General features: G+C 44.9%; 92 protein-coding genes, 1 pseudogene and 1 riboswitch. Of the genes and pseudogenes, 83 read left to right on the top strand and 10 right to left on the bottom strand.

The features are described 5' to 3' along the window. The 3 genes from ACQQ6X_RS13665 to ACQQ6X_RS13655 form a co-directional block, all read left to right on the top strand. Positions 1–1,418: S-layer homology domain-containing protein (locus ACQQ6X_RS13665; RefSeq protein ID WP_430493450.1), on the top strand; the 1,418-nt coding region annotated here is incomplete at its 5' end. Between the two features lie 141 nt (positions 1,419–1,559). Continuing rightward, positions 1,560–2,312, top strand: coding sequence for a molybdenum cofactor guanylyltransferase (mobA, locus tag ACQQ6X_RS13660; RefSeq protein ID WP_305166126.1), 753 nt, complete (start codon positions 1,560–1,562; stop codon positions 2,310–2,312). Positions 2,313–2,332: 20 nt separating this feature from the next. Continuing rightward, positions 2,333–2,947, top strand: coding sequence for a LysE/ArgO family amino acid transporter (locus ACQQ6X_RS13655; protein WP_149034559.1), 615 nt, complete (start codon positions 2,333–2,335; stop codon positions 2,945–2,947). Between the two features lie 11 nt (positions 2,948–2,958). Here ACQQ6X_RS13655 and ACQQ6X_RS13650 read toward each other — a convergent pair whose 3' ends face one another. The 6 genes and pseudogenes from ACQQ6X_RS13650 to ACQQ6X_RS13625 form a co-directional block, all read right to left on the bottom strand. Beyond that, positions 2,959–3,423 (bottom strand): DUF3592 domain-containing protein, encoded by a 465-nt coding sequence (locus ACQQ6X_RS13650; RefSeq protein ID WP_305165767.1) that lies wholly within the window; start codon positions 3,421–3,423, stop codon positions 2,959–2,961. A 169-nt stretch (positions 3,424–3,592) separates the two neighbouring features. Continuing rightward, a pseudogene (locus ACQQ6X_RS13645) lies at positions 3,593–3,718 on the bottom strand (VOC family protein); the annotation flags it as partial. 218 nt (positions 3,719–3,936) lie between these two features. Then, positions 3,937–4,869: a 1-phosphofructokinase family hexose kinase gene (locus tag ACQQ6X_RS13640; RefSeq protein ID WP_305165766.1), complete on the bottom strand. Its 933-nt coding sequence runs from the start codon at positions 4,867–4,869 to the stop codon at positions 3,937–3,939. A gap of 14 nt (positions 4,870–4,883) precedes the next feature. After that, complete coding sequence (locus ACQQ6X_RS13635) at positions 4,884–5,198, bottom strand: DMT family transporter (protein ID WP_305165765.1); 315 nt, start codon at positions 5,196–5,198, stop codon at positions 4,884–4,886. Next, a complete protein-coding gene (locus ACQQ6X_RS13630) occupies positions 5,198–5,539 on the bottom strand; it encodes a DMT family transporter (RefSeq protein WP_305165764.1) in 342 nt (113 codons plus the stop codon). The genes ACQQ6X_RS13635 and ACQQ6X_RS13630 overlap by 1 nt, the downstream gene beginning before the upstream one ends. Positions 5,540–5,553: 14 nt before the next feature. Next, the gene (locus ACQQ6X_RS13625) at positions 5,554–6,180 is read right to left on the bottom strand and encodes a TetR/AcrR family transcriptional regulator (RefSeq protein ID WP_326401111.1); all 627 of its coding nucleotides are present in this window, start codon (positions 6,178–6,180) and stop codon (positions 5,554–5,556) included. Positions 6,181–6,376: 196 nt separating this feature from the next. Between ACQQ6X_RS13625 and cls the strand changes: the two genes are divergently transcribed. After that, the gene (cls, locus tag ACQQ6X_RS13620; protein ID WP_305165762.1) at positions 6,377–7,888 is read left to right on the top strand and encodes a cardiolipin synthase; all 1,512 of its coding nucleotides are present in this window, start codon (positions 6,377–6,379) and stop codon (positions 7,886–7,888) included. 35 nt (positions 7,889–7,923) lie between these two features. Here cls and ACQQ6X_RS13615 read toward each other — a convergent pair whose 3' ends face one another. Then, positions 7,924–9,426, bottom strand: coding sequence for a phospholipase D family protein (locus ACQQ6X_RS13615; protein ID WP_305165761.1), 1,503 nt, complete (start codon positions 9,424–9,426; stop codon positions 7,924–7,926). Positions 9,427–9,660: 234 nt separating this feature from the next. On the opposite strand from ACQQ6X_RS13615, the gene ACQQ6X_RS13610 reads away from it, so the two are divergent. The 53 genes from ACQQ6X_RS13610 (at position 9,661) to metK (ending at position 70,486) form a co-directional block, all read left to right on the top strand. Further along, a complete protein-coding gene (locus tag ACQQ6X_RS13610; RefSeq protein ID WP_305165760.1) occupies positions 9,661–10,086 on the top strand; it encodes a DMT family transporter in 426 nt (141 codons plus the stop codon). Between the two features lie 58 nt (positions 10,087–10,144). Further along, the gene (locus tag ACQQ6X_RS13605) at positions 10,145–10,849 is read left to right on the top strand and encodes a Crp/Fnr family transcriptional regulator (RefSeq protein ID WP_305165759.1); all 705 of its coding nucleotides are present in this window, start codon (positions 10,145–10,147) and stop codon (positions 10,847–10,849) included. Positions 10,850–10,904: 55 nt separating this feature from the next. Beyond that, entirely contained in the window at positions 10,905–11,396 is a 492-nt protein-coding gene (locus tag ACQQ6X_RS13600) for a DMT family transporter (RefSeq protein ID WP_305165758.1), read from the top strand. Positions 11,397–11,693: 297 nt separating this feature from the next. Further along, positions 11,694–12,794: a type 2 isopentenyl-diphosphate Delta-isomerase gene (gene fni, locus ACQQ6X_RS13595; RefSeq protein WP_305165757.1), complete on the top strand. Its 1,101-nt coding sequence runs from the start codon at positions 11,694–11,696 to the stop codon at positions 12,792–12,794. Next, a complete protein-coding gene (locus tag ACQQ6X_RS13590) occupies positions 12,791–13,282 on the top strand; it encodes a GNAT family N-acetyltransferase (protein ID WP_305165756.1) in 492 nt (163 codons plus the stop codon). Before fni ends, ACQQ6X_RS13590 begins: the two co-directional genes overlap by 4 nt. 151 nt (positions 13,283–13,433) lie before the next feature. Beyond that, complete coding sequence (gene ychF / locus ACQQ6X_RS13585; RefSeq protein ID WP_063213846.1) at positions 13,434–14,534, top strand: redox-regulated ATPase YchF; 1,101 nt, start codon at positions 13,434–13,436, stop codon at positions 14,532–14,534. Between the two features lie 332 nt (positions 14,535–14,866). Continuing rightward, complete coding sequence (gene prfA, locus ACQQ6X_RS13580) at positions 14,867–15,934, top strand: peptide chain release factor 1 (protein WP_063213847.1); 1,068 nt, start codon at positions 14,867–14,869, stop codon at positions 15,932–15,934. Between the two features lie 3 nt (positions 15,935–15,937). After that, the gene (gene prmC, locus ACQQ6X_RS13575; RefSeq protein ID WP_305165755.1) at positions 15,938–16,837 is read left to right on the top strand and encodes a peptide chain release factor N(5)-glutamine methyltransferase; all 900 of its coding nucleotides are present in this window, start codon (positions 15,938–15,940) and stop codon (positions 16,835–16,837) included. A 75-nt stretch (positions 16,838–16,912) separates the two neighbouring features. Beyond that, on the top strand, positions 16,913–18,106 hold the full coding sequence (locus tag ACQQ6X_RS13570) for an FtsW/RodA/SpoVE family cell cycle protein (protein ID WP_305165754.1): 1,194 nt from the start codon (positions 16,913–16,915) through the stop codon (positions 18,104–18,106). A gap of 213 nt (positions 18,107–18,319) precedes the next feature. Next, positions 18,320–19,012: a stage II sporulation protein R gene (gene spoIIR / locus ACQQ6X_RS13565; RefSeq protein ID WP_305165753.1), complete on the top strand. Its 693-nt coding sequence runs from the start codon at positions 18,320–18,322 to the stop codon at positions 19,010–19,012. 180 nt (positions 19,013–19,192) lie between these two features. Next, a complete protein-coding gene (locus ACQQ6X_RS13560) occupies positions 19,193–20,476 on the top strand; it encodes an L-threonylcarbamoyladenylate synthase (protein WP_305165752.1) in 1,284 nt (427 codons plus the stop codon). Positions 20,477–20,618: 142 nt separating this feature from the next. After that, entirely contained in the window at positions 20,619–21,179 is a 561-nt protein-coding gene (locus ACQQ6X_RS13555; RefSeq protein WP_305165751.1) for a manganese efflux pump MntP family protein, read from the top strand. An 83-nt stretch (positions 21,180–21,262) separates the two neighbouring features. Next, positions 21,263–21,847 (top strand): low molecular weight protein arginine phosphatase, encoded by a 585-nt coding sequence (locus tag ACQQ6X_RS13550; protein WP_305165750.1) that lies wholly within the window; start codon positions 21,263–21,265, stop codon positions 21,845–21,847. A 78-nt stretch (positions 21,848–21,925) separates the two neighbouring features. Further along, a riboswitch (ZMP/ZTP riboswitch) is annotated at positions 21,926–22,007 on the top strand. 206 nt (positions 22,008–22,213) lie between these two features. Then, the gene (locus tag ACQQ6X_RS13545) at positions 22,214–22,801 is read left to right on the top strand and encodes a TIGR01440 family protein (protein WP_142612448.1); all 588 of its coding nucleotides are present in this window, start codon (positions 22,214–22,216) and stop codon (positions 22,799–22,801) included. 120 nt (positions 22,802–22,921) lie between these two features. Then, on the top strand, positions 22,922–24,172 hold the full coding sequence (gene glyA / locus ACQQ6X_RS13540; protein ID WP_063213855.1) for a serine hydroxymethyltransferase: 1,251 nt from the start codon (positions 22,922–22,924) through the stop codon (positions 24,170–24,172). A 175-nt stretch (positions 24,173–24,347) separates the two neighbouring features. Continuing rightward, positions 24,348–25,229, top strand: a complete 882-nt coding sequence (locus ACQQ6X_RS13535; protein ID WP_305165749.1) for a carbohydrate ABC transporter permease — start codon at positions 24,348–24,350, stop codon at positions 25,227–25,229. After that, entirely contained in the window at positions 25,229–26,065 is an 837-nt protein-coding gene (locus ACQQ6X_RS13530) for a carbohydrate ABC transporter permease (RefSeq protein ID WP_149034542.1), read from the top strand. Before ACQQ6X_RS13535 ends, ACQQ6X_RS13530 begins: the two co-directional genes overlap by 1 nt. Before the next feature lie 15 nt (positions 26,066–26,080). Then, positions 26,081–27,346: an ABC transporter substrate-binding protein gene (locus ACQQ6X_RS13525; protein WP_305165748.1), complete on the top strand. Its 1,266-nt coding sequence runs from the start codon at positions 26,081–26,083 to the stop codon at positions 27,344–27,346. 351 nt (positions 27,347–27,697) lie between these two features. After that, positions 27,698–28,327: a uracil phosphoribosyltransferase gene (upp, locus tag ACQQ6X_RS13520; protein WP_013312332.1), complete on the top strand. Its 630-nt coding sequence runs from the start codon at positions 27,698–27,700 to the stop codon at positions 28,325–28,327. A gap of 57 nt (positions 28,328–28,384) precedes the next feature. Continuing rightward, positions 28,385–29,551: a non-hydrolyzing UDP-N-acetylglucosamine 2-epimerase gene (gene wecB / locus ACQQ6X_RS13515; protein WP_063213859.1), complete on the top strand. Its 1,167-nt coding sequence runs from the start codon at positions 28,385–28,387 to the stop codon at positions 29,549–29,551. A gap of 167 nt (positions 29,552–29,718) precedes the next feature. Beyond that, entirely contained in the window at positions 29,719–29,982 is a 264-nt protein-coding gene (locus tag ACQQ6X_RS13510) for an AtpZ/AtpI family protein (RefSeq protein WP_305165747.1), read from the top strand. Further along, positions 29,975–30,355 carry an ATP synthase subunit I gene (locus tag ACQQ6X_RS13505; protein ID WP_326401099.1) on the top strand — a complete coding sequence of 127 codons (381 nt, stop codon included), beginning with the start codon at positions 29,975–29,977 and terminating at the stop codon, positions 30,353–30,355. The genes ACQQ6X_RS13510 and ACQQ6X_RS13505 overlap by 8 nt, the downstream gene beginning before the upstream one ends. 29 nt (positions 30,356–30,384) lie before the next feature. After that, on the top strand, positions 30,385–31,209 hold the full coding sequence (atpB, locus tag ACQQ6X_RS13500; RefSeq protein WP_305165745.1) for a F0F1 ATP synthase subunit A: 825 nt from the start codon (positions 30,385–30,387) through the stop codon (positions 31,207–31,209). Positions 31,210–31,314: 105 nt separating this feature from the next. After that, positions 31,315–31,539, top strand: a complete 225-nt coding sequence (atpE, locus tag ACQQ6X_RS13495) for a F0F1 ATP synthase subunit C (protein WP_007432750.1) — start codon at positions 31,315–31,317, stop codon at positions 31,537–31,539. A 109-nt stretch (positions 31,540–31,648) separates the two neighbouring features. After that, a complete protein-coding gene (gene atpF, locus ACQQ6X_RS13490; RefSeq protein ID WP_063213863.1) occupies positions 31,649–32,137 on the top strand; it encodes a F0F1 ATP synthase subunit B in 489 nt (162 codons plus the stop codon). Further along, on the top strand, positions 32,134–32,679 hold the full coding sequence (locus tag ACQQ6X_RS13485; RefSeq protein WP_305165744.1) for a F0F1 ATP synthase subunit delta: 546 nt from the start codon (positions 32,134–32,136) through the stop codon (positions 32,677–32,679). Before atpF ends, ACQQ6X_RS13485 begins: the two co-directional genes overlap by 4 nt. Before the next feature lie 19 nt (positions 32,680–32,698). After that, positions 32,699–34,213, top strand: coding sequence for a F0F1 ATP synthase subunit alpha (gene atpA, locus ACQQ6X_RS13480; protein WP_305165743.1), 1,515 nt, complete (start codon positions 32,699–32,701; stop codon positions 34,211–34,213). Positions 34,214–34,387: 174 nt separating this feature from the next. Next, entirely contained in the window at positions 34,388–35,254 is an 867-nt protein-coding gene (gene atpG, locus ACQQ6X_RS13475; RefSeq protein ID WP_305165742.1) for an ATP synthase F1 subunit gamma, read from the top strand. 121 nt (positions 35,255–35,375) lie between these two features. Further along, on the top strand, positions 35,376–36,776 hold the full coding sequence (gene atpD, locus ACQQ6X_RS13470) for a F0F1 ATP synthase subunit beta (protein ID WP_149034534.1): 1,401 nt from the start codon (positions 35,376–35,378) through the stop codon (positions 36,774–36,776). A gap of 70 nt (positions 36,777–36,846) precedes the next feature. Further along, on the top strand, positions 36,847–37,260 hold the full coding sequence (locus ACQQ6X_RS13465) for a F0F1 ATP synthase subunit epsilon (RefSeq protein ID WP_149034533.1): 414 nt from the start codon (positions 36,847–36,849) through the stop codon (positions 37,258–37,260). Between the two features lie 345 nt (positions 37,261–37,605). Then, complete coding sequence (locus ACQQ6X_RS13460) at positions 37,606–37,857, top strand: DUF1146 family protein (protein WP_149034532.1); 252 nt, start codon at positions 37,606–37,608, stop codon at positions 37,855–37,857. A gap of 323 nt (positions 37,858–38,180) precedes the next feature. Next, positions 38,181–39,536, top strand: coding sequence for a UDP-N-acetylglucosamine 1-carboxyvinyltransferase (murA, locus tag ACQQ6X_RS13455; RefSeq protein WP_149034531.1), 1,356 nt, complete (start codon positions 38,181–38,183; stop codon positions 39,534–39,536). Between the two features lie 215 nt (positions 39,537–39,751). Next, positions 39,752–41,188 carry a stage II sporulation protein D gene (gene spoIID, locus ACQQ6X_RS13450; RefSeq protein ID WP_305165741.1) on the top strand — a complete coding sequence of 479 codons (1,437 nt, stop codon included), beginning with the start codon at positions 39,752–39,754 and terminating at the stop codon, positions 41,186–41,188. 70 nt (positions 41,189–41,258) lie between these two features. Beyond that, on the top strand, positions 41,259–41,999 hold the full coding sequence (locus ACQQ6X_RS13445; RefSeq protein WP_305165740.1) for a M23 family metallopeptidase: 741 nt from the start codon (positions 41,259–41,261) through the stop codon (positions 41,997–41,999). A 200-nt stretch (positions 42,000–42,199) separates the two neighbouring features. After that, positions 42,200–42,487 (top strand): sporulation transcriptional regulator SpoIIID, encoded by a 288-nt coding sequence (gene spoIIID / locus ACQQ6X_RS13440; protein ID WP_013373425.1) that lies wholly within the window; start codon positions 42,200–42,202, stop codon positions 42,485–42,487. A gap of 171 nt (positions 42,488–42,658) precedes the next feature. After that, positions 42,659–43,657 (top strand): rod shape-determining protein, encoded by a 999-nt coding sequence (locus ACQQ6X_RS13435; RefSeq protein WP_063213873.1) that lies wholly within the window; start codon positions 42,659–42,661, stop codon positions 43,655–43,657. 123 nt (positions 43,658–43,780) lie between these two features. Then, positions 43,781–44,665, top strand: a complete 885-nt coding sequence (locus ACQQ6X_RS13430) for a flagellar hook-basal body protein (RefSeq protein WP_149034528.1) — start codon at positions 43,781–43,783, stop codon at positions 44,663–44,665. 13 nt (positions 44,666–44,678) lie between these two features. Then, positions 44,679–45,506 (top strand): flagellar hook-basal body protein, encoded by an 828-nt coding sequence (locus ACQQ6X_RS13425; protein ID WP_305165739.1) that lies wholly within the window; start codon positions 44,679–44,681, stop codon positions 45,504–45,506. Between the two features lie 10 nt (positions 45,507–45,516). Next, the gene (locus tag ACQQ6X_RS13420) at positions 45,517–45,729 is read left to right on the top strand and encodes a DNA-directed RNA polymerase subunit beta (RefSeq protein WP_063213876.1); all 213 of its coding nucleotides are present in this window, start codon (positions 45,517–45,519) and stop codon (positions 45,727–45,729) included. An 890-nt stretch (positions 45,730–46,619) separates the two neighbouring features. Next, on the top strand, positions 46,620–47,066 hold the full coding sequence (gene fabZ / locus ACQQ6X_RS13415) for a 3-hydroxyacyl-ACP dehydratase FabZ (protein WP_013373420.1): 447 nt from the start codon (positions 46,620–46,622) through the stop codon (positions 47,064–47,066). 95 nt (positions 47,067–47,161) lie between these two features. After that, positions 47,162–48,880, top strand: coding sequence for a phospho-sugar mutase (locus ACQQ6X_RS13410; protein ID WP_149034525.1), 1,719 nt, complete (start codon positions 47,162–47,164; stop codon positions 48,878–48,880). A 259-nt stretch (positions 48,881–49,139) separates the two neighbouring features. Further along, positions 49,140–51,155, top strand: a complete 2,016-nt coding sequence (locus ACQQ6X_RS13405) for a DUF5693 family protein (protein WP_305165738.1) — start codon at positions 49,140–49,142, stop codon at positions 51,153–51,155. Beyond that, positions 51,131–52,267, top strand: a complete 1,137-nt coding sequence (gene csaB / locus ACQQ6X_RS13400) for a polysaccharide pyruvyl transferase CsaB (protein ID WP_305165737.1) — start codon at positions 51,131–51,133, stop codon at positions 52,265–52,267. Before ACQQ6X_RS13405 ends, csaB begins: the two co-directional genes overlap by 25 nt. Before the next feature lie 8 nt (positions 52,268–52,275). Further along, positions 52,276–53,037 carry a WecB/TagA/CpsF family glycosyltransferase gene (locus tag ACQQ6X_RS13395; protein WP_063212328.1) on the top strand — a complete coding sequence of 254 codons (762 nt, stop codon included), beginning with the start codon at positions 52,276–52,278 and terminating at the stop codon, positions 53,035–53,037. Positions 53,038–53,174: 137 nt separating this feature from the next. Then, positions 53,175–54,305: a glycosyltransferase family 4 protein gene (locus ACQQ6X_RS13390; protein WP_063212235.1), complete on the top strand. Its 1,131-nt coding sequence runs from the start codon at positions 53,175–53,177 to the stop codon at positions 54,303–54,305. Positions 54,306–54,495: 190 nt separating this feature from the next. Beyond that, positions 54,496–58,512 carry an S-layer homology domain-containing protein gene (locus tag ACQQ6X_RS13385; protein ID WP_305165736.1) on the top strand — a complete coding sequence of 1,339 codons (4,017 nt, stop codon included), beginning with the start codon at positions 54,496–54,498 and terminating at the stop codon, positions 58,510–58,512. Positions 58,513–58,864: 352 nt separating this feature from the next. Then, positions 58,865–62,002, top strand: coding sequence for an efflux RND transporter permease subunit (locus ACQQ6X_RS13380; protein WP_305165735.1), 3,138 nt, complete (start codon positions 58,865–58,867; stop codon positions 62,000–62,002). 19 nt (positions 62,003–62,021) lie between these two features. Further along, positions 62,022–63,368, top strand: coding sequence for an efflux RND transporter periplasmic adaptor subunit (locus tag ACQQ6X_RS13375; protein ID WP_305165734.1), 1,347 nt, complete (start codon positions 62,022–62,024; stop codon positions 63,366–63,368). Positions 63,369–63,912: 544 nt separating this feature from the next. Beyond that, positions 63,913–66,279, top strand: coding sequence for a copper amine oxidase N-terminal domain-containing protein (locus ACQQ6X_RS13370; RefSeq protein WP_305165733.1), 2,367 nt, complete (start codon positions 63,913–63,915; stop codon positions 66,277–66,279). A 99-nt stretch (positions 66,280–66,378) separates the two neighbouring features. Next, positions 66,379–67,908 (top strand): stalk domain-containing protein, encoded by a 1,530-nt coding sequence (locus tag ACQQ6X_RS13365; RefSeq protein ID WP_305165732.1) that lies wholly within the window; start codon positions 66,379–66,381, stop codon positions 67,906–67,908. 42 nt (positions 67,909–67,950) lie between these two features. Further along, positions 67,951–68,526, top strand: coding sequence for a hypothetical protein (locus ACQQ6X_RS13360; RefSeq protein WP_149034517.1), 576 nt, complete (start codon positions 67,951–67,953; stop codon positions 68,524–68,526). A 137-nt stretch (positions 68,527–68,663) separates the two neighbouring features. Continuing rightward, complete coding sequence (locus ACQQ6X_RS13355) at positions 68,664–68,954, top strand: alpha/beta-type small acid-soluble spore protein (protein WP_063212248.1); 291 nt, start codon at positions 68,664–68,666, stop codon at positions 68,952–68,954. Between the two features lie 329 nt (positions 68,955–69,283). Next, on the top strand, positions 69,284–70,486 hold the full coding sequence (gene metK / locus ACQQ6X_RS13350; RefSeq protein ID WP_305165731.1) for a methionine adenosyltransferase: 1,203 nt from the start codon (positions 69,284–69,286) through the stop codon (positions 70,484–70,486). Between the two features lie 132 nt (positions 70,487–70,618). Here the strand turns inward: metK and ACQQ6X_RS13345 are convergent, their stop codons facing one another. Genes ACQQ6X_RS13345 through ACQQ6X_RS13335 form a run of 3 tightly spaced genes read right to left on the bottom strand, consistent with a single transcriptional unit; the run spans position 70,619 to position 76,098 of the window. Next, entirely contained in the window at positions 70,619–71,521 is a 903-nt protein-coding gene (locus ACQQ6X_RS13345; RefSeq protein WP_305165730.1) for a TetR/AcrR family transcriptional regulator, read from the bottom strand. 54 nt (positions 71,522–71,575) lie between these two features. Continuing rightward, positions 71,576–74,692 (bottom strand): efflux RND transporter permease subunit, encoded by a 3,117-nt coding sequence (locus ACQQ6X_RS13340; RefSeq protein ID WP_305165729.1) that lies wholly within the window; start codon positions 74,690–74,692, stop codon positions 71,576–71,578. Next, positions 74,689–76,098: an efflux RND transporter periplasmic adaptor subunit gene (locus ACQQ6X_RS13335; protein WP_305165728.1), complete on the bottom strand. Its 1,410-nt coding sequence runs from the start codon at positions 76,096–76,098 to the stop codon at positions 74,689–74,691. Before ACQQ6X_RS13335 ends, ACQQ6X_RS13340 begins: the two co-directional genes overlap by 4 nt. A 263-nt stretch (positions 76,099–76,361) precedes the next feature. Here ACQQ6X_RS13335 and ACQQ6X_RS13330 point away from each other — a divergent pair, with 263 nt between their 5' ends. The 26 genes from ACQQ6X_RS13330 to ACQQ6X_RS13205 all read left to right on the top strand — a co-directional run bounded on the left by ACQQ6X_RS13330 (position 76,362) and on the right by ACQQ6X_RS13205 (position 102,963). Beyond that, a complete protein-coding gene (locus ACQQ6X_RS13330) occupies positions 76,362–79,079 on the top strand; it encodes a stalk domain-containing protein (protein WP_305165727.1) in 2,718 nt (905 codons plus the stop codon). Between the two features lie 47 nt (positions 79,080–79,126). Further along, the gene (locus ACQQ6X_RS13325) at positions 79,127–80,287 is read left to right on the top strand and encodes a sensor histidine kinase (protein WP_013373402.1); all 1,161 of its coding nucleotides are present in this window, start codon (positions 79,127–79,129) and stop codon (positions 80,285–80,287) included. Between the two features lie 4 nt (positions 80,288–80,291). After that, positions 80,292–81,014, top strand: a complete 723-nt coding sequence (locus tag ACQQ6X_RS13320) for a response regulator (RefSeq protein WP_007432713.1) — start codon at positions 80,292–80,294, stop codon at positions 81,012–81,014. 166 nt (positions 81,015–81,180) lie between these two features. Further along, on the top strand, positions 81,181–81,621 hold the full coding sequence (locus ACQQ6X_RS13315) for a hypothetical protein (RefSeq protein WP_063212257.1): 441 nt from the start codon (positions 81,181–81,183) through the stop codon (positions 81,619–81,621). A gap of 198 nt (positions 81,622–81,819) precedes the next feature. Continuing rightward, on the top strand, positions 81,820–83,931 hold the full coding sequence (locus ACQQ6X_RS13310) for a DEAD/DEAH box helicase (RefSeq protein ID WP_305165726.1): 2,112 nt from the start codon (positions 81,820–81,822) through the stop codon (positions 83,929–83,931). A gap of 358 nt (positions 83,932–84,289) precedes the next feature. Next, positions 84,290–84,856 carry a ComF family protein gene (locus ACQQ6X_RS13305; RefSeq protein ID WP_326401077.1) on the top strand — a complete coding sequence of 189 codons (567 nt, stop codon included), beginning with the start codon at positions 84,290–84,292 and terminating at the stop codon, positions 84,854–84,856. Positions 84,857–85,239: 383 nt separating this feature from the next. Continuing rightward, on the top strand, positions 85,240–85,713 hold the full coding sequence (locus ACQQ6X_RS13300; protein ID WP_305165724.1) for a LysM peptidoglycan-binding domain-containing protein: 474 nt from the start codon (positions 85,240–85,242) through the stop codon (positions 85,711–85,713). Positions 85,714–86,447: 734 nt separating this feature from the next. Next, complete coding sequence (locus ACQQ6X_RS13295) at positions 86,448–86,858, top strand: TIGR03826 family flagellar region protein (protein ID WP_142612407.1); 411 nt, start codon at positions 86,448–86,450, stop codon at positions 86,856–86,858. A 195-nt stretch (positions 86,859–87,053) separates the two neighbouring features. Next, entirely contained in the window at positions 87,054–87,329 is a 276-nt protein-coding gene (flgM, locus tag ACQQ6X_RS13290) for a flagellar biosynthesis anti-sigma factor FlgM (RefSeq protein WP_013373392.1), read from the top strand. Between the two features lie 9 nt (positions 87,330–87,338). Further along, positions 87,339–87,839 carry a flagellar protein FlgN gene (locus tag ACQQ6X_RS13285; RefSeq protein WP_064797807.1) on the top strand — a complete coding sequence of 167 codons (501 nt, stop codon included), beginning with the start codon at positions 87,339–87,341 and terminating at the stop codon, positions 87,837–87,839. Between the two features lie 15 nt (positions 87,840–87,854). Beyond that, complete coding sequence (gene flgK / locus ACQQ6X_RS13280; protein ID WP_305165723.1) at positions 87,855–89,435, top strand: flagellar hook-associated protein FlgK; 1,581 nt, start codon at positions 87,855–87,857, stop codon at positions 89,433–89,435. Between the two features lie 42 nt (positions 89,436–89,477). Next, positions 89,478–90,386 (top strand): flagellar hook-associated protein FlgL, encoded by a 909-nt coding sequence (flgL, locus tag ACQQ6X_RS13275; RefSeq protein ID WP_305165722.1) that lies wholly within the window; start codon positions 89,478–89,480, stop codon positions 90,384–90,386. 152 nt (positions 90,387–90,538) lie between these two features. Next, positions 90,539–90,988 (top strand): flagellar assembly protein FliW, encoded by a 450-nt coding sequence (locus ACQQ6X_RS13270; protein ID WP_305165721.1) that lies wholly within the window; start codon positions 90,539–90,541, stop codon positions 90,986–90,988. Beyond that, positions 90,988–91,218: a carbon storage regulator CsrA gene (csrA, locus tag ACQQ6X_RS13265; RefSeq protein WP_305165720.1), complete on the top strand. Its 231-nt coding sequence runs from the start codon at positions 90,988–90,990 to the stop codon at positions 91,216–91,218. The genes ACQQ6X_RS13270 and csrA overlap by 1 nt, the downstream gene beginning before the upstream one ends. A 485-nt stretch (positions 91,219–91,703) precedes the next feature. Then, positions 91,704–92,471 carry a flagellin gene (locus tag ACQQ6X_RS13260; RefSeq protein WP_305165719.1) on the top strand — a complete coding sequence of 256 codons (768 nt, stop codon included), beginning with the start codon at positions 91,704–91,706 and terminating at the stop codon, positions 92,469–92,471. Positions 92,472–92,637: 166 nt separating this feature from the next. Continuing rightward, positions 92,638–93,012, top strand: a complete 375-nt coding sequence (locus tag ACQQ6X_RS13255; protein ID WP_305165718.1) for a flagellar protein FlaG — start codon at positions 92,638–92,640, stop codon at positions 93,010–93,012. A 17-nt stretch (positions 93,013–93,029) separates the two neighbouring features. Next, positions 93,030–94,568: a flagellar filament capping protein FliD gene (gene fliD / locus ACQQ6X_RS13250; protein WP_305165717.1), complete on the top strand. Its 1,539-nt coding sequence runs from the start codon at positions 93,030–93,032 to the stop codon at positions 94,566–94,568. A 19-nt stretch (positions 94,569–94,587) separates the two neighbouring features. Beyond that, positions 94,588–94,971, top strand: coding sequence for a flagellar export chaperone FliS (fliS, locus tag ACQQ6X_RS13245; protein ID WP_045244636.1), 384 nt, complete (start codon positions 94,588–94,590; stop codon positions 94,969–94,971). Then, positions 94,968–95,315 (top strand): hypothetical protein, encoded by a 348-nt coding sequence (locus ACQQ6X_RS13240; RefSeq protein WP_305165716.1) that lies wholly within the window; start codon positions 94,968–94,970, stop codon positions 95,313–95,315. The genes fliS and ACQQ6X_RS13240 overlap by 4 nt, the downstream gene beginning before the upstream one ends. Positions 95,316–95,427: 112 nt before the next feature. Next, entirely contained in the window at positions 95,428–97,218 is a 1,791-nt protein-coding gene (locus ACQQ6X_RS13235) for a motility associated factor glycosyltransferase family protein (RefSeq protein ID WP_305165715.1), read from the top strand. A 22-nt stretch (positions 97,219–97,240) separates the two neighbouring features. Beyond that, entirely contained in the window at positions 97,241–98,260 is a 1,020-nt protein-coding gene (locus ACQQ6X_RS13230) for a UDP-N-acetylglucosamine 4,6-dehydratase family protein (RefSeq protein ID WP_305165714.1), read from the top strand. Then, the gene (locus tag ACQQ6X_RS13225; RefSeq protein WP_305165713.1) at positions 98,260–98,964 is read left to right on the top strand and encodes a cytidylyltransferase domain-containing protein; all 705 of its coding nucleotides are present in this window, start codon (positions 98,260–98,262) and stop codon (positions 98,962–98,964) included. The genes ACQQ6X_RS13230 and ACQQ6X_RS13225 overlap by 1 nt, the downstream gene beginning before the upstream one ends. A 28-nt stretch (positions 98,965–98,992) precedes the next feature. After that, positions 98,993–100,021, top strand: coding sequence for an N-acetylneuraminate synthase (gene neuB / locus ACQQ6X_RS13220; RefSeq protein WP_305165712.1), 1,029 nt, complete (start codon positions 98,993–98,995; stop codon positions 100,019–100,021). Further along, complete coding sequence (gene neuC / locus ACQQ6X_RS13215; RefSeq protein ID WP_305165711.1) at positions 100,018–101,157, top strand: UDP-N-acetylglucosamine 2-epimerase; 1,140 nt, start codon at positions 100,018–100,020, stop codon at positions 101,155–101,157. The genes neuB and neuC overlap by 4 nt, the downstream gene beginning before the upstream one ends. Before the next feature lie 12 nt (positions 101,158–101,169). Further along, positions 101,170–101,808, top strand: coding sequence for an acetyltransferase (locus tag ACQQ6X_RS13210; protein WP_305165710.1), 639 nt, complete (start codon positions 101,170–101,172; stop codon positions 101,806–101,808). A 6-nt stretch (positions 101,809–101,814) separates the two neighbouring features. Next, positions 101,815–102,963, top strand: a complete 1,149-nt coding sequence (locus ACQQ6X_RS13205; protein WP_305165709.1) for a DegT/DnrJ/EryC1/StrS family aminotransferase — start codon at positions 101,815–101,817, stop codon at positions 102,961–102,963. The last annotated feature ends 509 nt before the right edge of the window (positions 102,964–103,472 follow it).

Here is a 103,472-nt window from a genome sequence, read left to right as displayed (position 1 = left end):
GGCTACCTGGTGAATTGGAGGAAGGGAAGTCGTACTATCTGGAAATTACCTCAGGAACGCTGACGGACTTCGCAATGAACCCGTATGCGGGAATGCATGCGCCAGAGGACTGGACGTTCCGTACGCGGGATGAGCACGACGGGAGATCGAATCGTTCGAAAGACAAGAAAACGTCTGAATCAGATTTCCTATCTGTTAATTCCCAATCTGCGACAAACACAGACAGAGTATTAACTGATACTAAAACTACAGTCGATGTGAATTCTTCAATTCAGCTAGTGGGGCTAAATAATGCCGATGCTAGTCAAGCTCTGAATGTTATAAACGTTGATCGGAAAGAGCTGGTAGTTGATGCTTCGGGCTATAGTAAAGCAGCAAAGGTGAGTATACCTTCCGCCTTTTTAAAACAGTATAAGAAAGAAAACACAAATCTGCCAATTGGCATACGCACAAATGTAGCTCAGTTTACTCTTTCTTCTGAACTGATCGATAAATTGGTCTCATTATATCCGGAAGAAAGCTTGGCAGTTGAAATTTCATCTTTAACAGATGAAAACGGGACACAAGTAAGACAAGCTATTGCTGAGACTGGTTTAATGGATGTTTTGGTAAACCCAATTGATTTTAAACTTATGGCCGGAAATCAAGAGATCACTGAATTTTTCGGGAATTACGTGGAGCGAAAATTGATTTTGGATCGTGAAGTTGATCCTAAACATGTAGCGGCCGTATGGTTTGATCCTAAGACAGGTGCTTTATCATCTGTTCCTGTATTGATTCGAAATGTGAATGGACAAACGGAGGCAACCATCAAATCCAATCATAACAGCATTTATGCTGTAGTCTCAGCAGATAAAAAGTTCAAGGACCTGGAGAACCATTGGGCACAAAAAGATGTGGAGATGCTGGCAAACAAGCTGATTGTCAAAGGCGTTCAGCCTGATATTTTTGAGCCAAATCGGACTGTAACCAGGGCTGAATTTGTGGCATTGCTTGCACGTGGATTAGGTATGCAGGAGAAGCCATTACCAGAACAGTTCACAGATGTAAAAGAAGATGCCTGGTATGCTGGTAGTGTTGGAGCTGCGATAGAAGCAGGTCTGATCCGAGGTTACGGGAACCATTCATTCGGACCAGAAAAGGTGATTACTCGCGAGGAAATTGCGGTCATTGCTGAAAAGGCTGTACATTACGCTCAGACTCTAAATTCCATCCCTTCTAGTGAGGAATATAAAGAGGTTTACAGCGACGCATCTACTGTTTCTCCTTGGGCCCGGCAGGCTATGGCGCAGGCCACAGAACAAGGCTTAATTAAGGGTGTGTCTCCAGACCTGCTTGCTCCCAAACAACAGGCAACACGGGTAGAGGCGACTTCGATATTAAAACGATTTTTGCAGCTTATTAAATTTACAAATTAAAAAAAATGAATTAGACGAATAAGTAATCTTTTTTTGGCGGTCCATGTGGATCGCTATTTTTTATGCTTTATAATAAATGCTATTATTAGAGCTACCGCTGTTTCATGATCGTTGTTTAGGAAAAAAGGAGGTGCGATAGTGATGGTGGAGGTGACTGGAATTATTGTGGCAGGTGGACGTTCTAGCAGAATGGGCCAGGACAAAGCGCTGCTCAAGTTCGAAGGAGTTACGGTACTGGAGAGAATCGCTGCTGTGCTAGGGAAGGTTGCTGGGCGAGTTATTGTGGTAACGCGGGATACACAACAATATAGAGAACTTGGGCTGGAAACGACGGCAGATCTATATCCCGGTTTGGGGCCTTTGAGCGGTATCCATGCAGGACTTTCTGCTTCCAAAACGGAATGGGGGATCGTCGTAGCCTGCGATATGCCCTTTGTGCAGCCAGAGATATTACATGCTTTGCTTGCTCACGCAACGAACTGGACAGCTGCACAAGAGATAGCGAGTGAACAAAAACACGCGCAAAGAGAACAGGTACCGTTTTGTGAAAATGACTTATTGCCCCAGTCAACACAGCCAGCATTACAGGCGGTGATTGCATCTGTGGATGGACGTATACATCCGTTACTGGGAGTATATCATCGAAGTGTGCTGCTGTCTGCGGAGCAATGTTTACAGAGTGGAAGCCTGCGTCTGATCGACTGGCTAAATTCCTTGAACGTTCATTATGAGAGAGCTGGTGAATGGCCGGGGGCGAGCCTAGACATGTGGAAGCAAGCTGTGTTCAACATGAACTATCCACAGGACTACCAGCTTATCGTGAAACAATTGGAGTGTATAGAAGACGTATCGAGACAGAAAGGAATAGTGGAAGTTGAGAGAGAAGATATGTGATTTTTGGGGGAGTACATAACATGCTAGAAGCTATTATTCATGCCGTTTTATTGGCATTGGGGTTAATTTTGCCTTTAGGGGTACAAAATGTGTTTGTGTTTAATCAGGGGGCGTCCCAGTCGCGGTTTCGCAATGCACTGCCTGCTGTCATTACAGCGGGTGTCTGTGACACCATCCTGATCACGCTTGCTGTTGGGGGCGTATCCCTCATTTTGCAGCAATTTCTATGGCTCACGAATGTGCTTTATGCAGCAGGCTGTTTGTTTTTACTGTATATGGCCTGGACTCTTTGGAACTCAAAGGCTGCTTCCTCGGGAGAAAGTCAGCCGATGCTACCAAAACGCCAGATGATTTTTGCCGCCTCGGTATCGCTACTAAATCCACATGCCATACTCGACACAGTTGGTGTGATTGGAACCAGCTCCCTGCAATATAACGGCGTGGAACGCTGGGCCTTTGGTCTGGCAGCTGTGTCAGTATCGTGGTTATGGTTTGTGGGTCTGGCAACGGCAGGACGGCTTGTAGGACGCATGGATTCAGAAGGAAAGTTTGGTACTGTGCTCAACAAAATATCAGCACTGATTATTTTGGGGCTGGCCATTTATATGGCCATAAATTTTATGAACAGTATGTGACCCGAACCTTGTTAGAAGAAAAACTTTAATATAGCGAATACCCCGCTCAAAGCAAAGGGGACACCGATCAAAAACAACATAAAGGCCAGACAGCCTGCACCATTGACACCGCCAGCAATTCGGGCGTCCCGAGGGTTGGCCGGATTGTATAGTACCTTAATCTTGCTGCCAACCCGGTTGAGGCTGAGATTGGTACTATAAGGATTCCAGAATTCCACGGCTTCACCTGAAGCTGTATAGAAGCGTACCTTTAATCGGCGGGTGTAGCTGGTATCTACCGGATCGTCACGGTCAAAGGGAACAACATCTACGTCTACTTCGATATGGGCATCTACGATTTGCCCTTTGGTACGGACCCAGTGGCGTTTACGATAACGATGACGACGAATCGTTTTAAATCCAAAATAGATGAACAGCAGACCGATCAAGCTGAACAACGGCATGAGCAGATCGGAGCTAAAATGAAACCAGTACACATTAAAATCAATTGAAATGATAATCTACTCCTTTAACCAAGCGATAATCAATATATCGGATATACTTAGGAATAGTTTAATTTTTCCATGGGGATTTAAATCAAAATGGATAGCACATAAAAAAGATCCGCTTCCTGGGAAGTGGGTCTTTTTTTCATAGCTGAGAGGACTACTTTTTGCTCGATAGGGACATATCAAAATCAACATCCTCGATAAATTCGATAACTTCACCATTAGGGCTGTGGACTAGGGCGTTTGTTATAACGAGAGAAGGTTCACCAAGTGTAAGCTGATTGTGCGTCTGTAGAGGAAATTGCAGAGTTTCAGGATTCGCTAGTCAAGCTGGGGCCTTCAAAGTCGCATATTTGTATGAAGAATATACTGAAAAATAGGGTTTTGCTGTAAGTCAGCTGAGAAACCCATATTTAGTATTTGGAACAAAAACCATTGAGAAAGCTGTTATCGGGACATTAAATAAGCGAATGAACGATGAAATAAAAAGGTGACGCTGAATTATAACAGCGTCACCGTAATTCCCTGCTCCAGACGCTTCACGTCCTGGAGCTCAATCTTGCCGGCCATGGCGTGCAGGGCCGCCGCCGTGCCGCAGGCTGCTCCCTGCCGTAGCATGGCAGGGAGATCCAGCCCCGCCACCGCGCCGCTAACCAGCCCGGCGACCATGGCGTCACCGCTGCCGAGCGCGCTGACAATGTCCGCGTCCGGCAGGCTTACGCGGTAGCGTGCATCGCGCGTTACCGCGAGTGCCCCGCGCGCGCCGAGCGAGATGACGGCCAGCTGCGCTCCGGCTTCCAGCAGCTGCGAGGCCGCCGCTTCAGCGGCATCCGGGCGCGCGGCGTCGATTCCCGCAAAGCGGGCAGCCTCCTCCTCGTTAGGCTTCACGAGGTCGGGCTTTCCGCGCAGGCCCAAGCGCAGCGCCTCACCGCTGGCGTCCAGCGCCACCCGCGCGCCGTGCTCCTTCGCCAGCGTGCACAGCTCGGCGTATAGATCAGGCGGGCAGCCGGGTGGCAGGCTGCCGGAGAGAACGATCCAAGCTGAATCCTCGGCAAGGGTCGCAATTTTGCGCCGCAGCGCGGCTAGTTCGAGCGGCCCAACGGTCGGGCCGCTCTCAATCAGCTCGGTCTGCGTGCGGGTAGCAGGGTCGAGCACGGTAATGGCGAGACGGGTTTCCCCGTGGGCCGTTTCGATGAAATCGGCGCTTACGCCTTCCGCGCTCAACCCGTCGATGAGCAGCCGTCCGGTGTGCCCGGCTACAAACCCAGTCGCTCGCACAGGCTGGCCTAGCGTGCGAATGACACGAGCGGCATTTACGCCCTTGCCGCCAGGCACTGTCAGGCCACCTTCAATGCGGTGGACGGTATTCAGTCCAAAGCCTGCAACCGTGTAGATTTTATCCACGGCCGCGTTAAGCGTTACAGTGGTAATCACAAGGCATCACTCCTTTAAGAAATCAGCTTTAAGCCCAGTGCTGCAGCAAGAATCATGGCGATGAATAAAACACGCAGTACACTTTTTTGCTCACCGTACAAGAGCATGCCTGTAACTGTACTACCTACCGTCCCGATGCCTGTCCATACAGCATAGGATGTTCCCATGGGCAAACTATTCATGGCGTAGCTGAGCAGAGAAAAGCTAAGAATAAAGGATAGGATCATAAGTGCTAAAGCCTTCCACCCTTTGCCGACCGTTACTCCCTTCATGCCGATGACTCCAAGCACTTCCGAACATCCCGCAATAACCAGTGCGATCCAAGCCATTATGCACCACTCCCTTCCTGAGCATCACGATCGGTAACTAACTTCAAGCCGATCACACCTGCTAGCAAAAGGGCGATTAACAGCGTTTTAGACCATTGAAACGGTTCCCCGAATAGCAGCATTTCGCCTAAGACGGTTCCCCCCGTGCCCAGTCCGGTAAATACAGCATACACCGTGCCTACAGGCAGGCGTTTTGCAGCTTTCATGATTAAATAAAAGCTGGCCACCACAGCCAGCACAGTTACAGCCCAGGTGAGTACAGAATCTGCATGCTTCAAACCCGATACCCATACGACCTCAATCAGGCCTCCAACAAAAACGTAAATCCAACTGCGATTCATGATGAATGTTCTCCTTAATTTACTATATTTTTGCAATTCATACTACTTGATCCTTCGAGAGATGAAATTAACGTAATTCCACGCCAAAAAATAGGCCATGCCGCGTTTAACCTTCGGTGGTAGTTGGTACTTCCGCTGTACAGCAGCTCTACTATAATTCCATCTACCAATGTCATGTAAGCTAAAGCCATATCCGCTGGTTCCATATGTGCAAAAGGTTCCCGATCCCGTGCATTTCGGAGGCGACGAGTTAATTTTCGCTCCATTTTTTCGAGAAAGGGATTCACAATATTTAGTACCTCGTTATATAAAGATACAGGTGGATAGAAGGAAAAACGAAGCATAAACTTGGCTGAGTTATTGCTCTCATATTCTTGTTCCATCCAGAAGAGGAAGTCATGCAGTGTATGCTCCAGCGATTGTTCTTTGCGCTCCGTAAAGTATTGAAAAATACGTAAATTCTGCTCTTGAAACGCATACCTTGCCACCTGCAAAAACAGATCCTCCTTGCCCTGAAAGTGCGCATATATAGACGGTTTTCGGATTCCAACCTCGGCGGCAATACTGCTCAAGGATGCTCCCTCATACCCATTGGCGGCAAATTGGAAAAGAGCGGCTTTCCGAATCTCTTTCATTCCCATTATCATCACCTACCTAACGTTCGTTAGTTTATTTTTGCACGAAAAAAAGTAAGTGTCAACACCAGGACATTTCGTTATGTGCTTTGCACTTTTTTAATCAACATTTAAATAAAAAAGTGGGAAGAAATAAGGGGCTCATGTACAATATAATGAAGAATACCTGTTTAAATGCAGTCCATTGGAAGTGAGGTTAGTTATGAGGCGAAGCTTACTGGCCGTATTGATCGCGGCTCTGGTGTTTATTATTTATTATTTTGGCTTGTTTAATTACATCGGCAAAAATGAAGGAACTGTCATCAGTATTTTCTCTACTCTGACGGTTATTTCCATAAGTCTGATTATTTTTTCGGAAAATCGTAATCCTTCCACTACTATGTCCTGGATTTTGTTGCTGGCGTTGCTGCCAGTTGTTGGACTTCCTCTTTACTTTTTGTTTGGGCAAAATGTATTCAAGCGTCGTAAGTATGACAAAAAGGCATTGCGTGACCAACAGGCGTACGAGCGTATCGAAAAGGATGCTTTGCGGGTCAAGCGAGATCTGACCTGCTTTACAGATGAGCAGCAGCAGTTGATGCGTCTGGCCCGGAGATTGGCCCGCTCCCCGATTTATTTTGCGACAGAAACTAAAATTCTGAATAACGGAGATGAAACCTTCTCTACGCTGCTGGAAGAACTGCGCAAGGCGCAGCATCATATCCATATGGAATATTACATTTTCCGGTCGGATGATATCGGTACCAGCATTCAGAAAATTTTGATCGAAAAGGCTAAAGCGGGTGTTAAGGTTCGATTTATGTACGATGCGGTCGGTAGTATTCAGTTATCGAAGGCATTTTTGAAGGAAATGAAAGATGCAGGAGTAGAGGTTGTGGCATACGGCGGCGCCCGGATTTTGTTCTTCTCCAGCCGGGTAAACTATCGTAATCACCGTAAAATTGTAGTTATCGACGGTAATATCGGGTTAATCGGTGGCCTAAATGTAGGCGATGAGTATCTCAGCCGCAACAAAGCCTACGGCTTCTGGCGTGACACGCATATGATTGTGAAGGGCGAAGCGGTGCGGACGTTGCAACTTATATTTTTACAGGATTGGCTTCATATGACGGGCGAATCCGTGCTGGATAGCGAATATCTGTCTCCCGATATTGAACCGATCACGGACGGCGGCGTACAGATTATTGCCAGCGGCCCGGATAATGAGCGGAGAGTGCTTAAAAATCTGTTTTTCTCCATGATCACATCCGCCCGAAAATCCGTCTGGATTGCCACTCCGTATTTTATCCCGGATGAAGATATCCTGACTGCTTTGCGCATGGCTGCCCTATCCGGATTGGACGTGCGTATTCTGTTTCCCGCGAAACCGGATAAATGGTTGCCTTTTCTCGCATCCCACTCGTACTTCCAATCGTTGCTGGAGGTTGGAGTCAAGGTATATGAATATGAAAAAGGGTTCCTTCACTCCAAGCTTCTCATTATTGACGGGGAGGTTGCGACTATCGGGACAGCCAATATGGATATGCGCAGCTTTCATTTGAATTTTGAAGTGAACGCTCTATTGATTCAAACCCACAGTGTGCAGCAGATGGTTAACGACTATGAGCGAGATTTGCACAATGCCAGCTTGATCGTACGCGAGGAATTCATGAAAAAGCGTCTGTTCAAACGTTTAATGGAATCGCTCGCTCGTCTGCTTTCACCGCTATTGTAGGCTTCAACGAATGGGCTACAGTCGTAATCCCCACGTTAAAAGGTAGTAAAGCCTAAAATATCCTGGAGACGGTATAGAATATCTTTCCAAAATGTTGAATGATCCTCGTAAGCTGCCAAATCCAGACTGTATTCAGCTCCCCGATTATTCCAAAGTTTATCAAAATAGGCCGCCACCTGTCGGGTCAGCTTGCTGTCCGCCGGAGCGGCCACCCATAATTCATTCTCCAAATTTAAATCATCCAAATTACGGGGGGTCAAATTTGTAGAGCCACCCCAAATCAAATGCTCTCCTTGTGCCTTCGCAATGTAAATCAGCTTGGTATGAAATTGCTCATCGGTAGTATGATACCAGCGAATTTGAATGTTTCCATTTGATTTATCGGACAACTCTTGGGCAACCGGACGATTAGGTATGCCTATTTTTTCTTGTCCAAACGCATTTTCATTAGGGTCCAGCAGCAATTGGATGTTTACACCGCGCGCCGAGGCATCCAGCAGACTATTCAATACTTTGCGGTCGGCCAAATAAAACATGCCCATATGAATGCTATCCCCTTGCTTTGTCTGCTTAATGCCATTCAGAACGGAGGTATACACTTTGCCTTCCGTGAGATATTTGATCCGGTAGCTGTCCTTGTCCTTCCCCGACGGGGCTAGGTGTGCTGCTTGAGGCGTATACGCAGGAAGTTGCCCTCCACCCGAGAAGTCCAATATCGCCTGCTCTGTTTGTAAAATATCTGCAATGATCGGTCCCTTCACCTCGAGAGCAACATTGGAATGATAGGCACTTGCGTCGTGAACATTGCCTGAAGAAATAAGCGCAGTTTGTTCGTTGGCAACCAATTTTCGGTGATTGGCCTTGACGTTTAACAGCTTTAAATAGGAGCGTGCCGTAACATCAGGTCCGTCACTGGCCATCAGGTTGGGAATCCAGCCAGTGCCCTGCTGCCCGAACCATTGAAAAAAGGTACGCCACACGGCTGAATAGAGGGGCGTGGAGTCCCGCAATGGGTCTACATCGGTCTGCACGACCTGAATCCCTACTTTCTTCATATTCTCCAGCAAAGGATTGGGAGCAGAATTATAATTGGTATTGACTTCATCAGTAATGAAAAAGATAGGCATATCAGGATGGGCTATCTTTTTGGCGATAAGATGATGGGTCATTTGTGCGCTGACTTCAGGGAAGTGCTGGCCTTTATGTTTATAATCGTTGAACAGAAACAGGTCAATGACGATAAATTGCTGGGCTTCATCAATGATCCGTAGCATACGATTCAAAATTTGCCCTTCATGTTGTACACTGCTTCCATCCCCGGTTGGGTAGGTCAAATCCGTCCAAAAGTTTACCTCGTTCGTGGAATACTCCTGACTTTCATAAGAGACGAACGGAGGCAATGGTTTATGAGTTTGATACAGCATGACGGCAATCAACCAGAGGATCAGCACCAGAATGGCGATTTTAAGAGCACGGCCCTTGTGCATGGATTTTTTTTGGGATTCCGGCGCAGAATGCAGCGGATTTTGTTTAGTCATATGACGATCAGCTCCTCAATTGTGTGCTGCATTCCGTTTTATCGTGTCCCAACATGCGGATTATGATTAGATGCTGTCTAATTTATTAACGCAAGTCTACCGAATTGAAGCGGTATGCTGAACGGAATGAAATGGAGAACGTTTTATTAATTGAGGACATATGTCCTTTATGGGCAGGCTGACCTATACTTAAATAGATAACAAAAGTCATTGATATGGGGAGAATAACGATTTATGAGAGGAATCTTGTTTGCTTTTCTAGGAGGAGCGTGTATTACGCTACAGGGGGTAGCCAATACACGGATTAGTCAGGATATCGGGACATGGCAGGCGGCTACGGTTACTCAGCTCATAGGCTTTATTTTGGCAGCATTCGTTTGGATGTTTACAAAAGATGGCCGTGTGGCTGAAATGAAGCAGGTAAAGCCGATGTATCTTTGGGGTGGTGCTTTTGCGGCTATCATTATATTTAGTGAAGTCACAGCAATCCAACATATTGGAGTTACATTCACAATCTCGGCGCTGTTGATAGCTCAGTTATGTTTAACTTTTCTGGTAGACATTAAGGGATGGTTTGGCATCGTGAAGCAAAAGATGAAGCTGCCCCAATTTATAGGTATTGGTATGATGGTCGCGGGTGTCATTATTTTGAAGCTCTAAAGTAGAACTTTATTTACAGAAAAAGCTTAGACCGTAGAAATTGAAGGTGAGCTAAGGAATGAGAGAAATTCAGGATCAAGAGCAGCTAAAATATTTTTTGCAGCTGCATCAGTTAGAATCCGTACTCTACGAGCCACTACATCCCTATTTGTCGCTGCATCGTTTGGAGCAAGGGGAAAAGCTCTGTTCGCAGGGGGATGCCATTGAACATCTGTATATTCTGGTGCAGGGCAAGGTTAAAATTTTCACCAACTCTACAGAAGGAAAGACGCTAATCCTTTGCTTTAAAACACCGATCGAGGTCATAGGTGATGTTGAATATATTCGTAGTAGTCATGTCATCAATACAGTAGAGGCCGTGTCGCCGATTTATGTGATTGGTGTCCACCATCAATGGATGAATAAGTACGGCAGAGATTATGCTCCATTACTACAGTTCCTATTGGATATTGTCACGCGAAAATTTTGCCTGGACTCTGATTTCTCCAGCTTCAACTTGATGTATCCAGTGGAAGTCAGGCTGGCGAGCTATCTGCTATCTGTTTCTTTTGACGAATCCAATTCTGTCTTTCATGAGGAACTGCGGGTATCCAGTCTGGTAGATGTGGCGAATTTGATCGGAACCAGCTACAGGCACCTCAACCGTGTCATTCGCAAGCTGATTGAAGAGGGATTGGTTGAACGGGCAAAAGGATACATTGTCATTCGGGACAGAAAAGGTTTGAGTGAACTGGCGGGCCATAATATTTATGAATCGTTGTAAAATAGTGCATTGAATAAGTGTGGAACAATAAGGGACTATCAAGGGAGAGTTAAATATGTTATTAGGACTTATATTGGCAGTTATTGCAGGTGCTTTGGTCAGTCTGCAAACGATATTCAATAATAAGGTGAATGAGCGGACAGGTTCATGGGCCACCACGACATTGGTACTGGGAACTGGGTTCTTGGCTTCTTTGCTGGGGAGTCTTATTTTTGAAGGAAGAAATACATTTGCTTTACAGCATATGCAGCCGTGGTACTGGTTCAGCGGCATGATTGGTGTCGGCGTTGTGTTCTGTCTGGTGCAAGGAATGAAGCGACTGGGTCCTACCTATGCAATCTCCATTGTATTGACAGCACAATTGGGTACCGCTCTGTTATGGGATTCATTAGGGTGGCTGGGATTAGAAAAAATTCCGTTTACCTTTAATAAGTTGATCGGTGTAATCGTCATTATCGGCGGTATTCTAGTATTCAAGCTTGGTCAAGGACGTACTAAGGAACCGCAAGAAAATACTACACCTATACCTGATTCGATGAAGGGCTAAAGGAGGCTGTGATTTGCTTGCTGTGCTGGGGGTCCTGTTTTCGCAGGACATTTTGCAGAAAAGCAGCACCTCAAGCAGGTGCTGCTTTTTCAATTCCATAGACGAGAAAAAATGTTCACGGTCGTGTATATATTTTTCCATCCATGATACAATGAAAATATCTTAAAATAACTGCTTTAAGAGCCTGATATTTGAAATAGGAGATAATAAATAGATCGGTTACCGTGTTCGGGAACGGTCTTATTTGTGCTTCATGAACCTGAAACAAACAGAGTGATTGAGTGAGGTGAAACATAGATGAGTAATGCTGAAAATATAAAGGGATCACCTGACGCCCCGGACAGATCCGGCTCTTTGTTGCCTGTTGCGCAGACAGGTGAACGGAAAATTGAGCATGTCCGTCTTTGTCTGCAAGAAGATGTGGCCGGACATGGGATCACTAGCGGACTGGAGCGCTATGCTTTTAAGCACTGCGCTTTGCCTGAGCTGCATTTTGACGAGGTGCGTCTGGATACAACATTTATGGGACGCGCTGTACGGACACCGCTGCTCATCAGTTCTATGACTGGCGGCAGCGCTGAGACAGGAGCGATTAATGAGCGATTGGCAGAGACCGCAGAAAGACGCGGCTGGGCGTTGGGCGTCGGCTCTGTACGAGCCGCGGTGGAAAAAGAAGAGTTGGCTTCAACCTTTGCCGTCCGCCGTCTAGCGCCGAGCATACCGATCCTTGCCAATCTGGGAGCAGTGCAGCTCAACTACGGATTTGGTGTGGACGATTGCCAACGTGCAGTGGAAATTGCCGGAGCGGATATGTTGGTGCTGCATTTGAACGGATTGCAGGAGATTTTCCAACCGGAAGGGAATTTGGATTTTAGCGGACTGCTTGATCGCATCAGGGAGTTGTGTCATCGTCTTTCGGTGCCTGTAGGTGTGAAGGAAGTAGGCTGGGGCATAGATGGCGAGACAGCATCGAGATTGTACGATGCAGGCGCCGCTTTTATTGATGTGGCTGGTGCAGGTGGGACAAGCTGGAGCCAGGTGGAGAAATTTCGCAATCCTGATCCTGTGCGCCGTGCAGCGGCGGAGGCATTTGCGGATTGGGGCAATTCGACCGCTGATTGTATCGTGGAGGTTAGAGCAGCTCAGCCTAGCGGCACTCTGATCGGTAGCGGTGGACTGAAAAACGGTGTCGATGCTGCGAAGGCACTTGCTTTGGGTGCTGACATGGCAGGCTTTGGGCGCTCTTTGCTTGGCTCGGCGGTCGCCTCCAGCGAGGCGCTGGAAGCACGATTGGAGCAAGTGGAGCTGGAATTGCGTACAGTCATGTTCGGCATCGGAGTAGCAGAGATCGAAGGTCTTAAAGATACGACCAGACTAAGAAGGAAGGTGAACGGATGAGTGGATTCATCAAGTTGGTTCCGATGAACGCCGAGCAGTATGAACGCTTTGAGCAGCGCTCGCTCGCGGATTATGCGGAGGAGAAAATCCAGGCAGGCACGTGGACGGTGGAAGAGGCACCGGAACGGGCAAAGGAAAGCTTTGCAACATATTTGCCACAAAGGCTGGATACACCCCATGCTCACCTGTACATGCTTGAGTATTCAGGTAGTGGGGGTCAGGACCCGGAGGAAGTGGGACATATCTGGTTCAATATTACAGAAGGTACGCAAGGCAAAGAGGCCTTTTTGCTGGATATTCTCGTTTACGATTCATATCAGGGACGAGGTCTGGGTACGTTGACGATGCAGGCGTTGGAACAAGAAGCTCAGAGGCTGGGCGCGGTTCGCATCGGTCTGCATGTATTCGGGCATAATGAGCGGGCTTTGCATGTATATCGCAAGTCGGGTTATCGGGTTACGGATATCCAGATGAGCAAGGAAATCTAATTAAATATCCAAATAGGATATAGGGATGCAGCAAAATCCTAAATTCACAGTTGTATGCTTGCCGCATGTATAGGTTCTCCTATATAATGTGGGTTGGTAAACTGACAGATGGTATAACGCATATTTTATATAAACGGGAGTTGTTCTGATTATGGCTTTAAAAGCGGGGATCGTGGGCTTGCCGAACGTGGGCAAATCAACACTGTTTAACGCAATAACGCAGGCGGGAGCGGAATCCGCAAACTATCCATTTTGTACAATTGACCCCAATGTAGGGGTTGTTGAAGTACCGGACGAGCGGCTGGATAAGCTGACTGAACTGGTAGTACCGAACAAAACAGTGCCAACGGCTTTTGAATTTGTTGATATTGCAGGACTTGTACGAGGTGCCAGTAAAGGCGAGGGTTTGGGCAACAAGTTTTTGGCGCATATTCGTGAAGTAGATGCCATTGTTCATGTGGTACGCTGCTTTGAAGATGAGAATATTACTCATGTGGACGGCAAAATCGACCCGATCAGCGACATTCAAACGATCAATTTGGAATTGATTCTGGCGGATATTGAAAGTGTAGACAAGCGCATTGAACGTTCCCGCAAAAACATGAAGGGCGGTAACAAGCAGTACGCCCAAGAAGTTGAAGTGCTGGAGCGGATCAAGGAATCGCTGTATGCTGACAAACCCGCACGTAGCGTAGAATTGACAGAAGACGAAAAGCTGATTATACGCGACCTTCATTTGCTCACGATGAAGCCTGTACTGTATGCGGCTAATGTCAGTGAAGATGGTGTAACGGAAGCTGACAGCAATCCATATGTGCAAAAGGTACGTGAATTTGCGGTAGCGGAAAATGCTGAAGTGGTACCAATCAGCGCCAAAGTAGAGGCTGAAATTGCCGAACTGGAAGGCGAAGACAAGGCAATGTTCCTGGAGGAGCTGGGGCTGGCTGAATCCGGTCTGAACCGTCTGATCAAAGCAGCTTACCGCTTGTTGGGACTGTATACGTATTTTACAGCAGGTGTGCAGGAAGTACGCGCATGGACGATTCACAAAGGAACCAAAGCACCTGGGGCTGCTGGCGTAATCCACTCGGATTTTGAACGCGGATTTATCCGCGCTGAGGTTGTATCCTATGATGATTTGGTCGCTGCTGGTTCTATGAACGGGGCCAAGGAACGTGGTCAGCTTCGTTTGGAAGGCAAGGAATATGTGGTGCAGGACGGAGACGTCATGCATTTCCGTTTTAATGTCTAGTATGCATTTCAGCATATAGTATCAGTGTTTATATATAAACATATTAGGTAAATATATATGGGTTACCTGTATATACCAATTACGCAGTCGCTGCCTGTCCCGGGCGGCGGCTTTTTATTTGACTAGCACTTTTCTCTTAGTTGAAGCTTGTTATGCAACGCGCTAAAAGAGATTTGGAGTATTCGACTTCAAGTTGATCTGCGAATTTTTGCAAAAACCTAAATTAGCAAGTATTTTATGTAGCTAATTAATCGAAAAGTTGTTATAATAAAGAGCTGTAGCCAGTGAATTTATGCTGGTTTCATATTAATTCAACTGAAGAGGTGAATCGCTTGTTGGACCGATTGCAATCATTGGCGGACCGCTACGATAAACTGAGCGAACTGCTCTGCGATCCGGATGTGGCGAACGATAGCAAAAAACTTAGAGATTATTCCAAAGAACAGTCTGATTTACAGCCTGCTTATGAAGCATATACCGAATATAAAACTGTCGTTGAGGAGCTAGACGCTGCTAAAGCCATGCAGGCTGAAAAGCTGGACGACGAGATGCGTGAAATGGTCAAAATGGAGATTGAAGAACTGAGTGCCCGTAAGCGGGAGCTGGACGAGAAAATTCGTATTTTGCTGCTGCCGAAGGACCCGAACGATGATAAGAACGTTATTATTGAAATTCGTGGTGCTGCGGGCGGTGACGAGGCCGCGCTGTTTGCAGCGGACTTGTACCGGATGTACACCCGTTATGCAGATGCCCAAGGCTGGCGTGTAGAGCTAATGGATGCGAACATGAATGACCTTGGAGGCTTTAAAGAGGTTATCTTCATGATTAACGGACGCGGTGCATACAGCAAAATGAAATTCGAAAGTGGCGCACACCGTGTACAGCGGATTCCGACTACAGAATCCGGTGGACGTATTCATACATCTACCTCTACGGTGTCCGTGATGCCAGAGGCAGAGGAAGTGGATATCGAAATTTTAGACAAGGATATCCGCGTGGATACTTTCTGCTCCAGTGGTGCGGGCGGTCAATCCGTTAATACAACCAAGTCGGCGGTGCGTGTAACGCATATGCCAACAGGTATTGTGGCAACCTGTCAGGACGGCAAGTCCCAGAACTCCAACAAGGAGAAGGCACTGCAAGTTTTGCGCGCCCGTATTTCGGATATGATGCGTCAGGAAGAGGAAGCCAAATATGCAGGCGAGCGTAAGAGCAAAGTAGGTACCGGGGACCGCAGTGAGCGTATACGTACCTACAACTTCCCGCAAAGCCGTGTAACGGATCATCGCATCGGTCTGACCATGCATAAGCTGGATCAGGTGATGAATGGAGAGATTGAAGAAATCGTATCAGCGCTCACGATTGCAGAGCAGGCTGATTTGATGGAACAAGAGGTTTAAGTTTTGGGGAACGAACGCGATTGTGTGTATCGGATGCCGCCGGAACGGAACATGAGTATCAGAGAAGCCTTAGTTGAGGCTTCTTCTTTTTTAGGAAGCTGCGGCGTGTTGGAGCCGCAGCATAATGCCCGCTTGCTGCTGGAATTTGTGCTTGGGCTGGAGGGAACGAGATTCTACGCTGCATTGGGAGACCCGTTCCCTTCCTCCGTCAAGGAGGCATGGGAACGGATCATCGCCCGCAAGGCTGCGGGTGAACCGGCGCAGTATATTATCGGACGGCAGGAATTTTACGGCCGCCCGTTCGCGGTTTCGCCGTCGGTGCTGATTCCGCGCCCTGAGACAGAACTGCTCGTCGAAGCGATACTTCAGCACGGCGACCGGCTGTGGCCAAGCGGTGCCCCGCATGCGCTTGACATCGGCACGGGCAGCGGCGCGATTGCCGTGACGCTGGCGGCTGAGCGGCCGTGCTGGCACGTGGCGGCGGGGGATATTTCAGCCGCTGCGCTCAAAATGGCGGCTCAGAACGCCGCTCATAACGGCGCAGCCGTAGAATTTCGCGAGGGCGATCTGCTGGCGCCGTTTGCGGGCACGGCGGTGGACATCCTTGTGTCCAACCCGCCATATATTCCGGCTGCTGACATCGCTGGCTTGCAGCCGGAGGTGCGCGATCATGAGCCGCGGATGGCGCTGGACGGAGGTCCTGACGGGCTTGGCCCGTATCGGGCCATGCTAGAGCAGTTGGGACTCCTTCAGACTCCCCCCCAGCTAATCGGGTTTGAACTGGGGATGGGACAGGCCAGAGACGTGGCTAATCTACTGGAACGGGCAGGTCATTGGAGGAATATTTTAATCATTCCTGACCTTGCGGGGATCGAGCGACATGTCCTTGGTGTCTCGGAGTAATGCTGCATTTTCTTTTTGCGAGTCTTTCCTTTAGAATAAGAGGAGTATGACCGAGAAACGGCTCAGGGGGAAATCATGCTTCAGAAATTGAAAAAAGTTGATGGTCCGGTTATTTTTATTCTGGTTTTGCTCATGGCGATTAGTATTATAACGGTATACAGTGCTGGTAGGGGGCCTACAAACCTGGCAGAACACGGCAACGATTACCAGAAGATGATCGGGTATTATATATTGGGCTTTGTAGTGATCTTGGGTTTAGCGATAGTCGATTTTCGGATATTCATTAAAAAAGCCTTGTATGTATATGGAGGCGGGATCTTCCTGTTGATTCTCGGCTTTTTTGGCGGGACGGTTAATAACTCTCAAGGGTTCTTGAAAATTGGCGGTTTAAATCTTCAGCCTGCTGAGGTATTCAAGCTGATTCTTATCATTTTTTTGACGTATATGCTGATTAAAAAGCGCAAAAGCAAACTGTATTTTGTTCAGGATGTGCTTCCAGTTGCACTGGTCAGCTTTGTCCCGTTTGCCATGGTCATGGCACAAAATGACTTGGGTAATGCGCTTGGTTACATTGTCATCGTCATTGGGATGCTATGGATTGGTAATGTGAAGGCATCCCATGCGCTAATCGGGTTTATCGTTTTTGCAGTCGCCGTTGGCGGGGGGATCAAAGCGTATATTTCGTTTCACGATGAGATTGATTCCTTTATGAAGGGGATTGGCCGTAGTCACTGGGTAGAGCGTTTGGACCCTTGGCTGGTACCGGATAAAGCGACCGCGAAGGCATCTTATCATACCAAAAATGCCAAACTGGCAATCGCTTCCGGCGGGATGATGGGTAAGGGCTTTTTGCAAGGAACCTCGGTACAGTCCGGGCGTGTTCCTTATACGTATGCGGATTCTATTTTTGTAGTTGTAGCCGAGGAGTTTGGGTTTGTAGGTTCATCCGTTCTGCTATTGCTATATTTTATATTGATACATCGAATGATCCTGATTTCACTGGAATGTCGGGATCGGGCTGGCCCGTATATTATTGTCGGGATTGTGTCCATGTTGCTGTATCAGATTTTTGAGAATATTGGTGCGTTTCTGGGCATTATGCCACTTACGGGAATTACGCTTCCGTTCATAAGCTATGGGGGTACCTCGTTGCTTATTAACATGACTAGTATTGGCCTGGTTATGAGTATTAAGGTCCATGGCCAAGAACTGGAAGATGACCTGCCGCAACCTTCCAGAGTAAGCTTGACGAAGGCGAAAAAAGCTTAGTACAGGTGAATTGTAGCTAAAAGCTGATGGGTATTTGTGTGAGTTGAAACGGTGAAATGAAAGAGTCCAGATTATGAAATCTGGGCTTTTTTATATTCCTGGGTGATGATGAGTTCGCGATGCTCGATTTTTTTTACGAGATTCATAGGTTTAGACTCTCCCAAACCGGACAGACTGATAGACATGATAGAGTTTGGGTTTGGGGGGACGAAGATGAGCAGTTGGATAAAGCAAGCTGCAATGATACTCTTTTGTATTTCGATATTAATGATGTCTTGGGAAGGCCAAAAGACGGATGCTGCGATGACCACGGGGGGAAGAGGAGCTGTAACGTCTGGGGTGACCACTACAGGATTGAAGATCATTCCGCACGATTCCATTCGACTGCGCATTTTAGCTAATTCGGATCGTCCTGAGGATCAGTTGGTTAAGCGCGAAATACGGGACGCTATTGTGCAGCAGATGAATACATGGGTGGGTGAGTTGGACAGTCCACAAAGCCTGAATCAAGCCAGAGCGTTGATTGACGCACATTTACCTGAAATTGATCATTTGGTAGGTGCAGAACTGGCTCGTCGCGGTATAGCATATGCTCATCAGGTAGAGCTGGCAAGTGTACCTTTTCCGACAAAAATGTACGGGGGGCTTGTTTACCCGGCAGGGAATTATGAGGCGCTTCGTGTTACACTGGGGCAAGGAAAAGGACAAAATTGGTGGTGTGTACTGTTCCCGCCGTTGTGTTTTATTGATGCAGGCAGTGGTGAAGCAGCAGCGCAAACTGTATCGGCAAAAACGAGTCATGGAGACAGTCGAACGAAGGGGACTGCCAAGGAGCCAGAAGTACGTTTTTTCCTGTGGGATGCCCTTACGGGGCTGTGGAGCTGGGTGAGTGGCTTGTTTGCCTAAGTGCTTCGCCAGAGCTATGGAAAAGAGAACGACGAGTGTAAGTTTCCCCATATGTTATAATGGAACTTACGATAGATATACAGATGGCAGAGCCAATTTGAACTGATTTGTTACAGTAGATTTTTAAGGATCAGGAAGATGAACTGGCCTGTATGACAATAAGATATGGGATGATCTAATATGAGCGATAAAGTGAATCAAATGCAAGATGTGCACGCAGGTTTTGTGAAAAAGGAAAAAGCTGCGCAGAAGCAGGCGCTACAGCCTTCTCAAACACATTGGTGGGATGTAAGGTGCTTGGTTCCTAATGAGGACATGACTATATCAACTATATCGTCTGTTGAGGTGGAAAAAGCGGATTCCGTTGGTTCGGTGAACCACGCTGACGGGGATGGTTCTGCCGAACTTTCGGCTGGGCAGGCTCAAATCGTCGCGGAAAAGGGCATACGAGAGGCCGCCCTACTTCTCCAGGCTGGAGAGACGGTAGCCTTCCCTACGGAAACCGTGTACGGGTTAGGGGCCGATGCGCGCAGTTCTAAGGCGGTGGAGGCGGTATTTGCTGCTAAAGGCCGCCCTTCCGATAACCCGCTCATTGTCCATATTTCCGATGCTGCTCAATTAAGCGGTATGGTAGCGGAAATAAACGATACAGCCCGAGCGCTGATGAGTGCCTTTTGGCCGGGACCATTGACTCTCGTATTGCCGGTAGTGCCACAGGCACTATCATCGCGTGTGACAGCAGGACTGGACACGGTCGGTGTGCGCATGCCAGATCATCCGATCGCGCTGCGCTTGATCACGGAAGCCGGTTGTCCGCTGGCTGCACCAAGCGCCAACCGCTCGGGAAGACCCAGTCCGACCTTGGCACAGCATGTGCTGGAGGACCTGGAGGGCCGCATCGGCGGCATTTTGGACGGAGGTCCCACGGGGGTGGGACTGGAGTCCACGGTAGTGCAAGTCGGTGACGACGGAACCGTCACCATTCTGCGCCCCGGCGGCGTGACAGCTGAACAGCTCGCTGCGGTTGCTCGCGCCGTCGTATTGGACCCGGCGTTGGCTGCTACACCGGGGCAGGACGCCGATAGCCTGGCGCCGCGCTCGCCGGGCATGAAGTATACACACTATGCGCCGCGAGGCTGCTTGAGTGTGGTGCAAGGCCCGTCGTCTGATGAAGTGACGGGCTGGATTCGCGCCGCGCTGGCGGAGGCTGCCGCGCGCGGAGAGCGCACAGCGGTGCTCGCGTTTGACGAGCATGCCGCTGACTACGCCGGAGAACGAGTCTACACGCTGGGCAGGCTGGACGCGCTTCATGAGGCGGCGCAACGTCTATACGGCGTGCTGCGCCGCTGCGATGAGGACGGCGTTACCTATATTTTGGCGGAAGCCTGTCCGCCAAAAGGATTGGGAGACGCCGTCATGAATCGACTGCTTAAAGCGGCAGGTCATCGAATCATCCGTCTGTAGCTTCCGCAAAAAATGAAGCTTCTTCTTTTAATTTCTTCTCTTTCCTCGTCTCTGTTTTGGGTCTTTTCAGTGCCTGCTTGTACTGATTTGCCCCTTGTCCGCATAACGTGTACAAGAACAGACGGACAATGGAGGGATGGATATGCTGGCAGCCTCTGCCGATGCTGGGCAGGTTGTAACGATTCTGATCATGGCGGTAGCGCTAGGGATGGATGCGCTGTCGCTGGGCGTAGGGATCGGTATGAAGGGGATACGCCTGCGAGACGTACTGCGCATCAGTATTGTGATTGGTTTTTTTCACATTCTGATGCCATTGCTGGGAATGTTCACAGGCCATTATATGAGTTCTTTATTAGGCCATGTGACGACCTACTTCGCAGGGGGATTACTCATCCTTTTGGGCGGGCATATGGTATATAACTCCTTTAAAGGGAACGGCGTACAGGTATTGGATCATCGGTCGCCTTTGGGTCTATTGCTATTTGCGCTTGGGGTGAGCATTGACTCATTTTCTGTAGGAGTGTCTTTAGGGATGTTCCAGAGTGATCTGGTACTGACTGTTCTGGCCTTTGGCTTTTGCGGAGGAGCGATGGCCATGCTGGGTCTATTGCTGGGGCGCAAGGTCAGCCGCAACCTGGGGGATTATGGAGAAGCGGTGGGCGGTGCTATATTGCTGGCATTCGGCTTTATGTTTATGTTTTGATTTTAACGTGGACAGTGTAAAATAAATACAGGATCTTAGTAATCCTCTGTTTATATATTTTTAACATACGGGGGGTGAAGGCGTTGAAGAATATTTTATTTGTATGCACAGGGAACACTTGTCGCAGTCCAATGGCTGAGGGGATGCTGCGTAAATTGGCTGCTGAGCATGGATTGGAACTGGACGTGCGTTCTGCGGGAGTAGCTGCGATGGAAGGCACGCCGATATCCCGACATGCAGAGGCGGTTCTACGTGATCACGATATTTCCGATCAGATCACTTCAACCCCTTTAAGCGACGGGCTTGCCGAGTGGGCACATCTGATCTTAACCTTGACGCAAGGACATAAACAGCATGTCGTTCAGCGGTTTCCCCAAACGGCGGGGAAAGTATTTACGCTTAAGGAATATGTGGAAGACCGAGAAGCAGTGCTGAATGATGTACAGGAGTTAGATGGCTTGTATGCTTCACAGCAGTTGATGGCTTCATTAGGACAAGAGTTATCGGCGGAGGAACGTGAACGTATGATTGAATTGCATCAACGGATTCCGGGCTTCGATATCTCAGATCCGTTTGGCGGTTCGCGGGAGGACTACGATGTCACGGCAGCGGAAATCCGTGCGGCTTTGCATAAGTTATTGGACAAGTTAAAGGGTTCTTCCGAATGAAATAGGCACTATCCCTCTATTTTGTACGGAATTTGTTGATTTTCAGCAGCTAATCCGTTAAGATAAGGTGGAAAAATGAGAATCCGGTGTAACTGGCGACAAAAGTGGGATTAACCACGGTGGAGCATCGGATATACGGCCGGTCGCCTGGGCAAAAGAGCAATTCCACATAGGTGTGGACTGCTCTTTTTTCGTATACGAGCTACAGCAGATCTTCTGTCGCCTTCTTGTTCTTCCATTTTTTCTGCTCGAAATCTGAAACATCGGCTATAATATAGTCAGATTGTGATCAGGAGAGAGTGGGTTGAACTCGTGGCATAGACCATGCCTAGTCTCTGAGAGGCTGTTCAACCAAAGGAGGTTCCAATGGTAGAACAATTGGATCATGAGATTTCACTCGAAGCACAGACCGCTTCTGTCGTGCGGGAAATTGCAGAGGCAGCGAGTCTCAAAGCAGGTCGCCTGCTGGTTATTGGCGCAAGCACGAGTGAAGTGGCTGGGAGTCGCATCGGCACGGCGGGGGCGCTCGACGTGGCTCAGCAAGTGTTGTCTGGAGTAGAGTCCGTTCGCAGAGAGTATGGCTTTGATGTGGCGTTTCAATGCTGTGAGCACTTGAACCGAGCACTGGTTGTTGAACGTTCTCTACTGGAGCGATTAGGACTGATGGAGGTTGCGGCCGTTCCTGTTCGTACAGCAGGGGGTTCTATGGCTACCGTTGCCTATCGTTCTATGGACGATGCGTGTTTGGCAGCGAACGTACAGGCTCATGCCGGGATAGACATCGGCGAAACGCTAATTGGCATGCATCTGCGCCCGATAGCCGTTCCGTTTCGCCCAAGCCTTCGCTGGATTGGTGAAGCACGTGTAACGGCTGCGTTCACTCGTCCTCCACTTATTGGCGGACAACGGGCAGTGTACAGTCTGGAACAAGAAGCCGGCGGAAACTGCGATTAGCATTTGGCATGTCGGCATGTTTGTACTGATTTTTTTGCATTGATGATGAGGTACCCAACAGAGGAGCAGGCATTTGCTTGTATGCCCAACAATTTGACCATGGAGAGGGAGTAATCAATCATGATGGAACATCTGCGTAAAAGTGACCCGGCAGTGATGGAAGCAATGGGGCTTGAACTAAAAAGGCAACGCCACAATATCGAGCTGATCGCATCCGAAAACATCGTCAGCGAAGCAGTAATGGAAGCCATGGGCTCCGTGCTTACCAATAAATATGCTGAAGGTTATCCGAACAAACGCTATTATGGTGGCTGTGAGCATGTCGATGTCGTTGAAGATATTGCACGTGACCGCGCGAAAGAACTATTCGGTGCCGAGCATGCGAACGTGCAGCCTCACTCTGGAGCACAAGCTAACATGGCGGTCTATCTGGCTGCTCTTCAACCTGGTGATACTGTGCTGGGTATGAATCTGGCGCATGGCGGCCACTTGACACACGGAAGCCCGGTTAATGCCTCCGGCTTGTTGTACAACTTTGCCGCTTACGGTGTGCGTGAAGACAACTTCCGCATCGACTACGATGAAGTGCGCAAAGCAGCTTTCAAGCACCGCCCTCGTCTGATCGTAGCTGGTGCAAGTGCATATCCACGTACTATTGATTTTGAAGCTTTTGCTTCCATTGCTAATGACGTAGGTGCATTGTTCATGGTGGATATGGCGCATATCGCAGGTCTCGTGGCAGCAGGAATTCACCCAAGTCCAGTTCCTCATGCCCAATTTGTGACAACAACGACACACAAAACGCTGCGTGGTCCGCGCGGGGGTCTGATCCTGACTCGCAAAGCATGGGCGCAAGCGATTGATAAAGCTATCTTCCCGGGTACTCAAGGCGGACCACTGATGCACGTGATCGCATCCAAAGCGGTTGCTTTGGGTGAAGCGCTCCAGCCATCATTCAAAACCTATGCGCAAAACGTAGTTCGCAACGCACAGGTGCTGGCTGAAACACTACTGGCAGAGGGGATTAACATTGTATCCGGGGGTACGGATAATCACTTGATGCTGCTAGATACGCGTAATTTGAATATTACAGGTAAAGAAGCGGAGCATGTGTTGGATTCCGTGGGGATTACGGTCAACAAAAACGCCATTCCATTTGACCCAACAAGTCCGTTCGTTACCAGCGGCATCCGTATTGGTACACCTGCTGCAACTTCTCGTGGTATGGATGAAGAAGCTATGGTCAAAATTGGTAAAATCATTGCAGATACCCTTAAAAATCCAAAAGATGACACTGTATTGTCCAAAGCAAGCCAAGCGGTTGGCGAGTTGACAGATAAGTTCCCGATCTATCCAGGAACGCAATACTAATTCGTCGTCATTTCATATTCTTTATGTTTATAAGGCTTTTTCCCTTCTGTTCGTGGAGGGGAGAAAGCTTTTTTTGATTTCAGACGACTCGGAACCGACGTTTTTGGGTAATAAGCGATTACAGTAAGGATTATGCGCATTTTCCTTCATGATCTACGACAAAGGAGTGATTGCATTGAGTCAAAGAAAATCCGCGCAATTATTGCAGCAGCTCATATTTGTGGGACCGATGGCGTTGTTTTTCGTCTTGATTATGGTCATTCCGTTCCTGCTGGGGCTGTATTATTCCATGACGAACTGGGATGGCGTATCTGAACATGTCCGATGGCTCGGGATAGGGAATTACATTCATATTTTTAGAGATGATCCGGATTTCCGTAATGCGTTCTGGTTTACGGTCCGTTTTACCGTATGTGGCGTCATTCTAACGAACCTGGTTGGCTTTATTCTGGCCTATGTGCTTACAAAGCCATTGCGTACCCGCAATGCACTGCGAACGGTGTTTTTTATGCCTAATATGATCGGCGGTTTGCTGCTCGGTTTCATCTGGCAATTTATATTTGTGCGTGGTTTTTCTGCGGTGGGCGAGGCGACAGGGCTTTCCTTTTTCAAACTGCCGTGGTTAGGGGATGGGCCGACTGCTTTTTGGGGGACTGTCATTGTGTTTGTGTGGCAATACGCAGGTTATCTCATGGTTATTTACATATCCTCTCTAAATAATGTCCCGCACGCCCTTATTGAGTCGGCGCAAATTGACGGTGCGAGCCGAAGACAGATTTTGCGTCATATTGTGGTGCCGCTTATTATGCCAGCAGTGACCGTCTGCTTGTTCCTAGCGATATCCTGGTCCTTTAAAGTATTTGAGTTGAATTTGGCTTTGACAAAGGGGGGACCGTTCAAGGCGACAGAGTCTGTAGCGTTGGATATATATAATGAAGCGTTTACAAATAATCGACTTGGATTGGGGACTGCCAAGGCTATGATTTTCTTCGTGGTTGTTGCGATCATTACCAGCATTCAGGTGCGTCTCACGAAGAAAAGGGAGGTCGAAATGTAATGGAAAAAACATCGAACTATCGTTTAAGCACATGGGTAGCTGAAATATTGCTTATTGTGGTTGGGTTGATCTTTCTAGTTCCGTTTTATTTTTTGCTCGTGAACTCCGTTAAATCTTTTGGAGATATTTTGGCCCATTCCGCATCGTGGCCGACAACCTTCCGTTTTGAAAACTATGCTAATGCCTGGAATAAAATAAACTTTCCCACCGCACTCGGGAATTCACTGATCGTCACGATCGTCAGCAATGCGCTTCTGCTGCTGATCAGCTCGATGGCCGCCTACCAAATGGTTCGGCATGACACATTTTTTAATCGATTCCTGTTCGGTTTGCTTGTGGCTGCGATGGTCGTGCCTTTCCAATCGATTATGTTGCCGCTTATGGAAGTGTCCAACGTGTTAAGCCTGAACAACAGCATACCAGGACTGATTTTGTGCTATTTGGGTTTTGGAGCGCCTTTATCGGTGTTTCTGTTTCATGGCTTTATTAAAACCGTGCCTATTGAGGTGGAGCAAGCGGCAAGAGTGGACGGGTCCTCTCGTTATGGGGTGTTCTTTCGCATCGTTTGTCCATTGCTGCTCCCTATGTTCGTGACCGTACTTATTTTGAACACGTTATGGATCTGGAACGACTATCTGCTGCCTTCACTCATTTTGAACGACCCTGAGCTGCGTACGATTCCGATTGCGACCTATATGCTGTTTGGTCAATATACCAAGCAATGGGACCTGGCACTGCCGGCACTGGTACTTGGAATCATGCCAATCGTTGTGTTTTTTCTGGTGATGCAAAAATATATCGTTTCTGGCATTGCAGCCGGAGCGGTTAAAGGCTGATGGGAGGGATATCGGATGAAAAAGACAGTGTTGCTTGTCATCTCCCTGATGTTGTTGCTCACATGTATGCTTACAGGTTGTGGTAATACGAAGGCTCAACAGACTGGGACTAAAACGATACACATTTATCAATTTAAAGTGGAGATTTCGGAGCCATTGAACAAGCTGAAGGCTGAATATGAAAGAACGCACCCTGGCATCAAGCTGGATATCCAATCTGTCGGTGGTGGGACGGACTACGGTGCTTCGTTGAAGGCTAAATTCGCCTCAGGCGATCAGCCGGACATTTTTACAAATGAGGGCTACCAGGATCGCGATACGTGGTTTGAGTACTTGGAGGATTTGTCGGATCAGCCATGGGTGAAGGACCTGGATGATTTTGCTCGTAAGCCAATGACAGTTAACGGCAAGATTTATGGACAGCCTATGAACCTGGAGGGATTTGGTTTTGTCTATAACAAGGATTTGTTCAAAAAAGCCGGTATCACCAAACTGCCTCAAACGATTGATGAACTGGAGGAAACGGCCAAGCGACTGAAAGCGGCAGGGATTATCCCTTTTGCTAACGGCTATGCAGAGTGGTGGGTTCTAGGAAACCATTTTATCAATATCCCCTTTGCCAGACAGCCGAACCCGGAAAGCTACGTTGCGGATTTAAATAAAGGAACTGCTCGCATCCCTGGTAATCCTGTGTTTGATCAGTGGGTGAAATTGCTTGACCTGACTTTAAAATACGGGAACCCTAATCCGCTCACGACAGACTACAACACACAAGTGACCCTATTCTCGACAGGCAAGGCTGCTATGATGCATCAGGGAAACTGGACGCAGCCGCAAATAGATGGAATTAATCCTAAATTGAATTTGGGCATTCTTCCTACACCCATAGACAATGACTCCTCCGCTGGAGGCAAACTCGCTGTGGGAGTGGCCTCGAACTGGGTAGTCAATAAAAACTCACCTGTGAAGCAGGAAGCAAAAGAATTTCTCAACTGGCTGGTCACATCGGAAACCGGCAAGCATTATATCACCAAGGAGTTTAAGTTCGTTCCTGCTTTCAAAAGTATCAAGTCTAGTGACGAGACCACAGGTGATTTAGGTGCGGAAATATCCCGCCATGTAAGGGAAGGCAAGATATGGAGTTGGAACTTCCAACGCTTCCCGAAGGGACTGAATCAGGATTTAAGCAGTAGTATGCAAGCCTATATTGCAGGAGTTATTACGAAAGACGAAATGCTTCAGCAATTTCAGGAAGCATGGGACAATCTGAAGTATAGATAAAATATGCTGCATGGGGATGCAGAGACTATACCTTATACAGGAAACTTGAAGCTGGAAAGGCTTTGACGGTCAAGGGCCGTTAGAGCCTTTTTGACGTGATTTTATATGACAAAAGTCACACGAAATGGGGCCTGCCAAGTATTTTGCATGTCATATCTTTCCCTTGACAAAAGGTTGCGGTGGCAGGTGTTAAATCAACCAAGGGAATGTTATAATAAACAGGATTTACAGGCACGCATTGCATCTGTGCTTATTTGGTTTGTACAAATAGGTTACATAGATCCTTTCGAATCAGGATGTTCGATATGCTGATGCGGAAGAACGTGACGATAATACCGGAGGGAATATATCATGGCAAAACTGGTGGTTTGCGATCACCCTTTGATCCAACACAAACTTACATTTATCCGCGATGTGCGGACCAACACGAAAGATTTCCGCGAATTGGTTGATGAAGTAGCAACATTGATGGCTTATGAAATTACAAGGGATATCCCACTGGAGAGCATTACGGTGCAGACTCCAGTTGCTGAAACAGAAGGTAAAGTGATTTCTGGTCGTATGCTGGGCCTTATTCCGATTTTGCGTGCAGGCTTAGGCATGCTGGATGGTGTCGTAAAGCTTTTGCCAGCCGCAAAGGTAGGGCATGTGGGGTTGTTCCGTGATCCTGAGACATTGCAACCAGTAGAATATTATACGAAGCTGCCTACGGATGTAACTGAACGTGAATTGATCGTGATTGATCCCATGCTGGCAACGGGCGGGTCGGCGATCGCAGCGATTGACGTGTTGAAAAAAAGAGGCTGTACTCAAATTAAAATGATGAATCTGATTGCCGCTCCTGAAGGAGTGAAAGCTGTGCAGGATGCGCATCCTGATGTGGACATTTATGTCGCTGCACTGGACGAGCGTTTGGATGATCATGGCTACATTATTCCAGGCCTTGGAGATGCGGGAGACCGCTTGTACGGAACCAAGTAGACTGTTTATGGCAGTTTGGGAAGCAGACGTTTATTATGAAAAGGGGTTCAACAGAAAATGTCTAAAATCAAAGTAATGACCATTTTCGGTGTGCGTCCGGAAGCGATTAAGATGGCTCCTCTTATCTTGGAGCTTCAGCGCCACCCGGAGCATATCGAGTCCGTGGTATGCGTTACAGCTCAACATCGCCAGATGCTTGATCAGGTTCTGGAGGTTTTTAATATTCACCCTGACTATGATCTGGATGTAATGAAGGATCGCCAGACCCTCAATGAAATCTCGATACGTGTACTTCAAGGTCTGGAGCCTGTATTGCGTGAGGCCAAACCTGATATTGTGTTGGTTCACGGCGACACGCTGACGACTTTCCTGGCCAGCTATGCGGCCTTTATGCAGCAAATTGAAGTAGGGCATGTGGAAGCAGGTCTGCGGACGTGGAACAAGCTTTCTCCATATCCTGAAGAAATGAATCGTCAGCTCACAGGCGTGTTGTCCGATTTGCATTTTTCACCTACTTCTTTATCGGCTGGGAATTTGCGGAAGGAAAATAAACCTGAATCGCGAATATATGTAACAGGCAATACAGTAACAGATGTCTTTCAGTATACAGTTCGCCAGGACTACGAGCACCCTGTACTGGACTGGGCACAGGGCAAACGCCTGATTCTCATGACAGCACATCGCCGGGAGTCCCAAGGGGAACCACATCGTCAAATTTTTAACGCAGTTAAGCGGATCGCAGATGAGTTTGAGGATATTGCGATTGTTTACCCAGTTCATCCGAGTCCGGCTGTGAAGGAACCTGCATTTGAGATTTTAGGCAACCATCCGCGCATTAAGCTGATTGATCCGCTGGATGTCGTGGATCTGCACAATTTTTATCCACACACGCATCTGATTCTTACGGATTCTGGTGGTCTTCAGGAAGAAGCACCTTCGTTCGGAGTACCTGTCCTGGTGCTGCGTGATACGACCGAAAGACCGGAAGGAATCGAAGCGGGTACCTTGGAATTGGTGGGTACGAGTGAAGAGAATGTGTACAATCGGACCAAGGCTCTTTTGACAGATGCTGCATTGTATGAGTCTATGAGTCAGGCAGCGAATCCTTACGGTGATGGACAGGCATCAGTAAGAATTGTCAATGCGATTCTTCACCATTACGGTGTTCAAACAGAACGTCCTGAAGAATTTCACACAATGTTCACAAAAGGTGTTCGTCCGTAATCATTAATCTTTATAAGGTAAGCATACAGTTAAACTGTACGGTTACCAAGGGATACAGCATTTTAAGATGCTTTGTCGACTGAATTTTATACTTTAGGGCGCTAAAATATCTCAATTGACAAAGCATCTTATATTTAAGTAAAATGGACTGGAATTGCAGGGGTGACATGAGAAAAGTGGTCAAACCTTCCAAGCAAAACAACAACCGAAAAAACACCGGAAACGCCTTTAAGGCTATAGGACTGGTGAGCGCAATCGGCATCGATTTGACGGTATGCACACTGGGTGGTTTCTATGTCGGAAAATGGCTCGATGCCAAACTTGGTGGCTCCGGAATTTGGATTGGCGTAAGCGTTCTCGCAGGCTTGGTTGTAGGCGCATTGAGTATTGCCCTTGTGATCGGAAAGGTATTGAGGGATAACCATGAATGAGATGACCCGTATGCAAAAAATGTTATGGATCGTAGCGCTTATGATTATGGCTCTGTGTTTCCTGGTCTCCGCTTTCATGCCCCAACATCGTGACATTGCTCACGGAATCATTCTGGGAACGGGAGTAAGCTGTCTAAATGTGCTATATATGGCCTACAAAATTCGACAGGTTGCGAATGCAGCCGCCGGTGAAGGTAAGAAGAGAGTGGTAGGCATTGGCTTTGGCGTTCGAATAGCGACCTCTATTTTGGCAGTGGTGCTGGCGATAGAATTTCCGGCCTACTTTCATGAGATCGCTGTAATGGCAAGCCTGGTGACTGGACAATTTCTTCTTTTAATTATAGGCATCATATTCGCGCTACAGGAAAAATGATGGCTCAACTGAGAAAGGGGTGAGAAAACATGTTGCATGAATCACCGATTATCGAATTGGGCGGGTTTAACATTGACTTGTCCGTCATTATTATGCTTTTTGTGACTTGCGCGATTGTATTTGGATTGGCATTTGCTGCAACACGCAATTTGTCCGTAGACAATCCGAGCAAGCTGCAAAATTTTATGGAATGGGTTGTAGAATTTGTTCAAGGACTGATTTCCAGCACAATGGATTTGAAAAAAGGGAAGCCATTCCTCTCCTTGGGGATGACGCTGATCATGTTCATTTTCGTGGGCAATATGCTGGGGTTACCTTTCGGGATTGTGACTGAATTCGATAATGTGCAAAGTGCCCAAGTATTTGGACATGAAATCATTCCAGTGAAAGAAGCACTAGAACAAGCACAGGCGTCTCACCCAGGCGAAGCTGCCCATGTAGGTATCAGCTGGTGGAAATCACCTACCGCAGATGCAGGGGTATCCATTGGACTGGCATTGATTATCTTTGTCCTGGTTCATTTCCTGGGGATCTTCCGTAATACGAAAGCTTACTTCAAGCATTACGTCCAGCCATTTCCGTTCTTTTTACCAATTAACTTAATTGAGCAGTTCTCAAAACTATTAACACATGGTATGCGTCTATTCGGTAATATTTTTGCCGGCGAAGTTTTGATTAGTGTTCTGTTGAAAATGACAGCACTTGGTGTAGGAGGTATGGTTGCTTCCGTATTGGGACTCGTAGTCTGGCAAGGATTTAGTATTTTTGTCGGCAGTATCCAAGCGTTTGTCTTCACGATTCTTACGTTTGTATATATTTCGCAGTCCATTGACACGCATGAAGAAGAGCATTAGACAAGGACGTTTTCCGGTTTTTAGTTAAGTTCAGGAGTACGCTTCGCGCTTAACTGCAAATACATGTACTATACAAATACACATCACTAAGGAGGATTTTTTAAAATGGGAGTTTGGGCATATATCGCAGCTGCAATCGCAGTAGGTTTGGGCGCTTTGGGCGCAGGTATTGGTAACGGTCTGATCGTAAGTAAAACAGTTGAAGGTATCGCTCGTCAGCCTGAAGCTAAAGCAACGTTGCAAACGGTAATGTTTATCGGTGTAGGTCTGGTCGAAGCCCTGCCAATCATCGGGGTCGTTCTGGCATTCATTTTCTACGCAGGTGCTTAATTGAATGGAAGCAAGGTTTGGCGGGGAAGGCACAGCCATCCGCGCCTTCTTTGTTCGTTTGAACAAGAAAGATCCAGAACCGACGTTCACCGGAAAGGAGTGACTTCAATTGAGTTTAAATTGGACAAGTATCGTTTTCACTATCATTGCATTTTTGATCTTGTACTGGTTACTGACGCGCTATGCATTTGGCCCTCTCTTTTCCGTTATGGAAAAACGGCGTCAACTCGTATTACAGCAAATGAATGAGGCGGCACAAACGCGTGAACAGGCTGCTGCTTATGTTGAAGAGCAAAAGCAGGCTCTCCAGCAAGCACGCAAGGAAGCCTACGATATTATAGAGCAGTCAAAACAAACAGGTAACAAGCAAGCGGAACAAATTATTATTCAGGCTAAAGACGAAGCTGTCCGCCTGAAAGACGAAGCTGTTCGTGAAATCACAAGCGAGCGTAATAAGGCAGTTGCCGAATTGCGCAGCGAAGTGGGTAAAGCTTCGGTACAAATTGCTTCCAAACTGATTCAAAAGGAAATTAAGGAAGACCAAGTCCAGGGAGAGCTTGTCGACCAATACCTTAAAGAGGTAGGAGGCAAAGCATGAGCCGAGATACGGTAGTTGCCAAACGGTATGCGAAAGCTTTGTATGAAGTAGCAGAGCAGGAACAGACCATTATGGAAACCGAACAGGAGCTACGTGCTTTTGTAGAAGCTGTATCGGGGGATGCTGAAATCCGTAAATTCATTAATTCTCCTAACATTACGGAAGCAGTCAAGCTTCAGATTCTGGCTAGCAATTTTGAAGGCAAGTTGTCTGCGTCGCTGATTAACACGATTAAGCTGTTGATTCAGCGCAGCAGAGCAGATTTGTTCGAATCTCTCCTGGCAGGATACCTTGAGATTCAGGAATACAAGCTGGGAATTGCCCATGCTAAGGTGTATTCGACTTATGCTTTAAGTGATCAGGAAAAAACAACGGTAGCCGAGGAATTCGGAGCCCGTGAACATAAAACAATCCGTGTGGAAAATATAGTGGACCCGAGTCTGCTGGGCGGATTGAAAGTGGTTATCGGCGATACACTGTACGACGGCAGTCTGGCCGGCAAGCTGGATCGTCTTGAGAAATCCTTTAACAGACGAGTATAGAAGATAGGGGTGAACACACTTGAGTATCAAACCTGAAGAAATCAGTTCATTGATTAAAAGTCAGATTGAACAATATAAAAATGATATCGAGGTCGTTGAAGTCGGCACTGTTGTTGAAGTCGGCGACGGTATTGCCCGCGTCTACGGACTGGAAAAAGTTATGGCCGGTGAATTGGTCGAATTCGACACTGGCGTATTGGGCTTGGCGCTCAACGTGGAAGAAAGCAATGTTGGTGTTGTTATTTTGGGTCAATTCTCCGACATTCGTGAAGGTGGCCAAGTAAAACGTACAGGTCAGATCATGCAAGTCCCTGTAGGCGAAGCAATGATCGGACGTGTAGTTAACCCGCTGGGACAGCCAGTAGACGGTAAAGGACCGATTGCTACAACAGAATTCCGTCCGGTTGAAAGTCAGGCTCCAGGCGTTATGGCCCGTAAATCGGTACATGAGCCTATGCAGACAGGGATTAAAGCTATTGATGCGATGGTTCCGATTGGTCGTGGTCAACGTGAGTTGATTATCGGTGACCGTCAAACGGGTAAAACTTCTATCGCAATCGATGCAATTTTGAACCAAAAAGGCAACGGCATGAAATGTATTTATGTCGCTATTGGTCAAAAACAATCCACGGTTGCTCAAGTTGTTGAAACATTGCGTCGTCATGGTGCGTTGGAATACACGATTGTCGTTACGGCATCTGCTTCCGAACCATCACCATTGCTGTACATTGCTCCTTACTCTGGCTGTGCCATGGGTGAGTACTTTATGTACAAAGGCGAGCATGTCCTGGTTGTTTATGATGACTTGACTAAACAAGCGTCCGCTTACCGGGAACTGTCCCTGTTGCTGCGCCGTCCACCGGGTCGTGAAGCATATCCAGGTGACGTTTTCTATCTGCACTCTCGTTTGCTGGAACGTGCAGCGAAGCTGAATGATGACCTGGGGGGCGGATCACTTACCGCACTGCCGTTCATCGAGACACAGGCTTCTGACGTTTCTGCTTATATTCCAACTAACGTTATTTCCATTACAGATGGACAGATCTTCCTGGAAGCTGACTTGTTCTATGCAGGGCAACGTCCAGCGATCAACGTAGGTATTTCCGTATCTCGTGTAGGTGGCTCCGCTCAGATTAAAGCGATGAAAAAGGTTGCAGGTTCCCTGCGTCTGGATCTTGCTCAATATCGTGAGCTTCAAGCGTTCTCCCAATTCGGGTCCGACTTGGATAAATCCACTAAAGCCCGTCTGGATCGCGGCGCACGCATGATGGAAATTTTGAAACAAGGTGTTCACCAACCGCTTGCTGTAGAGCAACAAGTAGTGAGCTTGTATACTGCTGTAAAAGGCTTCCTTGATGATATTCCTGTATCGGATGTAAAACGTTTTGAAAAAGACTTCCTGTCTTTCATGGAGTCCGATCACCAAGATATACTTCAATCTATCCGCGACACGAAAGACTTGGTTGCTGATAATGAAGCAGCTTTGAAGGCAGCTATCGAAAAATTCAAGAAATCATTCGCCACGTCGGTGTAATATATTGGAATTTGCCTGTTTATGATGAAAGGTGTCTAAGGAAGCGTACCCTCTGGGTTGTGGCTTCCTTGGCATGTTTTACTCTCAATAACAGGCCCTTTAACATATGTGCGGCTGGATTTTAATCTTATGAAGTTAGCTTTGGCTTGGCCAAAGCTTGAAGGTGGTGAAATCATGGCAAAAGGTATGCGCGACATTAAACGTCAGATTAAAAGTGTGCAGAGTTCGAAGCAGATCACGAAAGCGATGGAAATGGTCGCTGCCTCCAAACTGAGAAGAGCTCAAGAAAAAGCAGAGTCGGCTCGACCTTACTCGGAAAAGCTCAAAGAAGTTGTGAGTAGTATTGCCTCTGGAGCGAATAACATCAAGCATCCAATGCTGGAGAGTCGTCCAGTTAAAAAGACGGCTTATCTCATCATTACATCTGATCGTGGTCTGGCTGGTGGCTATAACGCCAATATTTTGCGACAGGTTACGCAGACGATTGCTGAGCGTCACCGTTCACAGGATGAATTTGTAATCTTCATCATTGGGCGAAAAGGACGGGATTATTTCAGACGTCGTGAATTCCCTATCGCTGGGTCGGTAACCGATCTGTCCGATACACCTGCATTTGCAGATATCAAAACGATTGCTAGCAAGGCCGTACAAGGCTTTGAACTTAAAGAATTTGATGAGCTTTATCTATGCTATAACCGCTTTGTCAACGCATTGACTCAAATTCCCACAATTGATCGCTTGTTGCCGATGGAAACACCAGATTCGGCTACAGCTTCATCCTCAATTAACTATGAGTATGAACCTTCACCAGAGGGAGTACTAGAAGCATTGCTGCCGCGTTATGCGGAAACGCTCATTTACGGCGCTTTGCTGGATGGTAAAGCAAGTGAGCTGGGAGCAAAAATGACGGCGATGGGAGCTGCTACGAAGAATGCTACCAAGTTGATTGGAGAGCTTTCCTTGACCTATAACCGTGCTCGTCAAGCGGCTATTACCCAGGAAATTACGGAAATTGTCGCAGGGGCTAACGCTCAGTCTTAATACGACTGACTTGCGACTGTTTGATAACAGGGTCTACACTATTATGATAAACTGCGGCGCAAAACAAATCAGAATGGTTCAGATTTGCGGCTGTGCAAGCTTGTAGGAGGGAAACCAAAAGATGAACAAAGGACGCGTAGTGAGCATCATGGGTCCGGTTGTCGACGTTGAGTTTGAACGTGGACAGCTTCCGGAGATTCTGAATGCTATTCATATTGAGACTGTGCTGGAGAGCGGAGTCAAAATTGATCTGACGCTCGAAGCTTCAAAACATCTAGGTGACAACCGTGTGCGTTGTATTGCCATGTCTTCCACAGATGGTTTGGTTCGTGGAGCTGAAGCAATAGATCTGGGAGCGCCTATCTCGGTACCTGTCGGCGAAGCTACTCTTGGACGTGTATTTAACGTGCTTGGAACGCCAATTGATAATGGTGCTGATATGGGTGAAGCAACAAGAAATCCGATTCACCGTCAAGCGCCTACTTTCGAAGAACTGACAACTCAGGCAGAGATGCTTGAAACGGGTATTAAAGTTATCGACTTGCTGGCTCCTTATGCCAAGGGTGGTAAAGTCGGATTGTTTGGTGGTGCGGGTGTAGGTAAAACCGTAACCATTCAAGAGTTGATTAACAATATCGCTCAGGAACATGGTGGTATTTCTGTATTTGCGGGTGTAGGTGAACGTACACGCGAAGGAAATGACTTGTATCATGAAATGAGAGATTCCGGCGTTATTAACAAAACAGCGATGGTGTTTGGACAAATGAACGAGCCTCCAGGTGCGCGTTTGCGTGTTGCCCTCACAGGTCTGACAATGGCGGAATATTTCCGTGACCAAGAAGGCCGTGACGTGTTGCTCTTTATTGATAACATTTTCCGCTTCACCCAAGCAGGCTCTGAGGTTTCTGCCCTATTGGGACGTATGCCTTCCGCAGTAGGTTACCAGCCAACGCTTGCAACGGAGATGGGTCAACTGCAAGAACGGATTACTTCTACTAAAAAAGGTTCGGTTACTTCCATTCAGGCAATCTACGTGCCTGCGGATGACTACACTGACCCGGCTCCTGCTACGACGTTTGCCCATTTGGATGCTACAACGAACCTGGAACGTAAAATTTCCGAAATGGGTATTTACCCGGCGGTTGATCCACTCGCATCCAGCTCCCGTATTTTGTCGCCAGACGTTGTGGGTGAAGAGCATTACAATGTAGCACAAGGGGTAAAACAAATTTTGGCCCGCTATAATGAGCTTCAGGATATTATTGCGATCCTGGGTATGGATGAGTTGAGTGAAGAAGATAAAATGCTGGTAGCACGTGCTCGTAAAATCCAGCGGTTCCTTTCACAACCTTTCCACGTTGCCGAAGCATTTAACGGCTTCCCAGGTAAATATGTACCGGTTAAAGAAACGGTGCGCAGCTTCAAAGAAATTTTGGAAGGCAAGCATGACAACCTTCCAGAAGCGGCTTTCCTTTTTGTAGGGGCCATTGAAGAAGCAGTGGAAAAAGCTAAAACGTTGTAAACATATAGGCAGAGAATAGCCGAGCCTTACGAAGTGAGCTGTCTGTGGACAGCTTCCAGGAGGGATTCAAGTGAGCACGTATTTACTAGAGATAGTGACGCCGGAGCGCCTGGTCTATACGGAGCAGGTAAACAGCATCAGTGTTCGCGGCTCGGAAGGCGATCTTGGGATTTTACCAGGACATCTTCCCTTGGTCACTCCCTTGAAGATTGCACCGGTACGTATTAAAATCGGTGGTCAAACCGAAGTGATTGCGGTCAATGGGGGCTTTATTGAAGTCCGCAAAGATAAAGTGGTCATTTTGGCTGAAAGTGCGGAACGTTCCGAGGATATTGATGTGGAACGGGCTCGTGCGGCAAGGGAGCGGGCAGAACTGCGGCTCCAGAGTAAGCAGGATCAAATAGACCATCATCGGGCAGAAGTCGCTCTGCAACGGGCGCTTAACCGATTGAATGCTATTAGTATCAGAACCAATAAGAATTAATATTGGATTTTGAGTGGAATTTTAAAAGGGTTCGGCATAGTATACGGATGGAATGACAAAGAGACCACTTCATAACTTCTGCCCAAGAAGGCTTACAGAAGGTGAGTGATATCTTTGCTTCCTTCGATCACTGTGATCGAGCCCTTTTTTAGTTATATTTTCCAAATGTATAGTCCTATTTCTTGTTTGATAGCTAGGTATTTAGTACCTTTTAAATTCACAAAACAGAAGTGATTATTCACATTTTGTCGAAATAAATATGCTAAGGATAGAAATAGCACTAGCATATTAGGCGCTTGCCGAGTATTATAAAGAAGTCTGTGACGCAGATGGGAGGAATTACGAATGAACGGGAAGCAGCAGTTGGCTGAACAGTTAAGTCAATCGGCGAGTATGACCGCGCTGATCTCTATGATCGTATCGCTCATCTGTATAGCGTTAGCTTGGTGGGCTTTGCAAAGCTTAAAGCTGGATTTACTAATCCGGCAACCCAAAGGACCGCAGGGCAGATTGCTGCACTTGTTTCTTGCTATTATTTTGGGACAGCTGGTTTCTGGTTTCTTGTTGAACTACATCTCTTGGAGCCAGATGCTGTAGAATTTGTTTTAACATGAAGTAGGCGGGTTATATGATTTTATGACTCTGTATGTGCAGGAATTGTCGAATAACATCATGCCATATTGTTAACAATGGTAAACAAAAGCACTGTATATGTATAACAGGGGAATCCGTTAGATCGCATGTGGACGTCAAGTGTAAAAAACGCTTGTATACTTGTTTTAATCAGTGGTATGATGGCAGTTAGGGTATTAGTAAAATCTTGTTTTTTTATGTAATGAAAAAGCAAGGCATGAAAATAGCGGAATATGTTCTTTTTTTCCAGAATGGAAAAGGGAAATGACGCGCGGAGGGAACCATAGATGAGCAAATTTATCGTCCGCGGTGGCAACAGATTGACCGGGAGTGTCAAAGTCAGCGGAGCCAAAAACTCAGTTCTGCCGATCATCGCCGCTTCTCTGTTAGGAGAAGAAGGGGAAAGTGTTATTATGGATGCACCTCCTCTAGACGATGTGATGACCATTAACAAAGTGCTGGAGTCCTTAGGAGCAGGCGTTACATACCAAGACGAGGTCATTCGTGTTGACGCGCGGAAGATAATCTCCTGTGAAGCCCCTTACGAGTGGGTTAGGAAAATGCGCGCATCATTTTTGGTTATGGGGCCATTGCTTACTCGTTTGGGACGTACAAGAATCTCGCTTCCAGGCGGATGCGCAATTGGAACAAGACCTATTGATCAGCATTTAAAGGGGTTTGAAGCGTTGGGCGCCGAGATAAGCTTGGGCCAGGGTTTTATTGAAGCTAAAAGTAACGGTCGTCTGCGCGGAGCTAAGGTTTATTTGGATGTAGCCAGCGTAGGAGCAACCGAGAATATTATGATGGCCGCTACTCTTGCTGAGGGTGTAACTACCATTGAGAATGCTGCTAAGGAGCCTGAGATCGTTGATCTCGCCAACTTCCTGAATGGCATGGGAGCCAAAGTACGCGGTGCAGGCACAGGCGTCATTCGTATAGAAGGCGTTGAGAAGCTGCATGGTGTAAAACATACGGTCATTCCCGACCGGGTAGAAGCAGGTACTTATATGGTTGCTGCTGCGATCACAGGCGGGAACGTATATGTAGAAGGCGCAATATCCGATCATTTGGGACCGGTTATATCCAAGATGGAAGAAATGGGTGTAACAATCCAACCTGATGAAAATGGTATTCGTGTCATTGCGGATAAACCGTTGAAGGCCGTTGATGTTAAAACGCTGCCTTATCCTGGGTTTCCAACCGATATGCAGTCTCAGATGATGGCACTTCAACTTGCCGCTGAAGGAACGAGCATCATTACAGAAACCGTGTTTGAAAATCGTTTCATGCATGTAGATGAATTTCATCTTATGAATGCGGAGATTAAGGTTGAAGGTCGTACGGCGATTGTAACTGGCAATGCTAAGTTGACGGGTGCAAAAGTAACCTCGACAGATTTACGTGCAGGTGCTGCGTTAATTCTGACCGGACTTATTGCGGAAGGTACAACGGAGGTATCCGGCGTCCATCACATCGACCGTGGATACGTGCATTTGGCTGAGAAACTGACTGGATTGGGAGCTGACATTTACAGAGTGACTGTAGATGAATCCAAACTGGATCATTCGGCCAGCACAGAGCGTGTTGTACCAGAAGAAACATCGGGGAATCTGTTCAAGAAGATTCAGCCTTCCCTCGCCTAAGCTTTAACTTATTGCATAGTTATAAACTTGAGCAATTAGAACCAAGTCCGAAAGGGCTTGGTTTTTTTGTGTTTTTGCTGCCTGTCTTTTTCATTCTTTCAGTTCTCTTAAAACGGTTCTATCAAAGTGGACGACCTCATATGATTGAAAATATCTGCTGGAGTATCTCTGTACTTTCAGCCGGACACTTAGCCCTTTGATGGAGGTTTCAGCCTATGAAAGATTCACAGGTTCGCATCCGTATACCAATTCATCATCCTAAGAAACATCGCCAAGCCCCATTTGCGGAGGAAAACCGTGGCTCTATAGCAACTTCATTGCAGAAAAATATGCTTATGCAGCAGCCAGACACGTCAGGTGCATTACCGACTTGCGTCAAGACGCATCGGCGTACTACAGCGGTGCCTCCCTGTGTAGAAACTGGCGGCGCGGTGCCTCCCGCCGCAAAAACAGCGCCCAGTAAAACTTGGGACGCAAGCAAGCCGCAGGGACCGCAGCCACACCTGCGACCTGCAGCCGAGCGAGCCCCACGCTGGGGCAGCCGCCGCCCATGGCTGCCCTTTGCCGCCATGGCAGGGGTGCTGGTGCTTGCCATAGCGGTGCCCGCACTAATGGCATGGCCTCGCCAGGCAGCTCAGCCCTTGCCGTCTGGGAGCCGCACAGCCGCACCCGCGCAGCATAATACGGCGGCAAAGAGCGAGGCGCCCGTTACGCGCCTGCCGGGCGTCCCGCCGATGCCGGCAGTACCCGCTGCTCCAGCGCGCAGCGCGCCGGTTGCGGCAGAGCCGGAGGTGCGGGTGTATGTCACGTCTACTGGTCGGACGGAGTCACTGCCTTTGGAGCAATACATTGTCGGTGTAGTAGCAGCCGAAATGCCTCCCAGCTTTGAGGAAGAAGCGCTAAAAGCACAGGCCATTGCTGCACGTACCTTCATTACCCGGCGTTTGTTGGCTGATGACACCAGCGGCGCCCCGGCGGGGGCAGATGTGACAGATACCGTCAAACATCAAGCTTACATTTCCAAAGCTAAGCTTGCTAGAGAATGGGAGCATTCTGGTAAATCAGCGGATCTGGCAAAAATTCGCCAGGCTGTACGCGACACCAAGGATACCATCATGGTATATGAGGGGAAACCCATTACTGCTTCTTTTTTTTCTACCAGCAATGGTTACACCGAAAATTCAGAGGATGTTTGGGCGAAGGCAGTGCCCTATTTACGAAGTGTGTCCAGTCCATGGGACAAGCAGCTGGCCCCTCGTTTTGCAGAAACCGTTACATTGAGCCGTCAGAGTGTGTTCGATAGATTGGGATTGAGTCTTGCTGCGGTCACTGCTTCTACTGGAGGGGGAAGTATGCCAGAGATTCGTATCCTCTCCAAGACAGAAGGTCATCGCATCAAGAATATTGAGGTAGGAGGCATGGTCTTTACGGGACCGGAGATTCGGAACAAACTAGGATTACGGTCGGCTGAATTTACATGGAAGACCGAAGGGAATCGGATTGCTATAACAACCTATGGCTATGGTCATGGCGTCGGTATGAGCCAGTGGGGAGCCAATGGAATGGCCAAGGAAGGTCATACAGCCACTCAGATTCTCCTTCACTATTATACTGGTATATCTTTTGCGAATGCCTCTCGTATTCTAAGTTAGTAAATTTTTCGTAACTTTGAAGTATAAAAGAGTTGCGCCCGGTAACACTGGTTACTGAGGTGATGAGCAAATGAGTGAACAAAATAAAAACCAGAACCAAAATCATGAAGACACACCCAAAACCTTTCCGGGTGGAAGAGCTTCACGGCCGTCTTCGTGGAAAAAGCTGTTGTCCAAAAGGTGGGCATACCCGGCAGCCTACATTGCCGCAGCAGCCATTATACTAACCTTAGTGTGGGTCTATCAGGATGCTAGCCAGAAGTCTTTCAAACCTGACCCAGCTAGTCCATCGGTACAAAGCACAAGCGCTGTCAGTACTGATGTTAGCGAACAACAACCAGAAAGTGTGGAAGTTGTTGCTCAGTCGGAAAATATCGCATGGCCGGTGGCAGATGCGAGTGCAGTGAAAGTCGTAAAGCCTTTCTTTGACGAAAAAGCGACAGCTGATGAGCAAGCGGCAGCTATGGTAGAGTACGATAAAACATTTACCGCCAACACCGGAATCGACCTTTCTCGGTCCGACGATCAGGCATTTGAAGTGAGAGCCGCCCTGAGTGGAAAAGTATCCCGTGTGGAAAAACATCCGCTGGTAGGTAATGTCGTAGAAATCACGCATGATAATAATCTCAAAACAGTATACCAAAGCTTGAGCGATCTGAAAGTAAAAGAAGGCGATCAAGTGAAACAAAATGATGTGATTGCTTCAGCAGGTCGCAATGAGCTTGAAAAGGATTTGAAAACACATCTGCATTTTGAAGTGTATCAGGATGACAAGCCAGTGAATCCAACAGGTCTGCTTCCTAAAAAATAAATTAGGCCATAGCTTTGCATGTTAAGCGGGGAATTCATATTCCCTGCTTTTTCTTGTGCAGTTTTAGCGCGTAGCGTAAACATAAGCTGCTGTTGCCAAATAAATAGGCCTTCCGAAGCATGTCTTCCCGCCAAACCGCGAATATATAGGCACGCTCCTCATATAATGTACCAAACTATCCACAGTAGGGAGGCGGGAGCGTGCACGATTACATCAAGGAACGGACCATCAAAATCGGTCGCTGTATCGTGGAAACAAGGAATACGGTCCGTACGATTGCCAAGGAATTTGGTGTCTCCAAGAGCACGGTGCATAAAGATCTGACCGAACGGCTGCCTGAAATTAACCCGGATCTTGCCGATCAGGTGAAGCACATTCTCGAATACCATAAATCCATCCGCCATCTGCGGGGGGGTGAAGCGACGAAAATTAAGTACAAAAAAACGAGTGGGAAAAGAAGGGGAATTCTTGTTTCCGGCAAGTCCTAAAAATATATAGTGAATTGGCTGGCAAAGCCATTGAATCAACCCCCTGAAGTATGATATGTTAAAAGATGGTACAAGACGAAAAATGACATGTAACCGTAGGTTTATACATATATTTGCCGCTTCTTGTCGAATCTTAGCTTTTTAAAATATCACTTTGGGGGCCTTTTTAATATGTTCAGTAATGATATTGGTATCGACCTCGGTACGGCCAACGTGCTTATCCACGTCAAAGGTAAGGGAGTTGTTCTTGACGAACCTTCCGTTGTTGCGATAGAAAGCGATACAAAAAAAGTTCTGGCTGTCGGAGAGGAAGCGCGCCGTATGGTAGGACGTACTCCTGGTAATATCATAGCCATCCGCCCATTGCGTGATGGTGTCATCGCCGATTTTGAAGTCACGGAAGCGATGTTAAAATATTTTATTAATCGGGTAGGGGGAAAAAGCTGGTACAGCCACCCTCGTATTTTGATTTGTGCGCCGACGAACATTACCTCAGTGGAGCAAAAAGCGATTCGTGAAGCGGCGGAGCGTAGCGGGGCGAAAGAAGTATTTTTGGAGGAAGAGCCAAAGGCGGCTGCCATCGGGGCAGGAATGGATATCTTTGAGCCTAGCGGCAACATGGTCGTAGATATTGGTGGCGGAACAACAGACGTTGCAGTCCTTTCTATGGGTGATGTTGTAACAGCTTCTTCCATTAAAATGGCGGGGGACAAATTCGATACAGCCATCATGAAATATGTAAAAACGAAGTACAAACTTCTCATCGGGGAACGTACGGCTGAAGATATCAAAATTGCTATCGGAACTGTACATCCAAGCGGACGACATGCTGAGATGGACATCCGTGGACGGGATATGGTATCCGGATTGCCCAAAACGTTAAGCATTTCTGCGGAAGAAGTACAGGATGCACTAAGAGATCCCGTGTCAGCAATTGTTGCTGCAGCTAAGTTTGTACTGGAGCAGACCCCACCGGAACTATCTGCTGATATTATTGACCGTGGAGTTATTTTGACCGGCGGTGGTGCGCTGCTTAGCGGTTTGGACGAGCTGCTTGCTGAAGAATTGCGTGTTCCAGTACTCGTTGCCGAAGATCCCATGCATTGTGTTGTTAAAGGTACAGGAATTATGCTGGATAATTTGGATCATGTGGTTAAGAAAAAGTTCTAATCTGCCGATAGTGACTATAAGAGACTCGTGTGCTATCAGGCAGGCTGCCTAGCGTTTTGGCTTTAGTGCCTCCATGCGAGCATATAATTGATGAGCAGAGTATAGGATTGGGGTGCACGATACATGTTGAGAGGTTTATATACTGCGGCCGCCGGAATGATGACACAACAGCGACGTCATGACACCGTAACGCAAAATATTGCTAATATGAATACCACGGGATACAAGCAGGAGAACAGCGTTCAGCGCTCATTCCCCGAAATGCTTATCTCCATGACGGGGGGAAACCCTGATAACCCGGACCGGACGGTCGGCAAGCTCAATACTGGCGTTTTTGCTGAGGAAAGCCTCTCCCCTTACATTCAGGGAGCGTTGAAGGATAGTGGACAAACTACAGATTTTGCGATACAGTCCAATATTAATGTGAACGACCCGGCGACTGGTCGACCTATGGCTTTTGATCAGGCGGGGAAATTCATCAATGCTAACGGTGAAGTCACCTATCGTCCAGAAGCGTTTTTTACGGTACGGGACAGTAATGGTAATGTCCGCTATACACGTGATGGACATTTTCAAGTAAGTGGAACGGGAGCTTTGCTTTCGTCGACTGGTTCAGCAGTGCTGGATACGAATGGAAACCCAATTCAATTGACGGGATCTGTCTCAGCGCTTAAAGTAAATGAACGGGGTCAATTGGTGGACAGCCAATCCAACCAGCCGCTCGGAACGACACTTGGAATTAGTGTTATTGATCGACCATACCAGCTCGTTCGTGAGGGCAACGGCAATTTTCGCTTGAATGATACGGATGGTGCTACGGCCAGAATGATGACCGCTAATGATACGGTATCGGTTCGTCAGGGCTATCTGGAAGTATCGAATGTAGATGCTGCTCAGTCGATGGTGGATATGATGGCTGCGTTAAGAGCGTATGAAGCAAATCAGAAGGTTATTCAATTTTATGATAAAAGCTTGGACAAGGCCGTTAACGAAGTAGGCCGTGTATAACAGGGGGTAAGTGATGAACAACTCCATGATTGGCGCAATGGTGTCTATGGCCAGTGTGCAGCAGCGTTTGGATTTAATTGCCGATAATATCGCCAATGTCAATACGGTTGGTTATAAGAGCAAACAGGGTTCCTTTGAAGATGTATTGGCTAATGTGAAGCAACAGCCTTCAACGTATCTCCAAAATGGACGGGCGATGCCGCTCGGCTATAATTTGGGCTACGGAGTCAAAACAACCGCAGTTATGAAAAATATGGAGCAAGGTCCGCTCAAGGAAACGGGGCTTCCTACCGACTTGGCCATTCAGGGAAATGCTTTGTTTGAAGTTCAGGGGAATGGGCAAAAAGCTTGGACGCGTGCAGGCAGCTTTCATTTTGTTCCTGATCCGAACGATAATGAGACGATGATGTTGACCACTGCTGAGGGTTACGCTGTGTTAGATAATAACGATGTACCTGTGACCGCGCCAGCGGGTTCCAAAGTAGCTATTACCTCCGATGGCGAATTGCTGATTCGGGCTAATGGAACTGGCGCCCCGACAGCTGGCCAGCGAATTAAGCTAATGGATGTACAGCGTCCAGAAGGGTTACAGCAGCGGGATGATAACCTGTTCGTGTTAGCGAATGGCGTGACTGAAGCCGATGTATTCGGAGCAGCAGGTGTGGCAGGTACTGTTCCAGCGGACGTTACTGTGCGTTCCGGTTATCTTGAGGAGTCTAACGTGGATTTAGCGGGCGAAATGACGGATATGATGCAAGTCCAGCGGATGTATCAAATGGCGGCACGGGCATTAACCTCTAGCGACACGATGATGAACCTGGCCAACAATTTGAGGGCATAAGGATTTGGTGATGAAGGAAGAACAATCTGATTCCCGTCCGGTGCCTGAAAAGACTAAATCCCGCTGGCGTACTGCTCGTTATTTCGTTGTTCCGTTGTTGTTCCTGTTCTCGCTGTTAGGCGGCTTAATTGCAGGATATGTAATTGTAGGTAAGCAAGGGCTGGCAGGCGTATTTGAATGGAAGACCTGGCAGCATGTCATTGATCTTATATTTGCGCCTTAGTTTACTTTAAAAGAGTGGCTGTGGTGGGAAAAACTGCTCTGCGTGCAGATTGTTCTTCCGATTGCTGTTATCCCCAGATTCATTTTGATTTTAACATTTGAGGTTTGAATCCGGGGATAAAGGCAAACGCTGCGATTCTCCAGAACAATTCTGCCCGCTCCGCTGGCTACCCGCCATCAGGACCACTTTTATTAAAATAACCACCCGCAATTTGTGTGGGGAGTATAGAAAACAAAACCCTGTGCCAGTGGCACAGGGTTTTATTATGTTTTCACCGTAGAACCCTCCAGTGTAGCGAGTATGGATTGCAACCAATTGAGGCCATCGCAGAGGCCTTCGTTTGTTTTGTTTGCTCTTCGCGACAAGCGAGCATTATTGAAGCGAGCTTTCTTTTTGAGCAAAAGTAACTAGGCGGAGAGGTTTATTTGAATCTGGAGAAGCGGTAGCGTTCGCCTTTGCTCCTAAATTTTAACCTTACAGGCTTTTGTAAAATGAGAAAATGAAGGGGCAACAGCGATCGGAAGATCAAATAAATCGCGCAGCCCGCCCACCTTGACTCAAATGAAACTTCGCTTCACCCCATAATAGGAGCAACAAATATGGTACTTCCGCATAATTTTCTTTTTGCATCTGATGAATGTATAATGATGGGGAGTTTAATTGCGAGGTAAAACCAAGCACATGCAAAAGGGCTTCTTCTCGCCTCTGGTTGCGTAACCGGCGGAAAAAGCCCCTTATCTCAACCTTCACTTCTGCAGTAGGTGAAGGATATCTAACATTGTTGCCGTGATGAGCTGTTTTTATACAGCGTTTGCGGGGTAATATTATGCTTGCAGTAACTCAGGGCTGAACAGAGTCAAATCTGCAAGCGGGAGGAGTTATTAAGATAAATGGACAAATTGCAATTGGATGTTAATCAAATTCAGGAGATTATTCCGCATCGCCCGCCATTTTTGTTGGTGGACCGTATTATTGAACTGGAGGAAGGGAAAAGAGCAGTAGGCATCAAAAATGTAACAATGACTGAGCCTCATTTCATTGGACATTTTCCGGGTTATCCCGTTATGCCTGGTGTGTTGATCACTGAAGCATTGGCTCAAGTCGGAGCAGTCGCATTACTGCACCTGGAAAGCAATCGCGGCAAAATCGGCTTTTTGGCAGGGTTGGATGGTTTCCGCTTCCGCGGACAGGTAGTTCCTGGGGATACGCTGACACTTGAAGTGGAAATTACCCGTTCCAAAGGTGCTTTTGGTAAAGGGAAAGCAACGGCGAAAGTGGGTGACACGGTGGTAGCTGAGGGCGAAATTATGTTTGCTTTATCAGACCCGCCCCAATAAATAAGTTCTGCCGACATAAGCACCATGTCTAACCGAGTGCATGTGTACATAGAAATCCTGTTTTGACAACCAAAAATGGAGAGGGGAAATTCCGTATGACGCAGTTGAGTAAAAAAGCATTAGAAGGCATTGAGAGCTGGCTGCAAGACCCTTATATTGATGAAGAAACCAAACAGGAGTTACGCGCATTGCAAGGCAATGACCATGAATTAGAGGATCGCTTTTACAAAGAACTGGAATTTGGTACAGGTGGTCTGCGTGGAGTGATCGGGGCAGGCAGTAACCGAATGAATCGTTATGTGATTGGGCGTGCCACTCAAGGGCTCGCTCGCTATATTTTAGAGCAGCATGCTGGCAAAGAAGGCAAGCCTTCCGTTGTCATTGCCCATGATTCGCGTCACTTTTCGCCAGAGTTTGCTCTGGATGCAGCTTTGGTGCTGGCGGGCAATGGGATCGTAGCTAAGTTGTTCCCTTCCCTGCGTCCAACGCCACAGCTTTCGTTTAGTGTACGTCATTTGGGAGCCAGTGGAGGAATTGTTGTAACGGCGAGTCACAACCCTCCCGAGTATAATGGGTACAAGGTATACAACAATGAAGGTGGGCAGCTTGTTCCAGATCAGGCTGAAAAGGTGATTGGCTATATCCGTGAGGTTCCTTCTTTTGCTGACATCAAAACGCTGACCCGTGAAGAAGCAGAGGCACAGGGATTGTTGGTTTGGCTTGGAGAAGCGGAAGATGAAGCGTTTGTGGATACGGTAGCCAGTGTGAGTGTGAACCGAGAACTGATTGCAGCTGGACCGGGCAAGAATTTTAAAGTTGTGTTTACACCTCTTCATGGCACTGGGAATATACCAGTTCGTCGTGTGCTGGAGAAAATCGGCTTTGAACAGGTGCATATTGTACCTGAGCAAGAGCAACCAGATGCAGAATTTTCGACCGTTAAGTCGCCTAATCCGGAAGAACGTGATGCGTTCAAGCTGGCTATTGCGCTAGGTGAGAAGATTGGTGCAGATCTGTTGATCGGAACAGACCCTGATGCTGACCGCATGGGTGCAGTTGTAAAAAACCGTGACGGCGAATACGTGGTTTTGTCCGGTAATCAGTCGGGCGCAATTATGGTCTACTACTTGCTGAATCAGCTGAAAGAAACCGGCAAGCTTCCAAATAATGGTGCAGTTATCAAAACCATCGTAACCAGCGAAATGGGTGCGGTCATTGCTGAACATTTTGGAGCGACAGTGTTTAACACGCTAACTGGCTTCAAGTATATTGGCGAGAAAATGAACCAGTTTGACCAAACTGGTGAGTATACCTACTTGTTTGGCTATGAAGAGAGCTACGGCTATTTGGCAGGAAATTATGCTCGTGATAAGGATGCTGTCTTGGCAGCTATGCTGATCGCTGAAGCTGCTGCTTATTACAGTACGCAAGGCAAGACGCTTTATGATGTTTTACAAGAGCTGTACGAGCAGTTTGGCTACTTCCTTGAGAAGCTGGAATCTCGTACACTCAAGGGTAAAGATGGAGTGGAGCAAATCCAGGGCAAAATGACGGATTGGCGCAGCAACGCTCCTCAAGAGATTGCAGGTGTGAAGGTAGACAAAGTACTAGACTACTCACAAGGCCTGGACGGACTTCCTCGGGAAAATGTACTCAAGTTTTTACTGGAGGACGGTTCATGGTTCTGCCTGCGTCCTTCGGGCACAGAGCCAAAAATCAAAGTATACTTTGCAGTACGTGGCTCCTCGCTGCCTGACGCAGAGCACAGAATCGGTCAGCTGGTCGAGGCTGTTATGGCTCGCGTAGACGCTTGAGGAAATTCCCTTTATAATAGAATAGGTTAAGGTAATTAGATAGAAATAAGTTATCGGTGACCTCTCACGGCAAAGGGCAGTACGCCGTGGAGGTCATTTCTCTGTATTGCAGAATAACCTGGAAGAAGCTTTGGGAAAATAGGCTTATTCCGGCAACGGAGGATTTTGCAAAATTCAATGAGTGACCTACCTAAGAGAAGAATGGCAAAGTGGGCAGCATTGAATTTTGCAAAATCCCGAATATTAAGGAGGTTCTTTGGTGTATCAGAAATGGCAGTATTGGAATACGGCTTCTCGAAAATGGTTATGGATTCTGGTCGCTGTTGGCTTGCTGGCTTCCATTCCAGTCATCGCCGATCGTGTAAAGACAGAATCCTCAAGTAAAAAGGTAGAGATTGTATTCGATTATCGGGATTTGACGGAGGCGGCTGCGTATCAAGCTCATCCGCAGGACTATCTGAATGAGCAGCTTGACCGCTTACAACAAGCGGGTGTGAACAGCATGGCGATGTATGAAAGTACGCTGGATGATTTCCGCAAAGCGGGTCGTGTGGTAACTTATACGACTCAGAATGTTGCGGATCTGGAAAAACGTCTTTCACCTACAAATGAGAATTTTACTTACGTTGTTTTCACCAACAAAGAAAATGCCGAGGCGTTAAAACCGTTAATTTTACGTACGTTTACAAGTCTGGGCATCAATGTAAAACCGTGGAGTTATCAAGGGCAGGAGGGGCTGGTTGTAGAAACATCTCCAGAGGATGCGTATCTCAAACCTATGCAACCTGACCCGATTGCTATGAAACAGCTTCGTAGCAAAGGATTTTTTATTGTTCCACGGATGAGTGACAGTCTGCCCTATAACCAGGAGTTGACGGAAGAGATGCTGGCTTCCTTTCATCAAAATGGTGTAAAACGCATTTTGTTTGAAGGTGATTCAGTTAAAGGCTTTACCGATAACGAGAAGCAACATAGCTTAGCGGCATTTGCTAAATTGCTGAATAAATACGATATTGGCCTAGCTGCTATCGAAAACTTAAAAAAACCACAGGCAGGCTTCAACAAGCTTGCTTACGATATCCACTATAATGTTGTGCGTCTATATTCATTGAGTGATAAAGATTCAATGCTTGATGTGGAAACCTTGGCCGATCGTTTTGCACTCGCCACCAAGGACCGTAATATTCGCATGTTGTATCTGAATACTGCGCCAAGTCGCAGTGTTGCTGAAGCTAAGGTGAAAGATTCAGTAGACAATCTAATCCACAGCTTGGACAAGCCGGGCAACGCAGTACAGCGGATGGAGAAAAAAGGATTTGAACTTGGACAGGCTGAACCATTCAAAGTAGTTGATTCATCCATTCAGCGTTATCTGAAGATGCTCGTCGTGCTGGGTGCACTGGCGTTCTTCTCCATTATGGTGTCCTATTTCGTTCCGGCGTTGACTCTGCTGGCATTTGCACTAGGTTTAGTAGGTTCTGCAGGGCTTTACGTTTTGAACTCCAGCTTGATGGAACAAGGTTTAGCACTGCTTGCAGCAATTAGCGGACCTACGGTTGCAATGATTATTGCAGTACGTACGATCAGAATTAAGCATGAACAGGGGCATGAATTGTCTGTAGGTCAACGATTGACTCAAACGCTTATACTGTACGTACAGACTGCGATCTTGTCGCTGGCTGCAGTTCCTTTTGTTATTTCGCTGTTGAACAGTATTGCTTACAGTCTGGTGTTAAACCAATTTAGAGGTGTAAGCTTGCTTCATATTCTGCCGATCTTCTTAGCGGCGATTTATATTTTCTTTTATCGTGGCGTTTCTATACGGGAGGAAATTTCCAAACTGCTGCGTACACCGATTACAGTCTTGTGGGTGATCGCACTGGCTGTGATCGCAGCGGCAGGCTACTACTATTTGACTCGTACTGGGAATGCAGGTACGGTATCGAACACCGAGTTGGTCTTCCGTAACTTCCTGGAGAATGCGTTTGGTGTACGTCCGCGTAATAAGGAATTTTTAATGGCTCATCCACTGTTTATTGCAGGGGCATTCCTGGCTTTAAAATATCGCAAAGCAATCTATTTGCTGATCATAGCTGCTATTGGTCAAGCCTCGATGGTGGATACCTTCGCTCACATTCACTCTCCAGCGGCACTTTCGCTTAGTCGCGGGTTGTTGGGATTGGGATTGGGTCTGGTACTGGGAATCATCGCAATTGTCGTGTGGCAAGTGCTGGAAGGATGTTGGAAGAAATGGTCACCACAGCTAAAACGATAATAATCTCGGGTTATTACGGGTTTCGCAATAGTGGGGATGAAGCGGTGCTCAAGTCGATTTTGACTGCTTTAGAAGAGGAGAGCCGTCAGGCGGGGATTACGATTAAGCCTGTTGTTTTATCTTCTGACCCTGCTTGGACACAGAAAATGTACGGGGTAGAAGCTGTTCCACGTATGAGCCTAGGGGAAGTGCGGAGAGCGATTAAGAGCAGCGATGGGCTAATTAGTGGCGGCGGGAGTCTGCTCCAGGATGCTACAAGCCCTAAAAGCATCCCGTATTATCTGGGTATTCTGAAACTGGCTCAATGGGCTGGGAAGCCAACGTTTATCTATGCTCAGGGCATGGGTCCAGTACAGCGGAAGATATTTTATCCAATGATCCGGTCTGTGTTCCAACGCTGTGAATATGTTTCCGTAAGAGATGAACAATCTGCTGCATTGCTGGGTACCATGAAACTGAAACGCCCGGTTGTCGAGGTTGTTCCTGATCCTGTTATGGGGCTTCCTTTGCCCTCCGGTTCCGAGCTGCATATTGCGGGAACTGAGACAGATGAGGACACACTTCCCATCGTTGGTGTATCAGTACGCTACTGGGATAAGGAACAACGCGATTTAACGGCTATTGCGGATGGCTTAAAAAGATTAGCTACGGAGCGCCGTGTTCACTTGCGTTTCTTACCATTCCATTTACCTGACGATGAACAGGCCTCTAGGATGGTAATGGATTTGTTGGGGGATATTAGGGGGACAGGAAGCCTTGTCAGTATGTGTGACCAAGTGACCGATCCTCAACAGATGCTTTTGGAAGTCAGTAGATGCAATTTGATGATCGGGATGAGGCTGCACAGCTTGATTTACGCAGCATCCCATCAGGTGCCCCCGTTGGGTATATCGTACGATCCCAAAATTGATCATTTCCTCAGCCGTGTGGGTAGCCAGCCTGTAGGTACTACAGAAGCATTGGATGGGCAAAAGCTGGCTAATGAGTCTATGCGGCTGCTAGATCAGCGTAGTCAATGGATTGAGAGCCAGGGGGCAGCAATTGCTTTGTTAAAAAGTGAGGCTCGCTTACCAGCTCAGCATATCGTTAATTACTTGCGTCGCAAAGGATGATGGATACAGTGACAGTTGATAAGGTTACGAATGTGCCTACCGTCCCGATTTTCGGTGTTCAGGTATCGAGGCTTAATATGAAAGATACATTAAATGTATTAATTCAGGCGGTGAAGTCTCGCCGCCCTCATCAAGTGATCACTGCCAATCCGATTATGGTCATGGCTGCATTGGAAGATCCAGTGTATATGAATGTGATGAAACAGGCAGAATTGATTGTTCCAGATGGAACGGGTGTGGTTTGGGCAGCAAATTATGTTGGGCATCCTGTACCCGAGAGAGTGGCGGGCTATGACTTGTTACATGAATTGCTCGCAGCCGGAGAAAGCTATCATTGGAAAGTTTATTTACTTGGATCAACGCCTGAAGTGATTCAAGCGACTGCTCAGCGGGTACATGAGCTTTATCCTGGAATTACGGTTTGTGGCAAGCGTGATGGCTTTTTTGGGCCTAACGAGGATGAAGCGGTAATTGCGGCTATTCGCGAAGCGAATCCTGACTTGTTGTTTGTAGCGCGTGGAGCAGACACACAGGAACCCTGGATTGGTAAATATAAAGAACAACTGGGAGTGCCGGTGATGATGGGGGTTGGCGGTAGTTTCGATGTTATATCGGGCAAAACCAAACGCGCACCTAAACTGTTTCAAAAGCTACGAGCGGAGTGGTTATATAGACTCCTAAAAGAGCCCAGTCGTTACAAAAGAATGCTTGCGTTGCCGAAATTCGCAGTGAAAGTGATGCGTGAAAAAGAAAACGTCACAAAAGTGTGATAAATAGCTTGAATCTGCCTTTAAAACCCGCTAATTTGCCAGAATATGAGGCTTGGTATTTATTTTTGATCAGAGTATAATTCAATGCGGTTACATCTGAAAAGGCATTGCTTTAAAATTGGGGGTCGAATGATCAAATGTTATTGATCTATATTATTGGTTTCATCATGGCACTGGGACTTGCGCTGTTACTGACACCGCTTGTCAAAAAGTTCGCTGTGAAGGTTGGAGCCGTCGATGTGCCGAATGCCCGAAAAGTACATACCCGAATTATGCCACGTCTTGGCGGTCTGGGGATTTTCTTGGCATTTCTGTTATCCTTATTGGCGATGTTACCTTTTGTGCCTGAAGGAATGCTGTCCTCGCGGGATATTAACTTTATCGCAGCCTTTCTGATTGGCGGTACGTTGATTACATTGATTGGTGCTCTCGATGATCGTTTTGATCTCAATGCAAAGCTCAAATTTTTGGCTCAAATTGCCGTTGCGTGTATGGTCGTGTTTGCTTTTGATATTCGTGTTGATTTTGTAAATGTACCTTTTCAGGATGCATACTCGTCTTTGGAAAGCTGGATTTCCATTCCGCTTACGATTTTTTGGATCGTAGGTGTGACCAATGCCATCAATTTGATTGACGGTCTGGATGGACTGGCTGCAGGTGTATCGGGAATTGCGATTGGAACTATTTTTGTGATGTCGTTATTAATGGGCAATTATATGGTTGCCATGCTTTGCCTTGTGCTGTTAGGCAGTATTATCGGGTTTCTATTTTTTAACTTTCATCCTGCAAAAATATTTATGGGTGATACAGGGTCCTTATTTTTAGGTTTTTCTTTGGCTATGCTTTCAATGCTTGGTTTTAAGCAAATTGCTATCGTATCATTTATTACGCCATTGATTATTATCGGTGTGCCTTTGTCAGATACATTCTTTGCAATTATTCGACGCAAGTTGCAGAAAAAACCGATATTCTCACCGGATAAAGGCCATTTGCATCACTGCTTGCGCGAATTAGGCTTCAGTCACAGACAGACGGTATTGATTATCTACGGTATTGCAGTGTTTTTCGGTATTTTGGCCGTGATTCAGTCGTCGGCAGCGCTTAATGAAGCAAACTGGGTTACTTTTGTCGTGATATGTATCATGATGTTCTTTCTACAGATCGGTGCAGAGGTTATTGGTCTTGTTGGCAAAACCAAACGTCCTGTGATTAACACACTAATTCGGTTGTTGGCTAAGCCAGATTCCCAGACACGATCGAAATTATAATTTTAATTTAAATGTAGGCCTTCAAGCTTGGCGGTATACCGCGGGCTTGAAGGCTTTTTTGTTGTTTGCTGTAAAAAAACTCCCTCCTTTTTTGAGAATTTACTAATTTTTTGTATGTTGGCTACCGATAAAAATAGTAACGAATGATTACGTACCCCAAGGTGCGACAGAATCAAAGGAGGACAATGATTTGAAACGATTGCTATCCATGTTGCTGACGGTTGGTCTCATCATTGGCTTGGTGCCGGCGGCCCTGGTAGGTACGGCTCATGCTGCGACAGGAACTTATTTCATTTTTCCAAATGAAAAATATGATGCGGATTCGGCCAGAATGGTAAACACAGATCGTGTTACAGTTAACGGTACGATCAACGGAGTGAATGGAAGTACTATATCGTATAGTGTATTCCAACTCTCTAAAAATGGAACAAACCTTACGGTAGTTAATAAAAATGAGAGTCAAAAGGGCGGAATTACAGTTAATGGCTCTACGATTCAAATTTCAGACATTAAACTGTTTCCTGGTTTGAACCGAATTACATTCCAAAGCAGTCAAAATTCGGCCGAAATGAAGGATTCCATTTACATTGAGTATCAGGATGGACCCAAGCTGTATGATCTGTCTGCTACGCTGAATGGTCAAACCCAGCAGTTAGTAGAAAATCAGACGGCGGTGCTGACAGACGCGCGAAATAGTGGCTCGGATGATGTGAAAGTAGTCATTCAAGGTACGGCTCCTAATGCTGATAGTGTAACACTAACTTCTACAAAAAGTAGTAATACGTATACTGTTAACTCCTATTCAAGCTATAAGCTAACAGGTAGTGTTGTACTTACTCCGGGTAAAAATATAGTGACGATTAAAGTGAATAACGGAACCCAGGCTCTTACAGTTACGCGTGAAATCACGATTTATACGGGTAAACCTGAATTTTCTGATTTGACTTTGAATAAGGACGGCAATGTGTCTGCTGATCTGACGACTTCGCCTGACTTTACCGTATCGTCTACCAGCGGTGTGGTTTTGAAAGGTAATGTTCTTGTTCCTTCCGGAGCAACTGATCCAGTAGTGAGCAAAATTAATGCTAGATTTACGGATGTAAGCAATAACGGTAGCGCCATTGGGGATACCAATGGAATTGATGCTACGATTGATACAGCCAATGTTGTTACATCTAATGGTTACAAAGTATATCCGTTCCAGGTAACTGTACCTGATGGTATCGTAACAGACCACTTGATTCGTGCATCCCTGAGTGTAGGGTTTGTAGATGGATCGAGTTCGAATGCATCTGCGGTTCAATTTACATTGCGCAGCAGCACTCAACCTTATATTGATGACGTGAACTTTCTCCCTGATTTTAATAATCAGCTGTTGAATCGAATCAATGGTAGCGGGTCTGATCAAGCAGCTGCCATAGATGAAGCTATGAAATTAACAGGTAGTTCTATGAAGAACAAAACTACAGATGCTCCATCTGTACCTGTAGGTATGGAATTTATCATTGTTAATGGTACGCCTAGTTCAATTAGCGAGCTTTCTGGTGTATCCGTTCATACCGTGGGTTCACCCCAAGATGTGATTCGAACAATCAATGGTAAGTCAACACAAGTGAAGAAAATTGTCGCTTACGTCGATACTTTGCCTAAAGAAGGACAAAACGTACTGAATTTCTACCTGAATGGTGACTCAAGCAAACTGATCAAGGCAACTGTAAACTTATTGCAGGGTCCTTTCATGAAATACGATACGATTTATGATGGTCAACAAATTCCGTTGAATACATCGAGTGCAAACTTAAATACGTATAAACTGAATCAATTAGGTTATTTTAAGGGTAAATTGCTGGATGTGAGTAATGCAGCTGATATTCACTACACTGGCAGTAACCGAAATGTATTCTTGTATGTGAACAACGTATTAGTTGACCTTGAAGGTTCAGGAGCAAACTTTAAGCTGGCTGCTTCCTCCGAAACAGCTGCTGCCAACGCACTGGCAAACGGAAATAATGAAATCAAGTTTGTGTTCAAGCCAGGTATTGAATATAGCAATACGGTAAAAGTAAACTTTACACAAACGAATATTCCAGTAATTCCTGTTCCAAACACACAGGGGATTATCCCTTTTACACCTGTTAGCGGCTTAAGCAATACGCCGAAGTATAGCGAAATTGCACCGAAGGCAAAAGATGCAAATTTCACTAAAGTAGACGATACTAACTACAAAACATCTTTGAAAAATATCAATATCTTTGGTACTTTTAGTATTGCTGATTTGGGTAAAGCGGATCAGGTGAATGGTTCGTTAAGTGATATTGCCAATAAAGATCAATACATTTTAGAGATTAAGGGATCAGACGACAGTGAAGTAAACTGGACGCTGAATAACGAATTCTTCTCAGCAGAAGATGCCAAAACGGCATACAACTCCGGTGCTACTACGGATAAGTTTACAAGCAAAGATTTGAAAGACCTGCTCGTATACTACCATCCGGATAAAAAGTACTTCAGTTTTGTATTGAAAAACCAAACTATTTCGCAAGATGGAACGCCAGTAGCTTACAACATTACTTTGTACAACAGTGGCAAGAGCGGACCGTTTGCTACTTTCCGACTGCAAGTATCCGGTCAATCCACATCTTTTGATATCTTGCGTCCGCTTCCTGAAAAACGGATCGTGAATCAAAACTTTGTGCAAGTTATTGTAAACGCAGGTAATGCAGATAGTGTTACAGTAGGTAAGGAAACGGCAGTTCAAGAAGGATTTGACTCTGACTATGATGGCACTGTTGATTACCCATCAGCTTACAAAGCCATCGTTACAGGTCTAAAAGCTAACAAAGATAATAAAATTGATGTAGTGGTTACAGTAGGTAAGGAAAAACTAAAACAAACCATTACTGTTAAATATGTGCCTACTAATATTCCTGGCGAGCAGTACATGGAAGCGATGAAAACATCGCACAAAGTGTTTGACGGTAATCTTACACTTGCTTTCGCGAAGGGAACGAGCCTGATTCGTCGTGATTACGATCAACCGCAGCAATTCAAAAACCAGGTTTTCTCTGGCCATACTTTGTACTTTGCGATTGCGAATAGCGAAGATGGCGTGGTAGACCGTCATGAATTTGAAACTGAAAAAGCGTTGTCCGACATGCAGAGCTTGATTGCAGACGGAAGTAGATACTTCAACAGAGATTTCCCAAGTCGCTTTACCAAGTCCAGTCCAGTATTCTGGATTGACCCAGGTACAGCAGATGATATCAAAACAGATGCTTACGATCCGGTAACGTATGGTGCCGATCCATATCAACTGGCAAACAAATCGCAAAATGACAGTAGCAAGATTAAAAACTTCTACTGGCGTGACCCTTCTAACGAGCTAGTACCTTCCAAGCGTGCTACATTGACGCTGACGTATGATAGCAGCATTGCTCAGGATGCAGGGAAACAAATGACAGTGTTCTTTTTTGATCCTGATTTGAAGGATTGGCAGAACATTGGTGGTGTGGTGGATCCGAAGAAACATACCATTAAAGTACCGTTTGATCGTTTCGGCTATTATGTAGTAGCTAAGGTTGGAGAAACATATAGTGATGTCATTAAGCACAAGTACGCCAGAGATTACATCGAAGCGATCTTGGCTAAAGGTGTTATGAACCCAATGGATCCAATCAATAGCTTTGGACCTGACAGCTACATTAAAAGAGGCGAATTCACGTCGATGATTGTCAAAGGTCTGCAAATTCCGCTTAATTTCAGCGGAGCGAAGCATTTCGACGACGTGTCTATTCCAAATACGATATCCGCAGACGCGCTCTACGATTATCGTTATATTGAAACAGCTGCACGTGCCGGTATTGTCAAAGGTTCGCAACCAAGAATCTTTATGCCGGAAGATGTAATCACACGTCAAGATGCAGCGGTCATTATCGCCAAGGCATTGAATTTGAAGCTGGAAACAGATCATGACAAAATCATGAAGAATCTGTCCAAGACCTTTAAAGATGCGGACAAGATTGACTACTATGCACAAGCATCTGTATTGGCTATTGCTAAGAAAGGCTTTATCACAGGGTCACCTGTAGATGCAAGTGATCTGAAAAAAGGATATATGTTTAATCCTACATCCTTGACCTTGCGCGGAGATGCAGCAATTATTGTAGCTAAAGTTATGGCGGATAAAAAACTGCTTCCTAAAATTTAATCCTTCAACAACCTGAAATTATTGAACATCCCTCCATGAGAAATGGAAATTCCCTTTCATATACATGAGAGGGATGTTTTTTATAAATCAGCTATTTGACTGGAATTAAGGGCCTATGCCATAATATCAAAGAGATGAAAACTTTGGATAAGGACTATGGCTTTTTATGTTTTAGATTTGCCTTTAATGACTGTTATTAATTGCTTTTTTTTAAGATTTTATCTCAAAATGTGTTTATTATTTTTCTATATGTTTTTTTTGCGCATTTATCTGAAACTTTACGCCTATTTCATCGTAGTAGAGGATGTGTGTGCTTAAATATTACATAGAGAAGTGAGTGGGGAGTGATGAGATGTCTCAGTTTTCAATACGCCGTCCTGTAACAGTATTTATGTTAATTGTTGCTTTGTTAATCGGGGGCGGTATTTTTGCGTTAAGGCTTCCTGTCGAGTATATGCCAGATATGAAGCTGCCATACGCTGCAGTGGTGACCAGTATTCCAAATGCAACGCCTACTGAGGTTGAGGAATTGGTTACTAAACCTATTGAAAAGAGTTTGGCTTCTATCGAGAACGTGGATACAATCACGTCCGAGTCTTCAGAAGGATCATCTATGGTCATGATTCAATTTAACTGGGGAGTAGATATGAACCAGGCAACCCTCGACATGAGGGATAAAGTTGATACCGTTAGAGGATCTCTTCCAGACACGGCAAATTCGCCGCGTGTTCTAAAAGTGGACCTCAATGCAACGCCAGTTATTACCCTCGCTTTTACAGGAGACCAGGATATTAACAAGCTGAAGCCTATTGCTGAGGATATTATCGAGCCGCGGCTTGAAAGAATTGCAGGGGTAGCTGCAGCCAACATGTCAGGTGGTCAAGAACGACTCGTAAAGATCACTGTAGATCAGGCCAAGCTTCAAAGCTATGGCATTACGCTGGATCAAATTCGCCAGGCCCTTTCGGCTAATAATGTTGCTGGCTCTGCGGGTTCTGTATATCGTGGTAATACACAAATTCAACTTCGAGTTCAAGGTGAATATAAAGCTGTTTCGGAAATGGGCGAAACGCCAATCCCTGTAGGTAAGGGAAGCGTGAAATTGAAGGATATCGCGACAGTTGAAGACTCCGTAGAAGAAGTCACCACTATTTCTACCTATAATGGGAAGCCAAGTATTAATATTTCTGTTACTAAGGCTACTGGTGGAAATACTCTTTCAATCGCTAATTCTGTGAAGGAAAGTTTGGATTCGATACGGAAGGACCTGCCTCCTGGAACACAATTGGATATGGTAACTGATGCTTCCAAACCTATTAGAGACTCCGTACACTCACTAATAGAACATGCTATATTGGGGCTTATTATCGCAGCTATTGTGTTGCTATTATTTTTGAACAGTATACGTTCTACTATCATTGCTGCGATCGTTATTCCAATTTCCTTCGTAGCAACGTTTATGATGATGTATTTCACTGGACAAACCATTAACGTTATTTCATTGAGCGGTTTGCTTCTAGGGTTAGGATCCTTTGTCGACTTTGCCGTTGTTATCATTGAAAATATCTTTAGGCAGCGGCATGAAGGGAAAAGTATGCTACAAGGGGCAATTGATGGCTCCAAGCAAGTGGGCAATGCGGTTATGGCATCTGCACTTGCACAGATTGTAGTATTTTTACCGGTTGTTTTTGTTGACGGAATTGCAGGAGTTATGTTTAAACCGTTGGCATTAACTGTTATATTCTCCCATATAGCAGCCTTGCTGGTATCCCTTATGATTGTGCCAATGCTTGGCTCGCGTTGGATGCCTACTGTACCGGATGAATCCATATATTCTTCAGGTACTTATAAAGGTATTAACCCTATTGTGTGGTTTAATATCGGATTTGAGAAATTTAAGGGTGGTTATCGCCGTGTACTGAAGTGGGGAATTAATCATCGAAAATCTGTTTTAATCATTACTGTATTAATGTTTGTGGCAGCTGGATCTCTGATTTCTATGGTTAAGGCTGAATTTATTCCTGAATCCGACACTGGGGAATTCTCAGTTAAAGTGAAACTTCCTAACGGAACAGTTCTAGAGGAGACTGAAAGAGTTGTTCAAGGTATAGAAAAAGAAATTCTGAAAGTTCCTGATCTGGACAAAATGACAGTGACTGTTGGTGCTGGTGGTCTTTCTGGTTATTCAGGGGCAGCTCCATCCAATTCGGCAGAACTAAGTGTTGCGCTGAAGGATGGGCATCAGCCAACAGACGCTGTAGTTGAAGGCCTTCGCAAGAAATTCGATAGTATTCCGGATGCAGAGATTACACTGGCGTCTGCAACAGGCCTTTCGACTGGAGCGGCGGTTAATATTAATCTAAAAGGCGATGATATGGACGTCTTGAGGGAACTTTCCGACAATCTCGTTGCCGGCGTAAAGAGCATACCGGGAACGGTCAATGTAAAAAGTTCCTTGAATGCGGTTCGCGAAGAATATGAGATTACCGTTAACCGGGAACTTGCTAGTCAATATGGCTTATCAGCAACCCAAATTTTATCCGCGGTGAACACTTCCTTTAATGGATCTGTTGCAACAAGCTATCGCACAGGTGATGATCAAATCGATGTGAAAATATCTCTGCCTGAGCAGGATCGCCATGACTGGTCCTATTTGAAAGCATTACGTATTACCACTTCACAAGGAATTGACGTGCCTTTATCTTCGGTAGCAAGTATTGATAAACGCGCTGTACCGGATAGTGTCACCCGTGAAGATCAGACACGTCAAGTACAGGTAACTGCTGACATTGATGGATCAGGGGACATTCTAACTGTCAATCAAAAAATTGATGCCCTTTTGAAGAGTACCCACTTCCCAGAAGGCTATAGTGCAGATACGGGGGGCGGGCAAAATGAACAAATGATGGAGTCCTTTATAAACTTGGCCATAGCTATTCTGCTATCTGTAGTTCTGATTTATATGGTTATGGCAGGACAGTTTGAATCGATGCTCACACCGTTTGTTATTATGTTTTCGATTCCGCCTACACTAATTGGTGTGCTTATCGGTTTAGTTGTAACGGGAGCGAGCCTTAGTGTACCAGCTTTTACTGGTTACATCATGCTCGTCGGTTTGGTCGTAAATAATGCAATTGTCATGATTGATTTCATCATTCAGCTTCGAAAAGAAGGCGAAGATCGAGATGAAGCTATTATTCATGGCGCATCTGAGCGGTTGCGTCCGATTTTGATGACAACGCTGGCTACCGTGCTTGCTTTGATCCCTATGGCATTTGCTAAAGGTGATGGTAATGAGACACAAGCTCCTATGGCGGTTGTTGTTGTATTCGGGTTATCCTTCGCAGCTTTGGTCACGCTGATTCTTATTCCGGTTATTTATGTTATTTTGGACAATATCATTCAAAAACGTAAAAATCGCAAACTGAAAAGACAAGAAAAGAGACAACTGAAAAAAGAAGCGAAACTACAAAAAAGTGTTCATATATAAGGTGAGGTGGAGAAACATAATGAATAAAAAAAGTGCTCTGATTGCCACAACTTTGCTTTTATCAGTTGCATTAGCAGGCTGTGGTGGGGGGGAGGCCCCCGCTACATCAGCTTCAGTGCAGAAGGCGATCCCAGTCCAAGTGGCAAAAGTGGCTAAAGGCAGTATTAACGACTCAACAGGTATTATTGGAAGCTTTGCTCCGAAAGAGACGGCTCAAGTATCTCCGAAAATTAGCGGGAAAATTCAAAGTATCAATCTTACAGTGGGGCAAAAAGTAAACAAAGGCGATACATTGTTTACTATAGACCAAAAGGATATTCAGGACTCGATTAAGCAATCTCAGGAATCGTACCAGGTTGCTTTGGCTAACTTAAAACAGGCTGAGTCTGGCGCAGCACAATCTGTGCAGCAGGCGGAGTCCAGTGTGGATCAAGCCAAAAGTGCGCTTGTACAGCAAGATAACTCCATTACACAAGCTCAGACCAGTCTGATCGATGCTCAGAATTCCGTGCGTGATGCTCAAAATACGCTTAATCGCAACCAACAGTTGTTTAGTGCGGGCGCTCTATCTCAATCCGAGTTAGAGCAGTCCCAAATAGCGTATCGAAAGGCTCAAACTGCGGTGGAGAATGCACAGATTGCACTGCACAATGCACAAACATCCAAGGAAAGTGCGCAAACCACATATAATAATGCCCAGAAATCATTGCGTCTTGCACAACAAAAAACGGGCATAGACGTAGCACGTGCTTCTGTAAATCAAGCCAAAGCGAGTTTAGACACAGCGCGTAGTCAACTGGTGGATGCTGTAGTCAAAGCTCCGATTTCCGGCACGATATCGGTAGTCACAGGAGTCCAAGGACAAATGGTTAGTGCGCAATCAGCAGTTGTTACAATTGCAAATACCAATCCTATTATTGCTAAAGTCAACGTTTCTGAATCAGAGCTTCTGAAGCTGCAGGTAGGTTCGTCTGTAACTGTAGGTGTGGATTCATTGAATAAGCGCATAGAAGCTAGAGTAACTGCCGTCAATCCCGTAATGGATAATGACCTCAAGGCATATCCTGTCGAGATTTCGGTTCCTAATGGTTCTGGGGAATTGAAGTCAGGCATGGTTGTAACTGTATATATGAAATCAGAAGCTCCAAAAAATATTTTGGTATCCCAGGATGCGATTACAGAGCAGGCAGGGAAGAAGTATGCTTATGTAGTGGAGGGAACTGTTGCGAAGCGGGTAGAGGTGCAAACAGGTCAGGAAAGTGCCAAACAGGTTGAGGTAACCAAGGGGCTTACTGAGGGGCAAAATGTCGTCGTTAAAGGCGTTAGTTTGCTTTCGGATGGTGCAAAGATTAATGTAGTAAAATAATTTGTTTCGTTTCGTTATATTTACATTAAACTGATGTTCTCCGTCATTTCTACTATTTAAAGTGTATTAGAGTATTAGATTTCTAAGAAATCTATAGTCTTTATGTACTTTATGTATTCTATGGATAATTCGTAACGAATATACTCCATTAAAGACCTAATTAATTGTACAGAAATAAACCTTGTACATTTAAGGTTGAGAAGGTAAAAGTTGTAGGATGACGGAGGAACAGGTTCAAGAGTATAATTATGACTATGGAAAGCGGAATACATAATCAAAAAAAAAGAAATTTTTTTTGAAACAGACGCAACTTTTTGAACCCATGCTACGTCTAATTGGGTGAGTATGAAACAAAGGGGTACAAAAGCGTAAAGACAAAATTCGCTAAAAAAAATCTTTACTGCATTGTTATCACATTGTATAATACTGGAGTACGTCATAAATGGACGCTTTCTTTCAACTAGATTCCAAGCTTCTGTGATATTGTCACAGATATCATTTTATAAGGGTTCTCATAAAGCTCGGAAAGGAGGTGTAACGACTGATGAGTGACAAGATCCGACAAAAAGACAAAAATAATATTTCTGTTTATATTCAAGGAGGAGAAAAAAAGGTTATGACAAAGTTTAACAAAAAAATGATCAACGTGCTGGCAACAGCAACATTGGTTGCTGGTGTAGCGACTCCAATTGCAGCATTGACTGCACCAACAGCAATTCACGCATCTTCCAGCTTCAATGTAATTAGTACTCCTAGTATCAACTCAAACCAACAAGATAATGCTGTTTTGGGTAGATCGAAAATAACTATTAGCCAAGCTTCAATTGCTAAAGGTGCTTCTTTCACTATTACTATGCCTAAAGGCTTTGAGTTTGGTAAATCTGGAGATCTTCAGGTTGGCCGTGCTACTTCCGCTACTGACGCTACTTATGGTTTGGGTATTTATCTTGATGCACAAGATAACGCACTCGATAAGAATGCCGCAGCTACTGGCTATAATGAAGCTACAGCACTGACAGTTGAGAAATTGTCTAGTAACTCTGCAAGAGTAACGCTGAATTTTGATAACTCCAAGGATAGCGCTGATGTATATCTGAACTTTGCTAACATTAATGTAAGTGGACCTAGCAATGGACCTGTAAAAGCTACAATTGATGCTTCTTCCCTGAGTGGTATTACTAGCGGTGAAGTTACAATTGCAAACGTAGTATCTTCCGGTCAAGTATCTTTGTCTGCTTTGGATACCGTTTCTAACACAGATAATTTCACTGCAACGTTGAAAGTGAAAGAACAAACGGCTGGTGCTTTGGCTAACAATAATAACATCAAACTGAAATTGCCTAGTGGTTTTAAATGGAACGCTCCAAAAAGTGCTAGCATTCTCTTTGGTGATATCGCATCTGGTGATGTAGTTTCTAATGTTGATGGTGACACTCTGACTGTGTCTTTGAAAAAAGAAAGCACTAAAGAAACAACATTTAACCTGCCTTTGAGCTTCTACGTTGATGATGAAACTAACGCTAAAGAAGGTGATGTTACTGTTAGTATCTCTGGTAACACAACTACTGACGTTAGCTCTCTCGTAGTTGGTAACTATGGTCAAATCGGTGGCGGTGTTACTGTAGCTTCTCCAACTACAATTCTTGCTGGTCATGACGAGCAAAAAATTGGTGATATCGTAATTAAAGAAAAAGTTGCTGGTTCTTTTGTTAACAACCGCACTGTAACTTTGCGTTTGCCTGAAGGTGCTCGTTGGCAGTCTACTTTCGAAAGCAACAACCCAGGAAGTAACTTCTCCGGTTCTATGGAGAACACTAACGGTTTGGGTGGAGCAGAGGTATCTTACACAGATTCCGACAAACGTACTTTGAGATTGACTTTCAAAAACGTTAACAGTTCTAAAGATCCTGGTACTTTGAAACTGAAAAACGTTGAAGTTGCAACTCAACCTGGTTTCTCCGGTGATCTGAATGTTGATGTTGCTGGTAGCCAAGGTCTGAGCGGTACTGTTAAGGTTGCAACTGTGAAACAAGCAGTTACTCTGGCTGCTGCTTCCAAACCAACCCTGACAATCGGTCTGGGCGATCAACAAGTTGGCGATATCACAATCACTGAAGCTGCTAAAGAAGCTTTCGTTAAGAAAGACGGTAGCCGTGAAGTAATCTTGGAATTGCCAACAGGCGTACGTTTTGCTTCTACTCCAGAAGTGAAAGTTACAGCTGGTGACGTTAAAGTGAAGAGCGTATCTACTGATACTTACGGCGATAGCAACAAAGGCCGTCTGAGCTTCTACATCGACAGTGAATCCGCTACTCCAAGTACAATCACAATCTCTGCTCCTAAGCTGACTGTTGACCGTACTGTAGCTCAAGGCGATATCGTTGCTAAGCTGAAAGGTAGCGCAGTTTCTTACACTGCATACAAAGGCGCAACTGACAACACTCAAAACTGGAAAGACAACAACACTGCAGCTGCTGAAGTAGCAATCGCAACTGTTGGAACTCCAGCTCCAGGTGCTACTAAAACTAAAGCTGTTTTCACACTGGGAAGCACTTCCTACACTGTGAACGGCGAAACTAAAACAGCTGATGTAGCTGCTTATGCAGAAAACGGACGCACTTACTTGCCAGTACGTTATGCAGCTGAAGCTTTGGGTGTATCCCCACAAAACATCCTGTTTGACAAAGCAACTTCCACAGTTACTCTGATCAAGGGTGACACTGTTGCTCAAATCAAACTGAACACTAACCTGTTGACTGTTAACGGTACTGTGATTCGTATGGACGTTAAAGCTGTAACTAACAAAAACCGTACTGTACTACCAATTTCTTGGGTTGGTAAAGCGCTGAATGCATCCATCAACTATGATGCAACTGCAAAAACAGTTACTGTTGAAAACAACAACAACTAATTTAAGAGCAACTCTTTTGAGTTAACTGAATTAGATGAGAAGAGGGTTCCTTTTGGAGCCCTTTTCTTTTATTAGTCTTATTGACAAAGGAGAGAAATTATGAAACGTTTTGCAGTGGCCGTACTAACCACATTGCTTCTTACTTCTACGTTTGCCAATCTTGCAGGAGCTCAGTCAGGGGATATAAAGGTTATTATTAACGGTGTAACTCAGCAATATACACAGCCTCCGGTAGTTAGTCAAAATACAACCTTGGTACCTCTTCGGGGCGTTTTTGAAAGCTTAGGAGCGAAAGTGGAGTGGGACAGCAAGGCTAAAAAAGTAACAGCATCTAAAAACGACGATACATTAACTTTAAATATTGGTTCCAAACTTGCTTATAAAAATAGTAATCCGGTACAGCTTGACGCAGCAACTCAAATTCAAAAGGGTCAAGTGCTCGTTCCTTTACGTTTTGTGAGCCAATCATTAGGCGCCAAAGTAAATTGGGATCAGACTTCACGAACAGTGACCATTTCCAATCAAGTTAATGGTAGCACTACTGACATCAATAGCTTGTCCAGCAAGCCACTCGATGCTCCTGTGACAAAAGTTACTTACGATACCTACTATAATGATTCTTTGACCTATGAAGATGCAGTAAAACTGGCTATTGCTGATAGTACTTCAGTTAAAACAGGTGAAGTGAGCATTGACCAAGCAGGAAAAATTATGAAAGAAACTGGTAAAAATATTGATTTTGTTCCTGCTGAAGCAGGTGATGAGGCACAAGACAAAGCCTTCAAGGGTTATGCCCAAACGAACCTTAATTATGAGGCAGCTAAAAAGAACCTGGAAATGACCAAAGAAGGTATTGAATATAACGTGAAGGATCTATACAATAAACTCCTTCAAAAACAAAATGCGGTTAAGCTGGCTGCATTGAATATTGAAGATGCCGAGCGCAAGCTTAAAGTTGCACAAATCAAGAGAGATAATCAAATGTCGAGTGATTATGAGGTTACTCAAGCAACTAATCAGTTAACTCAAAATCAAGCTGCTTTGGATAAAGCAAAAAAAGACCTCGATAGTGCTTATGTGTCGTTGAACCAAGTGATTGGATATAAACCAGAGCAACGTTACGAATTGAAGGATAAGCCTGTCTATTCAGAATTTAAAGATAATGTAGAGACAAAAGTAAGCCAAGTACTGACAAGCAGCACTGCTATTTGGTTAAGTGAGCAAAAAGTCGATTTGGCTGAATTGAGCTTGAAGCTTTATAACTTTAATACTCCTGGAAACACGCCTTATGAAGCTGAACAACTTAATGTTGAAAAAGCTCAGTATGCTACAGAAGGCACAAAGAGACAGTTGGAAGAAGCTGTGAGAACGATTTATAACAACATTAAAGCATTGGAAAGCCAATACTCACAGATCCAAGCTGGTTTGGTAAGTGCAAGAAGTGCGGCTGATATGGCTAAGAAGCAATTTGATGTTGGGTTGGCTACAGAGCTTCAGGTTTACGAAGCTAATTTAAAAGTGACTACTGCTGAGCAACAGGCTGAAGATATAGTTACAAGCATTGATACATTGAAGATGGCATATGGAAAACCTTGGGTTTTACAAGGTGCTGCTTCTGGAGCGCAGTAAGCCTAACCTAATACTTGTCATAACCTGCAGTAGGAGGATTTTATGAAAACACGCTATAAAGTATCGTTAGCTGCTGTTTTAATCGGAGGAGGAATTGTGGCTGGCTCCTTGATGAACAATTCAGTTAATGGAGCCTCCAGTTCTGGACAACCTGGAACAGCTGACGATCCAGTCGTAACCAAAAGCTATGTTGATCAAAAAATTGCTCAGGCCGTCAAAGGTGGGGTATCGTCAAGCAGCACGAATAGTAAAACAGCTAGTTCAACTGCTCAAGCAACAAACACCACTACTTCTACGTCTTCAGGAACCTCGAATGCAGCTAAAAGCTCAACAACGGAGCAGACAGAAGCTTTAAAGGTTGTTGATGTTAAGCCTGGTCAGAAACTGATCGCCAAAGCAGGAGCAGAATTTATTTTACGTAATGGAAATGCTGTTGTGTACAGCATGGATGCCAGTGGTGCTATTGATATTACTTCTGGAACGGAAATTGTTCATAACCAGGCTGTCGAAAAAAATCATTTATTATCGTTTCCTAGAGAAGGAAGAGGTATTCAAGTAAAAGAAGGGCAGAAGTATGGTCTGGTCGTTATGGTACGAGGCGGCTATACTGTTCAATAACTGGTGTCCATCTCTTTTTAAGGTACTCTTTTTCTTAAATACTGTTTGGGATAACAAATTGTTCTTGGCTAAGTTGACTTTAAACACTGCACACTAATCTCATGAAAAATCATTTCATGGAGTGGAGGGTTTATACGATGGCGTCAAGAGGTCAAAGACGATTAATTCCTGAAAGCCGTGCCAGGTTGGATGATTTGAAGTATGAAATTGCTGCCGAGTTTGGGTTACCTGTTTATAATCCTCAATATGCACATATACATCCGAATGCTGACAGTGAATTTGCAGCAGAATTGGGAGAGTTTACAGGGGGTCAAAATGTAGCATGGCGCGATTTAACTTCAAGACAAAACGGCTCTGTTGGCGGAGAAATTACTAAACGATTGGTTCAATCTGCTGAACGTAGCTTATCTGAATTTGGCACATTATAAACTGTAATTATTGATACAATTTCAAAATGAATAATAGGTATAAAATGGGTTTATTTACATGTGAATCGAAGATGGTTTGCATGTAAACTCCGTTTATTATCGAATGTTGTTATTTGGATGACATGAATTGACACCTTGTTTTAAATAGGATATCATGGCATTTGAGGCTTGTACGCAACCTTTTCCTACCGGAAAAGGTTCATTTTTTGTTAATCAGGTGTAAAAGATATCTTCTGTCATTTGTTGCATTGAAGGTAACTGAATAATGCCATACCATGTTAGGATTTTTTTTAATCCTCATGTATTTTAATTATGGGAGGTTGAAATTCATGTCTGTAAAAGGTCGTCATTTGTTCACGTCCGAGTCTGTAACAGAAGGCCATCCGGATAAAATTTGTGATCAGATATCCGATGCTGTATTGGACGCCTTTTTGACTAATGACCCTAATGCTCGGGTAGCGTGCGAAGTTTCGGTTGCTACCGGTCTTGTTCTCGTCATTGGTGAAATTAGCTCCAAGTCGGAATATGTGGACATTCCATCCATTGTTCGTAATACGATTAAGGAAATTGGGTATACACGTGCAAAATATGGTTTTGACTATAATACTTGCGCTGTACTGACTTCTTTGAATGAACAGTCGCCAGACATTGCTCAAGGGGTTAACGCTGCCCTGGAAAGCCGTGATCCTGCTGAAGTAGATAAGGAAACAGAAAACATCGGGGCTGGGGACCAAGGTTTAATGTTCGGTTTTGCTACGAATGAAACACCTGAGTTGATGCCTCTGCCTATCGCTATGTCTCATCGTATTGCACGACGTTTGTCTGAAGTGCGTAAGGATGGAACACTGAATTACCTTCGCCCTGATGGTAAAACTCAAGTAACGGTAGAGTATGAAAATGGCAAACCTGTTCGTATTGATGCCATTGTGGTTTCCACGCAGCATGCAGAAGATACTACTTTGGAGCAAATTCAGGCAGATATCAAAGAGAAGGTCATTTTGCCAGTTGTTCCTGCTGAATTGCTGGATGATCAAACCAAATACTACATTAATCCGACTGGACGCTTTGTAATCGGTGGTCCTCAAGGGGATGCAGGTCTGACAGGTCGTAAAATTATTGTGGATACGTACGGTGGTTATGCTCGTCATGGCGGGGGAGCATTCTCGGGTAAAGATCCAACTAAAGTGGATCGTTCTGCTGCTTACGCTGCTCGTTATGTAGCGAAAAACCTTGTGGCAGCTGGATTGGCAGACAAGGTGGAAATTCAGCTTGCTTATGCCATCGGTGTAGCTACACCTGTTTCGATTAACGTCGATACATATGGCACAGGGAAAGTAAGTGATGAAAAACTCGTTGAGCTGATCCGAAATAACTTTGATTTACGCCCAGCAGGCATCATTCGTATGTTGGATCTACGTCGCCCAATATATAAGCAAACCGCTGCTTACGGTCACTTTGGACGGACTGATTTGGATGTACCATGGGAGAGTGTAGATAAAGCTGAAATTCTGAGAGAGCAAGCGGGCTTATAATCCTATCCTCGTATGTCATCAGAATAACGCATTAATCAAAAAAAGACTGTTCATGCTATGCATGAGACAGTCTTTTTTGATATGCTTCGCTATTAACAATGAACTTACCACGATGTACTTAATACTGCTCGACTATTCGGGTACTGGTTCAAGACCCAATACATTTTTGAGCAAACGACATACCTTTTGGATTTCCTTATGTTGCTCCAAATACGCAAAAAGAGCTTTTAAGAGGCCTTTCTGAGGGTTCGCTTTCAGTGCTTCTTCCTTTAATAGGACGTAGATTTGCTGACATTCCTGCTTCTCCTCTGAGTTCCACGAAGACAGCAGTATACTGTCTTCTAGAGAATGAAGAAGGCTGTTTATCTGGCGACCTTGGTCAAAGGGATTACTTAGTATACTTTCAGGTAACCAGCCTTGCTTGCTCCAGAACAAATGGGGAGCAGGATCGGAACCGTTCAGGCTGGCTGCCAGGGAGTTGGATAAGAAGATGATAAACTGTGTTAGACGTTCAATCGTTTCATCATTCATCCGATCGGCAAAAAAACGAATATACTCAAACACAATACTTTTAAGCACAAAGGTTATATCCCATGCATGATCTTCGATAGCTGTTCCAAAAATATCAATTAGGCAGTCACGTACCCATTTGTACAATTTGTATTCATGCTGCTCGAACACGCCGTTGAGCTGTTCATTCTGAAAAATAAGCATGGACGGTTCAGGAAGATCCATCATGAGATATACTTTGTTTTCAACAAGATTTTTCAGGTAGAGAACAATAAAATCGTGCAGTTTATCATGTTTAGATAGGTCAGGTTTACTGTAGAGTGCCCGGATGTCTTGTTCAATATTATTTTCTAGAATGATACACATTTCCAAAGGCAATTCTTCTTTCCCTTGAAAGTATTTATAGAAGGATGCCTTTGCCATTCCACTTTCTTTGGCGATCTCCTCAACAGATGTCGAATAATAGCCTTTTCTGGAGAACAGCCGAATGGCCGCCTGTAAAATATCATTTTTTTTACTTTCCATACATACTCCCTCCAGGAATCAACTCGACAGCATGCGAAATCGCTACTTCATACGTTACAAAGGTTGGTCACGAGTAATAGCTGTGCGCTGCTGTTTTTTGAGTTGCTGGTGCATCTTGTACTTAGCCATGATCATATACAAAGACGGCACCACAAACAAAGTTAACAAGGTCGAAAATAACAAACCGAAAATGACGGTGAACGCCAATGGCTTAAAGAGCAGACTTCCGAATAGTGCTAATGGAATCATACCTACAATGGCAGCCAGAGAAGTCAATAAAATCGGTCTGAAGCGAGCCGTGGCTGCTTGTATAACAGCTTCCTTTAATTCCATTCCTTCATGTCTTGCATCCTCGATAAATTCAATTAAGACAATCCCGTTCCGCACAACAATACCCGCAAGTGCGATAATTCCCATGATACTCATAAAACCGATAGGCATACCAGTCAGGAAGATACCAATAATCCCGCCAGCTGCTGCTAGATATACGGTCGTCATAATAATAATAGGAATAGAGAGTGAATAAAATTGCATCGTGATCAAGAGTAAAATGAGTAGGACTACCACGATTGCCAACTTCCCTAAATCCCCGAATATGGTGGACTGATCGGATGTTTCCCCGCCTACCTCCCACTTATAGCCTTCAGGGAACTTCATCTGTGCCAGTTTGCTTTCCACATCTACCATGGCTTCGCTTGCAGTTCGTCCGTTCAAGTCGGCCTCGACTGTAATCGTCCGCTCCATATTGTAATGCTTGATTTGCTGAATAGCAAATGACGGTTTAATCTGTACAAGCTGGTTTAATGGAATTTGCTTTCCAGCTGCATTCACTACACTTAATTGTTGAAAAAGCTTACTTGGCTCCTCGTTACTGTGATTCAAATACATTTTGATATCTACCAGACTGCTTCCCGTATCAAATTGGCTAACTTGAGCTCCTTCCTTTAATAGAAGAAGAGTACGAGTCAAATCGGTGTAGCTTACGAGATACTGGTCCATTGCTTGCTTGTTGACCTCAAGCTCAAGAGCATATCGTTCAATTCCTACGTCATCTACAATGCCTGTTGTACCCTTTACTGTTGCGATCTGCTCTTTTGCTTTTTGGGCAAGGGTTTGCAGTTCATTCAGATCCTGACCGGAGATACGAATAGAAACGGGCTTACCTACCGGAATCCCGAGACGGGGCACATACATGGTAACCGTAACGCCAGGGTAGGATTTTTTAACATGTTGTTTCCAAGCATCAACTGTCGAATTGAGATCGAATACGTTCTCTTTTCCAACAACAGCAATCTGACCTACGGTTTCGTTATAAGTAATATTTCCACCCGCACTATTAATATCACTAAACAGTTGGGGAGCAGTCCCTCCAGCGCTGTAAACGACCTTGGAAGTTTCAGGTTGCTTCTTAATCCAGCCTGCAAGATCCTTAACGACCTGGTCGGTTTCCGCAATGGAAGTACCTACAGGCATTTTTACATTTAAAGCAACATGAGGATCTTCCGATTCAGGGAAAAGCTCAACCGATGTAAAGGGAACTAATCCATAAGCGGCTGTTCCAAGCATAAGTCCAACCATAGCCGTCAGCAAGGGACGCTGAATGACTTTAGGCATCAGCTGTTGTGAATAAAGCTTGTTTAAAGAATGAATCTGCTGACCGAGCAAGCCTACTGGTTTAGACTTCCTCTGAGGATGACGAGTCTGTCTGCGTTTCTCATACCATTCTCGGAAAATAGGAATGATCGTGAGAGACATGATCATGGAAGCTAACATGGCCAGAGAAACAATGGCGGGAATGGGTCTAATAAAGGCACCTACATTTCCGGGAAGGAACAACAATGGAGCAAAGGCAGAGATCGTGGCCAATGTTGCAACCAAAATAGACAGCATGACCTCTTTGGTACCTTTTATAGCTGCAACGGAGGGCGGTTCTCCTAATTCCGTAAGTCTGCGCTCAATATTATCGTTTACCACTACTGCATCATCCACGAGTATGCCAAGTACAATGATCAGACCGACAACGGAAATTTGATTTAGAGTAATGCCAAACATGGGTAAAAAGATAATGGCGATCGAAACCGAAATAGGGATTGCCAGCGCGACAAAAGCTGAGGTGAGTAAATTCAGGCCCAACATACAAACAAGAATAACAGCCGCAATGGCCAGAATCGTTTCACGCTTTAAGTCGTCAAAAATATGGCTTACCTGATCCTTTTGTGCAAAAAGAGTTTGTAAGTGAACACCCGCAGGGAGTGTTTTCTCCAGCTCTTTGAGCTTGCTATCGACCTTTTCGCTCATAGAGGGGATGTCTGTCCCTGTTTCCGCTCCAATACTTAGTGTAATGGCCGGCTTACCCTCTACGTAAGCAAAATATTCTGCTTCAGAATGTGCCAGCTCAGTTGTACCGATATCTCTTAAATAAACAGGGTTACCTTCTTTGGTACGTGTCAAAATGAACTGATTTAATTCATCAGCTTTTTCGGTCTCACGAACAACGAGTTGATAGGTTCGTCCGTTATATTCAATATTACCAGTAGGAACCCGATCCATCTGAGACTGAATCGCTTGTGCCACTTGCCCCCACGATAATTGATATTGCTGAAGCTTCTGGTTGTCAATATGAACACGTACTTCCTGATCGGGAAGACCATTGAATTTGACACTGGATACGCCGGAAATTGTATTAAGTTGATCTTTCCAGGTGGTAGTCAAATCATTTAGTTTATACAGGGGTGCAGATGAGTCGGCAGTCAGGGCATAAGAGCCGATAAATGAGCTGGTCAGCTTGTCATTTACAACAGGCACTTCAGCGCCTTGAGGAAGATCAGCTTGTGCATCTTGCACCTTTTTACGCATATTATCCCAAACCGTTTGAGGATCGATTCCATTTTTGGATTCGATTAAAATAGATGAAAATCCGTTCCCAGAGGTCGAATTAATCGTTTTAACACCTTCAACCTCCTTGATGCGTTTCTCCAGCTCTTTAGTTACGGTTTGTTCTACTTTTTGTGGCGAAGCACCGGGGTAGACGGTTGTGACCGTAGCATTCTGTATAGTCACGTCGGGCATTTCCTGCTGTGGTAACTGGAAAAAACCGAAAGCCCCGACTGTAATCAGCATGACAAAAAACAGTAATGTAATTTTTCGTTTTTTTACAATGTACTCAATCATGGGCGTCCGCCTTCCTCCGACTGAATTGCATTTCCATCAAACAGGTTCTCCGCCCCTTTAACGACAATACGTTCTCCTTCACGAAGCCCAGATATAATTTGCAATTGATTATCTACAACCTGATTGCCAAGCTCCACAGGGGTTCTCACCGCTTTTCCTTGAACATCTTTGAAAATAAAGGGCTTGCTTCCCGTATTGATGACTGCTTCAGCAGGAACAAGAATGCCATTCTTGTCTGTCACCTGATGCGCAGCTTTAATGACCTGACCGGGTAACCAGTCTCGTTGTGGATTGGCAATGACAACCTCTACGTTAACGCTCCCCGTATCTGTGCTGGTTGAAGGATAGACGTTGGACACCGTACCTTGACGAGTTTCTTCGTAGAGCGCTACCTTTACCTGTTGTCCTTTTTTCCAATCCCTAATTTCACTGTCTGGTACGGGAAGCAGCACTTTGAGACGGTCAATGGAGCCTATGCGATAAACAGCTTGGCCTGATGCGACCAAATCACCTGTATTCACGATTTTGTCTAGAATTACGCCGTTTACGGGAGAATTTAAACGGGTGCGTGACAGTGCCAGCTCTGCCTGGTCCTTAGCGACTAGGGCTTTTTCGTAGTTGGCACGCGCTTGTTTTTGGGAAGCCTCAGCCTGTTCGCTGGCTGCAAGAGCTTTGGTTTTACCTGCAATCGCATCCTGAAAGGAAGCTTGGACAGATTGATGCTCTTCGGCTGTGGCCCCTTCCAGCAAAAGAGATAAGGAAGCTTTTGCTTGCTCCAGATTTTGAAGAGCAGTGGTAGCATTCAGGTGTGCGTTCTCGTTATCCGACGCGGTAGCTACCCCCGCCTCAAACAGTTTTTGTGTCCGCTCGCTATCCGCCTTGGCCTTGTTATAGGCGCTTTGTGCCTTATCAACAGTGACTTTCGCTTGCTGTTTTTCCTGAGCGCGCGCACCCTTGTTGACCTTGCTAACATTTGCACGAGCATTCGCAATACCAGCATCAGCAGATTGAATTGCAGAGTTAGCTGCCTGTAGGTTAGCCTGTGCGTTATCTATACCAGCTAGAGCTTCTTGAATCGAGGCTGTTGCCTGTGCAACCTGCAGCCTATAGTCAGCATCATCTAGACGGGCAATGATTGCACCTTTTTGGACAAGAGTGCCAGTCGTGATCTCTGCGCTAGCGACGGTACCTCCATTTTGGAAGGCTAGTGTGCGTTCCTCATAAGCCTGAAGGGTACCTGACAAGTCATAGGCAGTATGGAGCGGTGAATTTTTAACAATTGTGGTGCGCACAACGGTTGGCTGTGCCGATGAACCTAAAGTGGCATCTTTTTTTTCGGTTGAACATCCGGCAATGGCGAGGCTCAATGATAAAGTGAGCACGATGATGGCCCGTTGTTTATTCATGAATATCAATCCTTCCGATAGGGTCATATAATCAAACTTGAACCAATTGGTTTAAAATGAACCCATAAGTTCATGTGTATTATAGTGCGCCCATATTGCATCCGTCAATTCACTGTTTTGGATTTTATGAATTAGTTGGCGGTATTTCGGAACTTTTGCCTTTATAATAAGTCTATTAACATAAGAGGATTTTTTTGTTTATTGGTAGAGTCACGTTCGGATTAATCCGTTTGAATACAAAGAAGATGGGAGCTATTGTCCAAATGTTTTTAAGTAATAGAAAACAGAGCAAATTGAAAGTAGATGGCAAAGGAATTGCTAAAAGATGGGCTGTTTTAACGCTAGCAGGAGTATTATGGGTCGGTCCGGTTGCTGGAACTGGGGTTCTAATTCCGTTAAATAATTGGATATCTGCTCCAATCGCGAGTGCTGCCTCCGGTTCAACGGTAAAATTGGGTGAGGAGATCATTACTTCGGGCGCAACATTATTGAAATATCGTTTTAAAGGGTCAAAAGGAACAGCGCTGGCTGATATCATTCGAGTAGACTTGCAAAATCCGTACGTAAAACTAGATGTCATGACAGGGAAGAACGGACAGTTTACGACCCGTCAGAGCACAGGCGGTATGGCAAAAGAGACCGGTGCGGTTGCTGGCGTGAACGGGGATTATTTTAATACCTCTAGCGAGGGAGCACCGATTGGTGGACAAGTATCTAAGGGCGTGTTGATGTCTACACCCTCTGATTTAACAGGGATGTATGCCTTTGCTGTAACGAAGGATGGCTCGCCGATGGTTGAACAGTTTACTTTTGAAGGTACAGTAAAAGCTGGAGACGGGTCTTCCTTCTCTTTGGCAGGGATGAACAAAGCTTCGTACTCGCCTGAGACGAGTGGGAGCAGCTATAGCCATTCCAACGCTATGTATATTTATACATCTGCTTGGAAAGCAATTGAGCGGCCTAAAAACAGTTCGACAACGCCTACCGAAATATTGGTACAAAATGGTGTGGTTACGCAAGTCTCCGAGAATGCTACATTGAATATGACTGTTCCGCAGGATGGCTACATTTTACGTACGCACGGTAAAGCAGCTGATTATGCCAAAGCGCATCTGACTGTGGGACAGACCGTAGAAACGAGCTATCACCTTCGTGTCAAATCGACAGGGAGTGAAGTAGATCCTGCCAACCTTCAGATGATGATCGGTGGACATACCATATTAGTAAATGACGGACAGAAGACTTCGTTTTCCCGAAGTACGACAAGTATAGGCGGGACGCGTGCGCGTACGGCTTTGGGATATTCCCGGGACAAACGATATGCATACGTCATTGCCGTTGAGAAGAATGAGAACAGCGTTGGTGTATCCCTGAGCGAGCTGCAAACACTGATGAAAGATATTGGCGTTTGGAAGGGAATGAACCTCGATGGGGGCGGCTCTACCACCATGGTAACTCGCGATTTGGGAGATACGACAGCGGGACTTACCTTTAATACAGAATATGGTACAGAGCAACGCAGCATCGTCAATGGAGTGGGCGTATATACCACTGCTCCTAAAGGAACGCTCAAAGGCTTTACCATCAAGGGCAATAAAACGCTGCTGATTGGTCAGACCGGAAGCTACTCCTTTAAAGGCTACGACAACTACTACAATCCATTTGATACCTCGAAAGTGCAAGTGACGTGGAAGTCCAGCAATCCGGCTGTTGTGTCTGTGAGCGGCGGTGTTGTGAAGGGGGCCAAACCGGGAACTGCTACTTTAACAGCATCCAGTGGCTCAGCCAGTGCGACAACCAAGGTCACCGTGCTTGGAGCGGATGAAATTTCATCGCTTACTGCAGGAAGTGGGACAGGCTCGCTTACTGCAGGGGCTAAAATCCCAGTACCAATAACAGCCAAAACGAAGGATGGACAGAGTGTCAGCATTACGTCAGATGCACTCAAATGGGAGTTCATCGGCTTTAAGGGAAGTGTAAAGGACAATCAGCTAACGGTAAATACAGTGGATGCGGGTGTGAAAACAGGCTATGCCATTGGTCGCTACGATGGTTTCAGTGCGGTTGTTATCCTGTCTGCTGGCGGGGCAAGTACAAATAACTGGGAAAACTTCGAAAATGTATCGTATCCGGTTGATTTCACTTCAAATGTGGAAGGTGTTACCGGCACAGCGGCTGTTGTACAAGGGGATGGAGACCATGCTAATTCCAAAGTGCTGGAGCTAAGCTACGACATGACGAACGGCAGTGGTAAAATGTATGCTTACGCTCAATTAAACGGCACATCCGGGAAGACACTGGAACAGGCAGCTACATCCATCTCGCTTGATGTCAAAGGAGATAAGAGTCTGAACTGGCTGCGTGCGGAGTTAGAGGATGCCCAAGGCAAAACCGCCTATATTGATCTCGCTAAAGTGATCGACTGGAACGGCTGGAAAACGATTAACGCAGATATGAGTGGCTTGAATATTTCATATCCAGCGAAGCTAAAACGTCTCTATGTGGTCAATGTAGCTGAGGGGCAGGATGAGCGTGCTAAGACAGGTAAGGTTGCTTTTGATAATATTTCTTTTAATACACCGGGAACGGTCGGTACAGAAGGACTCAAAAAGGGAACAGCTCAGATGACGATCGGCCAAAAATCAATGACAGTCAATGGAACACCAGCAACGATTGACGCAGCTCCGATGACTCGCGATGGTTCGACGTATGTTCCGATCAAGTATGTACTGGACGCATTTGGTGGGCAAGCCAAATGGAATGCTGGCGATCAGCGGATTACCATTATGCGTGGTGGTGTGCTGATGGATTTGACTGTAGGAAAGAAAGAAGTAATTCTGAACGGAAAGCGTCAAAGCACTGATGTTGCACCTATTGTACTAGGAGGTAGGACTTTAGTCCCATTAAGACTTGTGTCTGAGCAGTTAGGGATGACTGTAAAATGGGAACAGGAAACGAAGACCATCACCCTCCAGTCATGATATGGTATGATATATACTTGAAATGCTAGGATTGGAGTAGAACATTTGTGGACTTTCAAGCCGATATCATAGACCGAGTCATTAAAAATGCCATCCAGGTGATGGAGAACAGCAAATATCAGATGTTCGAAATATTGGACACGGCCCGGACCGAGCTGGTTACGTTAAATCAAGAGCTCCAGAGCGTATTGAAGGAAACGGCGGAAACGATCGAAAAGGTGGATCAGCTGGAGATGAACTATCGGCGGTCCCGAATTCGGTTGACTGAGGTCAGTCGTGATTTCGTCCGTTACTCGGAAGAGGATATCAAGCAGGCTTATGAGAAGGCGACACAGCTTCAGCTCGATGTGATGATTTTTCGCGAGAAGGAAATGTATCTCAAAGCCAGAAGAGATGATCTCCAAAAACGGGCCAAAAGTGTCGAGGCTTCTGTCGAGCGGGCCGAAACCATCGGTTCGCAGATGGGGGTCGTGCTGGAATATTTATCGGGTGAATTGGGACAAGTGACGCGGATCATTGAATCGGCCAAAAATCGGCAGTTTATTGGTCTGAAAATTATTTTGGCTCAGGAAGAGGAGCGTAAGCGCATATCCCGTGAAATTCACGATGGACCTGCGCAACTCCTTGCGCATCTAGTGCTTAGGACGGAAATTGTGGAAAGAATGATCGCCAAGCAGGAATTTAAGATGGTTCAGGACGAAATAGTAGACTTGAAGAAACAGGTTCGCTCCAGTCTTGAAGAAATGCGAAAGGTCATTTTCAACTTGCGTCCCATGGCCCTGGATGACCTGGGACTTATTCCGACGCTCCGGAAATATGTGCAGGATTTTGAAGAAAAAACGAAAATTAGAGCGCTTTTTGAAACAAGGGGCAAGGAACACCGTCTCTCTTCCGCGATGGAAGCAGCCATTTACCGTCTGATCCAGGAAGCTTTGACTAACGCTGCTAAGCATGCTTACCCTACCTATGTGCTTGTTGAGATTACCTACCAGGCGCAGCTTGTAAAAATTGTTGTGCAGGATAATGGTCTGGGCTTTAAGCCAGAGCTTTTTCAGCAAAAAAGTAAAGACCACGGGCATTTTGGTCTGATTGGTATGCGGGAAAGGGTTGAACTGCTCGAGGGGAGAATGGAGATCGAATCAGCTGAGAACCAAGGCACCAAGATAGTGATTCATATCCCAACCAACGTGGAAAAGGGAAAGGAGTAACAACATGGAAAATCAGGAAATAAGTAATGCACCCATTAAAGTTCTGTTAGCGGACGACCATCAGTTGTTTCGCGAAGGACTTAAACGTATTTTGAATATGGAGGACGACATTGAGGTCATCGGAGAATGTGGCGATGGTATTCAAGTGCTGGAATTCTGCAACGTAGAGAAGCCGGATATTGTTCTGATGGACATTAATATGCCAATTGAAAATGGTGTCGAGGCAACTGAAAAACTACGTGAGATGTTCCCGGATGTCAAAGTGATCATTTTATCCATTCATGATGATGAAAGCTATGTATTCGAGACGTTGCGCAAGGGAGCCAATGGCTATCTGTTAAAAGATATGGAGGCCGAGTCTCTCATCAATGCCATTCGTTCCGTACATGAAGGATATGCATTTATCCATCCAAAAGTAACGGGCAAGCTTATTCAGCAGCTTCGCCGGATGACTTACCTGAATGAAACAGGTGCTATGGCGGAAGGCCATACTAAGGAAGCAGGCGTGAAGTTTGTCGCAGGTGAAAATAACCCGCTGACCCGCCGTGAAGCAGAAGTGCTGCGTCTGATGGCTGAAGGCAAGAGCAATAAGATGATTGGTGAATATTTATTCATAAGCGAGAAAACGGTCAAAAACCATGTCAGCAGTATTCTGCAAAAAATGGAGGTTGATGATCGTACCCAAGCCGTTATTAACTCCATCAAATATGGATGGGTTACGCTGTAAAGTGTAGTTATTTCATACATTAGACCACTCAGTTGCCTAGGTATGAATGCTGTACGCCCCTCTTTTGGAGCGAGATATCCGCTCGTACGGAAGTCCAGTACATAACCGTGACACCTCTTCCTGTTATACGGCATATATTGTCGCTATAGGAGGAGGTGGAACCCTCGTGACGGCTCACTTGGTTTGGATATTGCTTATATACGGTGTGGGAGCCGCAGTCGTGCATCTTATGTATATACGACAGGCGGTTCAGGCTTATCACAATGGCGAAGATGCACATGCGGCATCGCCGGATCGTCGTGCGACTCGCTATATTGTGATCACATCCAATGACGGAGATCGTGTGGAATGGGTGATGCGTTCATTGAGCATACTTGCCTGGCTACACCGGAGGCCGTTGCATGTAACGGTACTGGATGATGAATCTATAGACGATACGCTACCGATTCTGACCCGACTGGTGCGCTATAGTCATATGGATGTTTCAGTCATCTCACGTCGTTTTTCACCGGGGAACCCGGTATTGCCGAAGTCAGGCGGTGAAAAACAGGTTGTTATTGATCTTAGAACAGCAAACCCGTTGGCGGGTGCCCCACTTGTTCCTTAGTGACAAGGAACTGTGGACATTGTGGTTAAAATCAGATATAAATGTTTATAGACAGTTGCATATGCAAGACAACAGGGATTTCGTCGAAATCTGTTTGATGTGAAGCACACTTCAGGCTAGTAGCCATGGAAGTGTGCTTTTTTGCGTTTTCCGGGATGACAAGAAACCAAAAAAAGATGGATGGGAGAGAGATCGAAAATGAAAATTGCAGTATATGCAGTCAAGTATAAGGGAGATTGGAATCTCCGATTATCTGTGGATATTCGAGTAGATATGACATGGTGGTTGGGTCGAGATAAGGAACAGGAGAATACTGTCGAAAGGTGGGTGTTATTAGGAGACGAGCTTCCCTTGTCCTGGGCAGTAAGCCTGTGTGAGAGATTTAAGGAATTAGCAAATATGGAGCGATGGGGGAATCAGCAATGGTGGGAATATACGCTTGCACAGCTAAAGAATGAATTGGTTCTAGAGTCTTCTAATGGAGAAGGGATGATCTTATCTGGAGGAGTAGAAAATATATGTATTTGGGATTGTCGACAAGGCTGGGTTTCTCGCACTACACATGGGAATAAGGAATGGGAGACAATAGGAGTTGTACGTTCAATTCAGAACATGAACCTCTTCACGGGAGTGGATGGGTTGGATTTGGAAAGTTTAACGCGACAAGCGAACGAGCTAACTCAATTGTTGGCAGGGCGCCAGTTGCTCGTTCCTGAAGCTGAAGCGCTGCTAGCAGAGGCAGTGCCGGATTTGGAGCATACTTGGCGTTCAGCTGCGCAACTTGCATATCTACAGGGCCGACTCAGCTTTGCTGCTGGCCTTGCTCCAACGCCACGCGCGCGCTGGTCTGCTGCGCGTAGACATGAACTCCGCTGCAACCGTTGTGGCAGCGGAAAGGTGCACCGCACAAGCTGCGCATCGTGCGGTCGTAAGGCGTGCGCATACTGCGAGACATGTCTCGCGCTTGGGCGCAGCCGTGAGTGCTCGCTGCTGCTGCGCGGTACAGCGAAACCTGCCATGCCTCTAGCGGCACAGGTAGCCCCGGCGGCGAATCTCGACCGCTGGGGGCTGAGCCCAGCGCAACGTGCCGCCGCTGAAGCAGCGCTGCGCTTTTTGGCCGCACCACCCGGCGAGGGGCGAAAATCCTCTCGTCCGGAAGGCCAGTGGCAACGGGCGCGCCAATTATTCTGGCGCAGCATGCTTGGGCGCCAAAATGCAGGTGCCGCCGCTACGCATGGCAGCACTCTTGCCGGCAACGGGCAGTCCTCGCCTAAATCTGGCGAGCCTGCTTGGGGGATCGCTAGCCGGTGCTTACCCGATTCTGCGGCTGAACGTTTTCTGCTCTGGGCCGTGACGGGCGCCGGCAAGACAGAAATGATGTTCCCGCTTTTACAACATGTGTTAGAGCGCGGAGGGACAGCGCTTGTAGCAACACCGCGCCGCGATGTGGTGTTGGAATTGGCACCTCGCTTGGCTGTTGCCTTTCCCCAGGTTAGCATGGTGACGCTTTATGGAGGGAGTGCAGAACGGTGGCAAAGAGGACAGTTGACATTGGCAACCACACATCAGTTGTTGCGTTATCGCCAGGCCTTTGATTTGGTTGTGATTGACGAGATTGATGCGTTTCCTTTTCACAATGATCCGATGCTTGCCTTTGCTGCCCGAGCAGTATGTAAGCGGGAAGGAAAGTTTATTTATTTGTCGGCTACGCCACCACGTCCTTTGCAGAAAGAGGCTTCACGTGGCCAACTACCACATGCCAAGGTTCCTGTTCGTTTTCATCGTCATCCCCTACCTGTCCCAATTCGTTTGGATACTGCTCCAGTGCATCATTGGCTGCAAAAAGGTCAGCTTCCTGTTTCCTTTATTCAACGTCTATGCGTATCCATTCAACGTGGAGCACAGATCTTCCTATTTGTGACACGAATCTCACATATTCAAGGTCTTGTGGAACTGCTGATCAGACAATTGCCTGATATACCTATTGCGGGTACCTCATCGCAGGATGAAGAACGAACCGCTAAGGTACAATTATTTCGAGCAACTGAAATACGTGTGCTGGTGACAACCACTATTTTGGAGCGGGGAGTGACTGTTCCACGGAGTGATGTGTATGTACTAGACGCGGACAGCAGTCTTTTTGATGAAGCATCCCTTGTCCAAATGGCTGGTCGCGCGGGAAGATCTAAAGATGATCCATTCGGAAGTGTTGTTTTTATATCTCCCCAATGGACTAGCGGTCAAAAGAGGGCAATCAAACAGATCAAACATATGAATGCACTGGCTCGGAAAAAAGGATATCTGAATTGATGAAGCACTAAATGCATTAAATAAAAAAAGTTTTTTTGGAAATGTGAAACCTGAAACAATGTCGGTACGTAAACTACCAGGAAAGGTGCATTTTGGTATGGGGATGATTCCAAGAACCCGTCTATTTTTGAATTGGTTATTCCATCGTCAGTCACAGACATGTATCGCTTGTGGCACTCTTACAGGCAATTTTTCCGAATTTACTGGGCTTTGCACTCGTTGCTCGATTCAAATTCCCTGGGTTTACAACATTTGCTGTGTTCATTGTGGACGTCCGACGTTTTGTCCAGATTGCGGCAGGCCTGGCGGATTAGCTCGTTACTATGTATGTAATCGGAGTGCAACCAGTTATACGCCGATGATGAGAGAATGGATTGGACAGTTCAAATATCGTGGCAATGAAAAATTTGGTCCCCTTCTGGGGGAAGTCATGAACCGAGCCTATCAGGCGATGAGGCATGAATTTGCAGATCCTAAATGTACTCGTTTCAAGCGATCTTTGTGGGATGTAGATATTGTGACTTGTGTCCCTGTAAGTAAAAAGAGGCTGACAGAGCGAGGCTTCAATCAGGCTCAGATTTTGGCAGAAGAAATTGCAAAGCAAAATAAGCTTCCCTTCCTTTCATTGCTTGTTCGTCCGCAAGATACAGGCAAACAAAGCTTTAAATCAAAAAAAGAACGCATGAATACAATGAATAATGCATTTTCTGTTCACCCCAATATGGCGAATTTGATGAAACCCATTATTTTAAGGGTCGAATCTCAATGCGCTGTGGAGAATATGTATTCCGTTACAATTTTGCTTGTAGATGATATTTATACGACGGGGAGTACATTGCAGGCATGTGCACGCGTTTTAAGAGAAAAGGCATTAGAACAAGGAGTACATTTGGCTATCTTTTGCCTAACCTTAGCAAGATCATGAGTCTAAATTTCTATTATATTCCATAATTTTGCGCTTGAAACTATGAAAAAAAGGTTATAATTCTTTTGAAAGAAGGCTTAAAAGATAGAGCAGAAGCTTTTTAATCCGTACAATCAGCAGAATTTGACAACAAGCTAGAGAGAGGTATATAATAAAAATATAGAGACGAACAAAAAGTTAGGAAGTGAGGGATGAAATCAGAATATTTCAATTTAGAGGTTGATTTTTTTGGAAAAGAGGAGTACAATTTCTTTCTGTTGATAGCTAACATGATTGGTAATAAGTGATTAGCTAACGACAAAAGAGCGGACATTGGGAGTGTCTCGCTCAGTAGTAAAGCAGTTAATTAAAATTTAAAGCTAAAAAGAGGAGAGAACAAAATCATGAAAAACGTAATGAAAAAAGTAGCAGTTTCTAGCATGCTGGCTGTTAGCTTAGGTGCAGTATCTTTGTTGAGTCCACTTGCAACAGGTCAAGTAATGGCAAAATCTGGTTCAGATTACATCAAGGATCAAGCTGAAGAACAACTGATCATTCAACAACAAGAAGCAGCACAAAAAGCATTTGAAGCAAAAGTTTATGGAACTGAAACTACTGAGAACGCAGCAACCACAGCACCTGCTCAATCGACAACAGAGAACAACAACCAAACAACAACAACTACAAAACCAGCAGCAACTACAACTGAAACACCAGCAACAACTGTAAAAACAATCACTGTAAATGTTCAAGAAGGCGACACATTGGCTTCTATTGCTGAAAAATATGGTGTAACTGTTGAAGAATTGGTAAAAATCAACAACTTGGTTAAAGTTGGTCAAGAACTTCAAGTACCACAAACAAATACAACTAAATAATTAACATTATAAACTGTTTTATAAAATATATTTATTAAACCAAGCGTTTGACTATAGTATACGGGAAGGCCTCTATTAAAACAATGCTTTTTTGAATAATTATTTGTAAAATCGCTTGTTTTTTTGGGCTGCAAATTTCCGATGGTACATCTAGCTTAATTTCAGATAGGTTATAGGTTAAATTGATGTTAGGTGTATGAGATTTATGAATACCCACACTCCATGTGCGGAGCATTCGTATGGACGCCGATCCCCCGGATTTACAGTATATGCTTGATGGCATTCGGGGCACAGGTGAACATGAATTCTTCTGAGGATTGTTTCGCCCGGTTTTCCCCTCATTTTATTTCTACATTTTAACCATATTCATATATAGCTGTTTAATGATAAGGAAGCGCTATTCCCGAAAATAACTGGAATGGCGCTTGTTTTATTTTTTATCTAAATTACGGAGTGAATTTTGACGATAAATACTCACATATATTAGGTTGGAATATAAGGGCTCGTTTACCCCTTGTTTTACGTTTATTGTGTTATTGTAAAAATAAATGGAAAAATTCCCACTCATTGAATCTTCCCTTCTTATACTTTTACTATGATAACGAACAAAATGTGCAATTGTGTTAAATCTAAAAAACTTTTTGAATTATTTGATAGACGAAGTTCCTCGCTATAAGGTAATGTAAGGATAAAAGTAATTAAAGAGACCAGAAACTGGAAAGGGGCTACAGAGGATGAATTTGGATAACTGTCCTCGTTGTGGAAAGCTATTTATTAAGAATGTTAGAGGAATCTGCCAGAACTGCATTAAAGAAATTGAGATTGAATACGAACGATGTGTCAAACATATACGTGAAAATAAAGGTATTCATATGCATGAGCTTTCGGAAGCTACGGGTGTATCTGTCAAACAAATCACGACATTTATACGTGAGGGACGTATTTCCATTGCTAATGCGCCCAATATGACGTATCCTTGCGAGGTATGTGGGATACCAATTCGCGATGGGCATATGTGCGATTCTTGTCGAACACGCCTGACTAAAGACCTGAATCAGGCCGTACGCGAAAGCAGCAATCAGGATCAAAGTAATAATATGGGCTCAGGTACCTACAGTGCGATGGATAAACTTCGTGGAAACTAGTACAGGGGAATTAAATACGCATTCAGCTATTCAAAAAGTTTCAAATACCGCCGATAATCTTTATAGAGCTTATCGGTTTTTTTATTTTAGCAATCATGCACAAAATAAAGAAGTAAGGCATAATACGAACCATGTTCGACGCTATGTCGTCTGATACATTCTGACCATATCAAATAACTAAGGAAGGTGGAAGTTATGAAAATTAACGAGACCAACCGCATCGGAGCTATTAATCCATATCAGCGAAATATTGAAACAGGACGTCAAGAGGAGCAAAAAAAATCCCGCCGCAAGGACGAGGTTTCCATTTCTCCAGAAGCAATGGAGATGCTGAACCGCAGCAGTGATGCAGACCGCGTTAAGAAAATTCAGGAGCTTAAGCAGCAAGTAGCTTCTGGAACCTATCGTGTGGATGCCGATAAAATTGCAGAGAAGCTGTTGCCTTTCTTTAAGCAGTCTTCCGAAAGCTAGGTGAAGGATATGCCTTTAGAGCGTTTGATGGATGTGCTGGAGCAACTTAGAGAGGCGCATGAGCAGTTGATCGCACTAGGAACTCAGAAAAAAGAAGCACTGATATCAAATAAGGTAGATCAGCTTATTCTAGTCATGAATCAGGAATCGAAGATGTCCAGACACATTGAACAGTTGGATGAACAACGTCTGCAAGCAGCCTATGAATTTTTGCAGGAACGTGGTATTAAATCCAAGTTGAATCTCAATATTACGGAGTTGTCTCGTCTTGTGTTTGATGTTGAAGACAAGCAGCGCCTCCTTCAAATTCAAAAAAATCTAGCAGATACGCTGGTAGAATTGAAAAGATTAAATGAATTGAATCAGCAGCTCATAAAACAGGCTCTTTCCTATATTGATTTTTCCATTGAGAGTATGTCGTATTATGCGGAATCTGAAGCAGTTTATCAGCGTCCAGCCGACAAAAGCACATCAGCTGTAAGAGCGGGACTATTTGATACACGCGCCTAATTGAAGGAGGATAATATGGTTTCAACATTTCATGGTATAGAAACAGCGAAAAGAAGCTTAAATACACAAACGGCAGCATTAAATACAACCGGGCATAATATCTCAAATGCCAACACAGCGGGCTACTCCAGACAAGTGGTTAGTATGAAGGCCTCGGACTCTATGGAAGCCTACGGTTTGAACCGTTCCGTTGTACGAGGTCAAATGGGCACAGGGGTGGAGTTTACTGCTATTGAGCGTGTGCGTCAGACGTTTTTGGACGATCAGTATCGCAATGAGAATACTTCATACGGTGGATGGAATGTTCGCTATGACACTCTTAACAAACTGCAGACTATTATGAATGAGCCTTCAGATACAGGTATCCGAAAGGTCATGGATAACTTTTGGGATGCATGGTCTGACTTTAGTCAGGATCCACAGGATATCACCAACCGTAAAATTGTAAAAGAAACAACGCTTGCTTTGACAGATGCATTGAATCAGACTAGCAAGCAACTGGACGCTCTTAGCTCAGACTTGACCAATAACATTACTCTGAAAACAACGGAAATGAATTCGTTGTTACAATCCGTTGCTGATCTGAACGGAAATATTGCCAAGCTAGAAAGCTTGGGCGATAACCCGAATGATTTGAAAGACCAGCGCGATTATGCCGTTGATCAGTTGTCTAAGCTTGCTAATGTGCAGGTTACCCAACTGGATAATGGTTACCAAGTGACTGTTGCTGGGCAAGTGGCTGTCGCGGGAACTGAGGTAACTGCGGTGACAGGAGAGGGATTGGTAGCTGCCTTCCAGGGCGGAGCGCTAACTGGTGGGGAAGTATATGGCATGGTCATGTCTCGTGATCGTTATGTAGCTGACTACAAGAGCCAACTGGACCAGCTTGCTAATACACTGGCTAATGGTAATATTTCTGTTAAACTGCCAGCAGGTACAGTATTGCCTGAAGGTACGGTGTTAAATACTGGAGTCAACGGTGCGGCAGTTACATATTCCAATGCAAATAACAATCGTAAATTGACTTCTGACCTGACTGTAACAGTGAAAGGTATTAACGGTCTGCATCAGTTGGGGTATACAATGAGCGGAACTACAGCGCAGGCTGGCGGTGCGTTCTTTACTTCGACAGACGGCGCAACCATTACAGCCGGAAATATTAAACTTAATCCTGATATTCAAAACGATCCAGAAAAAATTGCTTCCTCCCTGCGGGTTAATGGAGCAGGAACGACCAATGAACAAGTTACTGTCGGCAACAATGGACTGGCATTACTGATGAGTGGATTAAAAGCGAATAAGTTTGAATTCAGCGGAGCGACAGCAAAGAATACGACAGTAGATGACTTCTTTAGCTCCATAGTAGGGCAATTGGGGGTACAGACACAGGAAGCGGAACGCCAATCAGAAAATGCCCAATTACTTACGGAACAGGTAGATCTAAATCGTCAGTCAGTGAGCGGGGTATCTCTTGATGAGGAGATGTCCAATATGATTAAATTTCAGCACGCCTATAGCGCCTCTTCACGCTTTATGACGACGTTTGATCAACTGCTGGATAAGCTCATAAACAGTACGGGACGTGTAGGTCTCTAGTATTTTCATAGGTAGTTTTTTATACTTTAAAGGGGGTAAAGCATGCCTATTCGAGTGACCTCAGGAATGACGTCGATGCAGACGCTCAGCAACCTGAACCGCAATTATAGTAATATGGATAAAATGGAGAACCAAATTTCGACTGGACGCAAGCTTAACAAGCCTTCTGATGACCCTGTAGGTGTGACTTATGCTCTGCGTTACCGTGCGGAATTGGCTTCTAATGAACAATTTCAAACCAATGCCGATGCTGCTGTAAGTTGGTTAGATTTTACCGATTCTACTATGCAGCAGGCTCAGGAAGTAATGAAGCGGCTTAAAGAGCTAACTGTACAGGCCTCGAGTGGTACTGTGGATGAGGCTGGACTCAACTCGATCAAGCTTGAAGTTGATCAATTGAAAGGTCAAATGACTAATATTGGAAATAGTCAAATTCGGGGCAAATATATTTTCAATGGGCAGAATTACGATAAGCAGCCATATGTACTGTCCGGCACAGTGACTGATTATTCCCAGATCGATCCTGATACGGGTGCTATCCAGTATTCTGTTGGCGATCAAGACCCGTTTCAAGTGAATACGTCCGGTAGCGAGTTTTTTGGTGCTTCAACAGATTCAGATAATGTGTTTAAAGTGATGGATAATCTGACTGCCGCACTAACTAGTGGTGATCATAACGCTGTTTCGGTGCAATTGACGAATATTGAATCGCGTACGAACAAGATGCAAGCCAGTCTTTCTGAGGTTGGTGCACGTACCAATCGGGTTCAATTGGTTCAAGCACGCTTGACGGATCGAAATCTAAATTTAACCACATTGCAGTCCAAAACCGAAGATGCGGATATTGCCAGTCTAATGATTAAGGCTACCTCGGCTCAAACGATCTACCAGGCAGCATTGAAGTCCTCTGCTTCTATTATGCAGCCATCGTTAGTGGACTTTATGCGTTAGAAGTGTATTTGGATTTTTTGGTTCACTTCTAATAGAGAGTGCATCCGTGAGATTCAATATGAGTTATCAACTTGCTTATTTGACAGATTGATTCTAAGCTATGGACAGAAAGTCCGTAGCTTTTTTGTTAGCATTGAAGGAGGATTAGAAAGATGGCCCCAAAACAAAATCAAGATAATCTCGCACAAGAAGCGTCAATAGAGTATTTTACATTCGTAAAGGGAATTCCAGGATTCGAAAACCTGCATAAATTTTCTTTGCAGGAGCATAATAAGTATTTTAGTCTGCTGACAGCCGTAGATGAGCCGTCTATTGCATTTGTAACAGTCAATCCGTTTGACTTTAACCAAGATTATGAGTTTGAGTTAACGGATAGTGTATTGGAGGAAATTGGTGTTACGAGTCATGAGCAGGTTTCCGTCCGGTGTATTGTAACTTGGCATAGTGACCGGACAAAAATTACTGTGAACTTATTGGCACCTATTATTTTAAATACAGACAAATGCACAGGAAAACAGGTTGTTTTGCAAAATACGGAGTATACAACGAGACATACATTATGGAATGAGGAGCAAGTTACAGGCAAGGAAGGTGAATCCTGATGTTGGTACTTTCACGCAAAAAAGGCGAGTCAATTGTGATCGATAATAATATTGTCATTACAGTATTGTCGGTGGAAGGGGATAATGTTAGATTGGGGATCTCCGCTCCTAAGGATATTGATATCTACCGGAAAGAAATCTTTGATGCTATTCAGCAAAATAATCAAAAAGCGGTTGTGGATATAGAGTCTTTCCAGAAGATTGTACTTGATTTGGATCATCACAAATAAAAAGATATGCATAAAAGCTGGCGAACTGTAATTGCCAGCTTTTATATCTTTATATCGTACTCCGCAAATGTTCGCTAGTAACAGAGATTATGTTCGATTGGAGAAATGATATAGGAAACTAGGGAACTGATATCCGAGTTGATCTTTGCACCATTTAATAAAGAATTGAATCAGATGCTGCCATAATACTATGTGCTTATCCCTGTGTAACAGGAAGAATGCTCAGCTGTTGGTGTTAAAGAGTTGATTGGTAGTGAGATATAACTTTGACAGGCAGTGAGGGCACTGGAAGTGAATACATTTTGATAAATATAACGCTATCTTGAACGAAATTTTTTTATAGAAAATGTAGATTAGCTATAAACTATTTGCAAAGTAGAGTCGATATATATACAAGAGCGGTAATTCTTCAGGGCGGCCGACCTGTGAAGACGCTTATACCACAAGGATGTGGGCATTAAACCATTTCAGGGAGGAAATTTATAATGATTATCAATCACAATATTGCTGCAATGAATACACATCGTAACATGTCTTTGAACCAAACTGCTGCAAGCAAAAACATGGAAAAACTGTCTTCTGGTCTGCGCATCAACCGTGCTGCTGACGACGCTGCTGGTTTGTCCATCTCCGAAAAAATGCGTGGTCAAATCCGCGGTTTGGAACAAGCTCAACGTAACGTTCAAGACGGTATCTCTTTCGCTCAAACAGCTGAGGGTGCAATGAACGAAGTATCCTCCATGCTGACTCGTATGAAAGAACTGCTGGTTCAACAATCGAATGGGACTTACCAAGCTAGCGATAAATCCAATATCAAAATGGAATTGGGACAATTGGGTGCTCAAATCGATGCGATCGTATCCAATACTAAATTCAACGGCATTGCAATTACTTCCAATGTTAAAGTTCAAGCTGATGATGACAAATTCCAAATCACTATCTCCGGTATTAGTACAACAGGATTTAAAGGCATGACTTCAGCTGCCACCCTTGCAAGTGCGACTACTGCAATTGAAAAAGTAGCTACACAACGTGCTAAATTGGGTGCTGTTCAAAACCGTTTGGAGTACACTTCCAACAACTTGGGAACAACTGTTGAAAACCTGACTGCTTCCGAATCCCGTATTCGTGATACAGACATGGCTAAAGAAATGGTTGCTTTGTCCAAGAACAACATCTTGTTGCAAGCTTCCCAATCCATGCTGTCGCAAGCAAACTCCGCACCACAAGGTGTTCTTTCCTTGCTTCGTTAATTTTCACACTTTTATTTTGCAAGGTCTTGTCTTTATGGCAAGACCTTTTTTCTTTTATTTGTCCAAGCCATAAAAGATCGTATGCTAAACGCCGATATAGATTACATACCAGTTTACTAGAGGTTGGGAAGATAGTTAACATACTCTATATGTAATGGAGGACTCCATGGATCCGATTAAATCTTCAGCATCAGCAATGAAGGGTTTAATGTCAACGGCTTCTGCTATCTCGAAATCAGATGCAGGTGGTGGAACTGAGAGTATTGCAGCAATAGCCCATTCAACTGAACAACAAATTGGTCGTCCGGTTAGAGAGGATAAAGATAAGATATTTGAAGAGCTGAAAAAGGCAATTGATGCGATTCAGGGTCCACAAAAGGCTCTTGAATTCTCTATCCACAAGGAAACCCACGCAGTTATGATTAAAGTGATGAATAAGGAGACGGGGGAGCTGATTCGCGAAGTTCCACCAGAGAAAATGCTTGATGTAGCCGCAAAAATGATGGAATTGGCAGGTTTAATTGTAGATAAAAAAATATAAGTAGAGGGGGATGCTTAATGGCAGTTACAAGAATAACAGGGATGGCATCAGGAATGGATATTGATTCCTTGGTAAAGAAAATGATTCAGGCTGATAGTCAGCCTTTGAATAAAATGAACCAAAACAAGCAATTGATGGAGTGGAAACGTGAGGGTTACCGTGAAACAAGTGTGAAGTTAGTTACGTTTGCGCAGACTAAAATCAATGACACTTTTAGTAAGTTGGATGCATTGAACGCACAGAAAGCTACTGTGAGCGGCAATACAACAGCAGTATCTGCCAAAGCAGGGAGCTCGGCTGGCGGGATTATGGATATTACGGTAAATAAACTGGCGACAGCCGCTACCACCAAATCATCTGGAACTCCGACTCAAACGGGTACAGAAACTGATTGGAGTAAGGTTCTTTTGTCCGATATTGACGGTTCTGGGGTTTCTGGTACAGGGACTGTGGCTGTAAAAGTCAATGGGGTCTCCATTTCAATTGACGCAGCTACGGAAACAGTTGAATCCTTTGTGAATAAAATTAACTCCAGTTCTCAGGCGGGTGTAACAGCTGTGTTTGATTCAGCAACAGGTAAAATGTCCGTTACAAGCAAGGCTACAGGGACAAACGGGAATAATATTGCATTGGAAGGGGATGTATTCACTACAGGCTTTAAACTGGCTTCTCAGCTTTCAGGTGGTTCGGATGCCAGTGTAAATATTAACGGTCTTGATGTGACGAAATCCTCCAATAACTTTTTGATGAATGGCGTAGAGATTACGCTGAACAGCACTAGTAAAGGCGAATCCACCCACATTGAAGTAAGTAAAGACGTGGATAAAATCATTGACACCGTACAAAGCTTTGTTGATTCATACAACGAGCTCCTTTCCTTTATGAATGGCAAGGTTAACGAAGAAAAGTATTCCAAGTACGCACCGTTAACTAGTGATCAGAAAAAAGATATGAGTGACGATGAAGTTAAACTTTGGGAAACGAAAGCTAAAAGTGGTATGCTGAAGCGTGATAGTATGCTGACATCCGCAATTAGTGATATGCGCACAGCAATGATTCAGACTGTCCATTTGGATAGCCCAATTACACTGCCGAACGGTACACAAACAAGTGAATTAAGCATGGCAAATCTAGGGATCACAACAGGAACCTATGAGACTCGAGGGAAGCTGATCCTAGACAAGGACAAGCTGAAAGCGGCCATTGAGGATAACCCGGACATCGTAAATAACTTTTTGGGCAAAAACTATTCCTCCTCTTATTTAAATAATGAAGTGACTGCATCGGATGGTATTTTTTCGCGTTTGCGTAAAATTTCCAATAAAACTTTGGACAGTCTGGCAAAAACGGCTGGTACTTCTAAAGTAAGCACAGATTTAACCGCAGCTTTTAATAAAGATAGTATTATGGGTGAGTCTTTAAGGTTATTGGATATTAAAATTGATGACTTCCAAGATCGTTTGGACCAGAAAGAAACGAATTATTACAAGAAGTTTTCAGCAATGGAAACTGCTATAAGCAAGTATAATACTACTTCTAGCAGTTTATTCAGCTAAAAATGAGGAGGATGGCAATTTGATTAACTCTCCGTATCAGAAATATCAGCAGACCCAGGCGCAAACAGCGTCCAAACCCAAGCTGTTGATTATGCTGTATGATGGAGCCATCCGTTTTGTACAGGCAGGAATTGAGGGTATTGAACAGAGAGACTATGAGAAAACGAATGTAAACTTGTGCAAGGCCCAAGCGATTGTGCATGAGCTTATTTCGGCCTTAAACTTCGATTACCCCCTGGCAAACGATTTGGTAAAAATCTACGAATATATGCTGCACTGTCTAATTCAGGCTAACATTCATAAAGAAGCTGCGTCTGCAGAAGAAGTAATGCTTCATCTAAAGGAACTAAGGGAAGCCTGGGTAGAAGCAAGTAAATCTGTAGGAGCAGGTTTTGGCGTATGAATGAGATAGAACATTTACAGTCCTTTGTTAATGAACTAAAGCTTCTCTGCAGGCGAACGTTAGAGGATCTCTCCAGCATGGATGAAGATGATTTGTTGGCCTTTTCAACTAGAAGAGAAGAGCTTGTACAAGCGATGGAGCCTTATCGGGCTGCAGTCACGAACGAGATTAAAGAACAGATCAGGGTTATTCTGCAGGAAGAACAGGCAATTCTGGCTAGAATGATGGAGATCAAGCAAGAGGCGGCAGAATGGCTGCAAAAACGCGGCATGATTCGGGCTCAGCAACATGCTTATCAACAGTCCTATGCTGCAAATAGTCTTTTTTTTGACAATCGTAAATAGATAGATTACGAAGGTGCCGAACGTATATCGGCACCTTTTTTATTTTACCTTTATTATTGATAAAGAAAGGCCGATAATAATAGATATAAAGTTTTCGGATTGGTGGTTATATATGAAACAAGCTAACTTGGAAGTTATACAACAGCGTTTCCCTCATGTATTAGAGATGCTGGGTAGTGTTGTGCCTGTCACAGGGAAAAAGGAAGAAGCACCGGTTTATGAGCAATTGGAGAGGGATGAGATTTGGCTTCAGGCTGTTGCTGAATTGATGGAGGATTCCAAAATTCTGTTTGTATACGGTTTTGGTCAAGGGTTAAGTATTGCAGATCTGCTGGAACGCTTCCCAGATCGCTGGTTATTTATATATGAGCCGGATGAAGAAGCTTTTAAACAGGTAATTAGTGCTTATGATATAAGTTTTTTGCTTAATCATCCCAACTTGTATTGGATTTCAGTAGGTGAAAGCCAATTGAAGCTGTTGTTTTATCTGCTTTGTAGTTATATGCAGGAGAAACTGGCCTTTGTTGCGCTACGCAGGTATTTGGAAAATGAGATTGATATTTTGCGGGATGTTAGAGAAGAGTTTATGGAGTACAAAGCAGACTATAATACGAATAAATATACAGAAAATCGATTTAGAAAAGAATGGACCCGAAATTATTTATATCATCTATCGGAAACGTTTAATACTCCGTCTATTGAGCGAATGTTTCAATCCTTTAAAATTTCGTCGGCTGTGGTCGTATCGTCAGGCCCCTCGCTTACAGAAGACATTGAATGGATTAAAAAGCTATCTCCTCATAGTCTAATCATTGCGGCGGGTTCCAGTGTGCAAGCGCTAATCAGGCATGGGATTACTCCTCATTTATCCGTTATCATGGACGGCCATGAGGTAAATGATAGAATTTTTTCTAATCCTGATACTTTGAAATCGACACTCTTTTTTACATCTTCCTCTTATTATGGAATTTCGGAGCGTAAAGAGAATGATAAAATCCATGCAGTTCTTAAGAATGATGAAATATCACAATATTTTTTACAGAAACATAAGAATCAACTATTGATGGTCCCTACGCCTTCGGTAGCGGGTACAGCGTTGCAGGTAGCCGTCCATCTGGGGGCGGAAAAAATTATTTTCGCTGGTCAGGACTTGTCTTATCCGGATCAAAAAGTGTATAGCGATGGAATTGAACATTTTTCAGCAGATATAACCAAGAGTATGTTGGATAAGGCAACGCAGACTGTGGAAAATGTACAGGGCGGGTATAATGCAACGGATTCCAGCTTTATGTTCATGAAGGAGACTATAGAAGGTCTTATTCAGAATTTTGAGCAGATTACTTTCATTAATTCCACTCGCCATGGGGCCGTGATTGAAGGAGCGCCATTCCAGCCGATGGAGGAAATTTATAATGAAGTATCTCATGCGGAGCTGGAACCAGACGCAATAAAACAATGGATGGTGGATCATCCTTCTATTTTAAGCCCTGAAGAAATTAATCCTGTAAAGGACAGGCTCAGCTTTGTGCAGGAAGACTTGTTAAAGGTACAATCAGAAATCAGAGTACTTCGCAAGCTAATGAGTAATATTCAGCAGCTTAGCAGAACAAAACCTCTTAAGTGTCAAAACATGATCGTTGAGATTGAGGAGCGTTGGGGAGAGATTGCTAACAGGGAATGGTTCGCACCATTGTATGAATCCTTGATTCCATTGGAACTGGCCCGTTTTGACCGAATGCTGCCTACTATTGTGACAGAAGAGCAATTACCTCTTAAGGCTGGATATATTTATGAGTATCTCGGGACACTCCTAGTAGATTTGGAGCAAAATACTCCTGATCTGCTGGAGATGGTAACTGAAGCAAGCAAACGGGTAGAGGGTCTGCTTGTAAAGCAAGCATGAGATGACAAAACCGGAGGTTAATATGTTTACCAACAAGATTGTACTGGTTACGGGCGGCACAGGTTCTATTGGCAGTGAAATTGTACGCAATATCTTATCGTATAGCCCTAAGGCTTTACGGATTTTTAGTCGAGATGAGAGCAAGCAGTTTGATCTGCAGCAAGAATTAAAAGAATTTACGAATGTCCGTTATCTAATCGGTGATATCAGAGATAAGCAAAGACTGAGCTACGCCATGGAGGATGTGGATTATATTTTTCATGCGGCCGCTCTTAAACACGTGCCTGCATGCGAATATAACCCTATGGAGGCAGTGAAAACCAATGTTATTGGTGTACAGAATTTAATTGAGGCGGCCATTGAGCATAATGTAGAAAAAGTGGTAGCCATTAGCACAGATAAAGTGGTGAATCCAACGAATACGATGGGAGCTACGAAGCTGCTATCAGAACGTTTGATTTCAGCAGCCAATTTGTACAAAGGGAGCAAACGCACCATCTTCTCTTGTGTTCGCTTTGGAAATGTTATGGGATCAAGGGGCTCCGTTATCCCATTATTCCGTGACCAGATTGCTAAAGGGATACCCGTGACGGTTACACATGCAGAGATGACTCGTTTTATGATGTCTATTCCACAAGCCGCCCAATTGGTTATAGATGCTGCGCATTATTCGCAAGGCGGAGAAGTTTTTGTGCTGAAAATGCCAATTCTCAAAATTACAGATTTGGCCCAATGCCTGGTTGATTCGTATGAAGAAGCGGTTGGTCAACCCTATCGTGGAGAAATCATTGAGACCGGAATTCGCCCAGGTGAGAAGCTGTATGAAGAGCTGATGTCGCTTGAAGAATCCGAAAGAGCGCTGGAGAATGGACAAATGTATATCATCCCTTCGTTATTTCATACCGCAGAGCAGGAATATGCTGGTTTCCAAAAGGCGATTCGCCAAGAATATTCTTCGATGACTGCGCCACAGATTTTTCCGAAAGCTATTCGGGAACTGATTGAACAGAATGGTTTAGGCTTTACCATGGGTGCTGTGTGATGGGCAATTATAAATGTCTGGCGGTTATTCCTGCGCGAGGTGGATCAAAAGGTTTACCTGGTAAAAACATTAGATTATTACATGATAAGCCGCTCATTCAATATAGCATTGAGGCTGCGTTGAACAGTGGTTGCGTAGATGAAGTTGCAGTTACAACGGATAGCGAGGATATTGCTCGCGTATCAAGTCAAGCTGGAGCTGCTGTTCCATTTATAAGGCCTGCGCAGCTAGCTACTGACGTGGCTAAAAGCATTGATGTATTGAAGCATGCTGTTGAATTTTATGAACAGACCCGAAATCAATATTTTGATGTTATTATGCTGCTTCAACCTACATCTCCATTACGAAATGCCCTGGACATTAAAGAGGCGTATACCCTTTTTTTAAATCATCAGGCGGATTCATTACAAAGTGTCACTTTGTCAGGAGTGCAGCCCTATCTACTTCGGGAAATGGATAACGGAAAGCTTATGTCCTACTTGAAGGATGAAAAGAAACATTTGAGAAGGCAAGATTTGAAAGAACTGTATGCTCTGAATGGAGCCATTTATATCGTGAAAAGAGATTTGTTGATGAACAGTGACACTCTGGTTGGACCGCATAATTGTGGATACGTTATGCCCAGAGAGCGATCTGTTGATATAGATGACGAGTTTGATTTAAAAATGGCAGAGTTTTTTTGGAGTGAATCCAACGACAAGTAAGCCTCGCAGTAAGGAGGAAGTAAATAACATGCAGAATTTTTTATCCAATAAGGGGACTCACTCCATTTATATTATTGCAGAGGTAGGAGTCAATCATAACGGTTCATTGGAGCTTGCATTTGAATGTATCGATCAAGCGATTTTATGTGGTGCTGATGCGGTGAAATTCCAGACTTTTAAAAGTGAAAAGCTGGTAACCAAGTACGCACAGAAGGCTGAATATCAGACGGAAAATACCAATTCCACTGAGAGCCAACTCGACATGCTAAAACAGCTTGAATTGAGCTTTGATGATTTTGTGCTTTTGAAAAAGTACTGTGAGGATAAAGGGATCGATTTCCTATCCACACCCTTTGATGAAGAAAGTGCAGAGTTTCTGGATTCAATTCAAATCGACGCATTCAAGGTTGGATCAGGGGATATGAACAATATTCCCTTCCTTCAAAAGCTCGATAGCTATGGCCGTCCGATTATTCTTTCCACTGGGATGTCCAATCTGGACGAAATTAGAGAGTCTCTACAAACATTCCAAAAAAGCGAGGTGCTATTGCTGCATTGCACTTCCGATTATCCAGCCCCTTTGGAGGATGTAAATTTGTTGGCTATGAAGACAATATCCACAGCGTTTGATAAAGTCACAGGATATTCGGATCATACGGCGGGGATAGAGATCGCTATAGCGGCTTCAGCGTTAGGAGCCAGGATTATTGAAAAGCATTTTACGCTGGATCAAACCCTTCCCGGTCCTGACCATAAGGCTTCATTAGAGCCTGCTGACTTTTCAAAGATGGTGGATGCGATTCGGAATGTGGAGCAAGCTTTAGGGGATGGAATTAAAAGGTGTATGCCCTCTGAGGAAAGCACTAGAGCCGTTGCAAGAAAAAGTGTTGTAATGGCAACATTGAAAAAAGCTGGCCAGTTGATAACTCAAGAGGATCTAGTCATCAAGCGCCCGGGCACGGGAATAGAGCCAAAATATTATGCTGATTTGATTGGCAAGCAGCTTCTGAAAGACGTACATGAAGATTACTTGTTGTCATGGGATGATGTGCAATGAAAAAAGTATTAGTGATTACCGGAACGCGGGCTGATTATGGGATATATTATCCGATTTTGCGGGCTATAGAGAAAGAACATACTCTGGATCTCCACCTGCTGGCTACAGGAATGCACTTATCTCCACAGCATGGTTATACGTTGGATGCTATTCAACAGGACGGATTTCGTGTATCTGCTAAGGTAGATTGCCTCTTGCAAGGATCTACTCATGCCAATATGTCTCGTTCTATTGGTATAGCCATTATGGGCATGACGCAAGCCATAGAAGCTTTGGAGCCAGATTTTGTCGTTGTATTAGGAGATCGTGGTGAAATGCTTGCAGCTGCGATCGTATCTTCTCATATGAACATTCCACTTGTTCATTTGCATGGTGGAGAAGTGTCCGGCACGATTGATGAGTCTGTTCGGCATGCAATCAGTAAGTTGGCTCACATTCATTTTGTAGCTACACATGGAAGTAGAGAGCGCCTAATCAGGCTTGGCGAAGAACCGTGGAGAATTCATGTTGTCGGTGCTCCGAGAATTGAAACGATGATGAATACCTCTCTGCCTGAGTTAGAGGGGACGAAACGTAAATACGATCTGAATATAGATAGCGACTATGTGTTGTTTGCCTATCATCCTGTCACTACTGAAGAAGCAGATATGCACATTCTCGGTAAGATGTTAGAAGTTCTTTTGGCTGGTGAGCATGAGGTTATTTGTGTGATGCCCAATTCGGACGCTGGAGCAGATGCGATCGTTGGTGTATATAATCGTTTTGCTGCGAGAGAAGGAATGCATTTGGTAACCAGTTTTGAGCAATTAGATTATCTGACAATGTTAAAAAATGCAAAAATGTTAATTGGAAATTCTTCCTCAGGGATCATTGAGGCTGCTTCTTTTCACGTTCCAGTCATTAATATCGGAACTCGCCAGACAGGCAGAGAGCGTTCTGCGAATACAATAGATATTGCAGCTGACGAGCTCGAATTGGCTTCTGCTGTGGAATGTGTAATGTCTGAGCCTTTCCAACAAATTGTTAATGCGGCTGACAATGTTTATGGCAGAGATAACACAAGCTCTCGCATCGTGGGTATATTGAAACGAACAAACAAGTCAGAGCAGCTTATTCAAAAGACAATTACCTATTAAGGGGGTTCGGCCTTGAGCTATATTGTTTTTGGAGCAGGAGGACATGCCAAGGTCATCGTGGATATTTTACGGTTTTCTGGTGAAGAAATCATTGGAGTTCTTGATGATCACTGTACAGAAGAAACATGGAACGGATTGCCGATCTTGGGGGGCCGTAATCAGATTGATCAAATAGTATCTCTGCATCCCGAGGCGCTGCTTATTGTGGCAATCGGAGATAATACAACCAGATCGGTAATTGTAAGCCAATTTAAAGCCGCGGGATTCAAATTTGGAACTGCTATTCATCCAAGCGCTATAGTCGCACCTAGCTCATTTGTTGGCGAAGGTTCGGCAATCATGCCCAATTCAGTGATTAACGCCGACGCGTATGTTGGAGAGCATGTCATTGTGAATACGGCGGCTACTGTAGATCACGATTGTAGAATAGAAGACTTCGCACATATTTCCCCAGGTGTACATATGGCTGGCAACGTGCAGATTGGGCGCGGTGCTCATATCGGAATAGGTGCAAATCTGATACCAGGTATCCGTGTAGGGAGAAATACTCTCGTCGGCGCCGGTTCATGTGTTATCCGTCATTTACCAGATAACGTCACAGCGGTAGGTTGTCCAGCCAAAGTTATTAAAACCGATAAAGATAAGGGATGAAACGAAATGTCCAACCGAGACAGAATTTATTTATCTTCCCCGCACATGGGCGGATTAGAACAACAATATATCGCAGAAGCTTTTGAAACCAACTGGATTGCTCCACTGGGTAAAAATGTAGACGCATTTGAAACGGAGATGGCAAGTTACTTGGGATGTGGAGGCGCAGTTGCCCTAAGTTCCGGGACAGCAGCAATTCACTTATCTTTGATATTGCTTGGTGTGGAGAAGGGTGATATTGTTTTTTGTTCTTCACTTACCTTTGTTGCCAGTGCCAATCCGATCTTGTACCAAGGTGCAGTTCCTGTCTTTATTGATTCAGAACCAGATAGCTGGAACATGTCCCCTGAGGCGCTTGAAAGAGCATTCAAGACTTATGCAGATAAGGGAAAGAAGCCTAAAGCTGTAGTTATAGTAAATTTGTATGGACAGAGTGCAGATTACGATCGGTTAAGAAAAATATGTGATTATTACGAAGTGCCAATTGTAGAAGATGCCGCAGAGTCGCTGGGAGCTACTTACGGTAAGCAAATGAGTGGGACCCTTGGTAAATTCGGTATCCTTTCATTTAACGGAAATAAGATCATTACTACTTCAGGCGGGGGCATGCTGGTTTCAGATGATGAGAAAGCTCTAAGCAAAGCGCGACATTATGCAACTCAAGCGAGAGAAAAGGCGATTTACTATCAACATAGCGAATTAGGTTTTAACTACCGTTTGAGTAATATTCTTGCAGGAATTGGAAGAGGGCAATTAAAGGTTCTAGAAGATAGAATTTCACAAAAGAGGGATATTTTTGGTTTGTATCACAAAATGCTATCAAAAATAGATGGCATAAGCTTTATGCCTGAGACAGGTTCAAGTAAATCCACACGATGGTTAACTGCAGTGCAGATTGATTCCACGAAAGTAGGAATTGAGGCTCATGAATTAGTTCACTATTTAGAAAAAAGTAACATTGAGTCACGCCCAGTATGGAAACCATTGCACCTACAGCCATTGTTCAATGAAGTAGACTATTTTACACATGAATTGGGAAGGGATATCAGCCAAGAGTTGTTTTTAAACGGAATTTGCCTCCCATCTGATACGAATATGACTCAAGAAAATCAAGAGTTTGTTATTCAATTAATAAAAAATGCTTTCAGTCACTAATATAGATATCGTGTAAATGAAATAGATAAGGGAGCAGATAACGAATTAATTACAATAATAAATCAGAGGATTTTAGATCTAGTTCCCATAATTTTAACGCTGATTTCTATTATTATCTGAAAATGTGTTAGATGGTTTTGATATAGAATTTTCCCGGAAGTCCATGATTCCTATGAATAACAGTAAGTTGGATACTAATGAGTATGTTTACAGTTTTGATTGAAATTCTCAATTTCCGTCGATTCATGTTCAATCAAGAGCCTGAATTAATAATGTTACTAATTAGTGTGGAAAATACACAAAGTCTTCATACAGGGAACTGGGGCTCGCAAGATTGACATTTTACAAATGTCTTCTTGCGTTTTTTTGTGTTTTAATCTCATTGTTATTGAGTAAGTTAAGGGAAAAGAGTATATATGTTCCTATGTATGTGTTTTTTCTTGTAATTTAAATTGTTTTGAATTCAGCTATAGAAAAAGGATAATAAGTTTTTTAGTGAAATAGTACAA

It is taken from the genome of Paenibacillus ottowii, from assembly GCF_050516475.1.
GTDB lineage: Bacteria > Bacillota > Bacilli > Paenibacillales > Paenibacillaceae > Paenibacillus > Paenibacillus ottowii.
The sequence above is the reverse complement of the archived record's forward strand: the minus strand, read 5'-3'. Positions and strand labels throughout refer to the sequence as shown.

Coding starts and splice junctions, on each gene's coding strand:
- mobA (WP_305166126.1), top strand. CDS start 1,560: ATGGTGGAGGTGACTGGAATTATTGTGGCAGGTGGACGTTCTAGCAGA.
- ACQQ6X_RS13655 (WP_149034559.1), top strand. CDS start 2,333: ATGCTAGAAGCTATTATTCATGCCGTTTTATTGGCATTGGGGTTAATT.
- ACQQ6X_RS13635 (WP_305165765.1), bottom strand. CDS start 5,198: ATGGCTTGGATCGCACTGGTTATTGCGGGATGTTCGGAAGTGCTTGGA.
- ACQQ6X_RS13630 (WP_305165764.1), bottom strand. CDS start 5,539: ATGAATCGCAGTTGGATTTACGTTTTTGTTGGAGGCCTGATTGAGGTC.
- ACQQ6X_RS13625 (WP_326401111.1), bottom strand. CDS start 6,180: ATGGGAATGAAAGAGATTCGGAAAGCCGCTCTTTTCCAATTTGCCGCC.
- cls (WP_305165762.1), top strand. CDS start 6,377: ATGAGGCGAAGCTTACTGGCCGTATTGATCGCGGCTCTGGTGTTTATT.
- ACQQ6X_RS13615 (WP_305165761.1), bottom strand. CDS start 9,426: ATGACTAAACAAAATCCGCTGCATTCTGCGCCGGAATCCCAAAAAAAA.
- ACQQ6X_RS13610 (WP_305165760.1), top strand. CDS start 9,661: ATGAGAGGAATCTTGTTTGCTTTTCTAGGAGGAGCGTGTATTACGCTA.
- ACQQ6X_RS13605 (WP_305165759.1), top strand. CDS start 10,145: ATGAGAGAAATTCAGGATCAAGAGCAGCTAAAATATTTTTTGCAGCTG.
- ACQQ6X_RS13600 (WP_305165758.1), top strand. CDS start 10,905: ATGTTATTAGGACTTATATTGGCAGTTATTGCAGGTGCTTTGGTCAGT.
- fni (WP_305165757.1), top strand. CDS start 11,694: ATGAGTAATGCTGAAAATATAAAGGGATCACCTGACGCCCCGGACAGA.
- ACQQ6X_RS13590 (WP_305165756.1), top strand. CDS start 12,791: ATGAGTGGATTCATCAAGTTGGTTCCGATGAACGCCGAGCAGTATGAA.
- ychF (WP_063213846.1), top strand. CDS start 13,434: ATGGCTTTAAAAGCGGGGATCGTGGGCTTGCCGAACGTGGGCAAATCA.
- ACQQ6X_RS13570 (WP_305165754.1), top strand. CDS start 16,913: ATGCTTCAGAAATTGAAAAAAGTTGATGGTCCGGTTATTTTTATTCTG.
- spoIIR (WP_305165753.1), top strand. CDS start 18,320: ATGAGCAGTTGGATAAAGCAAGCTGCAATGATACTCTTTTGTATTTCG.
- ACQQ6X_RS13560 (WP_305165752.1), top strand. CDS start 19,193: ATGAGCGATAAAGTGAATCAAATGCAAGATGTGCACGCAGGTTTTGTG.
- ACQQ6X_RS13555 (WP_305165751.1), top strand. CDS start 20,619: ATGCTGGCAGCCTCTGCCGATGCTGGGCAGGTTGTAACGATTCTGATC.
- ACQQ6X_RS13545 (WP_142612448.1), top strand. CDS start 22,214: ATGGTAGAACAATTGGATCATGAGATTTCACTCGAAGCACAGACCGCT.
- glyA (WP_063213855.1), top strand. CDS start 22,922: ATGATGGAACATCTGCGTAAAAGTGACCCGGCAGTGATGGAAGCAATG.
- ACQQ6X_RS13530 (WP_149034542.1), top strand. CDS start 25,229: ATGGAAAAAACATCGAACTATCGTTTAAGCACATGGGTAGCTGAAATA.
- ACQQ6X_RS13525 (WP_305165748.1), top strand. CDS start 26,081: ATGAAAAAGACAGTGTTGCTTGTCATCTCCCTGATGTTGTTGCTCACA.
- upp (WP_013312332.1), top strand. CDS start 27,698: ATGGCAAAACTGGTGGTTTGCGATCACCCTTTGATCCAACACAAACTT.
- wecB (WP_063213859.1), top strand. CDS start 28,385: ATGTCTAAAATCAAAGTAATGACCATTTTCGGTGTGCGTCCGGAAGCG.
- ACQQ6X_RS13510 (WP_305165747.1), top strand. CDS start 29,719: ATGAGAAAAGTGGTCAAACCTTCCAAGCAAAACAACAACCGAAAAAAC.
- ACQQ6X_RS13505 (WP_326401099.1), top strand. CDS start 29,975: ATGAATGAGATGACCCGTATGCAAAAAATGTTATGGATCGTAGCGCTT.
- atpB (WP_305165745.1), top strand. CDS start 30,385: ATGTTGCATGAATCACCGATTATCGAATTGGGCGGGTTTAACATTGAC.
- atpE (WP_007432750.1), top strand. CDS start 31,315: ATGGGAGTTTGGGCATATATCGCAGCTGCAATCGCAGTAGGTTTGGGC.
- ACQQ6X_RS13485 (WP_305165744.1), top strand. CDS start 32,134: ATGAGCCGAGATACGGTAGTTGCCAAACGGTATGCGAAAGCTTTGTAT.
- atpG (WP_305165742.1), top strand. CDS start 34,388: ATGGCAAAAGGTATGCGCGACATTAAACGTCAGATTAAAAGTGTGCAG.
- atpD (WP_149034534.1), top strand. CDS start 35,376: ATGAACAAAGGACGCGTAGTGAGCATCATGGGTCCGGTTGTCGACGTT.
- ACQQ6X_RS13460 (WP_149034532.1), top strand. CDS start 37,606: ATGAACGGGAAGCAGCAGTTGGCTGAACAGTTAAGTCAATCGGCGAGT.
- murA (WP_149034531.1), top strand. CDS start 38,181: ATGAGCAAATTTATCGTCCGCGGTGGCAACAGATTGACCGGGAGTGTC.
- spoIID (WP_305165741.1), top strand. CDS start 39,752: ATGAAAGATTCACAGGTTCGCATCCGTATACCAATTCATCATCCTAAG.
- ACQQ6X_RS13445 (WP_305165740.1), top strand. CDS start 41,259: ATGAGTGAACAAAATAAAAACCAGAACCAAAATCATGAAGACACACCC.
- ACQQ6X_RS13435 (WP_063213873.1), top strand. CDS start 42,659: ATGTTCAGTAATGATATTGGTATCGACCTCGGTACGGCCAACGTGCTT.
- ACQQ6X_RS13430 (WP_149034528.1), top strand. CDS start 43,781: ATGTTGAGAGGTTTATATACTGCGGCCGCCGGAATGATGACACAACAG.
- ACQQ6X_RS13425 (WP_305165739.1), top strand. CDS start 44,679: ATGAACAACTCCATGATTGGCGCAATGGTGTCTATGGCCAGTGTGCAG.
- ACQQ6X_RS13420 (WP_063213876.1), top strand. CDS start 45,517: ATGAAGGAAGAACAATCTGATTCCCGTCCGGTGCCTGAAAAGACTAAA.
- fabZ (WP_013373420.1), top strand. CDS start 46,620: ATGGACAAATTGCAATTGGATGTTAATCAAATTCAGGAGATTATTCCG.
- ACQQ6X_RS13410 (WP_149034525.1), top strand. CDS start 47,162: ATGACGCAGTTGAGTAAAAAAGCATTAGAAGGCATTGAGAGCTGGCTG.
- csaB (WP_305165737.1), top strand. CDS start 51,131: ATGGTCACCACAGCTAAAACGATAATAATCTCGGGTTATTACGGGTTT.
- ACQQ6X_RS13390 (WP_063212235.1), top strand. CDS start 53,175: ATGTTATTGATCTATATTATTGGTTTCATCATGGCACTGGGACTTGCG.
- ACQQ6X_RS13380 (WP_305165735.1), top strand. CDS start 58,865: ATGTCTCAGTTTTCAATACGCCGTCCTGTAACAGTATTTATGTTAATT.
- ACQQ6X_RS13375 (WP_305165734.1), top strand. CDS start 62,022: ATGAATAAAAAAAGTGCTCTGATTGCCACAACTTTGCTTTTATCAGTT.
- ACQQ6X_RS13370 (WP_305165733.1), top strand. CDS start 63,913: ATGAGTGACAAGATCCGACAAAAAGACAAAAATAATATTTCTGTTTAT.
- ACQQ6X_RS13365 (WP_305165732.1), top strand. CDS start 66,379: ATGAAACGTTTTGCAGTGGCCGTACTAACCACATTGCTTCTTACTTCT.
- ACQQ6X_RS13360 (WP_149034517.1), top strand. CDS start 67,951: ATGAAAACACGCTATAAAGTATCGTTAGCTGCTGTTTTAATCGGAGGA.
- ACQQ6X_RS13355 (WP_063212248.1), top strand. CDS start 68,664: ATGGCGTCAAGAGGTCAAAGACGATTAATTCCTGAAAGCCGTGCCAGG.
- metK (WP_305165731.1), top strand. CDS start 69,284: ATGTCTGTAAAAGGTCGTCATTTGTTCACGTCCGAGTCTGTAACAGAA.
- ACQQ6X_RS13345 (WP_305165730.1), bottom strand. CDS start 71,521: ATGGAAAGTAAAAAAAATGATATTTTACAGGCGGCCATTCGGCTGTTC.
- ACQQ6X_RS13340 (WP_305165729.1), bottom strand. CDS start 74,692: ATGATTGAGTACATTGTAAAAAAACGAAAAATTACATTACTGTTTTTT.
- ACQQ6X_RS13335 (WP_305165728.1), bottom strand. CDS start 76,098: ATGAATAAACAACGGGCCATCATCGTGCTCACTTTATCATTGAGCCTC.
- ACQQ6X_RS13330 (WP_305165727.1), top strand. CDS start 76,362: ATGTTTTTAAGTAATAGAAAACAGAGCAAATTGAAAGTAGATGGCAAA.
- ACQQ6X_RS13320 (WP_007432713.1), top strand. CDS start 80,292: ATGGAAAATCAGGAAATAAGTAATGCACCCATTAAAGTTCTGTTAGCG.
- ACQQ6X_RS13310 (WP_305165726.1), top strand. CDS start 81,820: ATGAAAATTGCAGTATATGCAGTCAAGTATAAGGGAGATTGGAATCTC.
- ACQQ6X_RS13305 (WP_326401077.1), top strand. CDS start 84,290: ATGATGAGAGAATGGATTGGACAGTTCAAATATCGTGGCAATGAAAAA.
- ACQQ6X_RS13300 (WP_305165724.1), top strand. CDS start 85,240: ATGAAAAACGTAATGAAAAAAGTAGCAGTTTCTAGCATGCTGGCTGTT.
- ACQQ6X_RS13295 (WP_142612407.1), top strand. CDS start 86,448: ATGAATTTGGATAACTGTCCTCGTTGTGGAAAGCTATTTATTAAGAAT.
- flgM (WP_013373392.1), top strand. CDS start 87,054: ATGAAAATTAACGAGACCAACCGCATCGGAGCTATTAATCCATATCAG.
- ACQQ6X_RS13285 (WP_064797807.1), top strand. CDS start 87,339: ATGCCTTTAGAGCGTTTGATGGATGTGCTGGAGCAACTTAGAGAGGCG.
- flgK (WP_305165723.1), top strand. CDS start 87,855: ATGGTTTCAACATTTCATGGTATAGAAACAGCGAAAAGAAGCTTAAAT.
- flgL (WP_305165722.1), top strand. CDS start 89,478: ATGCCTATTCGAGTGACCTCAGGAATGACGTCGATGCAGACGCTCAGC.
- ACQQ6X_RS13270 (WP_305165721.1), top strand. CDS start 90,539: ATGGCCCCAAAACAAAATCAAGATAATCTCGCACAAGAAGCGTCAATA.
- csrA (WP_305165720.1), top strand. CDS start 90,988: ATGTTGGTACTTTCACGCAAAAAAGGCGAGTCAATTGTGATCGATAAT.
- ACQQ6X_RS13260 (WP_305165719.1), top strand. CDS start 91,704: ATGATTATCAATCACAATATTGCTGCAATGAATACACATCGTAACATG.
- ACQQ6X_RS13255 (WP_305165718.1), top strand. CDS start 92,638: ATGGATCCGATTAAATCTTCAGCATCAGCAATGAAGGGTTTAATGTCA.
- fliD (WP_305165717.1), top strand. CDS start 93,030: ATGGCAGTTACAAGAATAACAGGGATGGCATCAGGAATGGATATTGAT.
- ACQQ6X_RS13240 (WP_305165716.1), top strand. CDS start 94,968: ATGAATGAGATAGAACATTTACAGTCCTTTGTTAATGAACTAAAGCTT.
- ACQQ6X_RS13235 (WP_305165715.1), top strand. CDS start 95,428: ATGAAACAAGCTAACTTGGAAGTTATACAACAGCGTTTCCCTCATGTA.
- ACQQ6X_RS13230 (WP_305165714.1), top strand. CDS start 97,241: ATGTTTACCAACAAGATTGTACTGGTTACGGGCGGCACAGGTTCTATT.
- ACQQ6X_RS13225 (WP_305165713.1), top strand. CDS start 98,260: ATGGGCAATTATAAATGTCTGGCGGTTATTCCTGCGCGAGGTGGATCA.
- neuB (WP_305165712.1), top strand. CDS start 98,993: ATGCAGAATTTTTTATCCAATAAGGGGACTCACTCCATTTATATTATT.
- neuC (WP_305165711.1), top strand. CDS start 100,018: ATGAAAAAAGTATTAGTGATTACCGGAACGCGGGCTGATTATGGGATA.
- ACQQ6X_RS13205 (WP_305165709.1), top strand. CDS start 101,815: ATGTCCAACCGAGACAGAATTTATTTATCTTCCCCGCACATGGGCGGA.